Origin of the sequence: Aurantimonas sp. 22II-16-19i, assembly GCF_002088275.1 — a bacterium.
Lineage (GTDB): Bacteria > Pseudomonadota > Alphaproteobacteria > Rhizobiales > Rhizobiaceae > Jiella.
In genome coordinates this window covers 1-112,861 of sequence record NZ_AQQS01000010.1, presented here as the reverse complement: position 1 = coordinate 112,861, position 112,861 = coordinate 1, and the positions used below count along the sequence as shown (strand labels likewise).

At 67.6% G+C, this 112,861-nt stretch carries 101 protein-coding genes and 3 tRNA genes (1 of these 104 cut by a window edge); 50 read left to right on the top strand and 54 right to left on the bottom strand.

What is annotated here, in order from left to right:
• Nucleotides 1-504: the 3' portion of a nucleoside deaminase gene (locus ATO4_RS10470; RefSeq protein WP_245308677.1), read on the top strand. 111 nt of this gene lie to the left of the window's left edge; the window shows 504 of its 615 coding nt (coding positions 112-615); its start codon lies off the left edge, out of view; the stop codon is at nt 502-504.
• A 15-nt stretch (nt 505-519) separates the two neighbouring features.
• On the opposite strand, the gene ATO4_RS10465 is transcribed toward ATO4_RS10470, so the two are convergent.
• Together ATO4_RS10465 and ATO4_RS10460 are read right to left on the bottom strand one after the other, a co-directional pair.
• Nucleotides 520-912 carry a type II toxin-antitoxin system VapC family toxin gene (locus ATO4_RS10465; RefSeq protein ID WP_210191052.1) on the bottom strand — a complete coding sequence of 131 codons (393 nt, stop codon included), beginning with the start codon at nt 910-912 and terminating at the stop codon, nt 520-522.
• Nucleotides 913-939: 27 nt separating this feature from the next.
• The gene (locus ATO4_RS10460; protein WP_245308676.1) at nt 940-1,203 is read right to left on the bottom strand and encodes a type II toxin-antitoxin system prevent-host-death family antitoxin; all 264 of its coding nucleotides are present in this window, start codon (nt 1,201-1,203) and stop codon (nt 940-942) included.
• An 89-nt stretch (nt 1,204-1,292) separates the two neighbouring features.
• Between ATO4_RS10460 and ATO4_RS10455 the strand changes: the two genes are divergently transcribed.
• Nucleotides 1,293-2,783 carry a UdgX family uracil-DNA binding protein gene (locus ATO4_RS10455; RefSeq protein WP_083591500.1) on the top strand — a complete coding sequence of 497 codons (1,491 nt, stop codon included), beginning with the start codon at nt 1,293-1,295 and terminating at the stop codon, nt 2,781-2,783.
• Between the two features lie 24 nt (nt 2,784-2,807).
• Here the strand turns inward: ATO4_RS10455 and ATO4_RS10450 are convergent, their stop codons facing one another.
• On the bottom strand, nt 2,808-3,227 hold the full coding sequence (locus ATO4_RS10450) for a type II toxin-antitoxin system VapC family toxin (RefSeq protein WP_083591468.1): 420 nt from the start codon (nt 3,225-3,227) through the stop codon (nt 2,808-2,810).
• Nucleotides 3,228-3,233: 6 nt separating this feature from the next.
• Nucleotides 3,234-3,515 carry a hypothetical protein gene (locus tag ATO4_RS10445; RefSeq protein WP_083591467.1) on the bottom strand — a complete coding sequence of 94 codons (282 nt, stop codon included), beginning with the start codon at nt 3,513-3,515 and terminating at the stop codon, nt 3,234-3,236.
• A 214-nt stretch (nt 3,516-3,729) separates the two neighbouring features.
• On the opposite strand from ATO4_RS10445, the gene hisS reads away from it, so the two are divergent.
• The 4 genes from hisS (at nt 3,730) to ATO4_RS10425 (ending at nt 7,868) form a co-directional block, all read left to right on the top strand.
• Entirely contained in the window at nt 3,730-5,370 is a 1,641-nt protein-coding gene (gene hisS / locus ATO4_RS10440) for a histidine--tRNA ligase (RefSeq protein ID WP_083591466.1), read from the top strand.
• Between the two features lie 5 nt (nt 5,371-5,375).
• Nucleotides 5,376-6,512 carry an ATP phosphoribosyltransferase regulatory subunit gene (locus tag ATO4_RS10435; RefSeq protein WP_245308675.1) on the top strand — a complete coding sequence of 379 codons (1,137 nt, stop codon included), beginning with the start codon at nt 5,376-5,378 and terminating at the stop codon, nt 6,510-6,512.
• 46 nt (nt 6,513-6,558) lie between these two features.
• Nucleotides 6,559-7,251 (top strand): ATP phosphoribosyltransferase, encoded by a 693-nt coding sequence (gene hisG / locus ATO4_RS10430; RefSeq protein WP_083591465.1) that lies wholly within the window; start codon nt 6,559-6,561, stop codon nt 7,249-7,251.
• Between the two features lie 143 nt (nt 7,252-7,394).
• A complete protein-coding gene (locus ATO4_RS10425; RefSeq protein ID WP_083591464.1) occupies nt 7,395-7,868 on the top strand; it encodes a hypothetical protein in 474 nt (157 codons plus the stop codon).
• 25 nt (nt 7,869-7,893) lie between these two features.
• On the opposite strand, the gene ATO4_RS10420 is transcribed toward ATO4_RS10425, so the two are convergent.
• Together ATO4_RS10420 and fumC are read right to left on the bottom strand one after the other, a co-directional pair.
• Nucleotides 7,894-8,274 carry a DoxX family protein gene (locus ATO4_RS10420; RefSeq protein WP_083591463.1) on the bottom strand — a complete coding sequence of 127 codons (381 nt, stop codon included), beginning with the start codon at nt 8,272-8,274 and terminating at the stop codon, nt 7,894-7,896.
• A gap of 297 nt (nt 8,275-8,571) precedes the next feature.
• Nucleotides 8,572-9,960, bottom strand: coding sequence for a class II fumarate hydratase (fumC, locus tag ATO4_RS10415; RefSeq protein WP_083591462.1), 1,389 nt, complete (start codon nt 9,958-9,960; stop codon nt 8,572-8,574).
• A gap of 221 nt (nt 9,961-10,181) precedes the next feature.
• Here fumC and ATO4_RS10410 point away from each other — a divergent pair, with 221 nt between their 5' ends.
• Complete coding sequence (locus ATO4_RS10410; RefSeq protein WP_083591461.1) at nt 10,182-10,397, top strand: hypothetical protein; 216 nt, start codon at nt 10,182-10,184, stop codon at nt 10,395-10,397.
• Between the two features lie 151 nt (nt 10,398-10,548).
• Here the strand turns inward: ATO4_RS10410 and ATO4_RS10405 are convergent, their stop codons facing one another.
• Entirely contained in the window at nt 10,549-11,214 is a 666-nt protein-coding gene (locus ATO4_RS10405; protein WP_139802376.1) for an OmpA family protein, read from the bottom strand.
• A gap of 359 nt (nt 11,215-11,573) precedes the next feature.
• On the opposite strand from ATO4_RS10405, the gene ATO4_RS10400 reads away from it, so the two are divergent.
• Nucleotides 11,574-12,536, top strand: a complete 963-nt coding sequence (locus ATO4_RS10400) for a sensor domain-containing diguanylate cyclase (protein ID WP_245308674.1) — start codon at nt 11,574-11,576, stop codon at nt 12,534-12,536.
• Between the two features lie 188 nt (nt 12,537-12,724).
• Nucleotides 12,725-13,828, top strand: a complete 1,104-nt coding sequence (locus tag ATO4_RS10395) for an esterase-like activity of phytase family protein (RefSeq protein WP_083591460.1) — start codon at nt 12,725-12,727, stop codon at nt 13,826-13,828.
• A gap of 63 nt (nt 13,829-13,891) precedes the next feature.
• Here the strand turns inward: ATO4_RS10395 and ATO4_RS10390 are convergent, their stop codons facing one another.
• Together ATO4_RS10390 and ATO4_RS10385 are read right to left on the bottom strand one after the other, a co-directional pair.
• Nucleotides 13,892-15,109, bottom strand: a complete 1,218-nt coding sequence (locus ATO4_RS10390; RefSeq protein ID WP_083591459.1) for a glycosyltransferase family 39 protein — start codon at nt 15,107-15,109, stop codon at nt 13,892-13,894.
• 158 nt (nt 15,110-15,267) lie between these two features.
• Complete coding sequence (locus ATO4_RS10385; RefSeq protein WP_083591458.1) at nt 15,268-16,299, bottom strand: aspartate-semialdehyde dehydrogenase; 1,032 nt, start codon at nt 16,297-16,299, stop codon at nt 15,268-15,270.
• Nucleotides 16,300-16,665: 366 nt separating this feature from the next.
• On the opposite strand from ATO4_RS10385, the gene ATO4_RS10380 reads away from it, so the two are divergent.
• Complete coding sequence (locus ATO4_RS10380; RefSeq protein ID WP_083591457.1) at nt 16,666-17,307, top strand: thiamine diphosphokinase; 642 nt, start codon at nt 16,666-16,668, stop codon at nt 17,305-17,307.
• 246 nt (nt 17,308-17,553) lie between these two features.
• Nucleotides 17,554-17,630, top strand: a tRNA-Arg gene (locus tag ATO4_RS10375).
• 106 nt (nt 17,631-17,736) lie between these two features.
• Here the strand turns inward: ATO4_RS10375 and ATO4_RS27705 are convergent.
• The 5 genes from ATO4_RS27705 to ATO4_RS10355 form a co-directional block, all read right to left on the bottom strand.
• Complete coding sequence (locus ATO4_RS27705; protein ID WP_176222935.1) at nt 17,737-17,898, bottom strand: hypothetical protein; 162 nt, start codon at nt 17,896-17,898, stop codon at nt 17,737-17,739.
• A 180-nt stretch (nt 17,899-18,078) separates the two neighbouring features.
• On the bottom strand, nt 18,079-18,915 hold the full coding sequence (gene fghA, locus ATO4_RS10370; RefSeq protein WP_083591456.1) for an S-formylglutathione hydrolase: 837 nt from the start codon (nt 18,913-18,915) through the stop codon (nt 18,079-18,081).
• Nucleotides 18,915-20,024, bottom strand: a complete 1,110-nt coding sequence (locus ATO4_RS10365) for an S-(hydroxymethyl)glutathione dehydrogenase/class III alcohol dehydrogenase (protein ID WP_083591455.1) — start codon at nt 20,022-20,024, stop codon at nt 18,915-18,917. Before ATO4_RS10365 ends, fghA begins: the two co-directional genes overlap by 1 nt.
• A 198-nt stretch (nt 20,025-20,222) precedes the next feature.
• Complete coding sequence (locus tag ATO4_RS10360) at nt 20,223-20,657, bottom strand: pyridoxamine 5'-phosphate oxidase family protein (protein ID WP_083591454.1); 435 nt, start codon at nt 20,655-20,657, stop codon at nt 20,223-20,225.
• 125 nt (nt 20,658-20,782) lie between these two features.
• The gene (locus tag ATO4_RS10355) at nt 20,783-21,595 is read right to left on the bottom strand and encodes a class I SAM-dependent methyltransferase (protein ID WP_083591453.1); all 813 of its coding nucleotides are present in this window, start codon (nt 21,593-21,595) and stop codon (nt 20,783-20,785) included.
• 157 nt (nt 21,596-21,752) lie between these two features.
• On the opposite strand from ATO4_RS10355, the gene gloB reads away from it, so the two are divergent.
• Entirely contained in the window at nt 21,753-22,523 is a 771-nt protein-coding gene (gene gloB, locus ATO4_RS10350; RefSeq protein ID WP_083591452.1) for a hydroxyacylglutathione hydrolase, read from the top strand.
• Nucleotides 22,523-22,972: a cupin domain-containing protein gene (locus ATO4_RS10345; RefSeq protein WP_083591451.1), complete on the top strand. Its 450-nt coding sequence runs from the start codon at nt 22,523-22,525 to the stop codon at nt 22,970-22,972. Before gloB ends, ATO4_RS10345 begins: the two co-directional genes overlap by 1 nt.
• A 30-nt stretch (nt 22,973-23,002) precedes the next feature.
• Here the strand turns inward: ATO4_RS10345 and ATO4_RS10340 are convergent, their stop codons facing one another.
• From ATO4_RS10340 to ATO4_RS27700, 4 genes are all read right to left on the bottom strand, one after another.
• Nucleotides 23,003-23,842, bottom strand: a complete 840-nt coding sequence (locus tag ATO4_RS10340) for an EamA family transporter (protein ID WP_245308680.1) — start codon at nt 23,840-23,842, stop codon at nt 23,003-23,005.
• Nucleotides 23,843-23,882: 40 nt separating this feature from the next.
• Complete coding sequence (locus ATO4_RS10335) at nt 23,883-24,119, bottom strand: YrhK family protein (RefSeq protein WP_245308673.1); 237 nt, start codon at nt 24,117-24,119, stop codon at nt 23,883-23,885.
• 86 nt (nt 24,120-24,205) lie between these two features.
• Complete coding sequence (locus tag ATO4_RS10330; protein WP_176222934.1) at nt 24,206-25,426, bottom strand: MFS transporter; 1,221 nt, start codon at nt 25,424-25,426, stop codon at nt 24,206-24,208.
• Between the two features lie 11 nt (nt 25,427-25,437).
• Nucleotides 25,438-25,836 carry an acyl-CoA thioesterase gene (locus ATO4_RS27700; protein ID WP_176222938.1) on the bottom strand — a complete coding sequence of 133 codons (399 nt, stop codon included), beginning with the start codon at nt 25,834-25,836 and terminating at the stop codon, nt 25,438-25,440.
• A 228-nt stretch (nt 25,837-26,064) separates the two neighbouring features.
• On the opposite strand from ATO4_RS27700, the gene ATO4_RS10325 reads away from it, so the two are divergent.
• Nucleotides 26,065-27,180 (top strand): GTP-binding protein, encoded by a 1,116-nt coding sequence (locus ATO4_RS10325; RefSeq protein WP_083591447.1) that lies wholly within the window; start codon nt 26,065-26,067, stop codon nt 27,178-27,180.
• Nucleotides 27,180-28,157 (top strand): WD40 repeat domain-containing protein, encoded by a 978-nt coding sequence (locus ATO4_RS10320; protein WP_083591446.1) that lies wholly within the window; start codon nt 27,180-27,182, stop codon nt 28,155-28,157. Before ATO4_RS10325 ends, ATO4_RS10320 begins: the two co-directional genes overlap by 1 nt.
• A 21-nt stretch (nt 28,158-28,178) precedes the next feature.
• Here the strand turns inward: ATO4_RS10320 and ATO4_RS27695 are convergent, their stop codons facing one another.
• Entirely contained in the window at nt 28,179-28,514 is a 336-nt protein-coding gene (locus tag ATO4_RS27695; protein ID WP_210191051.1) for a transcriptional regulator, read from the bottom strand.
• A gap of 377 nt (nt 28,515-28,891) precedes the next feature.
• Here ATO4_RS27695 and ATO4_RS10310 point away from each other — a divergent pair, with 377 nt between their 5' ends.
• A complete protein-coding gene (locus tag ATO4_RS10310; protein WP_139802374.1) occupies nt 28,892-30,760 on the top strand; it encodes a DEAD/DEAH box helicase in 1,869 nt (622 codons plus the stop codon).
• 89 nt (nt 30,761-30,849) lie between these two features.
• On the opposite strand, the gene ATO4_RS10305 is transcribed toward ATO4_RS10310, so the two are convergent.
• From ATO4_RS10305 to ATO4_RS10285, 5 genes are all read right to left on the bottom strand, one after another.
• Entirely contained in the window at nt 30,850-31,437 is a 588-nt protein-coding gene (locus tag ATO4_RS10305) for a protein-S-isoprenylcysteine O-methyltransferase (RefSeq protein ID WP_083591445.1), read from the bottom strand.
• Entirely contained in the window at nt 31,434-32,684 is a 1,251-nt protein-coding gene (locus tag ATO4_RS10300) for a hypothetical protein (protein WP_083591444.1), read from the bottom strand. Before ATO4_RS10300 ends, ATO4_RS10305 begins: the two co-directional genes overlap by 4 nt.
• A 151-nt stretch (nt 32,685-32,835) precedes the next feature.
• Nucleotides 32,836-33,843 (bottom strand): LLM class flavin-dependent oxidoreductase, encoded by a 1,008-nt coding sequence (locus ATO4_RS10295; protein ID WP_083591443.1) that lies wholly within the window; start codon nt 33,841-33,843, stop codon nt 32,836-32,838.
• 157 nt (nt 33,844-34,000) lie between these two features.
• Entirely contained in the window at nt 34,001-35,053 is a 1,053-nt protein-coding gene (locus ATO4_RS10290; protein WP_083591442.1) for a magnesium transporter CorA family protein, read from the bottom strand.
• 368 nt (nt 35,054-35,421) lie between these two features.
• Nucleotides 35,422-37,170 carry a sensor histidine kinase gene (locus tag ATO4_RS10285; RefSeq protein ID WP_083591441.1) on the bottom strand — a complete coding sequence of 583 codons (1,749 nt, stop codon included), beginning with the start codon at nt 37,168-37,170 and terminating at the stop codon, nt 35,422-35,424.
• Between the two features lie 242 nt (nt 37,171-37,412).
• Here ATO4_RS10285 and ATO4_RS10280 point away from each other — a divergent pair, with 242 nt between their 5' ends.
• The 4 genes from ATO4_RS10280 to ATO4_RS10265 all read left to right on the top strand — a co-directional run bounded on the left by ATO4_RS10280 (nt 37,413) and on the right by ATO4_RS10265 (nt 41,040).
• The gene (locus ATO4_RS10280; RefSeq protein ID WP_083591440.1) at nt 37,413-39,176 is read left to right on the top strand and encodes a helicase HerA-like domain-containing protein; all 1,764 of its coding nucleotides are present in this window, start codon (nt 37,413-37,415) and stop codon (nt 39,174-39,176) included.
• Nucleotides 39,177-39,651: 475 nt separating this feature from the next.
• A complete protein-coding gene (locus tag ATO4_RS10275; protein WP_083591496.1) occupies nt 39,652-40,002 on the top strand; it encodes a cupredoxin domain-containing protein in 351 nt (116 codons plus the stop codon).
• Between the two features lie 4 nt (nt 40,003-40,006).
• Nucleotides 40,007-40,846, top strand: a complete 840-nt coding sequence (locus ATO4_RS10270; protein ID WP_083591439.1) for an FTR1 family protein — start codon at nt 40,007-40,009, stop codon at nt 40,844-40,846.
• A gap of 118 nt (nt 40,847-40,964) precedes the next feature.
• Nucleotides 40,965-41,040 (top strand) — tRNA-Trp (locus ATO4_RS10265).
• A gap of 122 nt (nt 41,041-41,162) precedes the next feature.
• Here ATO4_RS10265 and ATO4_RS10260 read toward each other — a convergent pair.
• From ATO4_RS10260 to ATO4_RS10205, 12 genes are all read right to left on the bottom strand, one after another.
• Nucleotides 41,163-41,543 carry an ACT domain-containing protein gene (locus tag ATO4_RS10260; RefSeq protein ID WP_348626459.1) on the bottom strand — a complete coding sequence of 127 codons (381 nt, stop codon included), beginning with the start codon at nt 41,541-41,543 and terminating at the stop codon, nt 41,163-41,165.
• Nucleotides 41,544-41,614: 71 nt separating this feature from the next.
• Nucleotides 41,615-42,409, bottom strand: a complete 795-nt coding sequence (locus ATO4_RS10255; protein ID WP_083591437.1) for a hypothetical protein — start codon at nt 42,407-42,409, stop codon at nt 41,615-41,617.
• Between the two features lie 65 nt (nt 42,410-42,474).
• Nucleotides 42,475-43,317 carry an ABC transporter permease gene (locus tag ATO4_RS10250; protein WP_139802380.1) on the bottom strand — a complete coding sequence of 281 codons (843 nt, stop codon included), beginning with the start codon at nt 43,315-43,317 and terminating at the stop codon, nt 42,475-42,477.
• Between the two features lie 5 nt (nt 43,318-43,322).
• Nucleotides 43,323-44,120: an ABC transporter ATP-binding protein gene (locus ATO4_RS10245; protein WP_083591435.1), complete on the bottom strand. Its 798-nt coding sequence runs from the start codon at nt 44,118-44,120 to the stop codon at nt 43,323-43,325.
• A 140-nt stretch (nt 44,121-44,260) separates the two neighbouring features.
• Nucleotides 44,261-44,899, bottom strand: coding sequence for a hypothetical protein (locus tag ATO4_RS10240; protein WP_083591434.1), 639 nt, complete (start codon nt 44,897-44,899; stop codon nt 44,261-44,263).
• 64 nt (nt 44,900-44,963) lie between these two features.
• Nucleotides 44,964-45,938, bottom strand: coding sequence for a PQQ-dependent catabolism-associated beta-propeller protein (locus tag ATO4_RS10235; RefSeq protein WP_083591433.1), 975 nt, complete (start codon nt 45,936-45,938; stop codon nt 44,964-44,966).
• Between the two features lie 63 nt (nt 45,939-46,001).
• Nucleotides 46,002-46,283 (bottom strand): dihydroxyacetone kinase subunit DhaK, encoded by a 282-nt coding sequence (locus ATO4_RS10230; protein ID WP_139802373.1) that lies wholly within the window; start codon nt 46,281-46,283, stop codon nt 46,002-46,004.
• Nucleotides 46,284-46,458: 175 nt separating this feature from the next.
• Nucleotides 46,459-47,094, bottom strand: a complete 636-nt coding sequence (locus ATO4_RS10225; RefSeq protein WP_083591431.1) for a response regulator transcription factor — start codon at nt 47,092-47,094, stop codon at nt 46,459-46,461.
• 10 nt (nt 47,095-47,104) lie between these two features.
• On the bottom strand, nt 47,105-48,520 hold the full coding sequence (locus ATO4_RS10220) for a histidine kinase (protein ID WP_083591430.1): 1,416 nt from the start codon (nt 48,518-48,520) through the stop codon (nt 47,105-47,107).
• Nucleotides 48,521-48,851: 331 nt separating this feature from the next.
• Complete coding sequence (locus tag ATO4_RS10215) at nt 48,852-49,520, bottom strand: hypothetical protein (RefSeq protein WP_083591429.1); 669 nt, start codon at nt 49,518-49,520, stop codon at nt 48,852-48,854.
• A 188-nt stretch (nt 49,521-49,708) separates the two neighbouring features.
• A complete protein-coding gene (locus tag ATO4_RS10210) occupies nt 49,709-50,617 on the bottom strand; it encodes a hypothetical protein (protein WP_139802372.1) in 909 nt (302 codons plus the stop codon).
• Nucleotides 50,614-51,888: a hypothetical protein gene (locus ATO4_RS10205; RefSeq protein WP_139802371.1), complete on the bottom strand. Its 1,275-nt coding sequence runs from the start codon at nt 51,886-51,888 to the stop codon at nt 50,614-50,616. The genes ATO4_RS10210 and ATO4_RS10205 overlap by 4 nt, the downstream gene beginning before the upstream one ends.
• A 53-nt stretch (nt 51,889-51,941) precedes the next feature.
• Between ATO4_RS10205 and ATO4_RS10200 the strand changes: the two genes are divergently transcribed.
• The 3 genes from ATO4_RS10200 (at nt 51,942) to ATO4_RS10190 (ending at nt 55,010) form a co-directional block, all read left to right on the top strand.
• On the top strand, nt 51,942-52,631 hold the full coding sequence (locus ATO4_RS10200; protein ID WP_083591426.1) for a glycosyltransferase: 690 nt from the start codon (nt 51,942-51,944) through the stop codon (nt 52,629-52,631).
• Between the two features lie 83 nt (nt 52,632-52,714).
• Complete coding sequence (locus ATO4_RS10195) at nt 52,715-53,548, top strand: 3-deoxy-manno-octulosonate cytidylyltransferase (RefSeq protein WP_083591425.1); 834 nt, start codon at nt 52,715-52,717, stop codon at nt 53,546-53,548.
• A gap of 214 nt (nt 53,549-53,762) precedes the next feature.
• Entirely contained in the window at nt 53,763-55,010 is a 1,248-nt protein-coding gene (locus ATO4_RS10190) for a DUF3095 family protein (protein ID WP_083591424.1), read from the top strand.
• Nucleotides 55,011-55,043: 33 nt separating this feature from the next.
• On the opposite strand, the gene ATO4_RS10185 is transcribed toward ATO4_RS10190, so the two are convergent.
• Together ATO4_RS10185 and ATO4_RS10180 are read right to left on the bottom strand one after the other, a co-directional pair.
• Nucleotides 55,044-55,577, bottom strand: a complete 534-nt coding sequence (locus ATO4_RS10185; RefSeq protein WP_083591423.1) for a disulfide bond formation protein B — start codon at nt 55,575-55,577, stop codon at nt 55,044-55,046.
• Between the two features lie 10 nt (nt 55,578-55,587).
• Nucleotides 55,588-56,169, bottom strand: a complete 582-nt coding sequence (locus ATO4_RS10180; RefSeq protein WP_083591422.1) for a YqaA family protein — start codon at nt 56,167-56,169, stop codon at nt 55,588-55,590.
• A 253-nt stretch (nt 56,170-56,422) separates the two neighbouring features.
• Between ATO4_RS10180 and ATO4_RS10175 the strand changes: the two genes are divergently transcribed.
• Nucleotides 56,423-56,508 (top strand) — tRNA-Leu (locus ATO4_RS10175).
• Between the two features lie 76 nt (nt 56,509-56,584).
• Here the strand turns inward: ATO4_RS10175 and purU are convergent.
• The gene (gene purU / locus ATO4_RS10170) at nt 56,585-57,436 is read right to left on the bottom strand and encodes a formyltetrahydrofolate deformylase (protein ID WP_083591421.1); all 852 of its coding nucleotides are present in this window, start codon (nt 57,434-57,436) and stop codon (nt 56,585-56,587) included.
• Nucleotides 57,437-57,723: 287 nt separating this feature from the next.
• Here purU and guaB point away from each other — a divergent pair, with 287 nt between their 5' ends.
• Nucleotides 57,724-59,223 (top strand): IMP dehydrogenase, encoded by a 1,500-nt coding sequence (gene guaB, locus ATO4_RS10165; RefSeq protein WP_083591420.1) that lies wholly within the window; start codon nt 57,724-57,726, stop codon nt 59,221-59,223.
• A gap of 122 nt (nt 59,224-59,345) precedes the next feature.
• Here guaB and ATO4_RS10160 read toward each other — a convergent pair whose 3' ends face one another.
• The 4 genes from ATO4_RS10160 to ATO4_RS10145 form a co-directional block, all read right to left on the bottom strand.
• Nucleotides 59,346-60,407, bottom strand: a complete 1,062-nt coding sequence (locus tag ATO4_RS10160; RefSeq protein WP_176222932.1) for a Gfo/Idh/MocA family oxidoreductase — start codon at nt 60,405-60,407, stop codon at nt 59,346-59,348.
• A 139-nt stretch (nt 60,408-60,546) separates the two neighbouring features.
• Nucleotides 60,547-61,704, bottom strand: a complete 1,158-nt coding sequence (locus ATO4_RS10155) for a PQQ-dependent sugar dehydrogenase (protein WP_083591418.1) — start codon at nt 61,702-61,704, stop codon at nt 60,547-60,549.
• Nucleotides 61,705-61,847: 143 nt separating this feature from the next.
• A complete protein-coding gene (locus tag ATO4_RS10150; RefSeq protein WP_083591417.1) occupies nt 61,848-63,623 on the bottom strand; it encodes an adenylate/guanylate cyclase domain-containing protein in 1,776 nt (591 codons plus the stop codon).
• Between the two features lie 147 nt (nt 63,624-63,770).
• Nucleotides 63,771-64,688 carry a LysR substrate-binding domain-containing protein gene (locus ATO4_RS10145; RefSeq protein ID WP_083591416.1) on the bottom strand — a complete coding sequence of 306 codons (918 nt, stop codon included), beginning with the start codon at nt 64,686-64,688 and terminating at the stop codon, nt 63,771-63,773.
• Between the two features lie 137 nt (nt 64,689-64,825).
• Here ATO4_RS10145 and ATO4_RS10140 point away from each other — a divergent pair, with 137 nt between their 5' ends.
• The 5 genes from ATO4_RS10140 to ATO4_RS10125 all read left to right on the top strand — a co-directional run bounded on the left by ATO4_RS10140 (nt 64,826) and on the right by ATO4_RS10125 (nt 72,616).
• A complete protein-coding gene (locus tag ATO4_RS10140; protein WP_083591415.1) occupies nt 64,826-66,328 on the top strand; it encodes a catalase in 1,503 nt (500 codons plus the stop codon).
• A gap of 237 nt (nt 66,329-66,565) precedes the next feature.
• The gene (locus tag ATO4_RS28310; protein WP_083591414.1) at nt 66,566-67,810 is read left to right on the top strand and encodes a PRC-barrel domain-containing protein; all 1,245 of its coding nucleotides are present in this window, start codon (nt 66,566-66,568) and stop codon (nt 67,808-67,810) included.
• Nucleotides 67,811-68,040: 230 nt separating this feature from the next.
• A complete protein-coding gene (locus tag ATO4_RS27040; protein WP_139802370.1) occupies nt 68,041-68,199 on the top strand; it encodes a DUF3563 family protein in 159 nt (52 codons plus the stop codon).
• A gap of 382 nt (nt 68,200-68,581) precedes the next feature.
• Entirely contained in the window at nt 68,582-70,504 is a 1,923-nt protein-coding gene (locus tag ATO4_RS10130) for a methyl-accepting chemotaxis protein (protein ID WP_083591413.1), read from the top strand.
• Nucleotides 70,505-70,822: 318 nt separating this feature from the next.
• On the top strand, nt 70,823-72,616 hold the full coding sequence (locus tag ATO4_RS10125) for an L-lactate permease (protein ID WP_083591412.1): 1,794 nt from the start codon (nt 70,823-70,825) through the stop codon (nt 72,614-72,616).
• A 96-nt stretch (nt 72,617-72,712) separates the two neighbouring features.
• On the opposite strand, the gene ATO4_RS10120 is transcribed toward ATO4_RS10125, so the two are convergent.
• Nucleotides 72,713-73,936, bottom strand: a complete 1,224-nt coding sequence (locus ATO4_RS10120) for an argininosuccinate synthase (protein ID WP_083591411.1) — start codon at nt 73,934-73,936, stop codon at nt 72,713-72,715.
• Between the two features lie 265 nt (nt 73,937-74,201).
• Between ATO4_RS10120 and ATO4_RS10115 the strand changes: the two genes are divergently transcribed.
• Nucleotides 74,202-74,984 (top strand): outer membrane beta-barrel protein, encoded by a 783-nt coding sequence (locus ATO4_RS10115; RefSeq protein WP_176222931.1) that lies wholly within the window; start codon nt 74,202-74,204, stop codon nt 74,982-74,984.
• 111 nt (nt 74,985-75,095) lie between these two features.
• Nucleotides 75,096-75,740, top strand: coding sequence for a LysE family translocator (locus ATO4_RS10110; protein WP_083591495.1), 645 nt, complete (start codon nt 75,096-75,098; stop codon nt 75,738-75,740).
• Nucleotides 75,741-75,756: 16 nt separating this feature from the next.
• Here ATO4_RS10110 and ATO4_RS10105 read toward each other — a convergent pair whose 3' ends face one another.
• Nucleotides 75,757-76,347: an NAD(P)H-dependent oxidoreductase gene (locus tag ATO4_RS10105; RefSeq protein WP_083591494.1), complete on the bottom strand. Its 591-nt coding sequence runs from the start codon at nt 76,345-76,347 to the stop codon at nt 75,757-75,759.
• A gap of 174 nt (nt 76,348-76,521) precedes the next feature.
• Between ATO4_RS10105 and ATO4_RS10100 the strand changes: the two genes are divergently transcribed.
• Nucleotides 76,522-77,208, top strand: coding sequence for an OmpW family protein (locus ATO4_RS10100; protein WP_083591409.1), 687 nt, complete (start codon nt 76,522-76,524; stop codon nt 77,206-77,208).
• 167 nt (nt 77,209-77,375) lie between these two features.
• Here the strand turns inward: ATO4_RS10100 and ATO4_RS10095 are convergent, their stop codons facing one another.
• The gene (locus tag ATO4_RS10095; RefSeq protein ID WP_083591408.1) at nt 77,376-78,035 is read right to left on the bottom strand and encodes a glutathione S-transferase; all 660 of its coding nucleotides are present in this window, start codon (nt 78,033-78,035) and stop codon (nt 77,376-77,378) included.
• Nucleotides 78,036-78,416: 381 nt separating this feature from the next.
• Between ATO4_RS10095 and ATO4_RS10090 the strand changes: the two genes are divergently transcribed.
• From ATO4_RS10090 to ATO4_RS10075, 4 genes are all read left to right on the top strand, one after another.
• Nucleotides 78,417-80,690, top strand: coding sequence for an acyl-CoA dehydrogenase (locus ATO4_RS10090; RefSeq protein ID WP_083591407.1), 2,274 nt, complete (start codon nt 78,417-78,419; stop codon nt 80,688-80,690).
• Nucleotides 80,687-81,973, top strand: coding sequence for an acetyl-CoA C-acetyltransferase (locus ATO4_RS10085; protein ID WP_083591406.1), 1,287 nt, complete (start codon nt 80,687-80,689; stop codon nt 81,971-81,973). The genes ATO4_RS10090 and ATO4_RS10085 overlap by 4 nt, the downstream gene beginning before the upstream one ends.
• A gap of 73 nt (nt 81,974-82,046) precedes the next feature.
• Entirely contained in the window at nt 82,047-84,149 is a 2,103-nt protein-coding gene (locus ATO4_RS10080) for a 3-hydroxyacyl-CoA dehydrogenase NAD-binding domain-containing protein (protein ID WP_083591405.1), read from the top strand.
• Nucleotides 84,149-86,065 carry an acetyl-CoA hydrolase/transferase C-terminal domain-containing protein gene (locus ATO4_RS10075; RefSeq protein WP_083591404.1) on the top strand — a complete coding sequence of 639 codons (1,917 nt, stop codon included), beginning with the start codon at nt 84,149-84,151 and terminating at the stop codon, nt 86,063-86,065. The genes ATO4_RS10080 and ATO4_RS10075 overlap by 1 nt, the downstream gene beginning before the upstream one ends.
• A 35-nt stretch (nt 86,066-86,100) precedes the next feature.
• Here ATO4_RS10075 and ATO4_RS10070 read toward each other — a convergent pair whose 3' ends face one another.
• A complete protein-coding gene (locus ATO4_RS10070; RefSeq protein WP_083591403.1) occupies nt 86,101-86,943 on the bottom strand; it encodes a fumarylacetoacetate hydrolase family protein in 843 nt (280 codons plus the stop codon).
• Nucleotides 86,944-87,162: 219 nt separating this feature from the next.
• On the opposite strand from ATO4_RS10070, the gene ATO4_RS10065 reads away from it, so the two are divergent.
• The gene (locus tag ATO4_RS10065; RefSeq protein ID WP_083591402.1) at nt 87,163-88,971 is read left to right on the top strand and encodes an acyl-CoA dehydrogenase; all 1,809 of its coding nucleotides are present in this window, start codon (nt 87,163-87,165) and stop codon (nt 88,969-88,971) included.
• Nucleotides 88,971-89,708 carry a crotonase/enoyl-CoA hydratase family protein gene (locus ATO4_RS10060; protein ID WP_083591401.1) on the top strand — a complete coding sequence of 246 codons (738 nt, stop codon included), beginning with the start codon at nt 88,971-88,973 and terminating at the stop codon, nt 89,706-89,708. Before ATO4_RS10065 ends, ATO4_RS10060 begins: the two co-directional genes overlap by 1 nt.
• A gap of 183 nt (nt 89,709-89,891) precedes the next feature.
• Here ATO4_RS10060 and ATO4_RS10055 read toward each other — a convergent pair whose 3' ends face one another.
• Complete coding sequence (locus ATO4_RS10055; protein WP_139802369.1) at nt 89,892-91,100, bottom strand: aminotransferase class V-fold PLP-dependent enzyme; 1,209 nt, start codon at nt 91,098-91,100, stop codon at nt 89,892-89,894.
• Nucleotides 91,101-91,335: 235 nt separating this feature from the next.
• Here ATO4_RS10055 and ATO4_RS10050 point away from each other — a divergent pair, with 235 nt between their 5' ends.
• Both ATO4_RS10050 and ATO4_RS10045 read left to right on the top strand, forming a co-directional pair.
• Entirely contained in the window at nt 91,336-91,716 is a 381-nt protein-coding gene (locus ATO4_RS10050) for a PH domain-containing protein (RefSeq protein ID WP_083591399.1), read from the top strand.
• 129 nt (nt 91,717-91,845) lie between these two features.
• Complete coding sequence (locus ATO4_RS10045; protein WP_083591398.1) at nt 91,846-92,361, top strand: GNAT family N-acetyltransferase; 516 nt, start codon at nt 91,846-91,848, stop codon at nt 92,359-92,361.
• Nucleotides 92,362-92,518: 157 nt separating this feature from the next.
• On the opposite strand, the gene purD is transcribed toward ATO4_RS10045, so the two are convergent.
• Nucleotides 92,519-93,790 (bottom strand): phosphoribosylamine--glycine ligase, encoded by a 1,272-nt coding sequence (gene purD, locus ATO4_RS10040; RefSeq protein WP_083591397.1) that lies wholly within the window; start codon nt 93,788-93,790, stop codon nt 92,519-92,521.
• A gap of 168 nt (nt 93,791-93,958) precedes the next feature.
• Between purD and ubiA the strand changes: the two genes are divergently transcribed.
• From ubiA to ATO4_RS10025, 3 genes are all read left to right on the top strand, one after another.
• The gene (ubiA, locus tag ATO4_RS10035) at nt 93,959-94,966 is read left to right on the top strand and encodes a 4-hydroxybenzoate octaprenyltransferase (protein WP_083591396.1); all 1,008 of its coding nucleotides are present in this window, start codon (nt 93,959-93,961) and stop codon (nt 94,964-94,966) included.
• A gap of 170 nt (nt 94,967-95,136) precedes the next feature.
• Nucleotides 95,137-95,943, top strand: a complete 807-nt coding sequence (locus ATO4_RS10030) for a 4'-phosphopantetheinyl transferase superfamily protein (RefSeq protein ID WP_139802368.1) — start codon at nt 95,137-95,139, stop codon at nt 95,941-95,943.
• Nucleotides 95,940-96,770 (top strand): metallophosphoesterase, encoded by an 831-nt coding sequence (locus tag ATO4_RS10025; protein ID WP_083591394.1) that lies wholly within the window; start codon nt 95,940-95,942, stop codon nt 96,768-96,770. Before ATO4_RS10030 ends, ATO4_RS10025 begins: the two co-directional genes overlap by 4 nt.
• 190 nt (nt 96,771-96,960) lie before the next feature.
• Here ATO4_RS10025 and ATO4_RS10020 read toward each other — a convergent pair whose 3' ends face one another.
• The 4 genes from ATO4_RS10020 to ATO4_RS10005 form a co-directional block, all read right to left on the bottom strand.
• Nucleotides 96,961-97,209: a hypothetical protein gene (locus ATO4_RS10020; RefSeq protein WP_139802367.1), complete on the bottom strand. Its 249-nt coding sequence runs from the start codon at nt 97,207-97,209 to the stop codon at nt 96,961-96,963.
• Nucleotides 97,210-97,405: 196 nt separating this feature from the next.
• Nucleotides 97,406-98,023, bottom strand: coding sequence for a ribonuclease H-like domain-containing protein (locus ATO4_RS10015; RefSeq protein ID WP_083591392.1), 618 nt, complete (start codon nt 98,021-98,023; stop codon nt 97,406-97,408).
• 190 nt (nt 98,024-98,213) lie between these two features.
• The gene (locus ATO4_RS10010; protein WP_083591391.1) at nt 98,214-98,771 is read right to left on the bottom strand and encodes a DUF992 domain-containing protein; all 558 of its coding nucleotides are present in this window, start codon (nt 98,769-98,771) and stop codon (nt 98,214-98,216) included.
• A 261-nt stretch (nt 98,772-99,032) separates the two neighbouring features.
• A complete protein-coding gene (locus ATO4_RS10005) occupies nt 99,033-99,251 on the bottom strand; it encodes a hypothetical protein (protein WP_083591390.1) in 219 nt (72 codons plus the stop codon).
• Between the two features lie 210 nt (nt 99,252-99,461).
• On the opposite strand from ATO4_RS10005, the gene ATO4_RS10000 reads away from it, so the two are divergent.
• From ATO4_RS10000 to ATO4_RS09980, 5 genes are all read left to right on the top strand, one after another.
• On the top strand, nt 99,462-104,939 hold the full coding sequence (locus ATO4_RS10000) for an alpha-2-macroglobulin family protein (RefSeq protein ID WP_083591389.1): 5,478 nt from the start codon (nt 99,462-99,464) through the stop codon (nt 104,937-104,939).
• A gap of 120 nt (nt 104,940-105,059) precedes the next feature.
• Nucleotides 105,060-107,138 carry a penicillin-binding protein 1C gene (gene pbpC, locus ATO4_RS09995; RefSeq protein ID WP_083591388.1) on the top strand — a complete coding sequence of 693 codons (2,079 nt, stop codon included), beginning with the start codon at nt 105,060-105,062 and terminating at the stop codon, nt 107,136-107,138.
• Between the two features lie 191 nt (nt 107,139-107,329).
• Nucleotides 107,330-108,817, top strand: a complete 1,488-nt coding sequence (locus ATO4_RS09990) for a sensor histidine kinase (RefSeq protein WP_139802366.1) — start codon at nt 107,330-107,332, stop codon at nt 108,815-108,817.
• A gap of 26 nt (nt 108,818-108,843) precedes the next feature.
• A complete protein-coding gene (locus ATO4_RS09985; protein ID WP_210191053.1) occupies nt 108,844-109,260 on the top strand; it encodes a response regulator in 417 nt (138 codons plus the stop codon).
• A 130-nt stretch (nt 109,261-109,390) separates the two neighbouring features.
• Entirely contained in the window at nt 109,391-110,410 is a 1,020-nt protein-coding gene (locus ATO4_RS09980) for a histidine kinase dimerization/phosphoacceptor domain -containing protein (protein ID WP_083591385.1), read from the top strand.
• A gap of 28 nt (nt 110,411-110,438) precedes the next feature.
• Here the strand turns inward: ATO4_RS09980 and gcvA are convergent, their stop codons facing one another.
• Nucleotides 110,439-111,365 carry a transcriptional regulator GcvA gene (gcvA, locus tag ATO4_RS09975; RefSeq protein WP_083591384.1) on the bottom strand — a complete coding sequence of 309 codons (927 nt, stop codon included), beginning with the start codon at nt 111,363-111,365 and terminating at the stop codon, nt 110,439-110,441.
• A 502-nt stretch (nt 111,366-111,867) separates the two neighbouring features.
• Between gcvA and ATO4_RS09970 the strand changes: the two genes are divergently transcribed.
• A complete protein-coding gene (locus ATO4_RS09970) occupies nt 111,868-112,854 on the top strand; it encodes a TerC family protein (protein ID WP_083591383.1) in 987 nt (328 codons plus the stop codon).
• Nucleotides 112,855-112,861: the final 7 nt, after the last annotated feature.

The following is a 112,861-nucleotide window of genomic DNA, read 5'->3' as shown; positions in this document are numbered from 1 at the left end:
GCCGTTCCCCGGAGAACTGTCATGACTGAATCCGACGCCGCCGACATCACCCATCTTCGCCGCTGCGTCGAGCTTGCCCGCGAGGCCGTTGAGACCGGAAACCGGCCCTTCGGCTCGGTGCTCGTCTCCGGCGCGGGCGAGATTCTGAAGGAGGATCACAACCGCACCGGCTCCGGCGATCCGACGGCGCATCCTGAATTGGCGCTCGCCCGCTGGGCTGCGCTGAACCTGTCGAAGGCTGAGCGCGCCGCGGCGACGATTTACACCTCCGGCGAGCACTGCCCGATGTGCGCGGCGGCGCACGGATGGTGCGGTATCGGCCGCGCGGTCTTCGCCACCTCGACGCCGCAACTGATCGCGTGGCTCGAAGAGTTCGGCGCCCCGCCGCTGCCCTACAAGCCGGTGACGATGCGCGAATTGCTGCCGCATGTGGAGATCGTGGGACCGTTCGAGGCGTTTGCCGCCGAGATCAAGGCGATGCACGAGCGGGTTCATCGGCGCTGAGCGTCAGGTCGCGGCTCAGGCCCAGAGATTCAGGATGCGCAATCCGTCGATCGTATCGAAGTCGGCGACGTTTCTCGTGACCAGCGTCAGGCCGTGGACGAGCGCTGTCGCGGCGATGAGAGAATCGTTTCGCGGACGACGATCTGGAACGTGGAGGGTCGCACATCGGAGAGCCACCAGTTCCGTCACCGGCAGGATCTGAGAGTCGGCGAGCTCGGCGCGCCGCGATCGCAGCCATTGCCGAAGATCGGCGCCCTGTTGCCGGTCGCGCCGCTCCATGGAGATGACTCCGATCTCCAGTTCCATCAGCGTGATGACGGAAACATACGCCGTCTGGAGCGGCAGTGAGCCGATGGTTTGAGCGACGCGCTCATCGAGAGTCCAGGGCTTGCGTGCGGCCGAGATCATTGGTGTCGAGAAGATACACCGCGGCATTCAATCGAAATCGACTTCTCGCGGCAGGCTCTTGTCCCGCGGAGGATCGAAATCGAAATCCGCTTCCGGGCGCCTATCGGCAAAAAAGTCCAGTACCGATCCGCGATTGCTCCGAAGTCTCTCATACTCCGCGTAACTCATGAGGACATGCGTCGGCCGGCCCCGATCGGTCACGACGACGGGATTGACCTCGGCAACTCGCTTGGCGGTCGAGAGCTTCTGATTGAACATCCGCGCGTTCATCTTATGTTCGTGAAAGTTCACGGGCTCGCTCCGCCCTAGTCTCAGGCGGCTAGTTGTTACTACGTTTGGCGAATGACGGCAATTGGTTCGCGGTTGAGGTGTTCGGCAAAATGTTCAACGTTCCACTCGCCTTTCCCGCCGATTTCGACGGCTGGCGGAATGCCGCGCGCCGAGCGCTGACGCTGGGTGTCGCTCCGGAAGACATCGGCTTCACCATCGGCGATGCAGCACCCGGGCTGTTTGCCGAGCCCTTGCCCGAGCCGCCGGCGGGCGCCTTGCAGCCGACGGTGCCGAAGGCCTTTCCGGAGCTTGCCCGCAAGCTCGTCTGCCATGCCGACGAGGACCGCTTCGTCTTCGCCTATCGCCTGCTCTGGCGGCTGCAGAGCGAGAAGCGGCTCTTGGAGATCGCCTCCGACCCGGACATCCTCCGCGCGGCGGAGATGGAAAAGGCGGTGCGCCGCGACAGCCACAAGATGAAGGCCTTCGTGCGGTTCCGCGAGATCGAGGACGGCGAACTCGGCCGCCATTCCATCGCCTGGTTCGAGCCCTTCCACCACACCGTCGAGCTCACCGCGCCGTTCTTCGCCCGGCGCTTCGCCGGCATGGTCTGGACGATCCTGACACCGGAGCGCAGCGCCCACTGGAACGGCGAGGAGCTCGCGTTTCTCCCGGGTGCGACCCGCGACATGGCGCCGGCGGACGACGACATGGAGGCGCTGTGGCTGACCTATTACGCCTCGATCTTCAACCCGGCGCGGCTGAAGGTGAAGGCGATGACGGCCGAAATGCCGAAGAAATACTGGGCCAACATGCCGGAGACCGCGCTGGTCAAGCCGCTGATCGCCGGCGCCGAGGCGGCGACGCGCCGCATGCTGGAAACCCAGCCGACGCTGCCGAGTTTGCATTCGCAAAAGCTCAGGGAGCGCCGCGCCATGGCTTTGCCACGCATGGAACAGACCCGCGAGGTCAGCCCCGGCCTCGGAACCGGAAAAGCGCCGGCGACGATCGCCGCGGCCCGCGAGCAGGCGGCCCATTGCACGGCCTGCCCGCTCTGGGAGCCTGCCACCCAGACGGTATTCGGCAAGGGGCCGGAGGATGCGCCGGTGATCTTCGTCGGCGAGCAGCCGGGGGACCAGGAGGACATCGCCGGCGAGCCCTTCGTCGGGCCGGCCGGCAAGGTGTTCGACCAGGCGCTGGCGGCGGCGGGCATCGACCGCTCCCAGGCCTATGTCACCAATGCGGTGAAGCACTTCAAGTTCGAGCCGCGCGGCAAGCGGCGCATCCATGCCAAGCCGAACATGAGCGAGATCAAGGTCTGCCGCTGGTGGCTCGACCAGGAGCGGGCGCTGATCGCCCCGAAGCTGATCGTGGCGCTGGGCGCGACGGCGGCCCAGGCCGTCCTCGGCAAGACCGTGACCATCAAGGCGACGCGCTCGAAGCTGATCGACCTCGACGAGAAGACGCAGCTGCTGGTGACGGTCCACCCGTCCTATATCCTGCGCCTGCCGGATCAGGCGGCAAAGGACCGGGAGACGAAGGCGTTCCAGGCGGACATGGCGCTGGTGCTGGAGACGGTGCCGGAACTGGCGGTGGGAGGGTGAGGGAGGCTTCGGGGGCGCTGGAGCTTAAGCCTTCCAAGGGTCGACAAGCGCGATCCCGCAATCCGTGAAGTCCTTGATGTTGCGTGTGGCCAGAACCAGATTTCGTGCGCGAACGATTGCCGCGATTTGACAGTCCGGCAAACTGGTTGGACGGCCCGAGCGACGGCGGGCTGCAGCGATCAAAGCGAATTGCTCGGCTGCCTCTCGGTCGAAAGGCACGGTGCCGCCACCTTTGGCCAATGTGATCGTGCTGTCGATTGCTTTGAGCAACGACGTCTTGCGCTTACCGTCAGGGAGTATCTCGGCACCGTATCGCAACTCAGCCTCGGTTACGGCTGTGATGCAAACGCTTGCTGGTTGCAAGCCGATGAACCAGTTCCGCACCGCCGGATGCGGCGCCACCTTGATGACTTCGGAAAGAACGTTGGTATCGAGGACGATCATTCAGCTTCAGTCGAACGTCGGCGGTTCGCGGATCATTTCCCGCGCGGGAAGCTCCAAGTCGACACCGCCGATGGGATCGATGTGTCTGCGAATGGCCTCGTAGAGGTTCCGCGGCGGAGAGGCATGCTCGCGTGCAGGTGGAATGCCGAGCTGATCTTCCGGCACTTCGAGCGCCCACTTCAACAGCAGCGACGCTTCCTCTTCGATGGAACGGTCGTGTTCCGTGGCCCGACGCCGAAGCCGAGCAGACAAATCGCCGTCGATATTGGTGATCGTGATGCTGGTCATCGCGCATCTCCTCGCAAGGTCGCCCCAATATAGTATCATGAGCGCCGCGCGTTCCAGCTCTTCGAAGCGCGCGCGAGCCCATCCTCCGCCTTGAGCCACCCGTTTCGATGGTCTAAGCCGCTCGCGAGACAAGTCATATGCGACGGAGCAGGTGTCGGTGCGCTTTTCGCGCATTGCATTAGATGGCCGGCGCGCAAACTTTGGTGAAACGGACATGGCTGCGAAAAAGCCGAAACGGGTGACGGCGCGGGTGCCGCGCGGCTTCGTCGATCGGGACGCCTCCGATCTGCGCGCACAGGACGAGATGCTGGCGAAGATCCGCCGGGTCTACGAGACCTACGGTTTCGAGCCGGTGGAGACGCCGGTGTTCGAATATACCGATGCGCTCGGCAAGTTCCTGCCCGATAGCGACCGGCCGAACGAGGGCGTGTTCTCGATCGAGGACGACGACGAGCAGTGGATGTCGCTCCGCTACGATCTCACCGCGCCGCTCGCCCGCTATGTGGCCGAGAACTACGAAACCCTGCCGAAGCCCTATCGCAGCTACCGGGCGGGCTATGTCTTCCGCAACGAGAAGCCGGGGCCGGGGCGGTTTCGCCAGTTCATGCAGTTCGATGCCGACATCGTCGGCGCGCCGAACGTCTCGGCCGACGCCGAGATGGCGATGATGATGGCCGACACGATGGAGGCGCTGGGCATCCCGCGCGGGCAATACGTCATCCGGGTGAACAACCGGAAGGTGCTCGACGGGGTGCTGGAGGCGATCGGCCTCGGTGGCGAGGAGAATGCCGGACGGCGGCTGACGGTGCTCCGGGCGATCGACAAGTTGGACAAGTTTGGGCCGGAGGGCGTCCGGCTGCTGCTCGGCGCGGGGCGCAAAGACGAGAGCGGCGATTTCACGCCGGGAGCGGGGCTGGATGAGGATTCCAGCTATCAATTATTCCGTTTCGTCATGAGCCAGCCGGGTGTGCGCCAAGAGGGCGATCCTCGAATCGGCGCGTCCCCAGGTGAACTGGTTGCGACAGCAAAATTCGGAGACGACAACGTTACTTTCGGCATGGGTAATCCGGCAACCCTCGACAACTTGGACAGGCTTTTTCTCGCATCCAAGCTTTATCACGAGGGAATGGCGGAACTTCGGACAATAAGCGATCTCTGTCAGAATGCGGGTTACGTTTTCGACCGCATGAAGATCGACCCATCAGTCGTCCGCGGCCTCGAATACTACACCGGCCCGGTCTTCGAAGCCGAACTCCTCTTCGACGTCACCAACGAAAAGGGCGAGGTCGTGCGCTTCGGCTCCGTCGGCGGCGGCGGGCGCTATGACGGGCTGGTGTCGCGCTTCATGAGCCAGCTGGTGCCGGCGACGGGCTTTTCCATCGGCGTCTCGCGATTGATGACGGCGCTGAAGAATCTCGGGCGGCTCGAGACGTCGGAGCGCACCGGCCCGGTGGTCGTCACCGTCATGGACCGCGACCGCATGGCCGACTACCAGGCGATGGCGACGACGCTGCGCAATGCGCTGAATACCGACGCGAATGGCAATCCGACCGCAGTCCCGGTGCCGGTCGAGGTGTTCCAGGGCAATCCCAAGCAGTTCGGCAAGCAGCTGCAATATGCCGATCGGCGCAATGCCCCTTGCGTGATCATCCAGGGTGGCGACGAAAAGGCCGCCGGCAAGGTGCAGGTGAAGGATCTGGCGCTCGGCAAGGAAGTGTCGGCGACGATCACCGACAATGCCGAATGGCGCGAGGCGCGGGCGGGGCAGGAGATGGTCGACTACGATCCGGCCAATCCGGAAGCGATGATCGCCGCCGTTCGCGACATCCTCGCCCGCCAGTCCGGCAAGGCTTGAACACCGTGCCGACCTCCGACGACGCCATGGGCGACGCGCTCGACCGGCTGTTCGCCACGCGCGGCGCGGCGCTGGCCGAGACCGCGATCATCCTGCCGGCCGAGCCCTATCTCGACACGGCCGGCGAAGCGCTGCGCCGGCGCATCTTCCTGACGCGAGGCGAGGGCGGCGAGAATCTGTGCCTCAGGCCGGATTTCACCATACCCGTCTGTATGCGCCACATCGCCGAGGGCGCGGACCTGCCCCGGCGCTATTCCTATCGCGGCCTGGTCTTTCGCCAGCGGGCGGACGGACCGGGAGAATTCGTGCAGGCCGGGATCGAAGATCTCGGCGAGGAGAACCGTGCGACCGCCGATGCCCGCGCCGTTGCCGACGCGCTGGCGAGCCTCGAAACCTGCGGCGTTTCGCCGGACCACCTCGACGTCATTCTCGGCGACCAGGGCCTGTTCGAGGCGGTGCTGCGGGCGCTGGGGCTGCCGGAAGGCTGGCAGCGGCGGCTGATCCGCACCTTCGGCCATGACGGCCAGCTGCGCGCCGCGCTGGAGAACCTGTCGCGGGCGCCCGAAAGTGCCCTGGGAGACGTCGCGCCGGACCTGCTCGACCTCGCCCGCGACCGCGAGGAGGGCGCGCTGACGCGCCTCATACGGATGCGTATGGAAGAGGCGGGGCTGCCGCTCCATTCCGGCCGTTCGCCAGGCGAGATCGCTGCGCGGCTGATCGAGAAGGTCGCCGTCGCCGAGGCGCGGCTCGGGGAGGGTCCCTTGCAGCTGCTGGAGACCTTCCTTGCCATCGACTGCCCGCTCGACGAGGCCGGCGACCGTCTTGCCGATCTGATGGGGACGGTCGGCCTCGATCTCGGCCGGGCGATGACGGCGTTCCAGACCCGCAATCTCGCGCTCCAGGCGGCGAATGTCGATCTCGCCCGCGTCACCTACCGCGCCGCCTTCGGCCGGCCGATCGACTACTATACCGGCCTCGTCTTCGAGGCGCGGGAGCGAGGCGCCGAGGATCCGCTCGTTGGCGGCGGGCGCTACGACCGTCTGATGACCATCCTCGGTGCCGACATGCCGATCCCGGCCGTCGGCTTCTCGCTCTGGCTCGACCGGATCGAGAGGGTATCGAATTCCGGAGTATCCGCATGAGCGTCGGAAAGAGCCTTTGCGATCTCCATCGATGGGAGGGCAGCCAATGACCATCACCCTCGCCATTCCCTCCAAGGGCCGGCTGATGGAGAAATCCGTGGCCGCGCTGAAGGATGCCGGAATTACCGTCACCGCCGGCGAGACCCGCTCCTACCGTACGCAGGTCGAAGGACTGGACGGGCTCGAGGTCCTGCTCCTGTCGGCCTCGGAGATCGCCCGCGAACTGCGCGACGGCGCGGTCGATTTCGGCATCACCGGCGAGGACCTGATCCGCGAGACGGTGGCCGATCCCGACCGGACGGTCGGCATCGTCGCCCGCCTCGGCTTCGGCCATGCCGACGTCGTCGTGGCGGTGCCGGAAGCCTGGGTCGACGTCGAGACCATGGATGATCTCGGCGACGTGGCCGGATCGTTCCGGGCGCGCCACGGGCGCCGCTTGCGGATCGCGACCAAGTACTGGCGGCTGACCCAGGGCTTCTTCAGCCGTATCCACGGCATCCAGAGCTATCGCATCGTCGAGAGCCTCGGCGCCACCGAGGGTGCGCCGGCGGCGGGCTCCGCCGACATCATCGTCGACATCACCTCGACCGGTTCGACGCTCGTCGCCAATCAGCTGAAGATCCTGTCGGACGGGGTGATCCTGAAGTCGGAGGCCTGTCTGGTTCGCTCCCATGCGCGTCGGCCCGAGGCGGGCGAGGGCGCCTTGCGCGACGCGCTCGCCGGCCGCTTCGCGCGCTGAGGCCGCGCCGGTCCCTCCCTGCGGGAAAGGTTTCGTAACAGGATGAAACCTGCCGAAACGCCTGCGGCAAGGCTTCCTTGACGATCATACCTCTAGCTGATGGTCGTCTTTTCAACGACCTTCCAGCCAGCGGAGACCGGCGCATGTCACTGACCATCGGATCGGGGAGCACGACCAGCACCGTGCTGTCCAGCGACAGCACGAGTGCCGGCAAAGACGACGTCGCCGCCATCAAGGAAAGGCTCGCCTCCGCCCAGAAGGCCGCGAGCGATGCCGAGGCCGCCGGCGACAGCGAGGAGGCGACGACGCAGCAGGCGCTGGTTTCGAGATACACGGCCGACCTGGCCAGGGCGCAGAAAGCTGCGGGGAGCAGCGGCACTTCCGCAGCCTCGGCGAGTTCCGGCGCAGCCGCGGCGGACCGGAGCGGCGAGAGCGAGGCGGGCAATCCCTACAGGCCCACGGCGCGCCTCGACGTCACGACGCTCGCCGCCGGCGACGAGGCGGAAGAGGCTTCAGCCGCGGCCGGGGCGCAAACCGGCGCGTCCGCCGAAGCCGAACGCGCCAAGAAGGAATACAAGGCGAACATGCCGCTCGCGACCGAGAACCCGGCGCCGTGAGGCAGGCGGCGGCGTTGGCCGCCGATCAGGCGTAGCGGCTCTCGCGCTTGGTCTTGTCGACGGCGATCGAACCGGCGCCGGAGCCGGCGAGAACGAGGAAGCCACCGGCAAGAGCAATGTTCTTCAGAAGCGCCGTCTGATCCGCGCCATGGACGAGGAAGCCGGTGGCGACACAGAAGAGGGCGAGCGCGATGCCGACGATCCTCGTCTGGAAGCCGACGACGACGGCAATGCCGGCCAAGAGCTCGAAGGCGCCGACGAGATAGGCCATGAGAAGCGGCGCCGGGAAGTTCAGGCTGGCGAGGAAGCCGGAAAAGCCCTCGGCGCCGGCCAGCTTGCCGAAGCCGGAGATGACGAAGATGGCCGCGAGGAGAACGCGGCCGGCGAGAATCAGGGTCTGGTTCATGGTGTGGCTCCGATGATCGCCCGGCCGGGATTTCCGTCGGGTCGGTTTCGATGACGCAGAGATAGCCGAGAGCGATCGTCAATGCATCGGGGCGAATAGCCAACGAATTGTCAATGATCGACGATACAATCGGGCAGCAGAGATCCAGCGCTGCCTCTCCCGGCCGGGCCCTGCGGCGGCCTTCTCCCGGGCGGGGAGAAGGGGTTGGGCGGCGGGGAAAGGGAGCTGGCGCAGCCCCTGCGTCCGGCTGGCCCATGCGTCAGGCATGGCGTCGTGCCGTTTTGTCAGTCCCGGCCGTCAGGCCGGCGCGATCATCGTCCGGGGATCGACGATGCGGTCGTAGTCCTCGCCCGAAACGAGACCGGTGGCGATCGCCTCTTCGCGGAGCGTCGTGCCCTTCTTGTGAGCCGTCTTGGCGATGTTGGCAGCGTTGTCGTAGCCGATGGTCGGCGCCAGTGCCGTCACCAGCATCAGGGACTGCTGCATGAGGCTGGCGATCCGCTCCTCGTTGGCCTCGATGCCGTCGACACAATGCTCGGCGAAACTCTCCATGCCGTCGGCGAGAAGCCGGATCGAGGAGAGGACGGCGTTGGCGATGACCGGCTTGAAGACGTTGAGCTCGAAATGACCCTGGGAGGCGGCGACGGTCACCGTCGTCTCGTGGCCGAACACCTCCGTCGCCACCATCGTCAGTGCCTCGCACTGGGTCGGGTTGACCTTGCCGGGCATGATCGAGGAGCCCGGCTCGTTGGCCGGCAGGTTCAACTCGCCGAGGCCGGAGCGCGGGCCCGAGCCGAGGAAGCGGATGTCGTTGGCGATCTTCATCAGATCGGCGGCCAACGTGTTCAGGGAACCGTGGAAGAAGGTCAGCGCGCCGTGGGAGGCCAGCGCCTCGAACTTGTTCTCGGCGGTGCGGAAGGGATGGCCGGTGAGCTTGCCGATCTCGGCGGCGATGTCCGTGTCGAAGCCGATGGGGGCGTTGAGCCCGGTCCCGACCGCGGTGCCGCCCTGGGCGAGCGCCAGGACGCCGTCGAGGGAATCGGCGATCCGCTTCTTCGCCAGCTGCAGCGCCATGGCATAGCCGGAGAATTCCTGCCCGAGGGTGACTGGCGTCGCGTCCTGGGTATGGGTGCGGCCGATCTTGATGATATGCTCGAATTCCTTCGCCTTCCTGTCGAGCGAGGCATGCAGCGTCTCCAGCGCCGGGACGAGACGGGCATGGGCCTCGATCACGGTCGCGACATGCATCGCCGTCGGGAAGACGTCGTTGGACGACTGGCTCATATTGACGTGGTCGTTGGGGTGGACGGGCTTCTTCGAGCCCATCTCGCCGCCCATCATCTCGATCGCCCGGTTCGAGATGACCTCGTTGACGTTCATGTTGGTCTGGGTGCCCGAGCCGGTCTGGTAGACGACCAGCGGGAAGTGGTCGTCGAGCTTGCCGGCGATGATCTCGTCGGCGGCCTTCTCGATCGCATCGGCGATCTCCGCGGGCAGCCGGCCCTTGGCCGCGCTGACGCGGGCGGCCGCCTTCTTGATCGTCGCCAGCGCATGGATCAGGGGCAGCGGCTGGCGCTCGATGCCGATCTTGAAGTTGTTGCGCGAGCGCTCGGTCTGGGCGCCCCAGTAGCGATCGCTGGCCACCTCGATGGCGCCGATGGAATCGGTTTCGGTCCGTGTCGTCATGGGGGTGCCCCTCCTTCGAAGACGTTTGGCTGATCTGCCAATAGCGGCGGCAGCGTGTGATCGGAAGAGCGCCGGCCGGCTAAAATCGTTTGAAGGAGCGGGCGCCGAGGAGCACCTCGATAGCCGGGTCACAAAGGCGCCGTTGAAAAACCTTGTCATTTTGCCAGCGTGCCCGAGTTTCTCCTTCACCAACCAAGTGTGCGTTTCGGAAGGATCGAGACATGAAGACCATCGTGAGGAGCACCGTCGTCCTGAGCCTCGTCGCCGGGCTGGCGATCAGCGCCGGCTGCAGCCGGACCCAGAAGACGCTGGCGGGTGCCGGCATCGGCGGCGCGACCGGCGCCGTGGCCGGAAATGCGATTGCCGGTAGCGGCGGCGCCATCGTCGGCGGCGTCGGCGGCGCGGCCGTCGGAGGCGCGGTCGGCAACCAGTACTGACGCGGGCGCGGCGAGACCGCGGGCCGGCGCCACACTCCCCGGCGGCGGCAGGGCAGATTGCCGCGAGATCGCCAGTTGCAAGCATCGAAACGACGAAGGCCGGGCCCCATCGAGCCCGGCCTTCGTCGTTCATGACATGACGGGCGCGCGATCAGCCCGAGGTCAGCGGCGAGATCGAGATCTCCACCCGGCGGTTCTGCGCGCGGCCGGCCTCCGTGGCATTCGACGCGACCGGCCGGCTCTCGCCGAAGCCTTGGGTGTTCAGCCGGCGCGGATTGACGCCCTGGCTCGCCAGATACTGGCTGACCGAGGAAGCGCGCTGCTGCGAGAGCTGCAGGTTGTACGAGTCCGAGCCCTGGCTGTCGGTGTGGCCATAGACGTCGACGATCGACCGGTCGAACTCTTCCAGCACGAGCGCGACGGAGTTCAGCGTCTGGTAGAAGCCCGGCAGGATCGAGGCCTGGTCGGTCGGGAAGGTGATGTTGGAGGGCATGTTGAGGATGATGCGGTCGCCGACGCGGGTGACCGAGACGCCGGTGCCGCGCAGCTGCTGGCGCAGCTTGGCTTCCTGATTGTCCATGTAGAGACCGATGCCGCCGCCGGTCAAAGTGCCGACGCCGGCACCGATCAGGGCGGCACGGCCGGCATCGGTGCCGGTCGCCCGCCCGATCACGTAGCCGCCGAGGGCGCCGACGCCGGCGCCGATACCCGCACCGCCGAGGGTGTTGGAGATCTTCTGTTCGCCCGTATAGGGATCGGTGGTGCAGCCGGCGAAGGCGGCGGTGAGGGCGAGAGCGAGAGCGAGTTTCTTCATCATGTCCAGCCTTGAGATCGGGCATTCGCCGCCCGCTTGCTTGTCCTTCTGAAGGGCCGATAGAGACCACAGACGGCTGGATTAGGGCTTGTGCGGGCGGCCCAGGATTTCAGAGCCGGTGTTGCCTTGAGGCAACGGTCTCGCGCTGGCGAAGTCATCTTCTGATCGCTGCAGCGTCGACGATCTGGCACGACGATCCACCGGTCGCCCGATCGTGCAAGCGCTCGTCGGTTCACCGCCGTCGAGCGGTGGCCGCCGAATGTGACGCCGATGAGCGACGATCGCTGCGTCGAATTTCCCGAGAAACAGCCATCTCGATCAAATCGTAAACCCATTCCAGCGTAACACTTTGACCGAGCCGGATGCGGCTGTCGGAGGCACAATTGCGGGAACTACTCGACAGAGCTACCAGTGGCCAGATCGCCTCCCAGCGCGACCTGTACGTCGTCCTGGATTGCCTTCCGATGGCCATTTCCTGGGCGGTGCTGCCCAGCGGCGAGATCCAGTTCATGAACCGGGCCTTCAAACGGCTGTTCGGCTATGGCGACGGCAGTTTCCGGACGGTCGATGAATGGATCGATCATGCCTATATAGATCCAGCCGGTCGGGCTCACGCGCGCCAGCGCTGGCAGAACCTCTGGCAGCCCCGGGCAAGCGGCATTTCGGAGGTCGATGCCATCGAGTTGCGCGTGCTCTGCGCGAATGGGGCGGTCCTGACCGTGCAGCACCGCGGCATCCTCCTGCACGACGTCAACATCGGGATCGCGACCTTCGAGGACATTTCTTCGCGCAAGGAAGCCGAGGAGGCTCTCCGCCGCATCTCCTATGAAGACGCCCTCACAGGGGCGGGCAACCGGCGCGCCCTGCAGGCGCGGTGGCTCGACGAAACATCGTCCCTCGCCAGCAACGGGGACCAGATGCTGGCGGTGCTGCTGATTGATCTCGACAACTTCAAGCCGGTCAACGACCAAATGGGCCACGAGGTCGGAGATGCCGCTTTGACGGCCGTCGCCGGGCGGCTGCGGGAATGCGTCCCGGGGAGCGATCTGCTGTTCCGCATCGGCGGTGACGAATTCGTCATCCTGCTCCCCGGTCTCAGCGCCCCCAGCCAGGTCGACGCCCTCTCCCGGCGCATCGAGCAGGCCTTCGCGGAACCGTTCATCGCGGGCGATCACACGATCACGCTCGGGGCGACGATCGGCGCCAGCCTGTGGCCGCGGGACGGCGCCGATCTGCGTGACCTCCTGCGACAGGCCGACGAGGCGCTCTATCGGCTGAAGAAGACGAGAAAGGGCGGCTTTGCATGGTCCCGCACGCCGCTGTGAGCGGGCGAACCACCTCACCGGGTGGCCCGGCTGCAGGTTGGCGTGTCGAGGGTCTGTGACAGGGCGTTTGACCCGTCCCGTCCTGCCGACCGGCGACGGCCGGGGCGGCTCTTGCCTGAAGCCGCCTGTCATCGCCCTGTCAGGTGAAGGCGCGACAAGGGGGCATCGTTTCCATGAGGCCAAACGCCATGTCGTTCACTCGTCGCCTGATGGCGACTGCCGCACTCGGCTTCCTCGCTGCCAGCAGCACGGCGGTGTTCGCCGAGGACGCCGCGCCGCTGCCGCAGCCGACCTATCGCGGTCAGATCGTCCTGCCGACCGGCCTGACGATCGCCGGCACCGAATTCGGCGGCATTTCCGGCCTCGACTTTGATGCGGAGACGGGTCTCTTCTACGCCATCTCCGACGACCGCTCGGACAAGGCGCCCGCCCGGTTCTACGAACTGAGGCTCGCCCTGTCGGACACGGGCATCGCCACTCTCGACATCGCGGCGACCCATACGCTGCGCAGCGAGGACGGCGAGGCCTTCGCCAAGGGTGCCGTCGATCCCGAGGCGATCCGGCGCGACGGGACGCGGGATCGTCTCGTCTGGTCCAGCGAGGGCGATGCCGAAGGCCGGCCGCAGATCGTCGTGGCAACGATGGACGGCAAGGCGGAGAAAACCCTCGACCTGCCGGAAGCCTTCCTGCCGAATGGCGATGGAACCCGCGGCGTCCGCTCCAATCTCGCCTTCGAAGGATTCGCGATCTCGCCGGACGACCAGACCCTCTATGCCATCACCGAAAATGCCCTGGCCCAGGACGGCGACAAGGCGACCTTCGAGGCCGGCAGCCGGTCGCGGCTTCTGACGATCGATCTCGGCAACGAACGCCCCGGGGCCGAGTATTTCTACGAGACCGACCCGATCCCGTTCCGGCCGACGCAGCCGGTGAAGTATGCCGACAACGGGGTGAGCGAATTGCTGGCCCTGCCGGACGGCCGGCTGATCGTCGTCGAGCGGGCCTATGTCGATGGGATCGGCAATCGCATCGCCTTCTACGTCGTCGCGCCGCGGGATGAGCAGGCAGTGTCGGCCGATGCGCGGGCCAAAGACATCGCGCCGCTGAAAAAGACGCTGTGGTTCAAGATCGACGAGGGCGACTTCGGCGGGCTCGACATCGACAATATCGAGGCGGTCAGCTGGGGGCCCGACATCGGCGGCGAACGTTCGCTCGTGGTTGCCTCGGACAACAATTTCAGCCGTCACCAGAAGAGCCAGTTCATTCTGTACACCCTGCCCGGAAACGAATGACCCGGCCGGGCGCCGAAGGACGCGAGAGGCTCGCGGCGGCGACGCGCCGCCGAGCCTTCGTGCTCACATGCCGATCCCATAGGCCCTGAGCACGAAGGCGACGACGCTCGCCAGGGCCAGAATAATCGCGCAGAAGATCAGGAAGCGGTTGGCCCAGCCGGTCGCGTCCACGGCTTCGAGAATGGCGGCCGCGGCCGCCGGAAGCGTGATCAGGATCGGGTGCAGCCAATAGCCCTTCACCTCGGTCGTTCCGCTGACCAGAATCAGCGCGAAGGCCAGGAGGAACGACGCGGCGATCGCCGTCAGCAGATAGCGCGTCCCGACGCCGAGGCGTGCGAGGCTGCCGCGCACGATCCGTCCATCGATGCAGGCGACCAGACCGGCGATGAGCGCCAGGACGATCAGCGGGCCGCAATAGGAGAGGGTGTTGAGGGCGAACTCGCCGGCCCCTTCCAGCCGGTCGAGAAGGAACGAGCCGGAGCCGTGGAAGCCGAACTTGCCGGCGCTGTCGTCCAGGGTCTCGAGCCTTCCGGCGGCGAGCCAGGTCAGCGGCGCCGCGAGGATCGCCGCGCCGACGGCGGCTGCGACGAGCATCCCGCCGGCCCGCAGGCGCTTGCGGACCTCGGGCAACAGAACGATCGCGCAGGCTGCCCCTGCGAGCCCGATGAGGCTGTTGTACTTGCCGAGGAGGGCGAGCGCGGCACTCGCGCCGGTCAGGGCATAGGTGCCGGTGCTCCTGCGGCGAAGCAGCATCAGAACCGCCAGCTGAAAGAGCGCGGTGAACAGCATCCCGCTGAGCGAATGGCTGAAGCTGCGCTGCGCCTCCCATCCGACCGTCGGCATCAGGAACAGGCCCAGCGCCGCGGCGCCCGCCCCCTGGCGCGAGAGCTGCAGCTCGCGCCCGATGCGGTAGAGGAGGACTGCGATGACACACAGGACGGCGGAGCGGGTGACGTAGATCGCCGCGATGTCGCTGCCGACCGCGAGATCGACGAGCTTGATCAGCCAGGTGTGCAGCGGCGGCTGGACGCCGCGATAGCCCCAGGCCCAGGCCGCCATGTCGGCGAGTTGTTCGCGGTCGTCGTAGCCGGGAGCGATGTCCGAGACGAGGTTGAGGGCGAGGTTTGCGAGAAGGACCAGCGCCACGAAGACCAGCGGCAGGGGCAGAGGGCCGAGACGGGCCGCCGCGAGCCGGTCGACGCGAGCATCCAGGGAAGCCGTCCTGGCGAAGGCGAGGCTGAGCAGCGCGCGGAGGCGAGATCGATCGGCCGGGGCTGACAAGGCTGTCTCCGAGGGGCGCAAGGCTGGCCGCGGGACCCCGCAGGCACGGGACCGCCGGCGCGTGCCTGGCGGTCCCGGGTCTTCTATGGGATCGGGCGCAAGCGGTCCACCACCGCCAGAATTGCCGTCAGGCGCTTTGCGGTGGTGCCGCCGGCCCGTCAGGCCGCCCGCTTCTGCTTCAGCAGACCGCGATTGACGAGGAGCTCGGCGATCTGGACGGTGTTGAGCGCCGCGCCCTTGCGCAGGTTGTCCGAAACGACCCAGATGTTGAGGCCGTTCTCCAGCGTCTGGTCCTCGCGGATGCGCGAGATGTAGGTCGCGTCCTCGCCGGCGGACTCGTAGGGCGTGATGTAGCCGCCGTCCTCGTGCTTGTCGACGACGAGGCAGCCCGGCGCCTCGCGCAGGATCGCGCGGGCCTCGTCGGCGGTGATCGGGTTCTCGAACTCGATGTTGACCGCTTCCGAATGGCCGATGAAGACCGGAACGCGCACGGCGGTGCAGGTGACCTTGATCTTCGGGTCGAGCATCTTCTTGGTCTCGACCATCACCTTCCACTCCTCCTTCGTCGAACCGTCCTCCATGAAGACGTCGATATGGGGGATGACGTTGAAGGCGATGCGCTTGGTGAACTTCTTGCGCTCGACCGGGTCGGCGACGAAGACCGCGCGCGACTGCTTGAACAGCTCGTCCATGCCTTCCTTGCCGGCGCCGGAGACCGACTGGTAGGTCGAGACCACGACACGCTTGATCTTGGCATGATCATGCAGCGGCTTCAGCGCGACGACCAGCTGGGCGGTCGAGCAGTTCGGATTGGCGATGATGTTCTTCCTGGAGAAGCCCACGACGGCGTCGGCATTCACCTCCGGCACGATCAGCGGCACGTCCGGATCGTAGCGGAAGGCGGAGGAATTATCGATGACGACGCAGCCCTGCGCTGCGATCCTCGGCGACCACTGCTTGGAAATCTCGCCGCCGGCCGACATCAGGCAGATGTCGGTGCCGGCGAAATCGAACTGGTCGAGGGGCTTCACCTTCAGCGTCTTGTCGCCGAAGGACACCTCGGTGCCCTGGCTGCGGCGCGAGGCGAGCGCCACCACTTCGTCGGCCGGAAAGCCGCGCTCGGAAAGGATCGACAGCATCTCGCGCCCGACATTGCCGGTGGCGCCGACGACGGCAACCTTGTAGCCCATGGGAATTCGACCTTCTCTCGCTCTCCCCTTGCCAAACGATCGAGCACGCTCGTCCTCCGCCCCGGGGGAGACAAGCGGGGCGGGGCGTCAGCTAATCGACGTTTTCGAGGTCTGGGAGCGTACGGTCATGGCAGGTGATATGCGCGGGAAGACAAATCTTGTCAATCACGGGAATTGAGGGTCGGCGGCCGACCGCAACCTCGAGCCCGCGCGCAAGCTCGTGAGGCGGGCGGCCATCGCGGCGGTGTCGGCACGAGCGGGTTTCGCGATACCCGCTTCCTGGCGTATCGAGCCATTGAACCGCATGACGATCGACCCGTTGCCGATGTGTACCGGCTGGGATCGTGCTGAAGGGAATAACAGTCAATGTCGCATTTCGCCATCCTGCTTGCCGGCCGCATGGCGCCGACGGCCGAGCTCCGGGCCCTGGTCGCGGCCGCGCGGGTGATCGCCGCCGATGACGGGATCCGCCATGCGGCGACACTCGGGCTGGCGCCCGAACTCTGGGTCGGCGACTTCGATTCCGCTCCCGGCGAGCCGCCGATCGCCTTGGCCGGCGTCAGGCGCGAGACCTTCGAGCGCGACAAGGACAAGACCGACGGCGAACTGGCGATCGAGGCGGCGATTGCGCTCGGCGCGACGCGGCTCACCCTCGTCGGGGCGCTGGGCGGTCCGCGCAGCGACCATGCCTTCGCCCATTTCATCCTGGCGCTGCGCTATTATCGCGCCGGCCTCGACATCGCCCTTTGCGATGGCGCCGAATCGGCCTTCCCGCTGTCGGCCGAGCCCCGGCATTTCGAACTCGAGCCGGGAACGCAGTTCTCGGTGCTGAAGTTCTCGGCCGTGACGGGCCTGACCATCGAGGGCGCCAAATGGCCGCTCGCCGACGTCGACCTGCCTTTCACCTCGATCCTCACCCAGTCCAACGAGGCCGCCGGCCCGATCCGCGTCAGCGTGAGGCAAGGCGATGCGATCCTGCTCGCCCAGGCCGATCCGACCGTCCGGTGAGCTTCGGTCTCCCGATCTCCGATCGGCCGCGCGGGGTACCGTGCCGCGCGAGGATGCGGGAAACGAGCCGCGCTTTCTCCGGCGTGTCGGCAGCGGGCATCCGGGGGAGGGCCGGTCGACCCGGCGCGCCGGGTTCATCCGCTCTCCGCCCGACCCGGCGACCGGCTCGCTCGCGCGAAAATTTGCGAATGATCCAGGCGAGGCCTTGGCCTGCGGCCCCGGTTTCACTATGGTCCGCGGCCGTGTGGTCCCGTAGCTCAGCAGGATAGAGCATCAGATTCCTAATCTGAGGGTCACTGGTTCGAATCCAGTCGGGATCACCATCAAAATCAATATGGTACAGCTGACGTTGTAGAACGTCAGTGGAACGCCTGAGACTTGTGAGACTTCGTAAGAGGTCTCACAAGTCTCAGGCGTTCACGGGCGTTCTCACTGTTCGGCCTTTGCCTCCCAAGCGATCATCGCGCCGATGGCTGAGTCGGCCATGTCCGGACGCTGCGCCAGAGAGTGCTCGAGAATGGTATGGGCGCTGGCCACCGTGTGGCCGGTGACGGACACGATCTGCGGGATGGTGGCGTTGCCGAGCGCCATGCGGACGACGGCCGTAGCGCGGGTGCTTGTCCTGGAAGGTCGCTACGGACGGGCAGGGAGCCAGCCGCCAGGCGCCGGCGCCGGCATCCTCGCCTTCGCCGCGCGCGAGGCCGCCCGCTCACTTCCTGCAGGATCGCGGCTAAACTCCGCGCCGCGATCCCGCTTTTCGTCATCGCAAGGTCAGCCGAGCCGCTGGGCGTGCCAGGCGAGGTGATCGGCCATGAAGGTCGAGATGAAATAGTAGCTGTGGTCGTAGCCCTCCTGCATGCGCAGGGTGAGGTCGATCCCCGCCGCCTTGCAGGCCTGGTCGAGCAGCTCCGGCTTCAGCTGGCCTTCGAGGAAGTTGTCGGCCGTGCCCTGGTCGACGAGCAGCGCGTCGACCCGGGCGCCGTCCTCGATCAGCGCCACGGCGTCGTGGCGGCGCCAGGCTGCCTGGTCGTCGCCGAGATAGCCGGGCAGGGCCTTGTGGCCCCAGGGCACCTGGCTCGGCGCGACGATCGGCGAGAAGGCCGAGACCGCCTTGAAGCGATCCGGGAAGGTCAGTCCGATCGTCAGCGCGCCGTGGCCGCCCATGGAGTGGCCCATGATCGACTGGCGCGCCATGTCCGCCGGAAACTCTTGCCCGATCAGGGCGGGGAGTTCCTCGGTGACGTAGGACCACATGCGGTAGTTCGCCGCGAAGGGCTCCTCGGTGGCATCCACATAGAAGCCGGCCCCGAGGCCGAAGTCGTAGGCGCCCTCGGCATCGTCCGCAACGCCGTCGCCGCGGGGCGATGTGTCCGGCGCGACGAAGATCAGGCCGAGTTCGGCGCAGGCCCTGCGGAATTCGCCCTTTTCGGTGACGTTGGCATGGGTGCAGGTGAGGCCGGAGAGATACCAGACCACCGGCAGCTTCGCGCCTGCCGCATGGGGCGGCACGAAGACCGAGAAGGTCATCTCCGTGCCGGTCTCCTTCGACGCGTGGCGATAGACGCCCTGGACGCCGCCATGGGCGGTGTTGGTCGAGACGGTTTCCATCAGTACACCACCACCGAGCGGATCGACTTGCCCTCGTGCATCAGGTCGAAGCCCTTGTTGATCTCCTCGAGGCTCAGCGTGTGGGTGATCATCGGGTCGATCTGGATCTTGCCGTTCATGTACCAGTCGACGATCTTCGGTGTGTCGGTGCGGCCGCGCGCGCCGCCGAAGGCCGAGCCCTTCCAGACGCGGCCGGTGACGAGCTGGAACGGCCGGGTGGAGATCTCCTTGCCGGCTTCCGCGACGCCGATCACGACCGAGACGCCCCAGCCGCGATGGCACGCTTCCAGCGCCTGCCGCATGACCGTGGTGTTGCCGGTGCAGTCGAAGGTGTAGTCGGCGCCGCCGCCGGTCAGCTCGACGAGATGGGCGACGATGTCGCCCTCGATCTGCTTCGGATTGACGAAATGCGTCATGCCGAAGCGCTCGCCCCAGGACTTCTTGTCGTCGTTGAGGTCGACGCCGATGATCTTGTCCGCGCCGACGAGCCTCGCGCCCTGGATGACGTTGAGACCGATGCCGCCGAGGCCGAAGACGACGACGTTGGCGCCCGGCTCGACCTTCGCCGTGTTGACCACGGCGCCGACGCCGGTGGTGACGCCGCAGCCGCAGTAGCAGGCGGTCTTGAAGGGCGCGTCCTCACGGATCTTCGCGACGGCGATTTCTGGAAGCACGGTGAAGTTCGAGAAGGTCGAGCAGCCCATGTAGTGGTGGATCGCCTGACCCTTGTAGGAAAAGCGCGAGGTGCCGTCGGGCATGAGCCCTTTCCCTTGCGTGGCGCGGATCGCGGTGCAGAGGTTGGTCTTGCCGGAGAGGCACGACTTACACTGGCGGCATTCCGGCGTGTAGAGCGGGATGACGTGGTCGCCGGGCTTCACATAGGTGACGCCCGCGCCGACCTCGCGCACGATCCCGGCTCCCTCGTGCCCGAGGATCGAGGGAAACAGCCCTTCCGAATCCAGCCCGTCCAGCGTGTAGGCGTCGGTGTGGCAGATGCCCGTCGCCATGATCTCGACGAGGACCTCACCCTGCTTCGGACCCTCGAGGTCGAGTTCGACGATCTCGAGGGGTTTCTTCGCCTCGAAGGCGACGGCTGCGCGCGTTTTCATGCAAATCTCCTGCGAGGTGCCCCGGCCGCTTGCTAGCGATTTCGCGCGGCAATGCAAATCCCGCAATGCGAGAAAGGCGAGGAGAGGCATGCTCGCGCTGGCCGAAACATCTGCCGCGGTGCCTGAGGACGCCGCTTCCGCCCGACCCATGAGGTGACTTTCCGGAGGGGGACGGGCAGAAGCGGAAATGGGCGAAGATCAGAGGGAGATCTCGCCCTCGTCGCCGCCGTCCCAGTAGCGGATGCGATTCGCCTTCACCCTGATCATGATCGCGCCGGGCGTGTCGATGCCACCGGGGAACCAGCGGTCGAGATCCTTCGTCCAATGGTCGACGAAGGCCGCCTTGTCCTCGACCAGCGTCGCGCTTCCCTCTGCCGCCACGAACAGCGGCGGGCCGCCGAGCATGCCGAGGGCGCCGGTATAGGTCAGCGTGACGGCGTCTTCGGCCCTGATCTCGGCAATCTTGCGGGAGTTCGCATAGGCGAAGAAATAGCTCTCGCCGTCATAGCCCACATCGCCGTTGTTGCTCATGGGGCGGGCTGTCGATCCGCCGTCGAGGGACCGGGTGACGAGCATGGCGAAGTCGAGCTTCGCCATCTTCTTCGAGAGATCCTGGAGTGTCAGTTCGGACATGGTCTGCTCCTGTAGACGTGGCAGGATGCCTTGCGTCTCGTGGGTCAGCGAACAAACGTCCAGAGAGCACTATGGCTGCATGACGGTTGGAATGTCGTCCGGGCCGAAGCGACCGCGGCCCGCGGTCACGGGCGGATGGTGGCGATTTCCCGCCGCGCCCCGACACCTGCGCCCGCCGGGACCAGCACGGGCTTGGCCACCCGCCGTTCCTTCGCCGCCGAGGCGACCGGGACGCCGCGATAGAGCTGCTTGACGGCCTCGATGACGACGACGCCCGCGAACATCGGCCAGCAGCGGCGCCCGAGCCGCTCCAGTGCCGGCGCCAGGCTGACCAGCGACCGGCGCTCGAAGGGCGGAAAGTACAGTGCCTCGCTCCAGGCATGGGGTGTGAACGTTACCGAGCGCAGGAGCCGCGTCAGCTGGCCGCGCGACCACGGCCGGCCCGAACCGAAGGGCGTGTGCTCGAACCGCGCCCAGACGCCGCGCCGGTGCGGCACGACGATGACCAGGCTGCCGCCCGGCGCCAGCACCCGCCACGCCTCGGCGAGCAGCGCTTCGGCGCTTTCGGCAAATTCCAGCGCATGGACCATCAGGATGCGGTCGATCGACGCGTCGCCGAGCGGCAGGTCCTCGATGCCGACGAGGGCGGTCCGCAGCGGTGCCCCGGCCGGCCAGCGCTCGGCCCCTTGCGCGGCGGGCATGAAGGCGAGCGAGCGTTCGCAATCGGCGCCGAAGCGCGTGAGATAGGGCGTCGCATAGCCGAGCCCGAGCAGCCGCTCCTCCGAGATCGGCCGCCAGACCGGCGTCAGCGCCAGCGAGATCGACTTTGCCGCCGCCACGCCGAGGGGCGAGGCATAGAAATTGCAGAGGTCGATGATGTCGGCATTGGTCGACAGGGCGTGATCTCCCGAGGTTCCAGCACGGCGGCCGTTTCCCATATAAGACCACGGCTGGCTCGCTCGAAACCGTTCCCTTCGCGAATTGATCCGCGGAGCGTCGCTTTCGCTCGGACAGGTCGGTGTTCCGGCGACGGGGCGGCGGTGGCTCCTCGCGCCCGGGACCGGCGAACGCCCGCAACGCTAACCGGAGGCGATCATGGCATCCTTCGACATCAGACAGTTCACCTGCCGAAGCGACAATTTCGGCGTGCTGGTCCACGAGGCCGAGAGCGGCACGACGATCGCGATCGACGCGCCGGAGGAACAGGCGATTCTCGCCGAGCTCGAGACGGCCGGCTGGACGCTCACCCACATCCTGACGACTCACCACCATGGCGACCATGTCGCGGCCAACGAGGCCCTCAAGGCCCGCTTCCACGTCGAGATCGTCGGGCCGGAGAAGGAGAAGATGAAGATCCCCGGCATCGACCGCCCGGTCGCCGGCGGCCAGACCATCGACGTCGGCGGGGTCAGGGTCGAGGTGATCGACACGCCGGGCCACACGCTGGGCGAGGTCTCCTACTTCATGCCGGACGCCGGTGCCGTCTTTGCTGCCGACGCGCTGTTCTCGCTCGGCTGCGGGCGGCTGTTCGAGGGCGACGCCGCCATGATGTGGGAATCGCTGCAGCGGCTGCGGGCGTTGCCCGGCGCAACGATGCTCTATTGCGGTCACGAATACACCGCGACGAACGCAAAATGCGCGCTTTCCGTCGATCCGGACAACGTCGCGCTGCAGGAACGGGCGCGCGAGGTGGAAGAATTGCGCCGCGAGGGCCGTTCGACCTTGCCTGTCCTGCTCGAGCGGGAGAAGAAGACGAACCCGTTCCTCAGGGCCGACGACGAGGGCCTGATGGCGGCCATGGGGATGGCAGGCGCCGACCCTGTCGACGTCTTTGCAGCGATCAGAAAGAAGAGGGATCAATACTGATGAGTTCTGCCGCGCTCAAGATCGTCCGGAGCCTCGACATGAAGCCGCACCCAGAGGGCGGCTGGTACCGCGAGAATTTCCGCGACGAGCGCACCGACGAGACTGGCCGATCCCGCTCGACGGCGATCTACTATCTGCTCGAGGCCGGCGAGACGTCCGAATGGCACCGGGTGAGCGACGCCGCCGAGGTCTGGCACTGGTACGGAGGGGCGCCGCTGGTGATCACCATCTCCGAGAACGGCCATGACGCGTCCGCCCACCGCCTCGGCCCGAACATCGAGGCGGGCGAGCGCCCGCAATTCGTCGTGCCGGCCGGGTGCTGGCAGACCGCGACCTCGCTGGGGGAATTCACCCTCGTCGGCTGCACGGTGGCTCCGGCATTCCAGTTCGAAAGCTTCGAGCTGGCGCCGAAGGACTGGCGTCCGACGCCGCGCAAGCCGGCCGGCTGACGCATCGGTCGTCATCGACCGCCGGGTGGCTCAGGCTGCCCGGCGCGACAGCCGCTTGAAAAGGGGCAGCGCGGCGAGCCCGGCACCGGCGGTGATCAGGAGCGCGGCAGCGGCGAGTTCGAGGCGCATCTCCGCCTTGCCCGCCAGCACCAGCACCAGCGTGGACAGGAGCGGCGCGGCATAGCTCGCCGCGCCGATCACCTGGATGTCGCCGCGCTTGACGCCGTAGTCCCAGACATAGAAGGCTCCGCCCACCGGCATGAGGCCGAGGAGGACGACGGCTGTCCATTCGCCGCCGCCCTGTGGCCACACCGTTGTCTCGAAGGCGAGATGGCAGAGCAGGGAGAGGACCGCCGTCGCAAGGCAGAAGCCGGTGACGACGTCGCTCGGCACCTCGCCGAAGCGGCGCGACAGCAGCGAGTAGCTCGACCAGGTCAGCGCGCAGAGGAGGGCGAGGCCGTAGCCGAGGGCAAAGCGGGGATCGAGGGAGACCGCGCCACCGCGGGTCACGATCAGCGCCGCCCCGCAGAGGCCGAGGACGGCGCCGAGGATGTGGAACCAGCGCAGCCTCTCGCCCGGCAGCGATGCCGAGCCCAGCACGATCAGCAGCGGCCAGAGATAGGCGATGAGGCTCGCCTCGGCCGCCGGGGCGTTGCGCAGTGCGGCGAAGTAGAGCGCGTGATAGCCGAACAGGCCGGCGACACCCACGAGCCAGACGGCCGGGCGCTGCCGGAAGACGGCGAAGCCGACGCCCCGGACCTGCAGCATGACGAGGCCGATGGCGCTGGCGATGGCAAAGCTCATCGCCGCCAGCTGGAACGGCGGCACGTTGCCGCTGAGCGCGGTGAGGAGCGCCAGCAGCGCCCACATCAGGACGGCGGAAAATCCCAGGATAGTCCCGATCGATCGGTCAGCGCGCACTTGCGGTCCGAGCCTTCTCATGCCGCTCGTAGAGCGATTTCGCCAATCCGCCGAGCGAGCCGAGGAACATGCCCGTGGAGCCGACGACGAACAGCCAGACACCCAGGGTGTAGTAGGTCTCGAAGATCTTGAAGAACAGGACCGAGCCGACGACGAAGCAGAAATTGCCGAACAGGCCGATCCCGAGATGGATCCAGGAATAGTCGCGCACGAGCGTCTTGAGCATGGTTCGAAGGCCTCTCCTGCCAGAATGCATGGCCCGAACGGACCCGGACGATCCGCGGGCGCCGGCTGCAGAGATGGGCCACGCCGTCAGCATGTCGAAGGGCGGTCCGGCCGCACGGCGAGGGCAGCGAAGGCCGCGAAGGCGACGGCGCAGGATGCGGCGACGACCAGGAGCGTCAGATCGTAGCCGCCGATCAGCCACAGCAGCGAGCCCGCGAAGGGCGCCAGCGCTGCGGCGGCCGTCGCGTAGCGGGCCATCTCGCCGCTGATCGCGCCGAAATTCGTATCGCCCAAGGTCTCGCGCAGCATCACCGGGCGCATGATGCTGACCGTGCCGTAGCCGCTGCCCTGCAGGACGACGAAGACGATCGCCAGCAGCGGCAGGAACTGTGCGCCGAGGAGGCAGCAGGCCGCAAGGCCGACGGCGACGCAGCTCGTCAGCGCCACCACCCGGTTCGACAGGTGCCGCTCGAAGCCCAGAATGGCGAGGCGGCCGACCACCTGCATCGGCCCGACCCCGGCCGCCACCAGCACGGCGAAATCCTCGCTCATCCGGTTGCTCTGAAGGATCGGCAGCAGATGGTTGAGGACGAGGCTGTGGGCGGCGCCGACCAGCGCAAATCCGAGCGTCAGGAGGAAGAACAGCCGACGCCGCGACGGGGCGGCGCCCGGCGCCTCGGGCGGCGGACTTTCCCTGGTCGGAACGGGCGCCCGGGCGAGGGCGTAGGATTCCAGGCGCGAGGTCGAGAACCACAGGAGCGGCGCGGCGGCGAGCAGCGCCAGCGCCGCCATCGCCTGCGCGGCGAGCCGCCAGCCGCCGATCTCGGCGATCCAGTGGTTCATGGGAAAGCTCAGCGTTCCGGCAAATCCCGCGACGAGGGTGATCCCGGTGATCGCCCGCCGGGCGTCTGGTCCGAGGGCGCGCGTCACCACGGCAAAGCACGGCTCGTAGAGCGCGCCGGCCATCACCACGCCGAGGCAGAGCCAGATCGCCACGAAGAGGGCGAGGCTGGTGGTGAGGGACGACAGCGCGAGGAGGCCGGCGCCCACGCAGGCAGCCCCGGTCATCAGCGCCGGGCCGTGGCCCCGGTCGATCAGCCGCCCGGCGAAGGGGGCGAGCAGCGCCGAGAGCATGATCGTGCCGGCGAAGGCGGCGGTGAGGGTGGTCTTGCCCCAGCCCTCGGCGCCTTCCCACCGGGTCAGAAGCGCCGGAAAGGTGTAGTAGAACGCCGCCCAGACGATGGTTTCGCCGACGGCGAGCGCCGCGATGCTGATCGTCGGAAAGTCGGAGCGGGAGAGGCTGGGCACGGGGGCGCGGATCAGTCCAGGGTTTCGGCCGGGATCGGTGCCGGACGGCCGTCGTCGTCGATCGCCACCATCACGAAGGTGCCCTCGGTCACCTTGGCCTCGACGCGCGACGTGCGCCTCTGGGTCCAGGCCTCGATGGACAGGGTGATCGAGGTCCGGCCGACCTTGTCGATGGCGGTATAGACGCAGAGCGTGTCGCCGATCTTCACCGGCTTCTTGAACACCAGCGCGTTGATCGCCACCGTCGCGACCCGGCCCCGCGATCGCTCTGCGGCCCGGATGCCGGCGGCGAGATCCATCTGCGAGACCACCCAGCCGCCGAAGATGTCGCCATTGGCATTGGCGTCGGCCGGCATCGCCGGAATGCGAACGGTGAGTTCGCCCTTCGGCATCGCGTCGCTCTCGTCCATCGTCCCGCCCCTGCCCGAGATCTCCAGAATCAGGCGCAAAGCCCGATATCGCGGCGGCCATAGGAGGGCGGCGCGGCGCGGTTGGCAAGGCCATCGGAACGCGCTGTTGCCGGCCGACGCTTCGGCGGCGAGGCATCGAGGACAAGGGGCCCCCGTGCATTCTCGGTTTGGCGGGATTATATCGGCCCAACGACGCCCAGACGTTCCCGCTTCAACGAGGAGACACCGATGTCCGAGACCGCTGCCGCTCCGATTCCCGTCACCGTTCTCACCGGCTATCTCGGCTCCGGCAAGACGACGCTGCTCAATCGCATCCTGTCGGAGGACCACGGCAAGAAATACGCCGTCATCGTCAACGAGTTCGGCGAGATCGGCATCGACAACGACCTCATCGTCGAGAGCGACGAGGAAATCTACGAGATGAACAATGGCTGCGTCTGCTGCACGGTGCGGGGCGATCTCGTGCGTGTCGTCGAGGGCCTGACCCGCCGCAAGGGCCGCTTCGACGCCATCCTCGTCGAGACGACGGGCCTTGCCGACCCGGTCCCCGTCGCCCAGACCTTCTTCATGGACGAGGACGTCAGGGCCAAGACCCAGCTCGACGCCGTCGTGGCGCTGGTCGACGCCAAGCACCTGCCGCTGCGGCTGAAGGACTCCCGCGAGGCCGAGGACCAGATCGCCTTTGCCGACGTCGTCCTCCTCAACAAGACCGATCTCGTGACGCCCGAGGAGCTCGCCGCCGTCGAGGCGACGGTGCGGGCGATCAACCCCCATGCCGTCATCCATCGCACCGAGCGCGCCGGCATCGACCTTGCCAAGGTGCTCGGCCAGGGCGCCTTCGACCTGAAGCGCGTCCTCGACGAGGATCCGGCCTTCCTGGAGGAGGCGGCGCACGCCCATGACGACCATGTCTGCGGGCCGGACTGCGACCATGACCACCACGGGCACGACCATCACGGGCACGGGCACGATCATCACCACCATGATCACGGCCATTCCCATGCTCATCAGGCCGTCTCGCCGATCCACGACGTGACCGTCACCTCGATCTCGCTGCGCGGCGGGCCGCTCGATCCGAAGAAGTTCTTTCCCTGGATCCAGGCGCTGACCCAGGAGCAGGGGCCGAACATCCTGCGCCTCAAGGGCATCATCGCCTTCGACGGCGATCCGGACCGCTACGTCGTGCAGGGCGTCCACATGATCATCGAGGGCGACCACCAGCGCCCCTGGCGGGACGACGAAGCGCATCTCAGCCGCCTCGTCTTCATCGGCCGCCAGCTCGATGCAGAAGAGCTCGAGGCGGGCTTCACCGCCTGTGCGGCCAAGGCGAAGGCCCCCGCCTGATGCCGTCGATCGCCGCTTATGAATTCTCCGAATTCGTCGAGACCGTCTGCTTCCTCGGCGACCGGCCGGCCTTTGCACTCGCCGATGGCACGCTGCGGCTGCCGGCCGGCGGCGAGAAGGCCCTGACCCTCCACGAAGGCGGCCTCCTTTGCGCAGCCTATGACGGCATCGGCCGGCGGCTCCTGTCCGGCGGCGAGGACGGCCGCGTCGTTTCGACCTCGGACGGCGAGACGGCGCAGGAACTGGCGAGCATCGGCCGCAAGTGGATCGGCGCCGTCGCCGGCGGGCCGAACGGCGCGGTGGGCTTTGCCTCCGGCCGCAGCGCCTATGTCCAGGCGCCGAAGGCGGAGCTGAAGGAGCTGGCGCATCCGCGCACCGTCGAGGGCCTCGCCTTCGCCCCGAAGGGCCTGCGCATCGCCACCGCCCATTACGACGGCGCCTCGCTGTTCTTCCCGGCGACCGACGCCGCTCCGACGCTGCTCGGCTGGAAGGGCGCGCATCTCGACGCGAGCTTCTCCCCGGACGGCCGCTTCCTCGTCACCATCATGCAGGAGAACGCCCTGCATGGCTGGCGCGTCGACGACGGCAAGCACATGCGCATGACCGGCTATCCGTCCAAGGTAAAGGACTGGAGCTGGTCCGCCAAGGGCCGCTTCCTCGCCACCTCGGGCGCTCCGGCGGCGATCCTCTGGCCGTTCTCCGGCAAGGACGGCCCGATGGGCAAGGCGCCGCTCGAACTCGGCACCCGGGGCGACTCGCTGGTCACCGCCGTCGCCTGTCACCCGGCCGAGGACATGCTGGCGATCGGCTATTCGGACGGCATGATCCTCGCGGTGCGATTCGCCGACTCGAAGGAGGCGCTGCTGCGGCGGGGCGGGGCATCGCCTGTCAGGACGATGGCCTGGGATGCGAAGGGCGCGCTGCTGGCCTTCGGGGCGGAGAATGGCGAGGCCGGGGTGGTGGATATCGCGGGGTAGCCCCGCTGGCGCCTATCTGTCTCAGATCTTCGCAGCCTCGGTCGTCTGGACCCGTTCGACCTGAAAGGCTGCACCCTCGCTGTGGGCGAGCCGCGTCATGATGTCGAGGAGGTTGACCGCGGTGGGGCTGCCGTCCGGCCCGAGCATGCGCATCAGGCTCTTGGGGTTTTTCCCTGTCCGGCGCCCCAGTTCCTCAAAGCCGATCGTGGCGTTGACATGGGCGCGCAGCAACGCCCGCCCTTCGTCCGTCTCGCCACTCAAAAGTGTGTTCGCCGCATCTTCGAGGAGATGCCGCGCGAATTCCGGCTTTCGTGTCGCGACCGCCTTGAGTGCTTCATCGTAAGGTCGGATCGGCATGGTTCTCGATTCCCCTAAAAGGAGAGAGCAAGCCTCTATGCTGCGGAACACAGCCTGACCTAGCGGCGTTTGCATCGACCTGACAGGTTGCTGATGGAGTGAGAGGGGCATTCCGGTAGCCCCTCATCCTGAGCTTGTCGAAGGGCGAGGGGCGCCAGGCATCACCTGTATCCCGCACACCTGGAGCCTTCACCCTCGCCCTTCGACAGGCTCAGGATGAGGGTGAAGGGGAATGCGGCGGCTCGACTGTCACCCAAGTTTCAAGTTCCGCTCCCATTTGAACCTCGCGCCTCTCTGTGTCATAGGAGCATCGGGTGGGGATGTTTTTTGATGCCGCGCGGATTGCGCCGGCGCCTCCACCTTTCCAAGGACCGTTCATGCCGTTTCGCACTTCCATCACCCCGCTCGTCCGGGCGCTTTCCGAGCGCGGCTACGAAGAGCCGACGCCCGTCCAGGACTCGGTTCTGGAGGAGGGCACGGCGATGCGCGACCTGCTCGTCTCGGCCCAGACCGGATCGGGCAAGACGATCGCCTACGGCCTCGCCATCGCCGGAACCCTCCTCGGCGAGGAGGAGCGGTTCTCCGAGGCCGGCGCGCCGATGGCGCTGATCGTCGCGCCGACGCGGGAGCTGGCGATCCAGGTCACCGCCGAATTGTCCTGGCTCTACGCCCATGCCGGGGCCGAGATCGTCACCTGCGTCGGCGGCATGGATCCGCGGGCCGAGCGCCGCAAGCTCGATCGCGGCGCCCATATCGTCGTCGGCACGCCCGGCCGGCTGCGCGATCATCTGGAGCGCAACGCCCTGAAGATCGGCGCCCTGCAGGCGCTGGTGCTCGACGAGGCCGACGAGATGCTCAATCTGGGCTTCCGGGAGGATCTGGAATTCCTGCTCGAGGCGACGCCGTCCGAGCGGCGCACCCTCTTGTTTTCCGCCACCCTGCCGAAGACCATCATGGCGATGGCCAAGCGCTACCAGCGCAATGCCATGCGCATCGAGGTCGCCAGGGGCACGACCGGCCATGTCGACATCGAGTACCGGGCCATCCGCATGGCGCCGAACGAGGTCGAGCACGCCATCGTCAACGTCCTGCGCGAGGCGGAATCGCCCAGCGCCATCGTCTTCTGCAACACCCGCGAATCGGTCCGGCATCTGTCGTCGGGCCTCCTGGAGCGGGGCTTTTCCGTCGTGACGCTCTCGGGCGAGCTCGGCCAGGCCGAGCGGAACCAGGCGATGCAGGCGTTGCGTGATGGCCGGGCGCGTGTCTGCGTCGCGACCGACGTCGCCGCCCGAGGCCTCGACCTGCCGAGCCTCAACCTCGTCATCCATGCCGAGCTGCCGAGTGACGCCGAGACCCTGCAGCACCGCTCAGGCCGCACCGGCCGGGCCGGGCGCAAGGGCGTCTCGGCGCTGCTGGTGCCGATTTCCCGCCGCCGCAAGGCCGAGCGGCTTCTGGCCGAGGCGAATATCAGCGCCGTCTGGTCCGGTGCGCCCTCCGCCGAGACGATCCGCCGCCTCGACGAGGAGCGGCTGCTCTCCGATCCGCTTCTGACCGAACCGGCGAGCGAGGAAGACCTCGCCGCCGCGAAGCGCCTTCTCGAGACGCGCAGCCCCGAGGATCTGGCCGCTGCCCTGGCACGCATCTACCGGTCCCGGCTGCCGGCGCCGGAAGATGTCTTCGACCCTGGCTTCGGGCCGGACCTGAAGGTCGCCAAGGAGCGGGAGTTCGCCGGCCGGGAGCGCAAGGGCGAGCCGGGCGAGCGCGGCGCCGGCCGCGAGCAGGTCCGCGGCGGGCCGGTGGTCTGGTTCCACATGGATGTCGGCCGGCGCAACAATGCCGACCCGAAATGGATCCTGCCGCTGATCTGCCGGCGCGGCAAGATCACCCGGGCCGAGATCGGCGCGATCAAGATCTACGACCGCGAGACCAAGTTCGAGATCGCCGAGAGCGTCGCCAAGAAGTTCGCCAGCGCGGCGGAGGTCAGCGACGGCGACGACATCACGATCTCCGTCGCCGACGGCGCGGGGGGCGATGCCCCGCCGCGCGGCAAGTTCGGCGGCGGCAAGCCCGGCGGATCCGGGCCGAAGGGCGGCAAGCCGTTCGCCGGCGGCAAGCCGGGCTTCGACGGACCCCGGCCCAAGAAGCCGTTCCAGCGCAAGGGCGGCAGGCCGGACGGCGCCGCGGCCTCCGCCCCGTCGGGGGCGCCGCGCGACAAGCCGCGCAAGCCGAGGCGCCCGCAGGACTGACAGCTCCGACGCAGCCACGGCGCGAAGCGCCGGAGCGAGCGCCGACGGCGCATCGCCGCCGTTTGGGCGGCAACCCCGTCCCCGCAGGATCAGTAGATGCCGGGGATCAGCCGGGCGGTGCGGGCACGGTAGTCGCGCCAAGCCTCGCCGAAGGTCGCTTCCATCATCGCCTCCTCCGGGCCGACGCGCAGGAAATACAGCGTGCCGAAGCCGACCAGGCCCGCGAGGCCCGCAACGAGGTTCGGCAGCAGCAGCGCCTGGGCGAGTGCCATGGTCCAGAAGGCCGTGTACATCGGATGGCGCACATGGCGGTAGATGCCGCTGGTGACGAGCTCGTGCTTCTCGCGGATGTCGAGGGAGACCGACCACATCCGCCCAAGCGCCTTGTGGGTGAGCCGGAAGAGGACGAGGGCGGCGACCATCGCCGCGACCCCCAGCGCCGTCTGGAGGGGCGAGGGCGCATAGCTCGCAAAGCGCGGGAAACCCGTCGCGACGAAGACGCCCGGCAGGATCCCGAGCCCCGACAGCGAGATCAGCATGCGGATGGTCTCGGCCCGGCCGCGGGCGGTCGTCTCGACGCGGCGGCGCTTGGCGCGCCGCTCGAAGGGGTAGCGGATGACGTACCAGCCGACGACCATCAGCACCCAGCAGATCTTGCCGATCAACACCGCGCTCATGCCGAAGCTCCTGCCGTTTGCGCCTTCGCCGACACGTCTTTCGGCGGCTCGGGCAGGGGCATCAGGGGCGGCCGGTCGAGGCTGCCCTCATAGGCGAAGTCGCCGAGGGGATGCGGCCCGGTGAGCAGCATGTGGAAGGAATAGGGCGCGCGCCGCTCCACCGGCAGCACGAACTGGCGGTGCAGGCGGAAGAAGTCGCGCTTGATGCGCCTGTAGGTCTCGGGCTTCACGAGCTTCCTGAAATGCACCCGGACGACGCGCGGCGTGCGCCCGTCGTCGATGCCGAGGGAGGTTGCCGGGTTGGACTTGTAGAAGTTGATCGGGTCGGAAAGTCCCTGGCAGTCCGTCCAGGGGATCAGCCGCTCGGTGACGAGGCGCTTCACCGCCATCCGCTCGTCGCTCGCCGCCGGATGCAGCGCCGTCTTCATCAGGCTGGAGCCGACGGTGAGGAGATGCGGCTGCACTGCGGCGAGCGCCGGCCTCGCCAGCGCATCGTCGAGGGCCATGACCGCCATCACCGCTCCGAGGCTGTGCGCGGCGACGACGAGTTCGGTGCCGGGCGAGCCGGCGCCGTCGGCGAGCCGGCGCTCCAGTTCGCCCGCCTGCAGACGGATGCGCTCGCGGATCGCGGGATTGCGGTCGCGGCAGATGTCCCGCGCCATCGCCCAGTCGTCGAGGGCAGTCAGGAGATGCAGCCGGCGGTTCGCGAGAAACAGTCCTCCGCCGACGAGCGCCACGCCCGCGGCAACACCGATCAGCGTCGCCGCAACCGTGCCGAGCCCGCTCGCGAGCCCGGCGGCGAGCCAGCCGACGAGGAGGCCGGCGATCAGCGCGACGAGGAGGAGGACGAGCGGGAACAGGTAGAACAGGCCGTAGCGCCAGCTCGTCCGGAAGTAGCGCAGGACGGTTCCCGAGACGAGGAAATCGGCGAGCGCAACGTAGCCGGTGAGGAAGCGCCGCCAGAACGGCCGCGCGGCATAGGCGAGGATGAGGTCGCCCCAGTCGAAGACGACGATCTCGGTGTCGGTGCGCCAAGGCGCATTGCCGCTCGCCGCCCCGCCGAGCCGAACGTCGAGGCGGGGAAACAGGTCGCCCGGGTCTGTCGTCCCGGCAGGCTCCTCGATCCCGATGGCGAGATCCCAGAGCGCTGCCGCGCTCTCCGCCCCGCGCCGGAAGCGCTTCACATGGGCGCCCGCCCGCATCGGCTCGAAGCCGGGAAAGAGGCAGACGAGCCGGCGCGTGATCATGCTTCCTCCCTCGATTTCGCGGAAGACCCGCGGCGAACTCCTGGGGAGGAGGCTGTAGCGCAGTCGGCGCCGGAGAAAAAGCCGTTTGGCGTCCTTGCGTTAGGCTTCGCGGTGAAATCCCGAGCTCCGGCAACCGCTCCGGCCGGGTGCCTCAGGCGGCCTGCCGCTTGCCCTCGATCCGGCGCATGGCGTCGGCGGCGATCTCGAACGACCGCAGCCGCGCCTGGTGATCGTGGATCTGCCCGGTGAGAATCACCTCGTCCGGCCGCCAGCGCTCGACGAAGGCCGACAGCTGAGCGTGCACCGTCTCGGGCGAGCCGACCGCCGAGATGGCCAGCGCCTGGTCGAGCATCGAGCGCGCCGCCGGATCGAGGCGGGCATAGTAGCCCTCCATCGGCCGCGACAGCTTGCCGGGATTGCCGGTGCGCAGATTGACGAAGGCCTGCTCCATCGAGCTCTTCAGGAAGGCGCCCTCGGCGTCGGTCTCCGCGGCGAAGACGTTGGCGGCCAGGATGAAATAGGGATGGGGGTGGCGCTCGGAGGGGCGATAGGTCTCGCGGTAGATCTCCACCGCCTGGTCGAGGGCGCCGGGCGCGAAATGCGAGGCGAAGGCGTAAGGAAGGCCGAGCTGCGCGGCGAGCTGCGCGCCGTAGAGGCTCGAGCCGAGGATGTAGACCGGAACCTGCGTGCCCTCGCCGGGGATCGCCCGCAGCTTCTGGCCGGCCGAGGACGGCTCGAAATAGAGCATCAGCTCCAGGACGTCCTGGGGAAAGCTGTCGCTCGCCTCGAGGCTGCGCCGCAGCGCCCGCGTCGTCATCATGTCGGTGCCGGGGGCGCGGCCGAGGCCGAGATCGATCCGGTTCGGATAGAGCGTCGCCAGCGTGCCGAACTGCTCGGCGATGACCAGCGGCGCGTGGTTCGGGAGCATCACGCCGCCCGCGCCGATGCGGATCGTCCGCGTCTGGCTGCCGATATAGGCCAGCGCGACGGCGGTCGCGGCGCTGGCGATGCCCGGCATGTTGTGGTGCTCGGCCATCCAGTAGCGCCGATAGCCGAGGTCCTCGGCGTGCCTTGCGAGGGACGCGGAGTTCTTCAGGGCGTCTTCCGCCGAAAAGCCTTCCGGCACGGGCGAGAGATCGAGAACGGAAAAGGCGGGCATTGCATGGCTCCGGGAGCGGATGATCACGATACGTCTGCCTGATCAGATGGCCCTTCGCCGTGGCATCGGAAAGCCCCGCCGCCGGGGCTGACCGCAGCGTTCACTTCTTCGACGACTTCGTCCGTCGACCGGGCGCGCCCTGCCGCCGCACCGTGGTCTACAGCCAGTTCTTGTAGCGGAAATACACCATCGGCAGGAGGGCCGAGACCGCCATCAGGGCGAGCGCGTAGGGATAGCCGTAGTCCCAGCCGAGCTCGGGCATGTGCTGGAAGTTCATGCCGTAGATCGAGGCGACGAGGGTCGGCGGCAGGAAGGCGACGGCCGCCACCGAGAAGATCTTGATGATCGCGTTCTGCTCGATCGAGATCATTCCGACGGTGGTGTCGAGAAGGAAGGTCGTCTTGTTCGACAGGAACGAGACGAAGTCGTTGAGGGAATGGATGTCGCGGGCCATCACCTTCACCCGCGCCTTGCCGTCCTTCATGCCGTTGCCCTTCTTGCGATCGAGCGAGAGCTGCAGGAAGGGCAGCAGCCGGTCGAGGGTCGCAAGGCTCTCGCGCACCCGCGAGGTCAGGTCGCCCGCCGCGCCGATGCGCTGCAGCAGCTTCTTGAAGTCGGCGGTGCCCGTCGGCTTCTTCTTCGCCGAGGAGGAGAAGATGTCGTCGCCGATCCGGTCGAGATCGGCCGAGACCAGCTCGAGAAGGTCGGCCATGCGGTCGATGACGGTCTCCAGGAGCCCGACCAGCAGCTGCTCGGCGGCGGGCGGCTTGCCGGCCGCGCGGGGCACTTCGCCCGCCTCGGCCGTCTCCTGGGACAGCTGTTGGTGCGCCGGCAACGTGCTCGGGTCGCGGCAGAGCTTGGCGACGAAGATCTTGAAGCTCTTCGGCTCGCTGTAGCGCACGGTGACGAGGCGGCCCCGCGTGAGAATGAAGGTGACCGGCGCGAAAGCCGGCGAACCGTTCTGGACGCCGTGCACGACGCTCGCGGTCATCACGTCGGCGCCATCTTCCGAATAGAGCCGGCTCGAGACCTCGATCTCGCTCATTTCCTCGCGCGTCGGGATCTCGATGGCGCAGAGCGCCTCCACGGCGGCGACTTCCTCGACCGTGGGGGAATCGAGATCGATCCAGAGGGCCGTCTCGGGAAGATCCGCCGGGCTGGCGGTCTGGTGGACGACCTTGAGGCCGTCGAAGCTGTAGGTTTCGATCATCCGGTCTCTCTCGACTTCGCGGTCGGCCCGTTGGTGACGAGGGCCTCGCCATATCCACCTGCCGCCACGTCCATCACCAATTCGTATACGGCTGGATTTGGTAGCAGCGATTTCAATCGCGCTGATGTCGAGGATGGCGCCACGCTCGCGGGCCGCTCGGGCGCCGCCTCGGCGAATTCGCCAGTGTCAGGCCGGAGAGAAGCGACGCGCGGCCGTCGATCGGATCGTTTGCGGCCAGTTGCCTGCATCCCGAGCGCCGGGGCGGCTTGCCGGGCCACAGCCGTCGGGCTCCGGCCGGCAATCGCGTCCGTCCTGCTCCCGTCGGGCGAGGCGTCCGACGAGCGGGTTCGTCCTCCGGGACCCGCGCGCTAGGAAGCGCCGTCCTCGCCGGATTCCGGCCGGGGCTCGATCGCATCGAGCGGCGCGGTCAGCGTCCAGACGACGCCGGTGGTCGCGTAATCCATGTCCACCGACCCGCCGAGACCGCGCGCCGTCATCTTCTGGGTGACCAGCGTGCCGAAGCCCGAGTGTCGCGGCGGCGTCACCGGCGGGCCGCCGCTCTCGCGCCAGGTGAGGGTGAAGCTGTCGCCCGCCGCCCACAGGACCTGCACATTGCCGTCCGGCTTCGACAGGGCGCCGTATTTGGCGGCGTTGGTGGCGAGTTCGTGCAGGGCGAGGCCGATCGTCTGGGCCGCGGTCGCATTCAGGAACAGCGGCGGACCCTGCGTGACGATCTGATCGCTGTTCGAGCCGAAGGCCTTGAGCTGGCTCTTCGCCAGTTCGCTCATCGAGGCGCTCTGCCAGCCGCCCGAGGAGAGGAGGTCGGCGGAGCGGGCGAGCGAGTTCAGAGCCTCGGACAAGGTCGCCAGGAACTGCGTCGTATCGGCGCTTTCGTTGGCCGCGCGCCGGGCGATCGAGGCGATCAGCGCATACTGGTTCTTGGCGCGGTGGCTCATCTCGCGCATCAGGAAGCGGTTCTGTTCCTCCGCTTCGCGGCGTTCCCGCGACGCCTGGGCCAGCACCTTGGAGACCTGACCGATCTCGGCGATGTCGGTGGAAATCACCGTTGCCGGCTCGCCGCGGCCGATCTGCTCGGCCTGCCTGGCGAGCTTGAGGATGGGCTGGGCGAGGCGGCGCCCGAAGGTGATGCCGAGCGCGATGGAGAAGGCGAGCAGCAGCGCCCCGGCGCCGATGAGAAGCAGCCAGGAGCGCATCACCGGCCGGCCGATGACGGCGCTGGGAACGGCCACCGTCGTCGTCCAGCCCGACAGGCTGGAGACGGTGGACGCCTTGATCAGCTCGGCTTCCATGCTGGAGTTGCCGATGGTCTCCACGATCGACGGATTGTCGTAGGAGACGCTCTGGTGGGCGCGCATCCGCCCGTCGCTGGTGACCGCCGCGAAGACGCGCTTGCCCGCGGCGTCCTTGATGATCGCCGACCACTGGCTCGGCAGGTTGCGGTCGGCGATCACCGCCTCGAAGGAGGTCGTCGCCTTGGAGAGAACGAGGACGAACTTCACGTCCTCCTCCTGGTTCACCGGGATCGCCACGTGATAGACGAATTCGCCGCGATCATCGCGGAACCGGACGCCCGAGACCGCCGGACGCCGGGTCTCGAACACCTGCCGGGCGAGCCGGCGATCGTCGAAGGGGAGGGTGTCGGGCGGAAAAGCCCCGCGGGTATTCACCAGGACATCCATCGCGCCATCGACGAGCTCGGCGGTGGTCGAGGTGCCGAGAAGCGCTGCCGCCGTCCGCTCGTGAAACTGGGCGAGCCGATCCTCGATCAGCGTGGGCGAGGCCGCGAGAACCCGTCCGGACGTCATGAGGCCGTAGATTTCGCGATCGATGGCATTGGACACGATCTCGGCGGTGTCGTTGACCTGAGCCGCGGCGATTTCCTGCTGCTGCTGAGAGAACTGGACGATCAGAAAGGCGCTGAACAGGAGCGCCGGGACCAGGACGATCAGCGCGAAGGTGATCAGATGGACGAGCAGGGTCGGCCGGCGCCACAGCCGCCAGATGGCCAGTCTCCCCTTGCGCGGCGCATGCGCAAGGGCGGGTTGCCGCCGAACGTCATCGGTCGGTCGCCCATCTGATCGCGTCTGAACGCTCACCGCCGCTTCTTCCCGCGCGCAAGGTCCTCTGCCGGACCCCGCTGCGCCTCCTTGCCGATTTCCCCACTCGGCGAACAGCTTACGCGAGCCGGCGGAATTTTACCATAAGTGTTCGCCGTTGCCTCGGCGATCGGGGGCACCCGCGTCACCCCACCGCGGCGTGGCCCTCTCGCTCGTCCCGCCGCTTGTCCGGGGGCTCCGGCCGCATATACACTGGCCGCGATGAACGGAGACTGCGGGTGATGGCCGAGACGAACCGGATCTTTCTCGGCGCGAGCCGCGACGCCAAGAACGAGGTCGGGGCGGGCGAGTATCTCGACCTTCGGCTGGCCAACCGCCATGGCCTCGTCACCGGGGCGACGGGCACCGGCAAGACCGTGACGCTGCAGATCCTGGCCGAAGGCTTTTCCGACGCCGGCGTCCCGGTGTTCTGCGCCGACGTGAAGGGGGACCTATCCGGCATCTCGCGGCGCGGCGAGGAGAAGGATTTCCTCCTGAAACGGGCCGCCGAGATCGGTCTCGATCCCTATTACAACGACCTCTATCCGACGATTTTCTGGGACGTCTTCGGCGAGAAGGGCCACCCGATCCGCGCCACCATCACCGAGATGGGGCCGCTGCTCCTCTCCCGGCTGATGAATCTCTCCGAGGCACAGGAGGGCGTGCTCAACATCGCCTTCAAGATCGCCGACGACGAGGGCCTCCTGCTCCTCGACCTGAAGGACCTGCAGGCGATGCTGGCGCATCTGTCGGAGAATTCCTCCGACGTCTCGAAGCTCTACGGCAACGTCTCGAAGGCTTCGGTGGGCGCGATCCAGCGCTCGCTGCTCGTCCTCGAGCAGCAGGGCGCGCAGCATTTCTTCGGCGAGCCGGCGCTGCGGATCGACGACCTGATGCGAACCGACCGCGACGGACGGGGGTTCGTCAACGTGCTGGCCGCCGACAGGCTGATGATGAACCCGCGGCTCTACGCGACGTTTCTCCTGTGGCTGCTGTCCGAGTTGTTCGAGGAACTGCCGGAGATCGGCGACCCCGACAAGCCGAAGCTCGTCTTCTTCTTCGACGAGGCGCATCTCCTGTTCGACGGGGCGCCGCAGATCCTGCTGGACCGGGTCGAGCAGGTGGTCAAGCTGATCCGCTCCAAGGGCGTCGGCGTCTTCTTCGTCACCCAGAACCCGCTGGACGTGCCGGACGGCGTCCTCGCCCAGCTCGGCAACCGCGTGCAGCATGCGCTGAGGGCCTACACCCCGCGCGAGCAGAAGGCGGTCAAGACGGCCGCCGAGACGTTCCGGCCCAATCCCGACTTCGACGCCTTCGCGGCGATCACGACCCTCGGTGTCGGCGAGGCGCTGGTCTCGACGCTCGGCAAGGGCGGCGTGCCGTCGATGGTCCAGCGCACGCTGATCCGTCCGCCGGCGGCGCGGCTCGGCACGGTCAGCGACGAGGAGCGCGCCGAGACCCTGCGCCAGAGCCCGGTCGCCGGACTGTACGACCACGCGATCGATTCCGAATCCGCCTATGAGATGCTGGTCGAGCGGGCCGAGACCGAGATGCGGCGCGAAGAGGAGGAGCGCGCCCGGGAGGCCGAAGCCGCCCGCCAGCGCGAGGCGGCCGAGCGGACCCAGCAGAGCGCCAGGGCCGAGGCTGCGCGACGCCGCGCCGAGGCCGGCGCGACGGGGCGGGCCGGCGAGGCAGACGAGGCCGGCGAGGCGCGGGGCCCCTGGGGCGGCGGCGCGTCCGTGCCGCAGACCCGGCGCACCCGCACCGGCTTCCAGATCCCGGATTTCGGTCTCGGCGGCGGCGGGCGGGACGACGCGGAAGACTATGTCGACGACGAGCCGGAAGCCCCGCGCCGGCGCGCCCCGCGGCGGCGGCCGGCAGCATCCGGCTATCAGCGCCAGACCGTGACCGAGACGATCATGAAACAGGTCGGCCGAACCGTCGCCTCCACGGTAACCACGGCGATCGTCCGCGGCATCCTCGGCAGCCTGAAGCGGGGGCGGTGAGGGTGGTGCCGACCCGCTCCTGATCGCTCAAGGCCTCGACGGATCTCCTCCGTGCAAGGCTGGCGATTGCCCCGAAACGCTCATCTGCTGCGTCGCGCCGCACGGCCGCCCGTCTGGGGCCGCTCCGCGCCGCGACGGCGCGCGCGGCGCAGTTCCACCCGCCATCGGCCGTCTCTTCTGCGGAAAATGAAGGAAATTGAACCTGATCCGAACTGTCAGGGTTGGGGAGCCGGGTGTATGGGTCGTTTCGGTCCAGGGCTCAGGGCTGGGGACCGAAGATTTCCGCAAGGTCGGCCATGCCGGCAGTCGACCGCGCCTCACGATCGAGGTTTCCCCTAGCCTCCGGGCGGCTGAAGCCGGCTCAGTTCGAGGTCACATGTCCCAGGGGCGTTCGGCCAGGCGAAGCGACGGGCTCGCCGATCCCCGCCGGCCGGCTCTCGAACCATCCCCACATCACCAACCAGGAATGACGACGATGTCCTCGATCTTCCGCCCGGCACTGGCCGCAGCCCTCTGCGCCGCCACCCTCAGCGCTGCCGCATTGCCGGCCATAGCCGCCGAAGTGCCGACTTTCGAGATGACGCTGAAGGACCACAAGTTCTCGCCCGAGACCCTGGAAGTTCCGGCGAACCAGCGCTTCCAGATCAGGCTGACCAACAAGGACGCCACTCCCGACGAGTTCGATTCCCACGACCTCAGGGTCGAGAAGGTGGTCGGCGGCGGCCAGACCGGCATCGTCCGCATCCAGCCGTTGGTGCCCGGACGCTACATGTTCATGGGCGAGTACCACGCCGCGACGGCCCGCGGCGTCGTCGTGGCGAAATAGTCCGATGCTCGCCGCCTTCGTCATCGTCTTTCGCGAGGTCATCGAGGCGGGCCTCGTCGTCGGCGTCGTGCTTGCCGCGACCCGCGGCCTTGTGGGCCGCAGCGCCCATGTGGGGGGCGGGATTCTCGCCGGCTTTCTCGGCGCCTGCCTCGTCGCCGCGTTTGCCGGCGGCATTGCCGATCTCTTCGAAGGCTCCGGCCAGGAAGCCCTCAACGCGGCGGTGCTTTTGATCGCCGTCGCCATGCTGGTCTGGCACAATGCCTGGATGGCCAGCCACGGCCGCGAGCTCGCCCGCAGCCTCAGGGCCGTCGGCGAGGAGGTGAAGGCGGGGCAGAAGTCGTTGATGGCTCTATCGATCGTCTGCGCTGTCGCGGTGCTGCGCGAGGGCTCGGAAGTCGTACTCTTCCTCTATGGCGTCGCCGCCGCCGGGCAGACCACCCCGCTCGGCATGCTGGCGGGCGGCCTCCTCGGCATTGCTGGCGGCGCACTTCTTTCGGCGCTGCTCTATTTCGGCCTCGTCGCGATCCCGCTGCGCCATCTCTTCGCCGTCCTGACGGCGCTGATCACCCTGCTTGCGGCAGGCCTCGCCGCCCAGGCGATGCGCTTCCTGGCGCAGGGCGGCTGGCTGAACGAGTGGGTGACGCCGCTCTGGGACACGAGCCCGGTCCTGTCGGAGGAGAGCCTCGCCGGACGGATCGCTCATGTCCTGCTCGGCTATTCGGCGCAGCCTTCGGCAAGCGAACTCGCAGCCTATCTGGCGGTGATCGCGATCATGCTCGCCGTCCGACGGATGGCAGTGCGGGAGAGCGGGGCCCAGGGCCGCCGGGCTCAGGTTTCGAGCTGAGCCTTGGCGTCCCCGGCCGTCACGTGGCGGACGGGTGAAGGAGATCGGCTCCGGAGCGCGGATGCGAAAAATTGCTGTTGCATCCGGCCCGCCGACGATTTATCTCCACGGTGGCTGAAGGGGTATAGCTCAGTTGGTAGAGCGGCGGTCTCCAAAACCGCAGGCCACAGGTTCGAGCCCTGTTGCCCCTGCCAGTCCTTCCCGATCCCGACGATCTTGATTCGCTCGACGCCGCTGCCGCGCCGGCTCTGGCCGCATCTTGCGACGCTGGCCACACCTCGCGCCGACGTGAGCGACATCCGCCTGCGTTGCGCCGTCAGAGCGCCGGCGCGATCACATGGCCGGCGGCAGTCAGAACCTGCGAGGCTCGGCCCGCCATCTCCATCTTCACGAACAGCGTATCGGTATCGAAGCTCGACACGAGAAAGATGCCGATCTCCGCTTCCGCCAGTGGCTGCAGCACCGCCGCCGCGATGCCGGTCTCGTCGAAGGCGAAGGGGCCGGCGAAGTGGAAGCCGCACCATCCCGCATCGCTGCGGATCTCCCGGGGCACCCGCTCCGCGAGGCAGAGGATCGAGAGTTCCTCCGTCGTCCGGGTGATCGAGACGAAGCCCGGCCCGTCCGCCCAGTCGGGGATCACGGCGTCCGGCGCCAGCCGGGCGATGGCGTAGCTGCCCTCCATGACGCGCAGTGTCACGCTCGGCTTGCGCGGTCGGGACGGCTCGGTTCGGTGCGTTCCGCCGTCCTCGCGAGGCTCCTGCACCATCGTCAGAGTGCCTGTTCGGCGGCTCGGCCGAGGGCGAAGGCCCGCTGCTCGATCAGCGTCGGCACCTCGCAGACATAGGTCAGCGACTGGCGGCGCTCGTTGAAGACGCGGGTGTCCCAGAGCAATTGCTGGCGCGCGTCGTCGAGGACGGTCGGATTGGCGGTGGGGTTGTCCTGTTGGGTCGAGAAGGCCTTGGCCTGCTCGCGCAGATTGGCGGCCAGCGACTTCTGCTTGGCGCCGTAGCGCTCGATGCCGCTCATGATCTGCGTGCGTTCGCTGTTGAAGCGGTCGAGCAGGACGGCGACGAAGTTGGCGGCCCGCGTCTGGCGCTCGGGCTCCGGCGTCGCGGCAAGATAGTCCTGCACCGCTTTCTCCGCCTCGGGGAGCGGTGTCCGCCGGGCTGCAACCCGGTCGATCAGCCGGGTCATCTCGTCGCTCGCGGCGACGGACGCCGGATCGGGAAGCGCCGGGCCGCTCCAGATCTGGCCGGCCGTGATCTCGTCGACGCGGCGCTGGACGCAGGGCCAGTTGGTTGTCGCCGGGGCGGGGGGCTTGGCGAAGGCGACCGGGTTGTTGGCGCCTTGTGCCGGTTTTGGAGCCGCTGCGGGTGCATTGTCCGTGCCGGCCGGGGCGTTGGTCGGCGCCGGGCCAGGCACGACGAAGCCCTTGGGGATCTCGCGGGGCGTCGCCCCGTCCTGGGCGCTGGCGGCGAGCGGTGCGAGGACGGCGAGGACCGCCACCATGCCGCCGAGCGCCGCCGCGCCGCTCGCTCGTGTTCCCGTCGAATGTTGCGTCATGTCATGTCCTCCCAGAATTTTCGTCGAGCGTCCCCGGGGCTCCCGAACCCCCGAGGCTGTCCAGCCTATTGCCGCTTGCGGCTGATCAGGCCGCGCGCCGGATCGTAGGCGACGATGGCGCCGCCGAGAAAGACGATGGTGCAGCCGGCGACGATCGCCAGGGCCTGAAGGTTCAGCTGTTGATACAGCGCGAAGCGCACGAGTTCCACAGCGTGGGTGAAAGGGTTGAACTGGCAGATCCGGTAGAGCAGCGGGCTCGATTCCTGCACGCGCCACAGGGGATAGAGGGCCGAAGAGGCGAAATACATCGGGAAGATGACGAAGTTCATCACGCCGGCGAAGTTCTCCAACTGCTGGACCAGCGAGGAAAGCAGCATGCCGAGCGCGCCGAGCATCAGCCCGGCGAGCACGATCGCCGGCAGGGCGGTCAGATAGCTGAGGGGCTCGGGCTGGACCTCCCAGAACCAGGCGATGGCGAAGAACACATAGACCTGGACGACGCCGACGGAGACGCCGGCAAACAGCTTGGAGACCAGGAGGAACCACCGCGGCAGCGGCGAGACGAGCAGGGTCTTCATCGTGCCGGTCTCGCGGTCGTAGACCATCGACAGCGACGACTGCATGCCGTTGAACAGGAGGATCATGCCGACGAGGCCGGGCGCGATGTAGACCTCGTAGAGAATGTAGGTCTGGTAGGGGGCGATGATCGAGACGCCGAGCACCTGGCGGAAGCCGGCGGCGAAGATGAACAGCCAGAGGAGCGGGCGGACCAGCGCCGAGACGAAGCGCTCGCGCTGATGGATGAAGCGCAGCGCCTCGCGCCAGACGATGCCGCCGGCGCAGATGAGATAGGCCGACAGCGGAAACCCGCGCCGGATCGGCACCGCACCGGCCCGCTCGATCGACATCTCGCTCATGCGTGCATCTCCTCCGGCTCGATCGCCCTTGCCCGCACGCCGGTGAGCCGGGTGAAGGCGTCGCCGATCGTCTTCGCGCCTTCGGCCGCGAGGATGTCCGGGACCCGCCCTTCGGCCAGCACCTTGCCCTGGTGGAGGACGACCACCCGGTCGCTGGCGTCGATCTCGTCGATGAGGTGCGTCGCCCAGAGGACGCTGACGCCTTCCTCCTTCACCAGCCGGCGGACCTCGGCGAGGATCGCGGCCCGCGAGCGGATGTCGAGGCCGACGGTCGGCTCGTCGAGCAGGATCAGCCGCGGCCGGTGCATGAAGGCGCGGACGATCTCGATGCTCCTGAGCTGTCCCCCGGAGAGGTTGCGCGCCTTTTCCTGGAGCCGCGAGCGCAACTCGGAGGTCGCGAGAATCTCGGCGATTCGCGCCCTGGCCGCCGATGCGGGCATGCCGTGCAGCGCAGCGTGATAGACGAGGTTCTGGCTGATCGACAGGTCGAGGTCGAGGGTGCGGGCCTGGAAGACGACGCCGAGCCGGCGCAGCGCCTCGCCAGGATCGGTCGAAAGGTCGAAGCCGAGGATGCGCATCGCGCCATCGCGGACGTTGAACAGCCGCGTGATCAGCGAGAACAGGGTCGACTTGCCGGCGCCGTTGGGCCCGAGAAGCGCGGTGAAGGAGCCCTGCGGCACGGTGAAGGAGACGGCGTCGAGGGCCTTGCGCTGGCCATAGGAATGGCTGACCCGCTCGACGGCGAGGGCGGGAAGACCGTGCGGCTGGTGGTGTGTCAGGGTCCCGTCCTGCATTCCTGCATCGCTTTCCTCGGCGCCTTGTCCCTTATAGGGCAGAGGCTTGTCTGGAGGCCAGAGGCCTGAACGGCTTCAGGCTCGAACGGCATGAGGCCGCGGAGTGATCCGCGGCCTCTCTGTCGCTGCGATGACCGATGTCACGGTACGACGGTGATCGTGCCCTTCATCTCGTGCTCTTCGTCGAGCCCGCCGACGCTCCATTCGTAGCGGCCGGGCCGAACGGTCTGGAACTGGACGGTGATGGTGCCGTGGGCGTCATATTCCAGCCAGGCCGGCGCGCCCGCCATGTGGATCTCGAGATCGTCGATGACGATCTGGTTCATCCAGACGTTGCGGAAGAAGTCCGGCGCGTTGAACTTGTACTCGATGTCGCCCTCGGACTTGATGTCCCAGCGATAGGCCTGGCCGGCGCGCATGTAGAAGTCGTTGTGACTGACCTTGAAGGGCTCACCGCCCTGGCCGAGCACGAGAGGCGTGATGATCTGCGAGGACAGGCTGTTCTTCGGCAGGCCGATCTGGTCGCCGTTCAACGCCGCCGCCGGCATCATCTCCGAGCCCTTCGGGATCTTCAGCCCGTCGGCCGCCGGAACCATGTTCGCACCATGGCTTTCGCCGTCATCATCGTCGTCATCATCGTCATCGGCCTCGGCGGTGGCCGATGCCGCCGGCTTGGCCGCGTCGTCATCGTCTGCCTGAGCAAAGGCAGGGCCGGCCGGCGCGAATGCGACGCCCAGGCCGAAAACGGTCGCCATCAGTGCGAGCCAAGGTGATTTCATCTCGATATCCTCCCGGATTTCAGAAAATCGTACAGCGCAGATCGGTTCAGGCAGAGCGGCCAGATCAGTTCGGCGTGACGGCGACGCCCCACGGTTGCTGGCCGACCTGGACGCTCTTGATGGCCTTGTCGGATGCGACGTCGATGATCGTGATGTCGTTCGACAGGCCATTGGTGGTGAAGAGGTACTGCTGGTCCGGCGAGAAGGCCAACTGCCAGACGCGCTGGCCGACGAGCAGATAGTCCGTGACCTCGTAGGTCGAGGTGTCGATCACCGCCACCCGGTTGGCGGGTCCGAGCGCCACATAGGCCTTGGTGCCGTCGTCGCTGATGCGGACGCCCACCGGCTGGATCGCCTCGGAGCGGATGCCGGGAATCTCGAAGGTGATCTTGTGGGTGATCTCCTTGGTCGCGGCATCGATCACCGAGACCGTCCCGCCGATCTCGGCGGACACCCAGATCTCCGATCCGTCCTGCTTGTACTGGGCGAAGCGGGGGCGGGAATCGACGAGGACGTTGGCGGTGATCTGCTGGCTGTCGCGATCGATGAAATGCGCCATGTTCGTCGTTTCCGACGTGTTCACGATGGTGTTGCCGTCGGGCGAAACGCCCATCCCTTCCGGCTCGACGCCGACCGGGATCTCGGCGAGGCGGGCGCCGGTCTTCAGGTCGATGACGGTGACGAGATTGTCGTCCTCGTTGGCGGCGTAGAGCTGGTCGCCGCTCGGCGACACGACGAGGAGCTCGGGGTCGGGCCCCGAGGGGAGTGTGCGCTTGAAGGCGTGGGTCTCGGTGTCGTATTCCTGGATGGTGTCGTCGTCGCTCGCGCAGACGTAGAGAGACTTGCCGTCCGGACTGACCGCGATGCCGCGGGGCCGCTGCCCGACCTTGAAGGTGTCGACGACGGCGAAGTCCTGCTGCGAATCGAGCACCGTGATGTCGTTGCCCTTTTCGTTCGACACGAAGACCTTGTAGGCGAAGGCCGGGCTCGCCGATGAGGCGAGAAGTGCGGCGAGGGCCGCTACGGACAGACGTCTCAAATCGTTCCTCCCATGAGCCGGTCGCGTTGTGCGGCCGGTGGACCCTTCAGGCGATGCGATGGACTATTCGTCGATCGACATCACGATGATCTTGTAGTCGCCATTGAGCTTGATGTCGTACTGGCCGATCTCGCAGGTCGCATCGTCGACCTCGAAGAGGGTCTCGCTCTCCTTCTCGACGGCCGGCGCCGTGCAGCCGATCTTCGCCAGCGTTTCTGCGACCTTGGCGACCTCATCGGCGGACGCCATGTCTTCGACGGTTTCCGCTTGCTGGGCAAGGACGGGACCCGACGCGAAGACAGGCGCGAGGGCCAATGCCAGGGTCAGTGCGAGCCGTTTCGTCATGGACATGTTCGTCATGGACATTGCGAGCCTCCCGTCCCGTGTGCCGGTGCCCACCGCCCCGCACGACTTGCCCTTGGGAGAGACAAGCCGCGAGGGGCGGCGACACCTGAATTGCTAGCGTGCAGAATTCCCTCTCCGCAACAGGACAAGTTCCCTTAAATCTCGCCAGGGCCGATCATTCGCCGCTGCCCAGCATGCGCCCGCCCTTGGTTTCCAGCGCGAACCGCACGAGATCGGAGGTGCGCTCGACGCCGAGCTTCTCCTTCATCCGGGTCGAGGTGTTGGCGACGGTCTTGTAGGCGACGCCGAGGCCGTCGGCGATCTCGGTGAGGCTCTTGCCGTCGCCGAGCATGTGGAGGATCTGCAGCTCGCGCCGGGTGAGGTCGGAAACGCCGGTGTCGCGGGTGGTGTGCTCGCTCATCAGCGCCGATGTCTCGCTGTCGACATAGGGCTCGTTCGCCTTGGCCTTTTCCAGCGCCACCAGCAGCTCGTCCGAGGGAGCGCTCTTCGAGACGTAGCCGAGCGCGCCCTCGCGCCGGGCCGAGACGGCGTAGACGACGTCGGAATACATCGAGAAGATGACGATCCTCGCCTTCGGATCGTCGGCCCGCAGCCGGCGCAGCACGTCGAGACCGCTGCCGTTCTTCAGGTTGATGTCGAGGATCGTCACGTCCGGCCGCATGGCGCGGAACTCGCGCAGCGCCTCCGACGGGCTCTCGGCCTCGGCGATCGCCGTGATGGTGATGGGTTCGACCAACCGGCGGATGCCGTCGCGAACCACCTTGTGGTCGTCGACGATCAGCAGTTTCATCTCGCGTCCTTCACGTCTCGTCCCTCAAGGTCGCCATGGCGCCCGTCGCGGCCGTCTCGTCGAGCGGCATTCTATCGGACAGCCGAGGGGCGCCGGCAAGGCGGCTTGCGGCAACGGGCACGGCGCCGGACACCTTCACCCCGCGTGGCCGGGCGATTTCCTCCACCTGCATCGCGCCGCCGGCGGCCTCGATCCGTTCGCGCATGCCGACGAGGCCGAAGCCGCCCTCCGGCCGCTTGCCGGAAAAACCGCCGCCGTCGTCGCTGACCGTGAAGGCGAGGCAGCCGGCAACTGCCTCGACCGTGATGGTGATCACGTCCGGCGTGCCATGGCGCAGCGCGTTTGTCACGGCTTCCCTGACGGCGCGGTGGACGAGAGTCTCGACGGTGGCGCCGAATTCGCCGTCGCAGAGCTCGAGGTCGAAGTCGATTCCTTCGTGGCGCGAGCGAAGCTCGGCGACCATCTCCTCGATCGCGCCCTTGAGGCCGAGGCCGGACATCGCGCCCGGCCGCAGATTGCCGAGAATGCGCCGCAGTTGCCGGCGCGCCTGATGGGCCGCCGCGACGATCCCCCCGGCGCGCTCGACGATGACCTTAGGCGAGGGGCTCTCGGCGTTCGCCGCGCGGCGGATGCTGGAGGCATCGACGTCGATGGCGAAGAGCAGCGGCCCGATGTCGTCGTGGAGATCGCGGGCGAGCTCGGCGCGCTCCTCGTCCTGGAGATGCAGCAGGCGTTCGGAGAGCCGCCGGTTGCGGCTCGAGATCGCCTCGATGCGCTCCGTCATGGTGTTCAGCCCGCTCGCCAGCTCGCGCATCTCGGGCGGGCCTTCCGGCTGGACCTTGACCGAATAGTCGCCGCCGCCGATGCGGGTGAAGGCGTCGTGGATCGCGGTCAGGGGCCGGAGCGCCCGGTCGGCGACGATCCAGATGGCCAGGAAGGCGAGGGCGAGGAACAGCACCAGAAGGCCGAGCGACGTCAGGAGATCGAACCAGGCGTCGGCGAGCTCGTTGCGCGGATCGACGATGATCGCGGCCGACGTGATCGGGGCGGAGACGGCCGTGAGCGGCATGACCGTCGTCGAGGGATCGGAGGAAAGCAGCCTGGCGAACCAGTTGGGCAGGGCGCCGAAACCCTCCGCCATGAACGACTGGTCGCGGATGACGCCGAGGGAATCGATCAGCAGGATCTTGACCCGGCGATCGCCGTTGAAGGTGCGAACGAAGCCGGCGAGCTTGCCGCGCGCATCGCCCGATGCCGGCAGTTCGGCGACCAGCTGGGCGACGCGGTTGGTGGCGACGCTGCGGGCGGCCTGCAGCTCGGTGTGGATGTTGTCGCGCGCCTGGAAGAAGGTCAGCACCGCGCCGATGATGACGATGGCGGCGAAGGCCAGTGTCAGGGTCAGCGCGAGGCGGGCCTTCAGCGACATCGTTCGACCGATCCTCCAGTGTCTGCCCATCTCGCCCCTTCGCCCCGAAGCTGCCTGACGCCGTGACGAGACAGATAGTTCATCCAGGCGAACGATGTCTGCTTCATGTCCGGTGGAAATGGGGAAGGATCGGCTGAAAGGACGAAGCGAGCTTCATCCGGGAATGCGGGGCAGGATGACGAGGCCGCCGGGAGGGAACAGGCTGCGGGCAGTCCGCCGTACCCGCCGGCCCTCGGCCGAGCCCGCAGATACCGTCTCGAATGTGACCTTGGACCGGCGGCGTCGCCAGAACGCGTCACCGGGCCTGCGGACGGGGCCGCCCGCCGGCTTCTCAGCCGCGATAGAGCGGCAGCCCTGTCGCCTCCGAGAGGCTCGGCTCGCTGGTTTTCACGTGGGGATGATGGGCGGCGACCGCGATCAGTGCCGCACGATCTTCCGGACCGTGTTTGCGCTGCAGATTCAGGTCGTTGTAGGCGTGGCCCGTCTGATCGAGGGAGATGCCCGCGATGACGACCTCGGGGACCTCGTGGGCGATCGCGAATGCGAGCATCGACAGGGCGCTGGATGGTCTCAGATGGTCTCCGACACCGCGGAACCGCGAATGCATCGCATGCAGCACGTAGTCGTCCCGCTCGTGGCTGAGCAGTTCGCATTCCTTGTCCGACGCCTTGCGGCCCAGTCGCGAGAAATAGACCCGCCAGGAGACCTTGTTGCGAACCCGCAGCACCAGCGACAGGTTGAGATCGTTCCAGCGCGCCTCGTCCCACGTGGTCGCGAGGGTGATGTCGGCGTCCGGAAGGCCATGCTGCCTGGCGCTGCGTCCCGCGAACTTCACATAGGCGTAGACGGTATCGTCTGGCAGCTTCGACGGGATGGACGGATTGGGCGCCGAGCCGAGCATGAACCATGGCCGGCCCAGCAGGCCGTGTTGCTGCAGCCATGTCTCATTGAAGCGCAATGTGCGCTTGAAATTGGCCGAGACGGAATTTGCTTTGGGCATGGTTCTGGGTCCGGGGTCTCTTCAGGATTCTCGAAATGACGCTTGCGGTCGCATCTGATCCTGGATGCGGGCTGACGTTGCCGCAATTCCCCTTCCAGACGCTGCGAGCGGGAGAGGTTTCGCAAAACCCCATGCTGCGACCCGGCCGTAGGCTTCCCCCGGTCACGCAGCCGGATGTGCCATAAGGCTCAACCATTCGACGGACGCCATCTTCGGAGCCCCGCGGTCTCGGCCAGATCGTCTTCGGTCGTCGACACGCGCGGTTCGGTGCGGAGCCGGTCGAGAATCACGGCATCCTCTTCGACCTGGCGCCGCACCCGGCCGAGATCGTCGTAGGAGTGTCCGGTCTTCGAGAGCGAGATTCCCGCGACGACGATTTCCGGCACGCCGAGCAGCAGACCGTAGCAGATGGCCGCGACGCCGTTCGTCACCTTGCCGAGATCGCCGATCATCTCGACCGAGGCGCCGCTGACATGGGTGACCATGGCCTCCCTGTCCCTGCGCCGCAGCGGCGCCACCCGACCGATGTGGTCGTACGGCTTGTTGATGAGGAGAGGGCGCAGCAGGAACCTCGGCGCCGTGTGGATCCACAACAGGCCCCGGGTGTCGATGTGCGGATGCTCGGCCCAGGACTTCTTCTTGGCTCTCAGCGTCAGGTCCGCGCGACCGAGCCCCAGCGCTGCCGCCGTGCGGCCCGCATTGTTGATGTCGATGCGCGCGTGGCTGGGGAAGAGTTCCGGCGGAACGGTCGGATCCGGAGCCGAGCCGAGGATCAGCCAGGGCCGGTCTCTTATGCCGAGGCCGTCGAGCCACGCGCCGTGGAAACGGACGAACTCGGCGAGGTGGGTGTCCGGCTTGGCGAGCGGACGGTCGAGGGACGAAAGAGAACTGGCGCCGGACATGGGCGTCGAAATCCGATGCTTGATGCGAGGACGGTCATCTATCGACTGGAAGATAACCGTACGAATGGCAAGGGCCTGAGTCGCGGACGAGGTCGGTCCTGCCGGCGTTGAACAAGCGTGCTGGCGCGCTGGTGTCAGGCCGCTCATCGGGTCGACGCGAGCGCGCCGGGGATCGAGCGACGCCATATCGCTCAACTGCTCGGTGCCTCGATACGGGCCATTTCCGAGCGGTATGCCTCCGAGTTCTTGCGTACCCAGCCCTTGGCCGTCCAGATCGCGGAGCCTTCTCCGAAGTCGTGGTCGGCGAATGATATCGGCATCTGGGCCGTGGACAGTTCCCCCCGCGGCTCGATACTCCTGACGAGGCGATACACGGCGATCTGGTCGATATGGTAGCGGGGACGCATCGAGAGCATTCCCGCGAGAGCGCGGGCCAGACGATCGGCGAACCGGATGCCGTTTGCCGTCGGGTTGAAGCCGAGGGCGCTGGCCAGGACCTTGCGCACGCTGCTGGCCATCTGCGGCCGCTTGATCAGAAGTATGTCCGAGCCGCCCCGCACCTCGTCATAGGCTGGGGTGATCGGCCGGCGGGCGATGCCGTCGATGTCGAGGCACAGAACGGGAGACCGGGTAGCTTTCAGGATCAGCGGCGCGATCAGGAAACGCACGCAGGTGTAATAGATCGTCGGGACGTGGGGCAGGCTCGCACCGTAGCCTTCGTCCCACGTGACGGTGAGGTCGACGTGCGACAGTCTGGCCGCGAGGGCGCGAGCGTCGTCGAGCACCTCCGTCGTGGGTCCGCAAAGATGCAGGTGAAAGCGCTCGGGCTGGCCATGGCGTTCGATCGAGCGCAGCATAGTCACGGCGAATTCGCGATAGTAGAGGTCATTGCAGGCGGCCAGAAGCACCGGCGCACCTTCGCCCTCTGGCAGCGTGCCGAGGATGGTCTTCTCGATCCGGGCGTAATCCGCCGCATGGGCCTCGTCGGAGGCGATGACCCGGGCGACGCATCGTCCGATCCGCCAGCGCATCAGCAGCGAGTGGTTCTTTTTTTCGATCGCGCTCGGATGCTTGGCATTCATGATCGTCTCCGTCGCGGCATCGAGGATGAGCGGTCTATATAATTCCAGCACAGCGAAGGCCAGCAGCAGCAAGGCCATGTCGGTGAAACACGGTGGCAAACTCCATCGCCGATGGGGTCGACGCGGGCGCAGAGCGGCGCACGCGACGACGCCCGGGGGGCTCGAAGCTGGGACGTTCGGAAGGGCTGCATGGCGGGCGGCGAAGCTTGCTTGGGAAGGGCATGCGCCGGCTTCGGCCGCGCGCTCTGCCACTCCAGCCCCGTTGGATGCGGACTTGATCCAGCGCAAGGACGCTGCATGCCAATGCGGGTGAAACGCCACCCGATGCGCAGCCAGGATCGAATCCGCGCCCGCGGATCCCGAATCTGCCAGCTTCGGCTTCAAGTCGCGCACGCTTCTTGCTAGAGCAGGCGCAAACGGAAAGGGAAAAGTCTCCAATGTCCATCGATACCGCCCGCGTTTTCATCGGCTTCGACACCAAGGAGGTGGTCGCCTACCATGTGCTCGCCCAGAGCATCCTCGAAAAGTCTTCGATGCCGGTCGAGTTTTCTCCAATCGTTCTAAAGAACCTCGAGGGTGTCTTCACCCGTGAGCGCAACAACCTGCAGACCACCGAGTTTTCCTTTTCCCGCTTCCTCGTGCCGGCGCTCTCGAACTTCGAGGGTTGGAGCCTGTTCATGGATTGCGACATGCTGATGCGCACCGACATCGCCGAATTGTGGAAGCTGCGGGACGACCGCTATGCTGCGATGTGCGTCAAGCACGACTACGTGCCGAAGGTCGAGACCAAGTTCCTCGGCCAGACCCAGACCAAGTACGAGAAGAAGAACTGGTCGAGCGTCATCCTCTTCAACAACGCCAAGTGCCGCGCGCTCACGCCCGACTACGTGAACTCGGCGACGGGCCTGCAGCTGCACCAGTTCAAGTGGCTGGAGAGCGACGACCTGATCGGCGAATTGCCGGCGGAGTGGAACTGGCTGGTCAACGAATACGACTACAAGGAGGACGCCAGGAACGTCCACTTCACCGATGGCGGCCCGTATTTCGACGAATACAAGGGCTGCGACTATGCCGACGAGTGGTTCGCGGCCCGCGAACGCACCCTGTTCGTCCAGCAGCGGTCCTGATCCGCAACGCGCGTCCCTTTCCGACGCCTGTCCCTTTCGCCGGTCGCGTGATGCGCGGCCGGCGATGCTCGTGAGGGCCGCCCATGTCGCCACAAAGGCAAGACCTGCCTGAGGACGTTGCCGGCTGGGCCGGCTACTTCTCCCGCTTTGCGACCGTCGTCCTCGTCGCCAACAGCGAGGCGGCCGATGTCGGCGCGTTGCGCGAGCGCCATTCGGGCCGCGTGCTCTTCGTCTTCTTCAACAAGGTCTACAAGGTCCTGCCGGGACCGTTCGAACGCCCCAGCCTGCTCGTCGCGCGGTCGAGCCCGGCCGGCGCCAACATCGTGCATCGCCGCGAGGTGGAGACCGTCTGCAAGCACTTCCCCGGCCCGGACTTCCACGGCGTCCTCAATCTCAAGGCCGTTGCGGCCGAGCGGTTCAGCGAGGCCGAGGAATTCGGCGAACGGCCGGTCGGCCACATCGACCTCACCGACCACTTCGCCGGCTTCTATCCCGCCGACTACGCCCCGACGACGGGCTTCGCCCTCGCGGTCTGGCTGACCGAGGCCTGTCCCGAATTGCGGGTCGTCCTCGCCGGCTTCTCGGCGGAACGCTCGGACCGCTGGAAACTCTTCCACGACCACGACTGGACCTTCGAGCAGATCGTCCTGAGGCTGATGGCGCGCTCCGGCCGCATCGTGATGGCCGGCGGTCGCTCGGCAGGGTCGCTCGACGCGATCGCCGCGCGGTTTCCGCAGATCGATCCGGCCGAGGTGGCGCTGGTCGCCTGCGAGGTGCTCGCCGCCCGGCAGGAAGGAACCAACCGCTCCGTCGACCGGCTGTACTCCATCATCAAGCCGCTGGCTGGCCTCGACAGGCTGTTCCGGCGTCTGAAGCCGAAGACGCGTAAAGAGAAGCTCGACGAACAACGCCAGTGACCGCGCGCGATGCCGTCACGCGGCGCGCGTTGGAGACCGGCTGCAGCCGATCCGGCGTCCATCACACGATCGTCAGGCCGGATGGAGCCCGCACGCCGTCTGGACGACTGCGCCTTTCGCGCAGATGGTTGCGTTCGACGGCCCGGCGTGATGGCATCGCGGCGGGAGCTGCCGCCTCGCGCGGTCTGGCGTGGCGCGGGGACGATCTCGGACAATGACGGTGCACGGCATTTCGGACGGCATTTCGCCCATCGGCGCCGGTTTTTCTGCGGATGAGCGGCCTGCGGCGTCTGCTCCCCTGGCCTTCTTCGCGTCCCTGCCGGTCGAGACCGATTTCGCCCGCCTCGCGGATCTGGCCCTCTACCATGCGCTGCCCGGCGACTGGGTGCTCGGCATCGCCGACATCGAGCGCTCTACCGACGCCATCGGGAGCGGTCGCTACAAGGCGGTGAATACGGTTGCCGCCGCGGTCATCGCCGCGCTGGCCAATCAGCTGCCGGAGCGCGACTTCCCCTTCGTCTTTGCCGGCGACGGGGCGAGCTTCGCGCTGCCGCCGGACTATGCCGAGACCGGCCGTGCGGCGCTGTCCGCCGTTGCCGGCTGGGCGCTGGAGGCCTTCGGCTTTCGCCTGCGGGTGGCGATGGTGCCCGTCGAGACGATCCGGACGCGCGGCCAGGATGTCCGGGTGGCGCGTTTCGCCGCCTCGCCGAGCGTCGCCTACACGATGTTCTCCGGTGGCGGGCTGGCCTATGCCGAGGCGCGGATGAAAGCGGGCGAGTTCGCCATCGAACCGGCGACGGGGGAGGCGGCGCGTCCCGACCTGTCCGGCCTTCTGTGCCGCTTCTCGCCGATCCCGGCGCGCCGCGGGGTGATCCTCTCGCTGATCGTGCTGCCGGCCGAAGGGGCCGATGCGGCAGCCTTCTCCGCCGTTGCGGCCGACATCCTGGCGCTTGCCGCCGACGATGCGGATGCCGGCCGGCCGGTGCCGGAAGCCGGCCCGGAACAGCGCTGGCCGACGGCGGGGCTGATGCTGGAAGCCCGCACGGCCGCGGCCCGTTCCGGGCGCCCGCTGTGGCTGTCGACGCCGGTGGTGGCCGTGCGGTCGCTGCTCGCCCATCTGGCGTTTGCGGCCGGCATCCGGATCGGCGGCTTCGAGCCTGCCCGCTACCGCGCCGAGCTCGTGCGCAACACCGACTTCCGCAAGTTCGACGACGGCCTCCGGCTGACGCTCGACTGCACCGTCGAGGTCGCCGATCGCATCGCCGAGCGGGTCGGCCGGGCGGAAGCCGAGGGCATCGTCTGTGCCGGACTGCACCGCCAGGACGCCGCGCTGATGACATGCTTCGTTCCGGCCGCGGGCCGCTCCGATCACGTTCACTTCGTCGACGGCGCGATGGGCGGCTACGCGGCCGCCGCGGCGATGGCGCTGCGCAAGCGTTCACGTCCCGCGGCCCTGGCATGATGCCGGCGCGCCGGTTCCGCGCGAGCCTGCCGCTCAGGCGAGGCGGTCGGCCTTCGCGAAGGCGGATCTGAGCGCGACGGCGGCAAACAGCGCCGAGGCGACGGCATTCCAGCCGGCGAAGGACAGGCCGAGGAAGCGTCCGGCGGCGGCATCGCAGGACGGCGGATGCACCGCGTCGATATCGGCGAGGAGATCGCCGGACGACAGGTCGCCGCCGCCGACCTGGGAGCAGCCGCTCGGGCCCAGCCAGAGGTGCCACTCGACGCCGGCGTGATAGATGCCGAGGCCGAGCGAGACGAGCATCACCAGCCCGATGAGGAGGATCAGCCCGCGGACCAGCGGCGCCGGCGCGCGGCCGGCCGCCGCGACGAAGGCGACGAGGGCGAGGGGCACGCCGACATAGTAGGGAATGCGCTGGGTGAGGCAGAGCGCGCAGGGAATGTAGCCGCCGACATATTGGAACAGGAGCGCCGAGCCGACGGTGATCGCCATGCCGGCGAGAAGGAAGCCGGTGGCGAGCACCTGCCGGAAGCCGGTCGGTCGGCGCGCAAGGTCTGAGATTGCCATGGTCTGTGCCTCAGAAGAGAAAGCGGATCGCAGCGAACCCGCCGATCAGAAGGATCATGAACACGGTGAAGAGGAGGCCGAGGTTCCTCTCGATGAAGCCCTGGATCGGGGCGCCGTAGCGGTTGAGCAGGAAGGCGATCAGGAAGAACCTCGCGCCGCGCCCGACGATTGAGACGAGGGTGAAGACGACGAGGTTGAGGCCGGTGACGCCCGAGAAGATCGTCAGGACCTTGTAAGGGAAGGGCGTCAGTGCCGCGAAGAGCACCGCCCAGCCGCCCCATTCGTTGTATTTCGCCGTCATTTCGGCGAACGCGTCGGCCTTGCCGTAGAAGGCGAGGATCGGCTCGCCGAGGACGTCGAAGAACAGGGCGCCGATGGCATAGCCGAGAAACGCCCCGAGCACCGAGCCGACCGTCGCCACGAGCCCGATCCGGAACCACTTCCGGCGCTCGGCGATCACCATCGGGATGATCAGGACGTCCGGCGGGATCGGGAAGACCGAGCTCTCGATGAAGGCGATGGCGCCCAGCGCCCGTTCGGCATGGCGGGTCGCGGCGAGCGACATGACCCAGTCGTAGAGGCGGCGCAGCATGAAAGGGTGGGTCCGGGCTCTGGCGGCGGGAGAGGGCAGGCGACTGCGCCTGCGATTAGGCCGAAGCGGCGGCGATGGCAATCCCGCCCGGGCGCCACGCGGCAAGAGGGGCCCCGCAAGCCAGCGCCGGGATCGCCCCCGACTGTCTCTTCCCGCGGCGAATCTCCGCCTCGCCATCTGGACGCGGCGGCCATGGCTGTGTCATTGAGACTGCCGCGATCGTCACCGATCCCGGCAGACTGCCGGATGGCTTGCGGGTGTGGCGGAATGGTAGACGCGACGGACTCAAAATCCGTTTCTGGTGACAGAGTGTCGGTTCGAGTCCGACCACCCGCACCATGTTCCCAGTCAGCATCAGGATGCGCGCCGTCGGCTACCTTGGGCGACGGAAGCCAGCAGCATCTGAAGGCTGGCTTCACCCGAACACCACCGTCCGCGAGCCGTTCAGCATCACCCGGCCTTCCAGGTGCAGCTTGACCGCCCGGGCGAGGACCCGGGCCTCGATGTCGCGGCCCGTCGCGACGAGGTCGTCCGGCGACAGGGCGTGGGAGACGCGCTCGGTCTCCTGCTCGATGATCGGCCCCTCGTCGAGGTCGGCGGTGACGTAGTGGGCCGTCGCGCCGATCAGCTTCACGCCCCTCTGATGGGCCTGGTGATAGGGCTTGGCGCCCTTGAAGCTCGGCAGGAAGGAGTGGTGGATGTTGATGACCTTGCCCGACAGCCGTTTCGACAGGTTGTCCGACAGGATCTGCATGTAGCGGGCGAGGACGACGAGGTCGCAGTCGCTCTCGCGCACCAGCTTCAGGAGCTTGTCCTCCTGCTCGGCCTTGGTCTCCTTCGTCACCGGCCAGTGGTGGAAGGGGATGCCGTTGGCCTCCGCCGTCTCGCGGCTGTTGTCCCGGTTCGAGACGATGGCGACGACCTCGGCGTTCAGCCAGCCGGTGCGGATCTGGTAGAGGAGGTGGAGGAGGGCATGGTCGAAGGCCGAGACCATGACGATGATCTTCGGCCGCCGGCCCGCGTCGCGGATCTTCAGGCTCATGCCGAAGCGGTCGGCGAGCGGCGCGAGCTGGCGCTCCAGGCTGTCGCGGGAAATGTCGGCCTCGAAGTCGGCGGCGATGCGCAGGAAGAACCGGCCCGAATCGCGATCCCAGAACTGGGCGCTCTCGGCGATGTTGGCACCGGCCTCGAAGAGCTCCGTCGTCAGCCCGGCGACGATGCCGGGGCGGTCCTCGCAGGAGAGGGTGAGGATGGTGGATGTGGTCATGGTCTGCCTCGCGGATCGTGCCGGGGACAAGGGGTCGCCGACCGTTGCCGCCTGATTAGAAGAAGCCGGCGGCAGTTTCCAGCACCTCCGGCCGGGTGCTCCGGCCGGAAATCGCTCGATCGTCGAACGCACCGTCGCCGGCGGATGGGTTCGGAGCCGACGAAATGGCCAGCCGTTTCCGGGTCTTCTTGGCCGGCCACGCTTCCCATTGTCATGAACGCGTGGTAGCAGCCCTTGCCATCCCTTTTGACGCGCTGCGAAAGCGCTTCGCCTTCCGGAGGCATGGCATGGCCCAGATCATCGAGACCCCGACCGGCGCGACGGCGCTCACCTTCGACGACGTGCTGCTGCAGCCCGGCCACTCGGAGGTCCTGCCGAACCAGACCAACATCCGAACCCGGATTACTCGGACGCTGGAGCTGAACCTGCCGATCATCTCGGCGGCGATGGACACGGTGACCGAGGCGCGCCTCGCCATCGCCATGGCCCAGGCCGGCGGCATCGGCGTCATCCACCGCAACCTCACCCCGGCCGAGCAGGCCGAGGAAGTGCGGCAGGTGAAGAAGTTCGAGAGCGGCATGGTGGTCAACCCGGTCACCATCGGACCGGAGGCGACGCTGGGCGATGCCCGCGCGCTGATGGCGGCGCATCACATCTCGGGCATCCCCGTCGTTGCGAATGGCGGGCGCGGCGGCCAGACGCGCGGCCGGCTGGTCGGCATCCTGACCAATCGCGACGTCCGCTTCGCCACCGACGACCGCCAGCCGATCGCCGAGCTGATGACCAAGCGCAACCTCATCACCGTGCGCGAATCGGTCGAGCAGGAAGAGGCCAAGCGTCTGCTCCATCAGCACCGGATCGAGAAGCTCGTGGTCGTCGACGCCGAGGACAACTGCATCGGCCTGATCACCGTCAAGGACATCGAGAAGTCGCAGCTCAACCCCAATGCCGCCAAGGACCCGCAGGGCCGGCTCCTGGCGGCGGCCGCGACCTCGGTGGGAGACGACGGCTTCGAGCGGGCCGAGCGGCTGATCGACGCCGGCGTCGACCTCCTCGTCATCGACACCGCCCACGGCCATTCGCAGCGGGTGCTCGACGCGGTGGCGCGGGCGCGGCGGATCTCCAACACGGTCCAGATCATCGCCGGCAACGTCGCCACCGGCGACGGCACCAAGGCACTGATCGACGTGGGCGCCGACGGCGTCAAGGTCGGCATCGGGCCGGGCTCGATCTGCACCACCCGCGTCGTCGCCGGCGTCGGCATGCCGCAGCTGTCGGCGATCATGAGCGCGGCGGAAGCCGCCGACAAGGCCGGCATCCCGATCATCGCCGATGGCGGCATCAAGTTCTCCGGCGACATCGCCAAGGCGCTGGCGGCGGGCGCCGCGGCGGCCATGGTCGGCTCGCTTCTGGCCGGCACCGACGAGAGCCCCGGCGAGATCTATCTGCACCAGGGACGCTCCTACAAGGCGTATCGGGGCATGGGGTCGGTCGGCGCGATGGCGCGGGGCTCGGCCGATCGCTACTTCCAGGCCGAGGTGCGCGACACGCTGAAGCTCGTGCCCGAGGGCATCGAGGGCCAGGTCGCCTACAAGGGGCAGGTGGCGACCGTGCTGCACCAGCTCGCCGGCGGCCTGAAGGCGGCGATGGGCTATGTCGGCGCGGCCAATCTCGAGGAGCTGCGCAACCGCGCCCGCTTCATCCGCATCTCCAATGCGGGCCTGCGGGAGAGCCATCCCCACGACGTGACGATCACCCGCGAGAGCCCGAACTATCCCGGCAACTGATGCCAGCAGCCCGGGGGATCGGTTCCCGTGCCGCTGGTATCGAGCCCGCGCGGCGCTTGAGCGAAGACCCCCTTGGCGCCGGTCGAGGACCGGGGCCAAGGGTATGAGCGCCCGGTGAAATCCTATCGGCGAGCCGCCCGCGCGATCACCTCCAGCGCGGCGATGCTCGCCGAGAGCGGGTGGACAGGGCTCTGCGTCAGGCCGGCACGAAGGCATTCGGCGAAGTGGTCGGCCTGATACTGCAGCCCGCTGCCCACATGGGGCGTCTCGTAGGTTTCGGCTTTCGGCGCGTGGGCAGCCGGACCGGACGTCGCGCCGGACGCATCGTCGTCGCCATGGGCATTGCCGTGGAGGGACGGCGCGTCGTGACGGGCGTCGAGTGCGGTTCCCGCCACGTGCCGGTGGAGCATCAGGAGCGGCGGGCAGAAGAACGGACCCGCCAGGGCGATCCGGCCATGCTCCCCGGACACGGTGGCGCCGTTCGGCCCTTCGGTCTCGAAGCCGCAGGAGAGCTTCGTCAGCACCCTCCCGTGGCGGGTGACGAGAGCCGCCTGGCGCAGGCTGCCGGCACCGTTGCGCTCGGCGATCGCCGCCGTCTCGTCGGCAGGCCCGAAGAGATGCAGCGCCAGTGCGATCGGATAGACGCCGAGGTCGAGCAGCGCGCCGCCGGTCTCGGGGTCGAAGAGATCGAGGTCCGGATGGTAGTTCCGGGCATAGGAGAGATTGGCGGACAGCATCCGCGGCTCGCCGATGACGCCTTCGGCGAGCAGCGTCTTGAGCCTCGCGATCCCCGGCGTGAAGACCATCCACATGGCTTCCATGGCGAGGAGGCCGCGGGCCGCCGCCGTCTCCCGGATCGCCTCGGCTTCGGCGAGCGTCGGCGCCAGCGGCTTTTCCACCAGCACCGGCTTGCCGGCCTTCAGGGCGGCCAGCGCGATGGGCGCATGGGCGCGGTTGATCGTTCCGACATAGATCGCGTCGACGTCGTCCCGCGCCAGGATCTTCGCCGTCTCGTCAGCCGCGATGCCGGCCCCGAACTCGGCGGTGAAGCCCCAGGCGCGGCTCGCATCCCGCGAGCCGACGGCGACGAGGCGTCCCGTCGATGAATGCCGGAGGTCGCCGGCAAAACGCCGGGCGATGTGGCCGGTGCCGATGATGGCCCATCGCAGGAGGGGAGTGCTCATCCGGTTCGCTCCAGTCTGGGCAGGGCCGCGGCCGGACAGGGCCCCGACGGATCTCCAGACTAGCGGTGCCGATGCGGCTCGAACAGGCGGGGCCGATGCCGTCCCCGCCGATTTCTCGTGTCGAAGTCGGTCGTTGGCGTCAGCCGTTGGCATCGGCCGGGGTCAGCTTCAGGAGGCGGCCGCCCGAGCCGTCCTCGAGAAGCCACAACGCCCCGTCCGGACCCTGCTCCACCTCACGGATGCGCTCGCCCATGTTGAAGCGTTCGGTCTCGGCGCCGAGCGTGCCGTCGGCCTGCTCGCCGAAGCCGACCCGGATGAGAGCCTTGCTGGAGAGCCCGCCCATGAAGCCGTTGCCCTGCCACTCGGGGAACATCTCGCCGTCATAGATGACGAAGCCGGCCGGCGAGATGACGGGGCTCCAGGAGATCTCGGGCTTCTTGAACGCGTCGTTGGTGTCGTGATCGGGGATCTGCGAGCCATTGTAGTTGTCGCCGTTGGAGACGACCGGCCAGCCGTAGTTCTCGCCGGCAACGATACGGTTCAACTCGTCGCCGCCCCGAGGACCCATCTCGTGCGCCCAGAGCTGGCCGTCGCCGTTGAAGGCGAGGCCCAGCATGTTGCGGTTGCCGACGGTCCAGAACTGGCGGGCGAGGTCCCCCTGGTCCTGGAAGGGATTGTCGGCCGCCGGCGTCCCGTCGTCGTTGAGCCGGAGGATCTTGCCGAGATTGGTGTCCATGTCCTGAGCCGGCGTCTGCTTCTGGCGGTCGCCGGAGGTGACGAACATCAGACCGTCCGGGCCGAAGGCGATGCGGTGGGAATAGTGCCCCTGGCCGGAGACCTTCGGCACCTGTCGCCAGATCACTTCCATGCCTTCCAGCCGGGGCCGGTCGCCATCGGTGGCGAGCGTGCCGCGGGCGATGGCCGCGCCCTGGCCGCCGTCGCCTTCTTCCGCAAAGGACAGATAGACCGTCCGGTTCTCGGCGAAGTTCGGATGCAGGACCACGTCGCCGAGGCCGCCCTGGCCGCCATAGGCGACGGCGGGCACGCCCGATACCGGCGTCTTCTCGCTGCCGTCGGCGGAAACCTGCATCAGTGTCCCGGCCTGTTCGGTGATGAGCATCGAGCCGTCCGGCAGGAAGGTCATCGCCCAGGGCTCGTCGAATTCGGCGACGGGCTCCACCGCGATCGCCGCGCCCGAGGCACTTTCCAGCGTCGTCTGGGCCGCGGCAGGCGCCGAACAGATGAGGGCGAGGAGCGGCAGGGTGGCGACAGACGTCAGTTTCTGGAGCTTTGGCATGTTGCTTTTCCCGTTGTCGTGAGCCCCGGCGAAGCCCAGACGCCGCCGAAGTTATTGGCGGCGTTCGACGTTCGGCACGGGTTCGTCGGAGCGATATGGCGCGCTCGCGGTGCGGCGAGAGACCCAAGGCGGTCAATCCGGCTTCACCCTGTCGTGACCGCCGCCGTGGGGGCGGCCACATTGCCCGCCGGCGGCGCGGCCATGGCGAGCGCCTCCGCCAGGGACGCAGCGTCGGCGAAGACGAGCACCTCGATCGCCCGGGTGGAGCCGCGCAGCTCCGCGATGCGGCGCTGGCCGGCGCCGTCGTGCGGGAGGCCGGCGAGCGCGACGATGTCGGCGGAGACGCTCAGCGCCGCCTCCTGCGACTTGGCGAAATCCTGCAGCCGCGAGGCGACGTTGATGGTGCGGCCGAGCGCGGTTCGCGCCAGGGGCCCGTGGGCGCCGCCGCCGATCTGCCCAAGGATGGCCGGGCCGCCATGGATGCCGATGGCGACCCGCAGAGGCACCTCCCACTCCGTCGCGTTCTCGCGGTTCATCGCCTCGACGGTCTCGAGGATCTTCAGCGCGGCGTGAAGCGCCTGGCGCGCCGAGCGCTCGCTCTGGCGCCCGATCGGGAACAGCGCCATCACCCCGTCGCCCATGAACTTGTCGATCTCGCCGCCATGGGCCTCGATCTGCCGGCCCACCCGGTCGAAATAGGCGTTGAGGAGATGCACCACGTCATAGGGCAGCCAGCGCTCGGCGATCCCGGTGAAGCCGCGCAGATCGGCGAACAGGGCGACGACCTCCCGCTCGACGCCGAAGCGGTAGGGATCGGCGAGCGTCGCCGCGTCGTAGATCTCGCCGGCGCCGACCAGCCGGCGCAGCGCGACGTCGCGGCTCGGCCGATACTGGCAGGCGAGGCGCACGTCGGGCGGCGCCTTGATCTTCTTCAGGAGGGCCGCTTCGCCGGCATTCGGCGGGTCGACGAGCGGATCGTGGCCCTTCAGGACGAGAATCCGGCAGGTCGAGCAGCGGGCCCGGCCGTTGCAGGCCGAGGCATGGGGAATGTCGGCCTGCCGGCTGGCTTCGAGCACCGTGCCGCCCCTGGCCGTCACCACCGTTCGCGTCGTCCCGTCGCCGTTGTCGTAATGCATGACGACGCGCCGGCGCCGTCGCCGGATGATCGGCTTCAGCACCTGGTAGAGGATCAACAGGGCGAGGCCGGCGATTGCGGCGAGGCGGGTCGTCTGGGAGGCGTCGATGACCTCCGGGGGAATCGGCGTCCCGGTGGGACCGTTCGCCACGACGGTTCTGCCGCCGGCGACGAAGCCGGTGAAGGCGAGGAGCAGGATCGCGGTCGCCAGCGCGGCCAGCATCGCCTCGATCCGCGGATAGATGGGCTTGGTCTGCAGCCACTGGCGGATGCCGAGGCAGCCATGCACCCAGACGAAGGCGAGCAGCACGGTCTGGAGCAGCGCCCCTGCCGGCCAGATCTGGGCGAGCAGCCGGTCATAGCCGATCTGCTCGCCGAAGAGGATGTCGGCGCCGCGCGTGCCGACGATGTGCGGAAACAGGACGATCGGGATGGCGAGGCCGGTGGCGATCTGGAGGATCTGGGTTCCCGGCAGGCGCCAGTTGTGGCGTCTGGCGAGGGACTGGAACGCGACGACGACGTGGATGGCGAGCGACCCGTAGAGGAGGACCGTCCCGACCGGATTGTCCCAGATCGCCCACTTGATGCCGGCCCCGAAGGCGAGGGCGTCCAGGGAGATGTTGCCGAGAGCGTGGTTCAGCAGGTGGGTGGTGGCGTAGGCGAACAGCACGATCCCCGTCGCCTGACGCCAGCGCAGCGGATCGCGCAGCCGGGCCGGGATCTTCTGGCGAAGCGCCCGTCGCAGGGTGCCGGGCCGGCGTGCGCTCTCGGGGGCTGCAGACATGCCGTTCGTCCTCGCGGGTGGTTCGGTTCAGGAGAAAGAACCCGGCATTGCGACCATTCTGCGGGGGTCTGTACGACGCCGCAGCTGCGCATGGCGAAGGTCGCGGCGAGGGGGCTGCAAAGGCCGGGCCGGGCAGCCGTCAGCCATCTAAGCGTCTGCCGGCGAGGGCTTGTCCATCGAGCGGCAGACGACGTCGGCGAAAGCGTTGAAATCGCGCCGGCGCACCGTCGTCGGGCGGAACGCCAGGACGAGACGGCGGGACGGGACCGGCTTTGCCAGGCGAAGGACCGCGATCCCGTCGGCCGGCGCCTCGTCGCGGATCGCCATTTCCGGGATGAGGGTGGCACCGAGCCCGCCCGCCACCATTCTGAGGATGGTCGTCAGGCTGGTCGCGCCGAGAGTCGCAAAATCCTGGTCGCTAGCCGTGCGGCAGACGTCCAGCGCCTGGGTCCGCAGGCAGTGCCCCTCTTCGAGGAGAATCATCTTCTGCCGGGGCAGGGCCTCCGCCGGAACCGGATCGGGCAGCGATGCGGCGTCCGCCGCGGGCACGGCGAGAAGGAACGGATCGTCGAAGAGCTCGATGGTTTCGACCTCGTGGCGGTCCTCGAGGGGCAGCGGCAGGGCGATCACCGCGCAGTCGATCTCGCCGGACAGGAGGTCGGCCATCAGCTTCTCCGTCACGCTCTCGCGAACCTGGCATTCGAGGTTCTGGAAGGTGTTGGCGAGGAGCGGCAGGAGGCGGGGCAGGAGATAGGGGGCGACGGTGGCGATCATGCCGACCCGGATGCGCCTGCCGAGCAGGCCGGCGCTGCGGTCGGCGAGGCTTTCCAGTTCGCGCACCTCGGAGAGGATCCGCCGCACCCGGTCGGCGACGAGTTCACCGTCGGCGGTGAGGAACACGCCGGCCGGCTCGCGCCGGAACAGGGCCGCCTGCATCTCCGCCTCCAGCTGGGCGATCTGACCGGACAAGGCGGGCTGGCTGATGTTGAGGCGTCTGGCGGCGCGGCCGAAATGGCGGGTTTCGACGAGGGCCTGGAAATAGCGGATCTGCCGGAGTGTGAACATGCCCGATAAGTTATCCCGATCGCGGGCCGATGGAAATACGATTGGAGGTGATCGCGGCATTCCTACATAGTGGTTTGGAACATTTCCAAGGCCCGTGCATCGGCGCAGGCCGCCAATCCAGACCAGGGAGGCCACACATGGCTGATCGCCCGAGACTGACGACGACGGCCGGCGCGCCGCTGTCCAGCAACCAGAATTCCAAGACCGTCGGCGAGCACGGTCCCGTCCTGCTCGAGGACTACCAGCTGATCGAGAAGCTCGCCCACCAGAACCGCGAGCGCATTCCCGAGCGCGTCGTCCATGCCAAGGGCTGGGGCGCCTTCGGCAACCTCACCGTCACCGAGGACATCAGCCGCTATACCCGCGCCAAGGTGCTGCAGCCGGGGACGAAGACCGACATGCTGGCCCGCTTCTCGACGGTGGCCGGCGAGCAGGGCGCGGCCGACGCCGAGCGCGACGTGCGCGGCTTCTCGCTGAAGTTCTACACCGAAGAGGGCAACTGGGACGTCGTCGGCAACAACACGCCGGTGTTCTTCGTCGCCGATCCCTACAAGTTCCCCGATTTCATCCACACGCAGAAGCGCCATCCGCGTACCAATCTTCGTTCGGCGACGGCGATGTGGGACTTCTGGTCGCTCTGCCCGGAATCGCTGCATCAGGTGACGATCCTGATGTCCGACCGCGGCATCCCGGTCGACCCCTCGCGCATGAACGGCTACGGCTCGCACACCTTCTCGCTGTGGAACGACAATGGCGAGCGCTTCTGGGTGAAGTTCCACTTCAAGACCCAGCAGGGCCATGCCCACTTCGTCAACGAGGAAGCCGAGAAGGTCATCGCCAAGTCGCGCGAGAGCTATCAGGAAGCGCTCTACGGCATGATCGAGGCCGGCCGCTTCCCGAAGTGGACGATGTTCATCCAGGTGATGCCCGAGGGTGAAGAGGCCGGGTTCGAGGAAAAGACCGGCTGGTCCGCCTTCGACCTCACCAAGGTCTGGCCGCACTCGATGTATCCGCTGATCAAGGTCGGCGAGATGGAGTTGAACCGCAATCCGGAGAACTATTTCTCCGACATCGAGCAGTCGGCCTTCAACCCGTCGAACATCGTGCCCGGCATCGGCTTCTCGCCGGACAAGATGCTGCAGGGGCGGCTGTTCTCCTATCCGGACGCCCACCGTTACCGCATCGGCACCCATTACGACGCGCTGCCGGTCAACAAGCCGAAGAGCCCGGTGCATCACTATCACCGCGACGGCGAAATGCCGTTCGGCATGCGCACCAACCCGGACGCCTATTACGAGCCCAATTCCTTCGATGGCCCGGTCGAGGATCCTTCCGTCGAGGAGCCGCCGCACCGCTATGCGGGCCAGGTCGGGCGCTACGAGTACCGGGGCAAGGCCGATCACTATTCGCAGCCGCGGGCGCTCTTCGAGCTTTTCGACGACGGTCAGAAGCAGCGGCTGTTCAACAACATCGCCGGTGCGATGCAGGGCGTGCCGCAGTTCATCGTCGACCGGCAGCTCGCCCACTTCGAGAAGGTGCATCCGGACTACGGCGCCGGCGTGCGCAAGGCGATCGCCGAACAGAGCCGTGACGATGCCGAGGCGAGCCTGTCGACCAGCCACAGCGCTGCGGCCGAGTAAGCCGCGGTTCTGGAGAGGTCTCGCGCCTTGCGGCGCGAGACCTGAAGGAACTTCCAGATCCCCTGACGACCAGATCTATCCGCGACGCGAAGGGTCGGGCACCAGCCCGGCCCTTTTTGACGTCTGCCAGGTCCTCCGCCCGTGCAGTCCCTCGCACACCCCGCTGCCGGATCTCCGATTGCCGAGATCAGCCGCACGCCAACATCTGAACCGAATGGAATCCGTGCGCGCAGGTAGATGATGATCCGCCATCGGAAGAAGATGCTGCAAACATCTCGATGGTCGGGAGTACATCATTTCGGAAGCATGATATTTAGCCGTGACGATAGTCGCTCAAACATATTTGGAACACATCGCCGACACGACGGTTGGTCTATCACGATCGCCGCATCGACAGCGCTCATGCGGCACATCCCCAATATTGTTCGGAGGAACTTGATGAAGACCAATCTCAAAGCCGCACTGTTGATGAGCTCGATTCTGGTGGCGCCTGCCGCCTTTGCTCAGGACAACACCCGGAACGCCAACGACCCGGCCCTCGCGCAGGACCAGCAGACCGGTGGCGCCGACGTCGTCGTCGATCCGGACGCGCCGGAAATCCGCGTCAATGTGCCGGAGCCGGACGTCTCCGTCGACCAGGCCAGCCCCGACGTCAACGTGACGCAGCCGCGTGCGACCGTCATCGTCCGCCAGCCGGCGCCGAACGTCACCGTGGACATCCCGCAGCCGGAGATCACGGTGCGCATGCCGGAGCCGCAGGTCGACGTGAGCCAGTCGCAGCCGGACGTCAATGTCTCGCAGGGCCAGCCGCAGGTGAACATCGGCGATCAGGACAGGGCGGACGTTGAGACCAACGACGACGAGACCCAGGCGAATGTCACGGTTCAGCAGTCCCGGCCGCAGGTCTCGATCCAGGACTCCGACCAGCGTCCCGAGATCCGCTACGAGCGTGAAGAAGCCAACGTGACGGTCAACCAGCCGGAAGGCGAGCCGCGGATCCGCTATGAGGATGCGGAGGGCAACGAGATGTCCGCCGACGGTTCGAACATGAATGCGCAGGACCGCATGGCGCAGTCCGACGACGACACGGTGCAGACGTCGAGCACCTCGGAGCAGGCCGGTACGCAGGGCAACGATGCCAACCTGTACATCGCAGTCGCAGTCGATGCGGCACGCGAAGTCCAGATGACGGTCGACGAGATCGCCGAGTACAACATCATGGGTGCGAACGGTGACGTGCTGGGCGACATCGAAAACGTGGCCAACATCAACGGCGACCTCTATGCCGTGATCGGGGCCGGGGGATTCCTCGGCATGGGCGAGAAGCAGGTGGCCATCCCGCTGAAGTCGCTCATGGTCCAGGACGGCGGCTTCGTCGCTCCGAGCATCTCCGAGAACCAGATCGAGGGCATGCAGGAGTTCAACACCGGGCAGTACCCGATGCTGGACGGTGACCGCGCCATCACGCTCGGCAGCGTCTGATTCCGATCGGACCATCTGAATAAGCCTGTACGACAGGGGCCGGCGCAATCGCGCCGGCCCTTTCGCGTCCGCGCTGGGGAGGAGGGATCTCGGTCCTGCCGAAAAGGATGACCGAGGACTTAACGCAACTGCCGAACGGCCTCCCGGCCGCTGCATGGGAGGGATGCGGCACGCCGGATTGCTGCACTGCACGCAAACCCCTAGCTTCATGGCGAACAAGGAGAAATGCCATGAAGATTACCCAGACGCTCCGCACCATTCTCGGCCCCACGAGCCGGCAATCCCGCGAACGCAGCTATCTCGAGCAGTCGGTGTCGATGGCCGACCTCGAGCGGCGCCAGCGCGAGATCGAGCGTGGCCTGTTCCAGTCGTCGCGCAACATCTACTGACCATCGATGAGGGCGGCTATCGGCCGCCCGGACGTGAGACGGGTAGAGCCTTCGGGTTCGACGGGGTGCCTCCAGCGCCGTTCCGTCAGATCCTCGCCGGGATTGCCGGCCTCGGCTATGCCCGCGACCGCGTGGTGAGCCAGCCGTGTTCCGTGCTGCCGTCCGGACCGATCACGGCTCCCACGGTTGGCGAGGCGATGGTTCCGATCGCTTCCGCAACGTCCGCACCCTGCCATCGAGGCGCGTTACGTCGGAGAGATCTTATCTCTATGTCTCGCTTATTTTGTAGCCGCCTCACCAATTAAGGCTTTTTTTGACTTTGCGGGCCATGGTCCTGGAATAGCCGGTGCTCCGGCAGGATTTCCGTACAGGACCGACATCGATGAATTTCTCGATCACCCGCAAATTGTCCGCGCTGATCGCCGTGGCGGCTCTCGTGAGCCTCGTTGCCATGTCGCTGCAGCTCTACGCGCTTCATGAGACAATCTGGAAGGATCGCAAGGCCCTGATCGTGTCTCAGGTGGACAGCGCCATCTCGATGCTGGCCGGCTTCCAGGCGCGGGTGGAAAGCGGCGAGATGACGTTGCAGCAGGCCCAGGACCGCGCCCGCGAGGCGGCGACGCCGATCCGCTTCGGCGAGGGCGACTACCTCTTCATGATGAGCGCCGACGGCATCCGGGTGATGCATCCCGATCCGAAGCTGCAGGGCACGCAGTCCTTCGAGGCGAAGGATCCGACCGGGCGCTTCTACAATCGCGAAATGGTCGAGAACGCCCACAAGGGCGGCGGCTTCACTCCCTATTACCGGGCGCGCCTGAAGGGCTCGACCGACCTCTCGCAGAAGCTCTCCTACGCCCAGCTCTTCGGCCCGTGGGACTGGACCGTCGCCGCTGGCCTCTATGTCGACGATCTCCAGACGCAGTTCATGAACGAGGTCTACAAGACGCTGCTGTGGTCGGGGCTGCTCCTCGCCGTCCTGATCGCCAGCGCCCTGCCGATCGCCCGATCGATCTCCCGGCCGATCAACCAGATGACGGCGGCCATGCGGCGGCTGGCATCCGGCGAGCAGTCCGTGGAGATCCCGGCGCAGGGTCGCGGCGACGAGATCGGCCAGATGGCCGGTGCCGTCCAGATCTTCAAGGAGCAGGCCATCGAGCGCCTGCGCCTGGAGAAGGAGGCCGAAGCCTCCCGGGTCTCCGAGGCACAGGCCAAGCAGCGCCAGGCCGATCTCGAACATGCCAAGGCCGAGGATCTGAGGGCCTTCATGGGCGTCGTCGACGCCAGCTTCGACCGCCTCTCCTCGGGCGACCTGACGGTCCGCATGTCCGGGCCGGTGGCCCAGGAGTTCGAGCCGATCAAGGCGAAGTTCAACGCATCGGTGGAAGAGCTCGAGCAGGCGATCGGCCGCGTCGTCGGCACCGTCGGAACGATCCGCGTGGGGCTCAACGAGATCACCGTCGCCTCGAACGATCTCGCCCACCGCACCGAGCAGCAGGCCGCGAGCCTGGAAGAGACCGTCGCGGCGCTCGGCCAGGTGACGAGCGCGGTGAATCAGACGGCCGATGGGGCGAGCGAGGCGCGCAAGAGCGCCGACGCGGCACGCCTGAAGGCGACCCGTGGCGGCGAAATCGTCGCGCAGGCCGTGACGGCGATGAGCGAGATCGAGAGCTCGTCCCAGCAGATCTCGCAGATCATCGGTGTCATCGACGAGATCGCCTTCCAGACCAACCTCTTGGCGCTGAATGCCGGCGTCGAGGCGGCCCGGGCCGGCGAGGCCGGCAAGGGCTTCGCGGTGGTTGCCCAGGAAGTGCGGGCGCTGGCCCAGCGCTCGGCGGAAGCGGCCAAGGAGATCAAGAGCCTGATCACGACGTCCTCGGATCAGGTGGGCCGCGGCGTCGACCTGGTGACCGCGTCGGGCAAGTCGCTGGACGAGATCGTCGCCGAGGTCGCGGGCATGGCCGAGGTCATCGCGCAGATCGCCGAGAGCGCCCGCGAACAGGCGACCAGCCTGCGCGAAGTGTCGGGCGCGGCCGACCAGATGGACAAGGTGACCCAGCAGAACGCCGCCATGGTCGAGCAGTCGACCGCCGCTGCCCAGACGCTGTCGGCCGAGACCGACGGGCTCGCCCAGACCATCGCAAGGTTCAAGACGGCGCAGACGCGCAACGCCGCCTCGCCCGCCCGCAGCTCCCAGCCATCGGCCGGCAGATCGTCCGCCCGGCCGGTGCCGCAGATGCGCACGGCCGGAAGCGGGGGTGCCGCGCGCAAGCCGGCCGCCTCCGAGGAGAGCTGGGCCGAGTTCTGACCGCTCGCGCGCTTCAAGGCGCGGCGGGACTTCGATCCGGGGCGGCGCGTCGCAAGACGCGCCGCCCTTTTTTCATGTGCACGCTCCCCGTGTGGGAGGGCGATAGGCGAGGCGCCAGGCGCTACTTGGGGCGAGCCTCCGGGACAGTGCCGCCGAATCCGCCAAGCCCCTGGCGCGGCGTCCAAAAGTCGCAGTCTGGCAGCAGCTGTGCACAGTCGCGCGAGGGGGCGATCGCAAGGCTTGTAGATCGTCTTGCTTTCCTATCATCTCCGCGGATGCTGTTCTGGTTGCATCGCAACCATCCTGGGGAGGAATGGAATGGGACAGGGCTTTCTGTTCGTACTGGCATTGCTGCCGATCGCGATCGTCTTCGTGCTGCTCGTCGTCATGCGACGGTCGGCCAAACTCGCCATGCTCGTCGCCTATGTGGCGACGGCGGCCATCGCGCTGTCGGTCTGGGGACAGTCCGTCGGCACGGTCGCCGGGGCGACCGTCAACGGCCTCGTTACGGCACTGACGCTGCTTTTCATCATCTTCGGCGCGATCCTCGTCCTGCAGACGGTGCATGAGAGCGGCGCGATCCGCGCCATCCGCCGCGGCTTCACCGACCTGTCGCCCGACCGGCGAATCCAGGCGATCATCATCGCCTGGCTGTTCGGCTCGATGATCGAGGGCGCCTCGGGCTTTGGAACGCCTGCGGCGGTCGCCGCGCCGCTGCTCGTCGCCATCGGCTTTCCGGCCATGGCGGCCGTGCTGGTCACGCTGATCATCCAGTCGACGCCCGTCTCCTTCGGCGCCGTCGGCACGCCGATGCTCGTCGGCGTCAACACCGGCCTGTCCGGCAATGCCGGCGTCACCGAAGCGATCGCGCCGATGCCGCTGATCGACTACGTCTTCGGCGTCGCCGCCAACGTCGCCATGGTCCACGCGCTGATCGGCTTCGTCATCCCGCTCCTGATGGTCGGCATGCTGACCCGCTTCTTCGGCGCCAACCGCTCCTTCATCGAGGGCTTTCGCGTCTGGAAGTTCGCGCTCTTCGCCGGTGTCGCCTTCACCGTCCCCTATTATCTGGTCGCCTGGCTGCTGGGACCGGAGTTCCCGTCGCTGATCGGCGGGCTGATCGGGCTCCTGATCGTCGTTCCGGCCGCCCGTGCCGGGCTGTTCCTGCCGAAGGATCGGTTCGAGTTCCCGGCAAGGGCCGCCTGGAACGAGAGCTGGTTCGGCACGCTGAAGACCGGCGAGGCCGAGGACGCCATCCGTGGCACGGACGGGTCCGCCGCCATCTCGCTGATGCGCGCCTGGTCGCCCTACCTGATCATCGCGGTCCTTCTCGTCCTCACCCGGACGATCGCGCCGCTGAAGGCCTGGCTGACCTCGCCGGACACCACCATCGCCGTCACCGACCTGTTCGGCTCGGGCATCGACGCCAGGGCGCAGCTGCTCTATTCGCCCGGAACCGTCCTGATCCTGGCGTCGCTGCTCTCCGTCGCGATCTTCAGGATGAGCGGCTCGGCCTATGCGAGGGCCTGGGCGAGTTCGGGCCGCACCATGGTCGCGGCGGCGCCGGCCCTGCTGCTTGCCGTGCCGATGGTCCAGGTGTTCCTCAACACCGGCAAGGGGCCGCTGCAATCGATGCCGCTGGTGCTCGCCGAGGGCGTCTCCAGCGTCGTCGGGGCGGCCTGGCCGCTGTTCGCGCCACTGATCGGGGCGCTGGGCGCCTTCATCGCCGGCTCGAACACCGTGTCGAACATGATGTTCTCGCTGTTCCAGTTCTCCGCCGCCGAACAGATCGGCCTCGGGGCTGCCGGGGCGATGATCGTCGTCACCCTGCAGGCGGTCGGAGGTGCGGCCGGCAACATGATCTGCGTCCACAACGTCGTCGCGGCCTCGGCCGTCGTCGGCCTGACCGACCGCGAGGGCGAGGTGATCCGCATGACGCTGATCACCATGGTCTACTACGTGGTCCAGGCCGGGCTGATCGGCATGGCGATCATCTATGGCGGGGTGTGGCCGTTCCTGGCGCTGATCTGGCTGGCGCTCGTCATCGCCGGGATGGCCTTCAACAAGGGCGATCCGGTGAGGGCGCAGGCACGGCCGGTGCCGGCGGAGTAGGGGCGGGCGGTCGGCGCTCGAGACGAACGAAAGGCCCGCCGAGCGATCGGCGGGCCTTTCTTGCATCTTTATCGGGCTGGTCGGGGAGGCGCGGCCTCAGCGCCCGTCGCGCTTGGCGAGCGTCCTGAGCCTCAGCGCATTCAGCTTGATGAAGCCGGCGGCGTCCTTCTGGTCGTAGGCGCCATGATCGTCCTCGAAGGTGACGAGGGCGTCGGAATAGAGCGACTTTTCCGAGGAGCGGCCCTCGACGATGACGTTGCCCTTGTAGAGCTTCAGCCGCACCTCGCCCTCGACCTGGCGCTGGCTGAGATCGATCGCCGCCTGCAGCATCTCGCGCTCGGGCGAGAACCAGAAGCCGTTGTAGATCAGCTCGGCATAGCGCGGCATCAGCTCGTCCTTCAGATGCGCGGCGCCGCGGTCGAGCGTGATCGACTCGATCGCCCGGTGCGCGACGAGAAGGATCGTGCCGCCCGGCGTCTCGTAGATGCCGCGCGACTTCATGCCGACGAAGCGGTTCTCGACGAGATCCAGCCGGCCGATGCCGTTGTCGCGGCCGAGATCGTTCAGCGCCGCCAGCAGCTCGTGCGGCTTCATCCCCTGGCCGTCGATCGAGACCGGGTCACCCTTCGAAAAGCCGATGGTGATGACGGTCGGGGTGTCGGGCGCTTCTTCCGGGCTGAGGGTGCGCATGAAGACGTAGGGCGGCGGCGTCTCGGCCGGGTCCTCCAGCACCTTGCCCTCGGAGGAGGAGTGCAGGAGGTTGGCGTCGACCGAGAAGGGCGCCTCGCCGCGCTTGTCCTTGGTGACGAGGATCTGGTTCTTCTCGGCAAAGTCGATCAGGTCGGTGCGCGACTTGAACTTCCAGTCCCGCCAGGGGGCGATGACCTTGATGTCCGGGTTGAGCGCATAGGCCGACAGCTCGAAGCGGACCTGGTCGTTGCCCTTGCCGGTCGCGCCATGGGCGATCGCGTCGGCGCCGGTCTCGCGGGCGATGTCGACGAGGTGCTTGGAGATGAGCGGCCGGGCGATCGAGGTGCCGAGGAGATAGGTGCCTTCGTAGACGGCGTTCGCCCGGAACATCGGGAAGACGAAGTCGCGGCAGAATTCCTCGCGCACGTCGACGATGCGAATGTCCTTGACGCCGGCCCGTTCGGCCTTCTCGCGGGCCGGGGTCAGCTCCTCGCCCTGGCCGAGATCGGCGGTGAAGGTCACCACCTCGGCGCCGAGCTCGGTCTGCAGCCATTTCAGGATGATCGAGGTGTCGAGCCCGCCGGAATAGGCGAGGACGACCTTCTTGACGTCGCGTTTGGTGGGGGTCATGGCGGGGCTTGAGATCCTGTTTTCGTCGAATGTCCTGCTGCGGCTGCACTTTATGGCCGAGCCTGACAGACGCAAGGCATTCTCGCGGCCTGTGTTGTCAAGAGCACAACCGGTTCTGCCGACATGTGTTAGGCGAGGCACTGCGGCGTGAGAACAGCTTTCGGTTGTCGGTCGCGCCCAAAGGCTGAGCAGAACGAACCTCGTTCGTGACGGAAGGATCTTGATGCCCCATCGTGAAGCGCTGATCGTCGCCCTCGTCGTCCTGATGGCCGGCGCTGCCGAAGCACAGGATTTCCGACCGTCCGGTTCGGCAGGCAGTGCCGCACCGGGTGCCTCCTTCGACGGCGCCTATGTCGGCTTCAGTGGTGCGTTTTCGCAGGTCGATCGGGGCTTTTCGTCGAATTTCGGCCTGCTGCCCGCAGAGAGCGACAAGAGCGATCATGTCTCCGCGGGCTTCCATGCGGGCTACGGGGCAACGTTCGGGTCGCTCTATCTCGGGGCGGAAGGTGATGTTCAGTTTTTCGACGATGACGGTTTCGAAGACTCGGGCGCGCTCAATCTGTTGCGTTTGTCGGGTCCGATCGCCGGCGCGATCGTGGGAGCGCCCGTGCGACCGGGAAGGCTCCAAGAATCGATCAGGATCGAGGAATCGTACCGTCAGAGGGTTCGCCAAACGGTCTCGGCGAAAGTGCGAGCCGGATACCAGCTCGGCCGGTTCATGCCCTTCGTGACCGGCGGCGTCACGGCGGGACATGTCCAGACGGACTACGCGGCGCGGTATCTCTCGGACACGACCCGGAACGGAGCCCTGGTCGGGCAGATCCGCTACACGCCCGAGATTTCCGACGACCAGGTGCAGTTCGGCTACACGTTGGGGGCCGGCCTGGATGTGGCGATCCTCGAAAACGTCTCCCTGCGGGGCGAATACGTCTTCACCGATCTCGGCACGCAGCGCTACATCTTCGAATCGGCGTCGTTTCAGGATCTCGAAGCCGAATTCGATACAAAGATCCACAACGCCCGCATCGGCTTCAGCTACCACTTCTGATGCGCGGCAGAGGGATGGCCGATCGTGGTCTGCATTCGACCCGCGAGATTGTCGGCATGGGACAATGAGCGTAGACGTCTTTTCTCGTCGTAGCTTCGTCGTGTGCCGTTCATGAGCTTCATCCCCGACCTTCCCACCATCCTCGCCTTCTCGGTCGCGTGTTTCGTCCTGACGATCACGCCGGGGCCGGACATGACGCTGTTTCTCGGCCGCACGCTGGCCGGCGGCCGGGCGGCGGGGATCGCCGCCTATGCCGGTGCCTCGACCGGATCGCTGATCCACACGACGCTGGCCGCCGTCGGCCTCTCGGCGCTGATCGCCGCGTCGCCGGAGGCATTTCTGGTGCTGAAGATCTTCGGCGCGGGATACCTGATCTTCCTTGCCGTCCAGGCGGTCCGCTCCGGCTCGACGTTCCGGCTGGATGAAAAGGGCGTTCCGAAAGCCCAGTCGCTGCGCGGCAGCTGGCTGACCGGGATCGGCATCAACCTGTCCAACCCGAAGATCATCCTGTTCTTCGTGACCTTCCTGCCGCAATTCGTCCATGCGGGCGATCCCGGCGCCGGCGGCAAGCTGTTCTTCCTCGGCCTTTATTTCATCGTCTTCGCGACGCCGTTCTCGCTGGCGATGATCTTCGCCGCCGACCGGCTCGCCGAAGGCCTGAAGCGCCGGCCGAAGATCACCCGAGCGATCGACTGGGTCTTTGCCAGCGTCTTCTCCGTCTTCGCCGTGAAGATCCTGATGACCCAGGGGCGGTGAGGGGGCTGCGGCTGCCTCAATAGGGCGGCGGGGTCTTGGCCTTCTGGCTCTTCGCCGCCTCGGCCCACCATTCCAGATCGCTCGCAAAGCGCGGGAACGCCTTTTCGAGATGGCCGCCGGCATCGCCCGTCGGCTGGCCCGCTTCGTCGAGCGTCGCCGAGATCGGCCCGACGGTGAGCGCCGAGGAGATCACCACCATGCCCATTTCCGACAGCGTGCCGTGCCAGGCGAGGGCGGCCCTCACCCCGGCGAAACGTCCGGCGGAATAGCTGGCGATCGCCGCCGGGCGCCAGAACCACTCCTCGAGGAAATGATCGGTGAGGTTCTTCAGCCCCGGCTGCACACCCCAATTGTACTCGCCGGTGACGAAGACGAAGCCGTCGGCGGCCTTGATCTTGGCGGCGAGGGTTTCGAGCGCCGCCGGTGCCGTGCCGGCCGGATATTCCTTGTACATCCGGTCGAGCATCGGCAGGTCGAGCGCCTTGGCGTCGATCAGCTCGCAGTCGGCGCCGCGGGACTTGAAACCCTCGACCACGAAGTCGGCAAGGCGGATGCCCATGCGGTCGCGGCGATAGGAGCCGTAGAGGACGAGAAACTTCAGGGGCATCGCATCGTCTCCATCCTGCAGGCGCGTGCCGAGGCGCCAATTATCCGCCGGGCCGACGATACCATCGGCCGGCATGCGAGGAATGTGGCGGGATCTTGATCTGGATCAAGACGCCCGTAAGGCTGGCGAATTAAGTCTTCGCCGTCCATTCAAGCATAACCGCAGAGACCCTCCATGACCCCGCTGAAACCGACCCGCCTCGCCGCCCTTCTCGCAGGCGTCGTTCTTCCGGCCCTTGCCCTGACCAGCCCTGCAGGGGCGGCGGACCTTGATGTCACCGGCATTTCGGCGCCGGCAGAATACCAGAGCCCATGGCAGATCCGCCTGCGCGGCCTCGGCGTGGTCACCGAGGACGAGGGTTCCGTCGATGGTGTCATCGATTCGGGGCTGTCCTACTCGGACACGCTGGTTCCCGAACTCGACATCAGCTATTTCTTCACCGACAACATCGCGGCCGAACTCATTCTCGGCACGACCTACGCCAATGTGAACGGTGACGGATCGCTGACCTCGATGGGGCGGATCGGCAAGACCTGGCTGCTGCCGCCGACGCTCACCCTGCAATATCACTTCACCGATTTCGGCAAGTTCAAGCCCTATGTCGGGGCGGGCGGAACCTACGCGATCTTCTACAGCCAGGATGCCGACGGGGTCGACGAGCTCGACATCGAGAACACCTTCGGTGCGACGCTGCAGGTGGGTTTCGACTACATGATCGACGAGCATTGGGGCTGGAACGTCGACGTGAAGAAGATCTTCCTCGAGCCCGACTTCGACGTCGTCGTCGGCGGGACCAGGCTGTCCGGCAAGGCCAAGCTCAATCCCTGGCTGATCGGCACCGGCGTGACCTATCGGTTCTGAACGGCAGATCCTGTTGCTGTTGGCGGTGCGTGAGACGCCGGATGGCAGTCCGGCACCGTTGGGAGGATCGGGGCACCGGCCGTCGTCGGTGCCCCGATCGTCGTTCGTGCAGGGTGAATGTCCGCACGGCCGATCCGGCGTCGGATCGTCACGTCCGGCACAGAGCCTCACGCATAGTCATAGGGTCCGCCGCGCTTCAGGGCCTGGCGGTAGGCTCGGCGCTCGTGGATGCGCTGGAGAAACTCGCGCAGGCGGGGATGGTTCTCGTAGCCGAAGCGCTTGGCCGCCGCCTCGACCGGAAAGCTCATCATCACGTCGGCGACGGTCATCTCCGGTCCGGCGAACCAGCCGGTCCGGCCGATCGCCTGTTCCCAGTGGTTGATGTGCAGCGTCATCTGCGGCTGCACCAGCAGCTCGTCGACCTTTTCCATGGAGGCCTTGAGGATCGGTTTGGCGAAGAACGGCGCCCGGTCCGGGATCATCTGCAGGACCAGCATGAGGAAGAGCGGCGGCATCGCCGAGCCTTCGGCGTAGTGCAGGAAATGCCGGACGGTCCAGTAGTCGTCGCTGCCCTCGGGCGGCATCAGCCGGCCTTCGCCGTATCTGGCGAGGATGTATTCGACGATCGCGCCGGTTTCCGCGATGGTGCGGCCCTCGTCGGTGATCACCGGCGACTTGCCCAGCGGGTGCACCTGCTTCAGCTCCCTCGGCGCCTGCATGTCCTTGGTGCGCTGATAGTGCTTCACCTCGTAGGGGGCGCCGAGTTCCTCCAGCAGCCAGAGGACGCGCTGGGAGCGGGAGTTGTTCAGGTGATGGACGGTCAGCACGACGAGAACTCCAGGTTGGCTGATGCGGACCCGCGTCGGATCGACGCTGCGCCGCGAACGGCTTTCACGATTTAGTGCGCCGGCGGCAGAGGGCGACGGCATGGCGGATCGCTCGACAGGTCGCATTTGTGGGCCGACGGTGGTTGGCTGCCGTGCAGCGCCGCGCCGGATGCCTGGTGATGGCACCCGGAAGGAGCTCTGCCGGGATTCCGTCGCGGCCTTCGCGGGAGTAGTCTGGGAGGGCGAGCCGGCCTCCGCGCTCTCCGGTGCAGCGAGACGGGTTTTGACGTTTACGTAAAAGCACGATAGAAAGCCGCGGAGTTCGAGACCCGGGGGGCAGGTTCGGCATTCGCCCCAGGCAGGAGCTGAAAGGAGCCTCTCATGTCGTTTCGCAAGGACAGGATCACCCGCCCGATCTTCAAATGGGCCAAGGGCGTCATGCCCGCCATCTCGAAGACCGAATCGGAAGCGATCGGCGCCGGCACGGTCTGGTGGGACGGCGCGCTGTTCTCCGGCAATCCGGACTGGAACGAGCTGATCGCGACGCCTCCGGCGCGGCTCTCCCCCGAGGAGCAGGCCTTCATGGACGGGCCGGTGAACGAGCTCTGCGGGATGATCGACGACTGGACGATCACCTCGCGCGACCACGATCTGCCCGAGGCGGTCTGGAGGTTCCTGCGCGAGAAGAAATTCTTCGGCATGATCATTCCGAAGGAGTATGGCGGCCTCGGCTTTTCCAACACCGCCCATTCGGAGATCGTGCGCAAGGTCTCCTCGGTCTCCGTCGTTGCCGGCGTCACGGTCATGGTGCCGAACTCTCTCGGGCCGGGCGAGCTTCTCTTGCATTTCGGCACGAAGGAGCAGCGCGACTTCTGGCTGCCGCGCCTCGCCGACGGCCGTGACATCCCGTGCTTCGGCCTGACCTCCGCGGATGCGGGCTCCGACGCTGCGGCGATGACCGACAACGGCGTCGTCGAATATGGCGAGCACGAGGGCAAGCGGGTGCTCGGCATCCGCCTCAACTTCCACAAGCGCTACATTACCCTCGGCCCGGTCGCGACCGTCATGGGCCTCGCCTTCAAGATGCGCGATCCGGACAACCATCTCGGCAAGGGCGAGGAGCTCGGCATCACCGTCGCGCTGCTGCCGACCTCGCATCCGGGCGTCAGCCATGGCGAGCGGCACATCCCGCTCAACACCTATTTCCAGAACGGCCCGCTCTCCGGCGAGGACGTCTTCGTCCCGCTCGACTGGATCCTCGGCGGACCCAAGCAGATCGGCCAGGGCTGGACGATGCTGATGACGGCGCTCGCCGCCGGACGTTCGATCTCGCTGCCGTCGCAGTCGGCCGCCGCCGCCGCCTACTGCGCCCGCGTCACCGGCGCCTATGCTCGTGTCCGCACCCAGTTCGGCGTGCCGATCGGCATGTTCGAGGGGATCCAGCAGCCGCTCGCCGAGATCGTCGCCAACGCCTATCTGATCGACGCGGCCCGCCGGCTGACGGTCGCCGCCCTCGACCAGGGCCACAAGCCGTCGGTCCTCTCGGCGATCATGAAGGCCCACGCCACCTACCGGATGCGCGAATGCGTCGAGCGGGCAATGGACATCCACGGCGGCAAGGGCATCATCGAGGGCGAGAAGAACTATCTCGCGCCGATGTACCAGTCGGTCCCGATCGGCATCACCGTCGAGGGCGCCAACATCCTGACGCGCAACCTGATGATCTTCGGCCAGGGGGCGATCCGCGCCCATCCCTACATGCTGAAGGAGATGATGGCGCTCTCCGACGAGGATCGCGAGAGGGGCATTGCCGAGTTCGACAAGCACTTCTGGGCCCATGTCGGCCACTCCCTGAAGACCGCCTGGCGCACCTTTGCCCGCGGCTGGACGGGGGGGCTTGCAGCGCCGGCGCCGAAGGACGCGGCCTTCACCGGCCACTGGCGCCAGCTGTCGCGCTATGCGGCCGCCTTCTCGCTCCTGTCCGACCTGTCGCTCCTGACCCTCGGCGGCGCCCTGAAGCGCAAGGAGATGCTGTCGGCGCGGCTCGGTGACATCCTGTCGGAGCTCTACCTCCTCGGCGCGGTGCTGAAGCGTTTCGAGGTCGAGGGCCGGCCGGAGGCCGACAAGCCGCTGATCGACTACATCATGGAGAAGGGCTACTGCCGCCTCGGCATCGCCTTCAACGGCGTGCTCGACAACCTGCCGGCCCGCTGGGCGGCGGTGCTGGTGCGCTTCCTCGCCTTCCCGCTCGGCGTTCCCTACGAGGAGCCCTCGGACGAGCTGACCAGCGAGGTGGCGGCGATCATGATGCGCCCGTCCTCCCAGCGCGACCGGCTGACGCCCGACCTCTATCTCGGCGAGCGCCATGCCGAGCATCCGGTCAAGGATCTCGAGACCGCCTTCGAACTGGTCTGCGACGCCGCGCCGATCGAGAAGAAGATGCGCGAAAAGAAAATCAAGGATCCGGTTGCCGCGCGCGATGCGGGCGTTATCACCGAGGGGGAATACGAGCGTCTCATGCAGGTGAAGGCGGCGGTCGCCAAGGTGGTCGCGGTGGACGCCTATGATGCGCACACCATTTCGCCGATCGCGGGCCAGCACGCCACCCAGCGCAAGGCCGGCGAGGAACAGATTTCGCGCGAGGCTGCTGAGTGACAGGACAACCCGTTTATCTCGTCGATGGTGCCCGCACGCCCTTCATCAAGGCGCGCGGGCGGCCAGGTCCCTTCACCCCGGTGGATCTCGCCGTCCAGTGCGGTCGGCCGCTGCTGCTGCGGCAGGACTTCCCGGTCTCCGCCATCGACCTCGTCATCCTCGGCTGCGTCAACGTCATCGCCGACGAGATGAACCCGGCGCGCGTCGCGTCCCTGCGGCTCGGCGTCTCCGACGAAACCCCGGCCTTCACCGTGCAGATCAACTGCGGCTCCGGCATGCAGTCGCTGGACACGGCCTTCCGCTACATCGAGCGGGGCACCCACGAGATCGTGCTCGCCGGCGGGACGGAAGCGCTCAGCCACTCGCCTCTGGTGCTGACCCGCGGCGCCGTCGAATGGTTCGCGCGGCTGAACCGGGCGAAGACGATGGGCGATCGGGCGAAAGCCTTCTCGCAGCTGAAGCCGGGCTATCTGAAGCCCGTCATCGGCCTCGAGCGCGGGCTGACCGATCCGATCACCGATCTCAACATGGGCCAGACCGCCGAGATTCTGGCGCATCTCTTCGACGTCTCGCGCCGGTATGCCGATGCCTATGCGGTGGAGAGCCATCGCCGGCTGGGCGAGGCGACGGCGAAGGGCTGGCTGAAGGGCGAGATGCTGCCCGCCGTGGCCCGCGACGGCAAGGTCTACGACCATGACGACGGCATCAGGCCGGGCACGACGGTCAAGGATCTCGCCAAGCTCCGCCCGGTCTTCGAGCGACCCTATGGCAAGGTGACGCCCGGCAACGCCTCGCAGATCACCGACGGCGCGTCCTGGAACATCCTCGCCTCCGAGGCCGCCGTCGAGAAATACGGCCTGAAGCCGCTCGCACGGATCGTCGACAGCGACTGGGGCGGGCTCGACCCGTCGATCATGGGCCTCGGGCCGGTCACCTCGGTGGCGCCGATCCTCAGGCGCCAGGACATGGCGGTGGCCGACGTCGATCTGTGGGAGCTCAACGAGGCCTTCGCCGCGCAGGTGCTGTCCTGCGTCGCTGCCCTCGACCAGCCTGACATCGCCGACGGCGTCCTCGGCCTCGAGGGGCGCGGCGGCCGGATCGACCATGGCAGGCTCAATGTCGACGGCGGCGCGATCGCGCTCGGCCATCCGGTCGGCACGTCGGGCAACCGGATCACGCTGCATCTCGCCAACACGCTGAAGCGCCTCGGCAAGAAGCGCGGGATCGCCACCCAGTGCATCGGTGGTGGCCTCGGCGGGGCGATGCTGCTCGAAGCGGCCTGACCCGACATCAAACGGGCCCGGCGCGCCGGGCTCCTCGACAAGAACGCGGCAAAAGCGGACGGAAACGGACGACATGGGCAGGATGCTGAACGCGCTTTCGAAGCGTGCTCTCGAACGCGGGCCGGCGCGGGGCGCCGAGCCGACGGGGCACTTCACGGTCTCCACCGACCTCCACGGCGTCGTCTGGATGGTGCTCGACCGGACCGACAAGCGGGTCAACACCATCGACCGGCCGGTGCTGGAGGAACTCGCCACCCACATCGAACGCTTCGAGCGGGAGAAGCCGGCGGCGGTGGTCATCCGGTCCGGCAAGTCGGCGGGCTTTGCCGCCGGCGCCGACATCAACCAGTTCGTCGGCGCCTCGGCGGCCGAGATCAAGGCCGCTCTCGAACAGGGGCATCAGGTGCTCGACCGGCTGGCGGCGCTGCCCTGCCGGACCATCGCCGTGATCCATGGCCACTGCCTCGGGGCCGGGCTCGAACTCGCGCTCGCCTGTGACCGGCGCATCGCCGTCTCGGACGCCTCGCTCGGCTTTCCCGAAGTCATGCTCGGCCTTCATCCGGGGCTCGGTGGCACCTTCCGGGCACCGGCGGTGGCCGATCCCGTCGAGGCGATGACGATGATGCTGACCGGCCGCTCGATGCCGGCGAGGCGGGCGAAGTCGATTGGCCTGGTCGATGCGGTCGTCGAGGAGCGACATGTCGCCGCGGCGGTCGAGGCGGCCTTCTACGGCGACCTGCGCCGCAAGCCGCAGTCGCTCCAGGGGCGCGCCATGGGCTTCAAGCCGGCCCGCCAGTTCGCGGCGCGGATGATGCGCAAGAAGACGGAGGAAAAGGCCAGCCAGGCCAACTATCCGGCGCCCTTCAAGCTGATCGACCTGTGGGAGGCCCATGGCGGCGACCCTAAGGCGATGCAGCGGGCCGAGATCGACAGTTTCGCCGAGCTGATCGAGACCGATACCTCGAAGAACCTCGTCCGCGTCTTCTTCCTGCGCGAGAAGATGAAGAGCCTGAAGGACGGCTCCTCCGGCGTCCGGCATCTCCATGTCGTCGGCGCCGGCGCCATGGGCGGCGAGATCGCCGCCTGGGCGGCAGCGCAGGGCTTTCGGGTCACCCTCGGCGACGTCAAGCTGGCGCCGATCGGGGCTGCCATCGGCAAGGCGACGAAGATGCTGGAGCGCGCGCTGAAGGATCCGCTGAAGGTGCGCGACGCACTCGACCGGTTGATCCCCGATCCGGACGGCATCGGCATCGCCCATGCCGATCTCGTCATCGAGGCGGCGCCCGAGAAGCTCGACCTGAAGCACAAGATCTATGCCGAGATCGAGCCGCAGCTGAAGGAGGGGGCGCTGCTCGCCACCAACACCTCGGCGCTGCCGCTCGCCGATCTCGCCTCCGGCCTCAAGGACCCGTCGCGTTTCGTCGGCCTGCACTTCTTCAACCCCGTCTCGCGCATGCAGCTCGTCGAGATCGTCGGCCATGATCGCATCTCGTCGGAGACGGCACGCCGCGCGACGGCTTTTGCCGCCGAGATCTCCCGCCTGCCGGCGCCGGTGGCCTCCGCTCCGGGCTTCCTCGTCAACCGCGCGCTGACGCCGTACATGGCCGAGGCGCTCGTGCTGCTCGACGAGGGCATCCCGAAGGAGCGGATCGACCACCGCGCGGAAGAGTTCGGCATGCCGATGGGCCCGATCGAGCTGACCGACCAGGTCGGGCTCGACATCGCCCTCGACGTCGCGACCTCGCTTCGCGAACGGCTCGGCGAGGACACGTTGCCCGCCGCGCCCCAATGGCTGACGAAGATGGTCGAGGAGAAGCGCCTCGGCCGCAAGACCGGCCGCGGGCTCTATGATTATGACGACGACGGCAAGCCGAAGAAGCTCGCCCCCGAGGCCCTGCCGGACGGATCGAAGGACGATCCGGACATGCTCGACCGGCTGATCCTGCCGATGCTGAACGCCGTCGTCGCCTGCATCGACGAGGGCGTCATCACCGACGAGGAGGTCGCCGACGGCGCGATGATCTTCGGCACCGGCTTCGCCCCCTTCCGCGGCGGGCCCATCCACTACGCGCGCCAGCGCGGCATCGACGCCATCATCACCCGGATGGGCGAACTCGAGGCCAAACACGGGCCCCGCTTCAAGCCGCATTCCGGCTGGGAGCGGCTCAAGGGCTGATGGTCCAGCGCTTCTCCGAGGAAGACGCGCTCGCCCGCCGGATCGTCGAGCGGGTGGGCAAGAGGATCGTGCTCGCCCTGCCGCTCGGCCTCGGCAAGGGCAACCACGTCGCCAACGCCCTGTACCGGCTGGCCGAGGGCGATCCGTCGATCGACCTCACCATCTTCACCGCTCTGTCCCTCGATCCGCCGGCGGGCGGCAAGAGCCTGGCAGGGCGCTTTTCCGGGCCGCTCGCGGAGCGCCTCTATGACGGCGTGACGCGGCTCGATTACGTGGCGGCCCGCAAGAGAGGCCGGCTGCCGAAGAACATCCGCGTCGTCGAGTTCTTCCTGCAGGCGGGCTCGCTCCTGTCGAACCGCACGGCGCAGGAGAACTACATCTCCGCCAACTACACCCACGCCGCCCGCTACGTCGTGGAGAGCGGCGTCAACGTCGTCGCCCAGATGGTGGCGCCGTCAGACGACCGCGCGCACTACTCGCTCGGCTCGAACACCGACATGACGCTCGATCTCCTGCCCGTCCTCGACAGGTTCCGACGGGACGGGCGGGAGGTGCTGTTCGTCGGCGAGGCGAACCTCCAGATGCCGTTCATGCCCGGCGCGGCGGCACTGGAGGCGGCGCGCTTCGACATGATCCTCGAGGGCGGCAGCGCCGAGGCGGCCCAGCTCTTCTGCGTCCCCAGGCAGCCCGTCTCGATCACCGACCACGCGATCGGGCTCTATTTCGCGGCGCTGGTGAAGGACGGCGGCACGCTCCAGATCGGCATCGGCGGCATGGGGGACGCCATCGCCAATGCGCTCATCCTCAGGCACCGCGACCCGGCCCGCTTCCGTGCGGCGCTGGAGGCGCTCGGCGGCTTTCCCTCGACGATCGAGCCGCAGACCGGCCGCTTCGAGGAAGGGCTCTACGGGCTGTCGGAGATGTTCGTCGATCCGTTGATGCAGCTGATCGACGCCGGCATCGTCAGGCGGGCCGCCTCGGATGGCAAGATCCTCCATGCCGGCTTCTTCGTCGGACCCGAAAGCTTCTACCGCCGGCTGCGCGAGATGGAGCCGGCGCTGAAGGAGACGCTTTCCATGCGCGAGATCTCCTTCATCAACGACCTGCCGGCCGCGGACCGGGCACGCCATGTGGCGGACCGGCGCGACGCCCGCTTCTGCAATTCGGCGATGATCGCGACCGTGCTCGGCGACGTCTGCTCGGATCAGGTCGAGGAAGGGCAGGTGGTCTCCGGCGTCGGCGGCCAGTTCAACTTCGTCTCCCAGGCCTTCGCCCTCGACGGCGCGCGCTCGATCCTGATGCTGGCCTCCACCCGCAATGGCGGCCGTCACTCGAACATCCGCTGGCGCTACGGCCACACCACCGTCCCGCGGCACCTGAAGGACATCGTCGTCACCGAATATGGCGTTGCCGACCTGCGCGGTCGCACCGACCGCGACACCGTCGCCGCCATGATCGCCATTGCCGACGAAAGCGCTCAAGGCACGCTGATCGGCGAGGCGGTCGCCGGGCTGAAGCTCGAGCCGGGCCACCGGCCCGCCCGCTGGAACTCGCGCGGAAGGCTTGAGGCAGCGCTCGCACCCTTCGCCGACGTCCTGCCGGACTATCCGTTCGGGACCGATCTCACCGAGGACGAACGCCGGCTGGCGCCGGCGCTCCGGCGGCTGAAGGATGCGAAGGACGATCGGCTGGCGCTGGCCCGTCTGTTCGCGCGGGGCGTCGTCGCCAGCCCGGCACCGGACGAGGCGGCGGCCCTCGCGAGGATGGGCCTGGCGCGGCCCGAAGGCCTCGCCGAGCGCGGCATGCGGGCGCTGCTTCTGGCAGCCCTGCAGGACGAGCGGAGCAGGGGACGCGACAGGCATGCGCAGGCGGCGCCGTTGGCTTCTCCGGGCGGGCATGAAGGAGAAGCTCCTTGACCCGCCTCGGTGCCTCGCACCGCGGCTTCTCGCCGTCAGATCGCGATGCAGGTGTTTTCCTGTTCGCCGAGCCCCGTGCCGCCGAGGCGGATGCGGTCTCCCGCCTTCAGGAAGCGCGGCGGGTCGTAGGACAGGCCGACCCCGGCAAGGGTGCCGGTCAGGATAACGTCGCCGGGCTCCAGCCGCATGAAGCGCGAGATGTAGGAAACGAGATAGGGGATCTTGAAGATCATCTCGCCGAGCGCGCCGACCTGCTGGCTCTCGCCATTGACGTCGAGCCAGAGCTCGATCCGGTCCGGCTCCGGCAGTTCGTCGGGAGTGACGAGCCAGGGGCCGAGCGGGCAGAAGGTGTCGTGGGACTTGCCCTTGGTCCACTGGCCGCCGCGCTGCAGCTGGTAGTTCCGCTCGGTGATGTCGTTGGCGAGGCAATAGCCGGCGATGGCCCGCTGGGCGTCTTCGACGCTGGCATATTTCGCGATCCGGCCGATGACCACCGCGAGTTCGACGCCCCAGTCCACCCGTCCGGCGAGCTTCGGTATCTCGATCGCATCGTTCGGCCCGCAGGCGGATGTGGAGGCCTTGAGGAAGAGGGTCGGCTCGGGATTGATCCGGAAGCCGGCGAGCTGGGCGCTGTCGGTGTAGTTCGGACCGACGCCGACGATCTTGCCGATCCGCTCGACCGGCTTGCACAGGCGCGTTCCCTCCGCGATCAGCGGCAACGTCGCGGGATCGATGGCGGCGAGCGCAGACAGGCGGTCGGGATCCAGCGCCGCCCCTTCCAGCGCACCCACATGTTGCGACAGATCCCGGATCCTTCCGGCCTCGTCGACCATGCCGGGGCGTTCCGCTCCGCGATCGCCAAACCGAACAAGCCGCATGCCTACCTCCCTGACGTCCTGACGCCGGAATGGCCACATGGCCCGCCGGGTTCCTTGCCGTCGACCATTCATCGGATGACGGGCGGGACAGCAGGCGTGTCATATTGGGAAAGTCGATGAGTCGTCGACAAGCTCTTTCCGTAGCAGCATAAATTATTCGAGATGTGTGGAGGCCGGCGCCCTGGAAGCCGATGTCGACACCAAGGAGGAGACGCCATCATGCCGCAGCCACCCGTCAAGGAGATCGCCTTCACCCTGAGGACGATCGCCGGTCTCGACGCCGCGATGGAAGAGGGGCTGTTGCCCGATCTCGCCCCCGACCTCGTCGAGGCGGTGCTGGAGGAAGCCGCGAGATTCGCCGCCGAGCGGATGGAGCCGCTGGATGCGATCGGCGACCGCCAGGGCGCGCGCTTCAAGGATGGCGCCGTCACCATGCCCGACGGCTGGCGCGAGCTCTATCGCGACTGGACGGCCGGCGGCTGGAACGCCATCGCCGGCCCGGCCGAGTATGGCGGCCAGGAACTCGGCACCGCGCTCGCCGCCGCCGTGTCGGAGATGTGGAACCACGCCTCGATGCCCTTCGCCCTTGGGCCGCTGCTGACCATCGGAGCCGTCGAGGCGCTCGACAAGCACGGGTCGCAGGAGCTGAAGCGGGTCTATCTGGAGAAGCTCGTCTCGGGCGCCTGGATGGGGACGATGAACCTCACCGAGCCGCAGGCGGGCTCGGATCTCGCGGCGCTCAGAAGTCGCGCCGAGCGGCGGGACGACGGCAGCTACCGGATCTTCGGCCAGAAGATCTACATCACCTATGGCGAGCACGACCTGACGGACAACATCGTCCATCTGGTGCTGGCGCGGCTGCCCGATGCGCCCGCCGGCGTGAAGGGCATCTCGTTGTTCCTGGTGCCGAAGTTCCTGCCCGACGAGGCAGGCGATCCCGGCCGCCGCAACGATGTCGTCTGCCATTCGATCGAGCACAAGCTCGGTATCCACGCCTCCCCCACCTGCACCATGCTGTTCGGCGAGGGGACGGTGGAGGGCGAGGAGCCCGGCGCCACCGGCTTCCTCATCGGCGAGGAGAATCGCGGCCTCGCCTGCATGTTCACGATGATGAACAACGCCCGGCTGATGGTCGGCATGGAAGGCGTCGGCATTGCCGACGCAGCCTATGACAAGGCGCTCGCCTATGCGAGGGACCGCCGGCAGGGGCGGGCGACGCGGCTTGCGCCCGGTGTGGAAAAGTCCGGCGAGATGAGCCCGATCCTCGCCCATCCCGACATCGCCCGCACGCTGCTGACGATGAAGGGCCTCACCGACGGCGCACGCGCCATCGCGTTCTCCTGCGCCGTCGCCATCGACCGGGCGAAGGCCTACGGCAAGAGCGATCCGGACAAGGCGAGGGCCTGGCAGGAACGGGCCAATCTCTTGACCCCCATCGCCAAGGCCTTTTCCACCGACGTCGCCTGCGAGGTCGCCTCGATGGGGATCCAGGTCCATGGCGGCATGGGCTTCGTCGAGGAGACCGGCGCCGCGCGGCTCATGCGCAACGCGCGGATCACCCCGATCTACGAGGGCACCAACGGCATCCAGGCGATCGACCTCGTCGTCCGCAAGATCGGCCAGTCCGGTGGAGCGACGGTCGCGGCGCTGTTTGCCGAATTCGACGAGACGGTGGCAGAGGTCTTGCGCCGCAACGCGCCGGAATTCGGCGAGACGGCGTCCTGCCTCGGCGCTGCGATGGACGACCTCAGGGCCGCGACCGAGTATCTGCAGGGGTGTCTGGACTCCGGCGAGAGCGAGGCGGCGCTTGCCGGCGCGACGCCCTATCTGCGGCTTTTCGGCCTGACGGCGAGCGGGGTCTACGCCGCCAGGGGCGCGCTCGCGGACACATCGACCGAACGGGTGGCGCTCTGCCGATTCGTCGCGGAGAACCTCGTGCCCGAGACCTCGGGCCTCAGACGCACCGTGGTTACCGGCGCTGCGAGCCTGGCCGCCGCCCATGACCTTCTGCTTTCGGGAGCTGCATGATGTCCGACCTGATCCAGACGACCTCCCGGGACGGTGTGACCACCATCCGGATGAACCGGGCCGACAAGAAGAACGCCATCAATCGCGAGATGTACCGGGCGATGACCGATGCGCTCGCCGAAGCCTCCGCCGATCCGGCGATCCGGGCCGTGGTGTTCGCCGGGGTGCCGGGGGCCTTTTCGGCCGGCAACGATATCAAGGACTTCATGGCGATCGCCGAGGGCGGTGCGCTGCCCGGCGAGGTGGCGACATTCCTGCCGGCGATCGCGTCCTTCGACAAGCCGTTGGTCGCGGCCGTAGACGGCCTGGCCATCGGCATCGGCACGACGTTGCTGATGCATTGCGACCTGGCCTTCGCCAGCCCCGGATCGCTGTTCAAGACGCCCTTCCTCGATCTCGGCGTGACGCCGGAGGCCGCCTCCAGCCTGATCGCGCCCCGTATGATGGGCGACCAGCGGGCCTTCGCCCTGCTCGTCCTCGGCGACGGCTTCGACGCGGCGGCGGCCCGCGCGGCGGGGCTGATCTACAAGGTGACGGAGGATCCGGAGGCGGAAGCGGCCAAGGCGGCCGCCAGCCTGGCGAAGAAGCCGCCGGAGGCACTCAGGATCGCCCGCGACCTGCTGCGCGGCCGGCGCGAGGACGTGCTCAAGCGGATGGACGAGGAGATGCAGATCTTCTCCGCACGCCTGCGCTCGACGGAGGCGCGCGCGGCCTTCGCGGCCTTTCTCAATCGCTGATCGCTCGTTGCCGGAGCTGCGGCGTCGTCCTTCGAAAACGACGCCGAACAGTCGCTGGCTTGGCTACGTCGTCGCAGCAACGATGCCGAACGCTCCGCATCTCGGTGCTGTTCGACGAGACGGGCGCCCGCTGACCCGCGGACGCCCGACGCGATCGACCGGGGGAGGCTTCCGGTCGACGGTCTACTCGGCCGCCACTCTGGCTTCCTCTGCGACGGCGTGAGCCTCGCGGTAATAGGCGTGGGCCGCCGCGACGCCGGCGCCGGGGGTCAACTTCGCGCCCGCATCGGCCAGCGAAATCTCGGCCGAGGCCAGCGCCGCGAGGCACATCACCTCGTTGAGGTCGCCGAGATGGCCGATCCGGAAGACCCTGCCGTTCAACCGCGCGAGGCCGCCGCCGAAGGAGGTGTTGTAGCGCTCGTAGCCGATCCGGATGACGCGGTTCGCATCGACGCCCTCCGGCACGGTGATCGCCGAGACCGTGTCCGAATGCCATTCCGGGCCCGCCGCGACGAGCTTGAGCCCGAGGCCGGCGATGCCGCGTCGCACGCCCTCGGCGAGGCGATGGTGCCGGGCGAAGACGTTCTCGAGCCCCTCCTCGAACAGCATGTCCAGCGAGGCGCGGAGCCCGTGGAAGAACTGCGTCGGCGGCGTGTAGGGAAAATAGCCCTGATCGTTCATGGCGATCTGGTCGGCGAAGATGAAGTAGCTGCGGGGAAACTTCGGCCGGTTGTCCTTGTTGGCGGCGAGCGCCTTGTCCGAGACCGACAGGAACGACAGCCCGGCCGGCAACATGAACCCTTTCTGCGATCCCGCGACGGCGAGATCGACCCCCCATTCGTCCTGGCGGAAATCGATCGAGGCGATGGAGGAGACGCCGTCGACGAACAGCAGGGCCGGATGCGAATGGGCGTCGAGCAGCCTGCGCACGCCCGGGATGTCGGAGGTGACGCCCGTCGCGGTTTCATTGTGGGTGACGAAGACGGCGCGGATCTCGTGCGCCGCATCGGCGGCGATCGCCTGCTCATAGGCGTCGAGCGGCACACCCTTGCCCCATTCCACGTCGATCACGGTGACGTCGAGGCCCAGCCGCTGGGCCATCTCCACCCAGAGATGGGAGAACTGGCCGAAGCGCGACATCAGCACCTTGTCGCCGGGCGCGAGGGTGTTCTGGATCGCCGCTTCCCAGGCGCCGGTGCCGGAGGAGGGGAACATGAACACCCGCCCCGACGAGTTCCGGAAGGCGCGCTTGAGGTCCTGAAACAGCCCGAGCGTGAGCGACGGAAAATCCGGCGCACGCTGGTCCTCCATCGGCACGTTCATGGCTCGGCGAACCCGGTCCGGCACGTTGGTCGGCCCCGGAATGAATAGCTGCGTGATGCCGTGTTTCACATCGTCCTCCCTGCCGCATCGCCATCTGCCGACGCGTGGGCGCTTTCAGCGCCCGATGTTTTGCAACGATGGTACCCACTGTGGAGGAGTAATGGGAACTTTCATTTTCTGATCAAGACAGAAAGTAAAATTTACGGGGCTGCGGAAAAGGCCGGCGGCATCCTATGTGAGGCGGATGCCGACGCGGGCGCATGCCGCCCGCCTTGGGTGAACGATGTGGAGGCGCGACGCTGCGATGGGACTACTCTCCGGACTGATGGGACTGACCAGTGACGTCGACGTGGAGAGCGTCCGATCGGACCTCGCCCCGATCATGATCGACGGCGAGGAGATCGTCCTCGCCTTCATGGTGGTGCGCGACATGCTCGTCTTCACCGACCTCAGGCTGATCCTCGTCGACAAGCAGGGCATGACCGGGCGCAAGCGGACGATCCAGTCGATTCCCTACCGGGCGATCACCACCTTCTCGATCGAGACCGCGGGCACCTTCGATGCCGATTCCGAAATGACCATCTGGATGAGCGGCCAGCCGCCCATCCACCGCGAGCTGTCCCGCCGCTCGAACATCGCCGGCATCCAGAAGGCGCTGGCCGAAGGCGTCCTCGGTCGGCGGTGACGAGCCCGGATGCTGCTCGGAAGTGTCTGAATCGGCTGTCGATGAGCGGATGAGCGACATTTTTTCGAAGCCGTGGAAAAAACTTTTGCAAAGGATGGATCGAATCCGCGTCTCAGATGTTGAGAAGCGATGCCGACGATCACAACCGCCATCCGCTTCGCCGAACAGAAGGACGCTACCGCCCTTGCGAGCGTCCATGAAGCGGCTTGGCGCGGCGCTTATGCCGGCATCATCCCGCATGGCTGCCTGAACGCCATCATCGGGCGCCGGCATTTCGGCTGGTGGATCCGGGCGGTCCAGAGCGGCGCGGGCATCCTCGTCGTAGACTATTGCGGCGAGACCGTCGGCTACGCGACCATGGGGCGAAACCGGACCGAGGCGCTTGCGGTCTCCGGCGAGATCTACGAGCTCTATCTCAAGCCTTCCTATCAGGGCGTCGGTTTCGGCCGGCGCCTTTTTGCCGCCTCGCAGAGGCTGCTGCGCGAACGCGATCTCGCGCCGCATGTGGTGTGGGCGTTGGCCGATAATGAACTCGCCACCGGCTTTTACGAGCGGATGGGTGGAATGCCCTTCGCCGAAGGCGAAGAGTGCTTCAAAGACAAGAAGCTGCGCAAGATCGCCTATACCTGGCCCGCCATTCGCTGAGAGGCGATCCGCCGGTTTCGCGGCGGGGCGAGAGAGTTCCGGCCGCATTCTCGTGGACCGGCTGTCCCAGATACGACCCGAACCGAAAGACAGAGCGTTTCGGGAACTGCGGTCCAGCGTCGCTTCGGGAACCTTGCGCGATTCCGCGGCCTCCGCCTCAGGCGTCTTCCACCATGATCGCGCGGTGCCCGATGTCGGACCGGAAGAAGCCATCATCCCAGACGACCTGCTCGACCGCGGCATAGGCCCGGCTTGCCGCCTCGCGGACGCTGGCGCCCCGGGCGGTCACGTTCAGTACCCGGCCTCCGGCCGCAACCAGCCGGTCGCCGTCCCGGCTGGTTCCGGCATGGAAGATCCGCGTCGTCGCGTCGTCCTTCGGCAGGTGGACGATCTCGGTTCCCTTCGCGTAGCTGCCGGGATAGCCCTCCGCCGCCATCACCACCGTCAGGGCCCGGTCGCGGGACCATGTCGGCTCGATGCCGGAAAGGTCGCCCTTGGCGGCGGCGAGAAACACCGGCAGCGGATCGCTCTCGAGACGCATCATCAGCACCTGCGTCTCGGGATCGCCGAAGCGGACGTTGTATTCGATCAGCTTCGGCCCGGTCTCGGTGAGCATCAGCCCCGCATAGAGAACGCCCTGGAACGGCGCGCCGATCTCCGCCATGCCCTTCAGCGTCGGCTCGATGATCTCGCGCATGGTCCGCTCGACCAGCCGCTCGCTCATCGCCAGCGCCGGGGAATAGGCGCCCATGCCGCCGGTGTTCGGGCCGCGGTCGCGGTCGAAGGCGCGCTTGTGGTCCTGGGCCGTTCCGAAGACCAGCGCCCGGCTGCCGTCGCAGAGGCAGAAGAGGCTGGCCTCTTCCCCCTCGAGGAACTCCTCGATGACGATCTCGGCGCCGGGGCCGCCGAAGGCGCCGTCGAAGCATGAATCGATCGCCGCCATGGCCTCGGCGCGGCTCTGCGCGATGGTGACGCCCTTGCCGGCGGCGAGGCCGTCGGCCTTGATCACCATCGGATAGCCGCTCTCGTCGAGATGTGCCCTGGCGGCGGCGACCTCGGAAAATCGCTTGTAGCGGGCGGTGGGGATGTCGTGGCGCGAGCACAGATCCTTGGTGAAGCCCTTCGAGCCCTCCAGCCGGGCGGCGGTGGCGGAGGGGCCGAACACGGCGATGCCGGCCGCCGACAGGCTGTCGGCGAGCCCGTCCACCAGCGGTGCTTCCGGGCCGACGACGACGAGGTCGATCGCCTTTTCGCGGCAGAAGTGGACGACGGCGTCGTGGTCGGCGGCGTCGAGCGGGACCAGCTCGGCATGCTCGCCGATCCCGGGATTGCCGGGCGCGGCATAAAGGCTTGCCAGCAGCGGCGACTGCGCGATCTTCCAGGCGAGGGCATGTTCGCGGCCGCCCGAACCGATCAGCAGGACATTCATTGGCATTCCCTCGCGCCCCGCGCTTTCTGGTGCATCCTATTGTCTCAAAGGCGATACGGGGCCTTGCCCGGCAAGGTCAAGCGCGCCAATTGGCGCAAAACTCAGCGAAACGAAGATTGCGGCGAGATTTTCACTTGACTGCAGCATTGATGCACTCACTCTGTAACCATGGCGAATCTCAAAACCAGCCTGGCTGAACCGTCCGATCGGGTGTCCGACGCGCCGGTCTACAATTGGGTCTATCGCATGCTGCCGCGGGCCATCTGGCCCTACGCGCAGCTGGCCCGGTGGGATCGGCCGATCGGCTGGCAACTGCTCCTGTGGCCCTGCTGGTGGTCGGCGGCGCTGGCGCCGCAGGCCGTCGCGCCGAGCGCCGTGCATACCGGCCTGCCGAGCCTCTGGCATCTCATGCTGTTCCTCGTCGGCGCGATCGCCATGCGCGGCGCCGGCTGCACCTACAACGACCTCGTCGACCACGAGATCGACGACAAGGTCGCAAGGACGCGGTCGCGGCCGCTCCCTTCCGGCCGGGTCAGCCGGCTGCAGGCGAAACTCTTCCTCGTGGTGCAGGCGCTGGTCGGCTTCCTGGTGCTGATCCAGTTCAATCCCTTCGCCGTCTTCCTCGGCATTCTCTCGCTCGCCACCGTCGCGGTGTATCCGTTCCTGAAGCGCTTCACCGACTGGCCGCAGCTCGGCCTCGGGCTGGCCTTCTCCTGGGGCGCGCTGATGGGCTGGGCCGTCCATTGGGGCTCCCTGTCGCTGGCGCCGGTGCTGCTCTACGCAGGCGCAATCCTGTGGACGATCGGCTACGACACGATCTACGCCCACCAGGACAAGGAGGACGACGCCCTCGTCGGCGTGCGTTCGACGGCGCGCCTGTTCGGCAGCCGGACGCGTGCGGCGCTGTCGGTGCTCTATCTCGGGACGATCATCCTTTTCCTCGCCGCCTTCGTAGCGGCCGGGGTCGGCCCCTCCGGCGGCCCGTCCTGGCCTGCCTATGCGGGGCTTGCCATCGGCGCCGTCCAGATGATCTGGCAGATCTCCACCCTCGACATCGACGATGCCGACCAGTGCCTCGCCTTGTTCAAGTCGAATGCGGTGTTCGGCTGGATCATCTTCTTCGGGCTGATCTTCTCGGCGTTGTGGTCGCTTTCCATGCCGGTCGCGGCCGTCTGACGCGCTGCGTCGCGTCGCACGCCCGACGGCCTTGCAGGCTCCGACGGATCCACGGAACCATGCGACCATGGGCCTATGGCTCGCATGGTGCGACGAGCGGCCCCATCTTCGAGCTCTGATCCAACCGGCGCTCCCGCGGCGGCGCCTCACCAGTCCAGGCAAACCGATCCTTGAATCCATCTGACCAAATCGACGTCATGCTCGCCGATCCGGCGGCCGCGCAAGGCGCCCGCGCCACCGAATGGCTGCGGCTCATCGAGCCCGCCGAGCGGGCGCGTTACGATCGCTACAGGGTCGAGGGCGCGCGTCAGGAATATCTGACGGGGCGGGCGCTGGTGCGCACCGGCCTGTCGCGTCATGCGGACGTCGATCCGGCCGACTGGCGCTTCGAGGCCAACCGCTATGGACGACCGTCCGTCGTTGCCGAGCAGGCTCGGCTCGTTCCGGGCCTCGTCTTCAACCTCTCCCACACCAGGGGGCTGGTGGCGCTCGCCGTCGGCCGGGATTGCGACGTCGGCGTCGACGTCGAATGGATCGACCGGCAGAGCCGCCTCTCCGACCTCTGCACCCGGTATTTCGCCGCCGACGAGACGGCCTATGTCCGGGCCGCCGAGGGCGACGAGCTGACCGAGCGCTTCTTCGCCTTCTGGACCCTCGGCGAGGCGTATATCAAGGCGCGCGGCATGGGGCTCGCCCTGCCACTCGACGGCTTTGCCTACGACATCACCGGGGACCGGCCGACGATCCGGTTCGAGCCGACCTGTCCCGACGATCCGGCGCGCTGGCGGTTCCTCCGGCGGGCAATCGGGGACCGGCACCGGCTGGCACTCGCCGTGTCTTCGCCCGAGGCGCTCTTGCGGGTGCGTTTCGCATGGTCGACGCCCGGCGATGTCGGGGCAGGGGCGGACGACGCCAGTGGGCTCGCCGCCCCCGAAGACGCGCTGCTCGTCCGCGGCGGCGGGCTGGCCGCCTCGTGAGACTTTACGCCGTCGCCGATCTCCATCTGGGCTTTGCCGCCAATCGCGAGGCCTTGGCCGAGATCCGGCCGCGGCCGGACGACTGGCTGATCCTTGCCGGGGATGTCGGCGAGACGATCCGGCACATGCGCATCGCCTTCGATGCGCTGCTGCCGAAGTTTCGCAGGCTCGTCTGGGTCCCGGGCAATCACGAACTCTGGGCGGTGGCCGGCCGCGACGCCGAACCCGGCGCCCCGGCTCTGCGCGGGGAGGAGCGCTACCGCGCCTTCGTCGAGCTCTGCCGAGAATACGGCGTGCTGACGCCGGAGGACGACTATCCGCTGATCGAGGTGGAGGGCCGGGCGGCGCGACTGGTGCCGATGTTCCTCCTCTACGACTACTCGTTCCGCCCGCCCGAGGTTGCGGAGGCGGATGCGCTCGCCTGGGCCCGGGAGGATCGGGTGCGCTGCGCCGACGAGCAGTTCCTGTCTCCCCATCCCCATGCGAGCCGGGCGGCCTGGTGCCGGGCGCGATGCGAAGTCACGGAGGCGCGGCTGACGGCGCTCGGCAAAGAGGACGTCCCGCGCATTCTCGTCAATCACTGGCCGCTGCGCGAGGAACTGGCGAAGCCGCCGCGCATCCCGCGATTCTCGCTGTGGTGCGGCACGAAGACGAGCGAGGACTGGCACCTGCGGTTCGGGGCGGCATCGGTGATCTCCGGCCACCTCCACATGCCGCGGACACGGGTGATCGACGGCGTCGCCTTCGAGGAGGTGTCGTTCGGCTATCCGAAGCAGTGGCAGGGGCGCCGCGCTCCGGACGACGCCCTGCGCCGCATCGTGGTCTGACGGGTGGAGGGACGGATGGAACGACGGCCCGGTGCCGTCGTCGCCGGTCGGCATCGGAGCCGCCGGAAGATCCGTGGTTCGATCACCGAGGTCCCGACGCAAAACGAAGGCCGGACACGCAGGGTGCGTCCGGCCTTCGATGATGATGCGCGATGATGGCGGGGCGGCGAGGCGCCCGCCGCGACGCCGCTTATGCGACGAGCTGAAGAAAGCCCACGGTCAGGAGGAGGGCAGCGGACAGGAGGCCGGTGACGGCGACGGTCTGGGCGGCTTCATTGCGGAAACAGGAGCGGATCATGGCGGCGATCTTCTTCGGATTGCGGTTGCGTTCGGCGATGCATGTGGATGTTTCGCTCGCCGGACGACATCTGGTTTGCGACATGGCGTGACGCAACCCATACATTCTTTCGGAGCAGCCGATTTTCGCGAAAGCTGCCATCCGGTTTCCCGTGATCGAGGGGCCGTCGGACGCCCTCTGATGGCGTGTCTGGAACGGTCCCTCGATCGCCCCGAGCCGTTTGTCGGCAGGGGCGCGTCTGCAGAAGGCCGCCGCCACACGATGTCCGCCTCGAAAGGCGCCCGGGCGCTGCGGCCTCGCGATGGCCGCCGCCCGCTCGCCGCATCCTGCCGGCTGCTCAGGCCGAGTGGGAGAAGATGTCCTGTTCGCCCCAGCCGGCGAGATCGAGCTTCACCCGGGTCGGCAGGAAGGTGAAGCAGGCCTTGGCGAGGTCCATCCGCTCTTCCCGCTCGAGGCGCTTGTAGAGGACGCCCATGATGTCGTGGAGATAGAGGACGTCGGAGGCGGCATATTCGACCTGGGCCGGCGACAGGGTCTCGGCCGCCCAGTCGGAGGACTGCTGCTGCTTCGACAGGTCGACGCCGATGAGCTCGCGGGCGAGGTCCTTGAGGCCGTGCCGGTCGGTGTAGGTGCGGGTCAGGCGGGAGGCGATCTTGGTGCAGAAGATGGTCTGCGTCATCGCGCCGAAGGCGTGGTAGAGCGCGGCGACGTCGAAGCGGGCGTAGTGGAAGATCTTGGTCTTCGAGGCGTCCTTGAGGAGCGCTGCGATGTTCGGGGCTTCGTTCTGGCCCTTGGCGATCTGGACGATGTCCGCCGTGCCGTCGCCCGGCGACAGCTGGACCACGCAGAGCCGATCGCGCCGCGTGTCGAGGCCGAGCGTCTCGGTGTCGATGGCGACGGGGCCACTGTAGCGGGAGAGGTCGGGAAGGTCGCCCTTGTGCACGCGGATGGTCATGATCTGCCTTTATCGATTCGGGATGTCGCAGAATCGATAGCGGATTTCCGGTGAAAGCCCAAAAACTCGAGGCGCCGACTGCGTTTCGCCATCTGCTTCGAGGCTTGCGGCAGGCCTGCAACAGAATGGCGGCGCCCCGCCGGCGCCGCCATTTCCTGGTGTTCCTTGTCGCAGCTCTCCCGGCTCGGCCTTACTCCGGGCGAACCGTTCCGTCGGCATTGGGCTGCGCCGGCACAGCCACCGGCGCCTGAGTGGCCGGAACCGCCACGGCCGGCTGCAGCGTCAGCTTCGAGACACCGATGGCGGCGTTGATGCCTTCCTGGGCCTGGACGCTCAGCGGCTGCAGCGTGAAGCTGTCATTGGCACCGCCGACGAGGAGGTTGGCGCCGCCGCCGACGAGGGCCGAGGCATCGGCGCTCGCGCCGACATAGGTGCCGGCCAGCGCGCTCTGCTGATAGGCGTTGCCGTCCGACATGACGACGCCCCAGGTCATCACGGTGCGGCCGGTCACGCCGACGTCCAGCCCGAAGGTGTCGAGCGTGCCGGCGTAGACTTCGCGCTGTCCGCCGTCGGCGGGCGTGAATTCGCAGACGAGATCTTCCGAAGAGCCGATGATGAAGCCGGTCGAGCCGTCGCTGTGGCAGCCGAGCGTTCCGACCGTCACTTCGGCAGAAGCCGGTGCGGTGAGGAGGGGGAGCGAGAGGGCCGTCGCAGCGGCGAGCGCCAGCGTGGTGGAAAGGGTCTTCATGGGTATTCACCTCAGTTCAGCGATTGTCCGCTTCGGGTGAGGCAAACCCCGAACGGGTGCCGTGCGTTCCAACTTGTGACGCTGCGGCATACGGTTTTTCGTCGCTGGGGGCAGTCGGTGGTGACGGTTCCGGCCGCCCCCCTCGACGAAAAACCGCCCCGGGGAGGACGGGGCGGTTTTCCATGGGCTGTCCGCTCTGGCGGCGGGAGGGAGGAGGCGGACAGCGGGAGGGGGTCTCTCCAGGTTGCGCCGTGACAGGGCTCAGTAGCAGGTGCGGACGCGCTTCCAGACCCAGAGCTTGTTGCCGTGATAGTCGTAGCCGGCGAAGACCTTGCGCTTCTCGACGTGGCAGACCTTTTCGTAGCGGACGGTGTCGTAGCCGTTGTGCTTCTTGTGGTAGCCGCCGGCATTGGCGGGAGCCGACAGGGCGGCGGCGGCGGCGGCGACGGTGGCGATGGCGATGATGGTGTTGCGGATCATTTCGGTCTCTCCTCTGGTTGGCCGATGCCCCTAGAGTGAAAGGCCGAGACCGGTTTTTGCGGGATCGTTCGGCGGAGATTTTTGCGCGGGGCTCGGCCCGTGCGTCGCGATGGGCGATCACCGAATGTTTTTGATCGCGCTGGCTAGCCGGCCACAGGACTTCGTCGTAAGGATGCGGCGGGGCAAGGCTGGTACGGGAGTCGATCCGACATGAGGTTCGACAGGTTTGTTCTGAGGGCTCTGGCCGTCGTCGTTACACTGGTGGCGATGCCATCGGCGGCCTTCGCCCAGGCGGGCGGCGAACGTAGCGTCGTCGTCACCCGGGACGCCGACTATTTCGGCCGCGACTACGATATTCTGAAGAACGTCGACCTCGACGCTTGCACCGCCGCCTGCAAGGCCGACGACCGCTGCCGGGCCTTCACGCTCAACGAGCGCACCCGCTGGTGCTTCCTGAAGGACGGCGTCGGCGAGTTGCGCCGCGTCGCGGGCGCCGTCTCCGGCGAGATCGTCGCCGCGCCCCGGGTCGACGAGGCCGGCCTCGCGACGCGCGCCAGGGAGCTCGACTTCATCCCGTCCTCCAGCCTCGATGCGGCCAACGGCCTGCGCCTGGCGCTTGCCGATACTGCCCGTGACCCGGAATTCGCGGCGATTCCGGCCGGCGGGCTGGCTCGCCAGGCGGCGGCTGCCCTGACCTTTCCGGAGGCGATCCGCCTTTGGCAGGAGGTCCTGAAGCGCGAGCCGCTCGATCACGCGGCGTGGCAGGCGCTGGCCGATGCCGCGCTCGCCTTCCAGCCGGTCGAATACGACGAGCAGCGGGCCAATCTCCAGCTGCGCACGAACGCCGCCGTCAACGCCTATCTCACCGCTGCCGACGACGCGGAGAAGGCGCAGGCACTGGCCACGATCGGCGCGATCTTCGAGGCCGACGAGAACTGGAAGCTCGCGATCCGGGCCCTTCGCAGCAGCCTCGCCGCCGCGAACGAGCCGCAGGTCGCCGCAAGGCTCGACACGGTGGTGGCCGCCCATGGCTTCCGCATCACCGAGCACACCGTCGACAACAACGCCGCCAACCCGCGCATCTGTCTGACCTTCTCCGACCGGCTGTCACGGGCCCTCACCACCTCCGAAAACCCCGGCGACTACGTCAGCATCGAGGGCGGCGATACCTTGCCGGTGACGGCGGAGGGATCGCAGATCTGCATCGACGGCGTGAAGCATGGCGAGCGCTACCGCATCGTCGCGCGTCCGGGCATCACCGCCATCGACGGCGAGAAGCTGGCGAAGCAGGCCGAGCTGTCGATCTATGTCCGAGACCGCGATCCTGCGGTCCGTTTCGCCGTCAACGCCTATGTGCTGCCGTCGGGCGGCGACGCGACGATCCCGGTGGTGACGATCAACGCCGACACCATCGAGGCGAAGGTGCAGCGGATCGGTGAGCGCGGCCTGGCCGGCATGCTGGCCGGCGACCAGTTCCTGAAATCGCTGTCCCGCTATCAGATCGACGACATTTCCGGACAGAGCGGCGCCGACGTGTGGACCGGGACGGTGTCGGTGCAGCGCGAGACGAATGCCGAGGTCACCACCGCGATCCCGGTCGCGGAGATGGTGCCGGAGCTGAAGCCCGGCGTCTACGCTCTCTCCGCCAAGGCGAAGAACGGCCCGCAATATCAGGACCAGCTGGCGACCCAGTGGTTCGTCGTCTCCGACATCGGGCTGTCGACCTTCTCGGCCTCCGACGGCTTCCACGTCGTCACCCGCTCGCTCGGCAGCGCCGCGCCGCTGGCCGGCGTCGCCGTCGAACTCGTCGCCGCCAACAACCAGGTCCTCGCCACCGCGACCAGCGACGAGGCCGGCCACCTGCGACTTCCCGCCGGCCTGATGCGCGGCACCGGCGGCGACCGGCCGTCGCTGCTGATGGCGAAGAAGGACGGCGACTTCGTCTTCCTGAACGTCGGGGATTCGCCCTTCGACCTGACCGATCGCGGCGTCAGCGGCCGCGCGCCTGCCGGGCCGATCGACGTCTTCCTCACGGCCGACCGGGGCATCTACCGGGCCGGCGACACGGTCCGCCTCAATGCGCTCGCCCGCGATGCGACGGGCAGCGCCATGCCCGGCCTGTCGCTGACCGAGATCGTCAGGCGGCCCGACGGGGTGGAATTCTCCCGCCAGAGCGTGTCGGACTTTGCCGAGGGCGGCTACGCCTTTCCTCTCGCGCTGCCTGACGGCGCGATGCGCGGCCTCTGGAAGGTCGCGCTCCACACCGACCCCGAGCAGCCGGCGCTCGGCGAGACGAGCTTCCTCGTCGAGGATTTCGAGCCCGAGAAGATCGATTTTGCGATCGCCACCGACGCCGCGAGCCTCGATCCGGCGTCGCCGCCGACCGTGACCGTCGATGCCCGCTACCTCTTCGGTGCGCCGGCCGGCGATCTGGAGGTCAATGGCGAGGCGGTGCTGACGGCGTCCGCCGCGATCGCCGCCTATCCCGGCTACACGTTTGGTCTTGCCAGCGACGAGGTGACGGCGACGCGCCAGTCCTTCGACGCCGGGCGCACCGACGCGGGCGGCAAGGCCGAACTCACCATGGCGGCCTTCGAGCCGCCCGCCACCACCCGGCCGCTGTCCGCCGCGCTGCAGCTGCGCGTCATCGACGCCAGCGGCAAGCCGGTGGAGCGGGTGAGGGCGCTGCCGGTGGCGGCGTCCGACCCGCGGATCGGCCTCAAGCCGCGCTTCGACGGAGCGGTCCCGGAAGGCTCGCAGGCGGCATTCGACGTCATCGCCCTTGATGCGTCCGGCGATCGCATGGCGGCCGAGGGGCTGCAGTGGGAGCTGAAGAAGGTCAGCGTCGATTTCCAGTGGTATTCGACTTCCGGCTCGTGGAATTACGAGCCGGTGAAGACCTCCACCCGCGTCGCCAGCGGAACGCTTGCCGTTGCCGCCGACACGCCGGCTTCCTTCGAGATGCCGGTGGAATGGGGGGAATACGAGCTGGCGGTGGTCGATCCCGCCGGCGGGGCGATCCCGGCCAGCCTCTCCTTCGAGGCCGGCTGGTACGTGTCGGCGACCTCCCTCGACACGCCGGACGTCGCGAGCGTCTCCCTCGACAAGCCGTCCTACCGGGCCGGCGAAACCGCGAAGGTGCGGATCGAGCCGCGCTTTGCCGGCAAGGCCGAGGTCTTCGTCATGGACGAGCGGATCATCGCCCGGACGACCGCCGAGATCCCGGCTGAGGGGGGCGAGGTCAGCCTGCCCGTCACCCGGGACTGGGGAGCGGGTGCCTATGTCGCGGCGGTCGTCTACCGGCCGATGAATCTCGATGAAAAGCGCATGCCCGGCCGGGCGATCGGCATCGCCCATGTGACGGTGGAGCCCGGCGACCGGGCGCTCGCCGTCGCGCTCGACGCGCCGGAGACGATCGAGCCGCGCCAGACGCAGGAGATCGGCATCGAGATCGGCGGGATCGCCGCCGGCGAGACGGCCTATGTGACGCTGGCGGCCGTCGATGTCGGCATCCTCAACGTCACGTCGTTCCAGCCGCCCTCGCCGAAGGGCCACTATTTCGGCCAGCGGCGGCTCGGCGTCGAGATCCGCGATCTCTATTCCAAACTCATCGACCGCATGGCCGGCGCGCCGGGTACCGTGCGCTCTGGCGGCGACGCCGGGGCGAGCTACGACAGTCCGCCGCCGATGGACGAGCTGGTGTCGCTCTATTCCGGCCCCGTCGCGGTGGACGGAAATGGCCGCGCCACCATCGCCCTCGACATTCCGGACTTCAACGGCACGCTCAAGCTGATGGCTATCGCCTGGTCGAAGTCGGCCGTCGGCGAGGGCAGCCGGGACATGATCGTCCGCGATCCGATCGTCATCGCCGTCTCGCGCCCGGCCTTCCTCGCGCCTGGCGACAAGTCGCGCCTCGCCATCGACGTCACCCATGTCGAAGGCCCGGCCGGTCAGGCGAGGCTGTCGCTGCGCGGCGGCGGCGGCATCGTCTCGCTCGGCGCCAACGCGGAGACGACGCTGACGCTCGCCGAGCAGGGCCGCGAGCGGGTGCTCGTGCCTGTCACCGGAGAGGGTGTCGGCGACGCCAGCATCGAAGTTGCACTCGTGACGCCGTCGGGAGAGACGCTGCGCAAGACGATCGTCCTGCCGGTGCGTTCCAACGCGCCGAAGGAGGTCGACAAGACGCAGATCACGATCGCCGCGAATGGCGGCACACTCGGCCTCGATCCGCAGCTTTTTGCCGGCTACGTTCCGGGAACGGCCTCGGCGACGGTCTCGATCAACGGTGCGGCCGAGTTCGACGTCGCGGGCGTCGTCCGCTCCCTCGACCGCTATCCCTATGGCTGCACCGAGCAGCTGACGAGCCGGGCGATGCCGCTGGTCTATCTCGACCAGACCGTTCTCTCGGCCGGCCTCGGGCGCGGCGAGGACGTCAGGAAGCGGGTGAGCGACGCGATTGCCAGCGTCCTCGCCAACCAGGCCTCGAACGGCTCCTTCGGCCTGTGGGGACCCGGCTATGGCGACCTCTGGCTGGACTCCTTCGTCACCGATTTCCTGACCCGGGCCCGGGAGGCCGGTTACGACGTGCCCGAGCAGGGCTTTACGCTCGCCGTCGACAATTTGCGCAACAGCCTCGCCTATCTGCCGGAGAAGCCGGACTGGGGGCCGGTCGCTTACGCCTACTACGTCCTCGCCCGCAACGGCCGGGCCTCGATCGGCGACCTGCGCTATTATGCCGACAACGAGCTGGCGAACTTCCCGACCCCCCTGTCCAAGGCGCAGATGGCGGCGGCCCTGGCGCTCTACGGCGACCGGACCCGGGCCGAACAGGTGTTCCGCACCTCCATCGCCGACACGCTGGAACCGCGGTCCAACGTCGCGCGCTCCGACTACGGCACGGCGCTTCGCGACGATGCCGCGGTGCTGACGCTCGGCCTCGAGACCGCCGTCGACGGGCTGTCCTTCGAGGATCTGATCACCAAGGTGAACACCCAGCGCCGCAGCCAGCGCCACACCTCGACCCAGGAGGACACCTGGTCGCTGCTCGCCGCCCACGCCCTCCTGGACCGCAACCCGCCGATGCTGACGGTGGACGGCAAGGACGTCAGCGGACCCTATTCGGCCTCGATCGACGAGGCGGGGCTCGCCGGCGGTCTCGACATCGCCAACCGTGCCGCCCAGCCGGTGGCGGCCTCCGTGACGATCCGCGGCGTGCCGCAAGTCGCGCCGCCCGCGTCGGCCGAGGGTTATGCCGTTGCCCGCAGCTACTACACCCTCGAGGGACAACCCGCCGATCCCGCGAGGATCGGCCAGGGTGACAGGCTGGTGGTCGTCGACGAGGTCACCCTCGTCGATCGCGGCCCCGCACGGCTGATGCTGGATGATCCGCTGCCGGCCGGCTTTGCCATCGACAATCCGGCGATCCTGCGCGCCGGCGACGTGGCGTCCCTCGAGTGGCTGCAGCTCAGCGGCGATGCGGCGCATACCGAGTTCCGCACCGACCGGTTCCTCGCCGCGATCGACCAGGGCGCCGACGACACGGCGACGCGTCGCTTCGCCTATATCGTGCGGGCGGTCGCGCCGGGCGAGTTCGAGCATCCGGCGGCGGTGATCGAGAACATGTACGATCCCAGCCGGCGTGGGCGAACGGGCGCTGGCCGGGTGACGGTGATCGGGCCGCTGCAGTGACGGGCACACCGATGCGAGGCATCCGTATCGCGACGGGGGCGCCCGCCCGGCTTGTCCTCGACGCGAAAGGCGCGGGCATTTGGCAGCCCGTGCCGGTCGCCCGTTCGGGGCTTGGCTGACATGTCGTCGCTGCGCCGCGCGGCACAGGCCGGGCTCCTCGGCCTCCTCCTGTTCCTCATCGCCGGCCTCTGGTCCTGGTCCGCCTTCGAGGCGGCCGTTGGACAGCGCGTCGCCGCGCTGTCGCAGCCCGAGGTCGGGGTCGAGGTGGTCGACCGGGAGGGGCGGCTGCTGCGGGCCTTTCCGGTCAGCGACGGCCGCTGGCGGCTGGCCGCGACCGGCGGCGACGTCGACCCGCGCTTCCTGAAGATGCTGCTCGCCTGGGAGGACAAGCGCTTCCTCGACCACGGAGGCATCGACGGGCGGGCGCTCATCCGGGCCGCCTGGCAGTCGCTGCGCCACCGCCGCATCGTCTCCGGCGGGTCGACCCTGACCATGCAGGTCGCCCGCATGCTGGGCAATCTGCCGACGGGGAGCGTCCCGGCGAAGATCGAGCAGATGCTGACGGCGATCGCCCTGGAGCGGCGCTACGACAAGGCTGAGATCCTGTCGCTGTATTTCCGGCTGGCGCCCTATGGCGGCAATGTCGAGGGGATCAGGGCCGCCTCGCTGCAGCTCTTCGGCAAGGAGCCGCGGCGGCTGACGGCGGCGGAGGCCGCGCTCCTCGTCGCGCTCCCGCAATCGCCCGAGCGCTACCGGCCGGACCGCTTCCCCGACCGCGCCAGGGCCGCCCGCGACCGGGTGCTCGCCCGCATGGCCGAACTCTCCGTCATCGACGGGCGGGAGGCCGGCCGGGCGGAGCGCGAGCCGATGCCGGCGGTGCGGCGGCAGATGCCGATGATGGCGGCGCATGTGTCGGACCGGCTGCACGCGGCGAGCCCGCAGCGCAGCCCGATCAACCTGACGATCGACGGCCGGCTGCAGGAGGCGCTCGAGACCTATGCGCGGCAGAAGGCGAAGAGCCTGAAGAGCCCTGTCTCCCTCGCTCTCGTCGTCGCCGATCACGCGACGGGGGAAATCCTCGCCGAGGTCGGCTCGCCCGATGTCTTCGACCGTTCCCGGCAGGGCTTCGTCGACCTGACCCAGGCGCTGCGCTCGCCGGGCTCGACCCTCAAGCCGCTGATCTACGGCCTCGCCTTCGAGCGCGGCGTCGCCCATCCGGAAAGCCTCGTCGACGATTCGCCGGGCGGGTTCTCCGGCTACACACCGCAGAATTTCGACCATCATTTCGAGGGCGTGATCACCGCCCGCCGGGCCCTGCAGCTGTCGCGCAACCTGCCGGCGGTCGAGCTTCTGGCCGCCGTCGGCCCGAGCCGGCTCGTCCATCGCATCCGCCGCGCCGGCGCGCGGCCGGAGCTCGGCGACCGGTCGCTGCCGGGCCTCGCCATCGGCCTCGGCGGTCTCGGCCTGACGCTCGAGGATCTCGTGCGGCTCTATGCGGGTGTCGCCAATGGCGGGGTCTCGGTGCCCCTCCACATCGAGGCCGGCGGCGAGCCGCAGGTGCACCGGCGCATCCTGTCCGAGCAGGCGGCATGGTACGTCACCTCGATCCTGGCCGGCGCGACCTCGACCACCAAGGGCTCGCCCGGCGAGATCGCCCACAAGACCGGCACCTCCTACGGCTACCGCGACGCCTGGACCGTCGGCTATGACGGCCGCCACGTGGTCGGAGTCTGGCTCGGGCGGCCGGACGGCGCACCGGTGCCCGGCCTTATAGGCCAGGATGCCGCCGTGCCGGTGATGCATGACGTGTTCTCGCGGATCGGACCTGCGACGCGCCTCGTCGGCCCGCCGCCCGGCATCCTCGCCTCGGCCGGCGCCGGCCTGCCGCCGCCGCTGCAGCGGGTGGGGCGAGCGGCCGAGCGCCGCCAGGCGGGCCTGAAGCCTGAGATCGTCTATCCGCCGGACCGCAGCCGCATCGAGCTCTTCGGACCCGGCGGGCGCGACGGTGCGACGGCCCCGCTCTATCTGAAGGTGCGCAATGGCCGGCCCCCCTTCACATGGTATGTCGACGGACTGCCCGTCGAACAGGACCAGCTCCTGCGCCAGTCGGCCTTCCAGCCGAAGGAGCCGGGTTTTCTGGCCATCTCCGTCGTCGATGCGACCGGGGCCGCCGCGAGCTCGCAGGTCCTGGTGAAGTAGCGAGCGGCCCAGGCTCCACCGCTTTTCGCAACCTTCCCCCTGCCGGCTCTTGAGCGGCATCGGAGGCCGGGCTACAGAGCATTGCAACGCAACTCATCGTTCTTCCCAGCGGTCGAGCGATCATGGCGAGCGTTCCCGGCCCCCAAGCGGCCCTGTGGAACGCCGCTTCAAGAACGGTCCCGAACGACCCGATGCAGAGATCCCAACGCCGGGCCAACCGCGCGATCTTCTTCGCCATCGCCGCCGGCTTCGCCACGCTGGCCATCGCCGCCTGGGCCGTCGTCTGGGCGTTCGAACGCAGCCAGGACTTCAGCCAGCTCGTCTCTCACACGATCGAGGTCGAAGCCGCAGTCGCCGATCTCAATCGGCTCGACGAGCGCATCGAAGCGGCGCGCCGGGGGTATCTTCTGGAAGGCAATCCGCGATTCATTGAAACCTTCGAGAAGACCGCCGCCGCGATCCCGGTTCAGATGCAGCGAATCACCGATCTGACCATCGACAATCCCGATCAGGTTGCACGAGTCGCGAGGTTCCGCGAACTGACGGACCGGTATCTGGCACTCCTTCGCGAGTCGATCGCCGACAAGCAGGCCGGGGGCCGCGGCATCCGGGGCGCCAGCCTCCTTGACGAGGAGAACATCGCGGTCGTGGAACAGTTGCGCGCCCTCTCGGAAGAGATGAGCGTCGCGGAGCGGCGACTGCTGATCTCGCGAGAGGCCGAGCGCCGCGGCAGTGTCCAGCTGTCGACGATCGTCGCATCGGTCGCGGCGCTTCTCTTCCTGCTCGTCGCCGCCGGGACGATCTGGGCGACACGGCGGACGCTGCGAGCCCTTGCCGAGACGGGAACGCAGCTGCAGGTTCTCAACGAAGATCTGGAATCGGCGGTGCAGGAACGGACCGCCGAGCTGCAGCGCGCCAATGCCGAGATCCAGCGCTTCGCCTACATCGTCTCCCATGATCTGAGATCGCCGCTGGTCAACGTCATGGGCTTCACCGCCGAGCTCGACGCCGCGATCAAGCCGCTGTCCGAACTCGTCGACAGTGTCGAGGAGCGGCAGGCCGATCTCGTCACCGACGAGATGAAATATGCGGTGCGCGAGGATCTGCCGGAGGCGATCGGCTTCATTCGCACCTCGACCGAGAAGATGGACCGGCTGATCAACGCGATCCTCAGACTGTCGCGGGAAGGTCGCCGGGTGCTGACGCCGGAAGCCGTCGACATGAATGCACTGGCCGAAGGCATCGTCGACAGCCTCCAGCACCGCATCGACGACCTCGGCGTGACCGTCGATGCGGAGCCGTTGCCGACGGTGGTGACCGACCGGCTGGCGGTCGAGCAGATCCTTTCGAACCTTGTCGAAAACGCCCTCAAATATCTCAAGTCGGATCGCCCGGGGCGCGTCACTATTCGGGGTCGCAAGCATGCCGGCCGCGTGCTCTACGAGGTCGAGGACAATGGCCGCGGCATCGATCCGAGGGATCACGAGCGCATCTTCGACCTGTTCCGGCGCTCCGGAACCCAGGATCAGCCGGGCGAGGGGATCGGGCTTGCCCATGTGCGGGCTCTGGCATACCGATTGGGCGGCACCATAAGCTGCGAGTCCGCACTCGGCGAGGGCGCGACGTTCCGCCTCTCGCTTCCGATGGCACTCGCACCGCAACAGGGATCTCAGACGTGAGCAAACACCAGACCGTCAACATCGTCATGATCGAAGATGACGAGGGACATGCGCGGCTGATCGAGAAGAACATCCGGCGCGCCGGCGTCAACAACCCCATCCGCCACTTCCTCGAGGGGACGGCGGCGCTCCAGTATCTCTTCGACGCGCCGGAAGGCCCGGCCCGCAACGGACCGGCGCTGGTGCTCCTCGACCTTAACCTGCCGGACATGAGCGGCATCGACATCCTCCAGAAGATGAAGGCCCCCGACAGCCCGTTGAAGCGGACCCCGGTGGTCGTTCTGACGACGACCGACGACAAGGTCGAGATCGAGCGTTGCTACGATCTCGGCGCCAATGTCTACATAACCAAGCCGGTCAACTACGAGACGTTCGCTCAGGCGATCCGCCAGCTGGGGTTGTTCCTGTCGGTCATTCAGGTGCCGGATCCGGAGATGGACTGAGTCTTTCGGCGCCCTGCGCGTCCAAGTTCTTGTTCTACTGGTTTTTTCATAGCTTTCAGGTTAGGTCCGTCATGCCTGCGGATGGTCATCGCTGCGACCGGTTCCTGCCGCATACTCAAAGTCGAGGCCGATGCCACGAGTTCTCTACATCGATGACGACGAGGGGCTGAGGGTTCTCACCAGCCGGGCCTTGCGTCGGCGTGGCTTCGAGGTGGAAACGGCCGCCGACGCCGACAGCGGTGTCGGGCGACTGGCCGAAGGCGGCTTCGATCTCGTCGCCATCGACCACTACATGCCCGGCAAGACGGGGCTCGAGGCGCTCGAGGCCATTGCGGCGCTCGCGGCGCCGCCGCCCGTCGTCTTCGTCACCGGTTCCGACGAGACCTCCGTCGCCGTCGCTGCCCTGAAGGCCGGCGCGTCGGATTATGTCGTCAAGACCATCGGCGAGGAGTTCTTCGATCTTCTCGCGTCGAGCTTCCGGCAGTCGCTGGAGCGTCGCGCGCTGCTGGCGGCCAAGGAACAGGCCGAACAGGCGCTGATCGCCTCGAACGAGCGGCTGGCGGCGATGGTGAAGGAGGCGAACCACCGTGTCGCCAACAGCCTGCAGATCCTGTCCGCTTTCGTGAACCTCCAGGCATCGGCCGCCACCAGCGAGGATGCGAAAGGCGCCCTGAAGGACACCCAGCAGCGGATCGCCGCGATCGCCCAGGTGCATCGCCGACTCTACAATTCCGACGACATCGCCACCATCGACATGGCGGAATATCTGCTTCCGCTGGCCGAGGAACTTGCCGCCACCTGGTCGACGCCGACCTCTCCCCGCACGGTGAGCCTGCAGTCCGATCCCATCCGCCTGAAGACGGACAAGGCGGTCTCCGTCGGCATCATCGTCACCGAACTCGTCGGCAATGCCTGCAAATACGCCTATCGCAACGCCGAGCCCGGCGAGGTGCGCATCCGTCTCGTCCAGGAGACCCCCATGTTCCGGCTCAGCGTCGAGGACGACGGGCCCGGCTACGATCCGACGGCCAAGCCGAAGGGCACCGGCATCGGCACGCGGCTGATCAAGGCGATGGCCCAGAGCCTCGGCGCGGAGGTCGACTATGGCGGCGGACCCGGCGCCCGGATCTGCGTGACGGCGTCGCTCTGAAACGAGCGACCCCGAAGCCCGACCGGCCTCAGCCGAACGTCTCCGATGCCTCGTCCCGCCGCAGCTCGTCGCCCCGCAGCTCTTCGTCGAACCACTCCCGGAATGCCCTGATCTTCGCCACGTTGCGGCGTGCTTCGGGATAGACGAGGAAGTAGTACTGGCCCGCCTCGGACACGGCGGGAAAGGGCTGCAGGAGGAGGCCGGCCTCGATCTCCTCGCGGTAGAAGGCCGGGGTGAGGATGGCGACGCCATGTCCGCCCATCGCCGCCCGCGCCTCCAGATGCTGGTCGCCCATGCGCGAGTCGGGATGGGCGCCGGGATCGTAGCCCGCAACGCCCATGGCGTCGAACCACAAGGGCCACCAGCGGTCGCCCGGATCGATCAGCAGCAGCCGCAAGATGTCGGCCGGCGTCTCGACGGGGCCGCATCTCGCGACGACCTTCGGGCTCAGCATCGGCGTGAATGCCACCGGGAAGAGCGGTTGGACCGCCAGTCCCGGCCAGTCGCCCCTGCCGCTGCGGATCGCGACGTCGACGTCGTCGCGGCTGAAATCCGCGACCTCGCGCGTGGCAGTGGTGCGAACGGCGATGTCGGGATGCTTCATCTGGAAGCGCCCGATGCGTGGCGCCAGCCAGTGGGCGGCGAAGGTGGGCAGGACGCTGATCGACAGGACGCCGCCGGCAGTGCTCCCCGCGGCCGCATAGGCCGCCGCCAGACGGTCCAGCGCGTCGCTGGCAGCCGCGCCGAGCAGGCGGCCGGCCGGCGTCAGCTCGACGGCGCGTGGGCGGCGCAGGAAGACGGGCGCGCCCAGCCGCTCCTCCAGCAGCCTGATCTGATAGCTGATGGCGGCCTGGGTCATGCCCAGCTCTTGCGCCGCTCGGGTGAAGCTCAGATGTCGCGCCGCCGCTTCGAAGGCGCGCAACGCGGGGAGCGGCGGCAGGTCACGGCGGCTCATGCATAAATCCTCCTTATGTATGATGCGGCAGTTCGCGTTGGTCGGCAATCGCCAATTGCGCCACGTTGGGCCATCGAATCCAACGAATGGCGGCGCCGACGGCGCTGCCGGCGAGGTGCCCAATGACCAGGTTCCAACGAACCGGGAGCGCCCCTGTGCGCGCCCTGATCCGAGTGCTCGAAGGTTTCCGGCGGACCGGCAGTCGCGGGCATCCGCTGGGGATCGACACGGCGCCGGACAGCCTCCTGCGGGACATCGGACTCAAGGACGGGCGCGGATCGTTTCCGGACAGGACGGACAAGCCAAGCTGATGACACGTCCGATAACGCGCAGATCACGTCTTCGCCAACGCTGTCGTGCCCGCAACGGGAGGGATTGATCGCGTCGCCTGGCCCGCCCATCTGACCGGAACGTCCTGATCCGGGCCCCTCTGGCGAGAGCTGCCGGCTCTCTCGCGATGTCGGATCTTCTTTCGGCATCGCGGCCGGCAGGAGTTACACCCGTGGATCTTGCGTTTCTCGTGACGCCATGGCTCGGCACGCCGCTCTGGATGTGGGGCGGATTCTTCGCCCTCGTGCTGCTCGTCCTCGCCTTCGACCTCGGTATCCTCAACAAGGAGGACCACGAGATCGAAGTCAGCGAGAGCCTGAAGCTCTCCGCCTTCTACATCACCCTCGGCCTTCTCTTCGGCGGCGCCGTCTGGTGGCTGAAGGGCGTCGATCCGGCCATCGACTACTTCACCGGCTTCGTCGTCGAGAAGGCGCTGGCGATGGACAACGTCTTCGTCATCGCGATGATCTTCTCGTTCTTCGCCGTGCCGCGGATCTACCAGCACCGAGTGCTGTTCTGGGGCATTCTCGGCGTCATCGTGCTGCGCGCCATCATGATCGGCTTCGGCGCGGCGCTGGTGAACAACTTCTCCTGGGTGCTCTACGTCTTCGCCGCCTTCCTGATCGCGACCGGCATCAAGATGCTGCTGACCGATGGCAAGGAGAAGCCGCTCGGCGACAATCCGCTCGTCAAGTTCCTGCGCCGGCACCTGAACGTCACCGACGAGCACCATGGCGAGCGCTTCTTCGTGACCAAGCCGGACCCGAAGACCGGCAAGCTGACGCGCTATGTCACGCCGCTGTTCATGGCGCTGATCATGATCGAGATCGCCGACGTGATCTTCGCGGTGGATTCGGTGCCGGCGATCTTCGCCATCACCACCGACCCCTTCATCGTCTACACCTCCAACATCTTCGCCATCCTCGGCCTGCGCGCGCTCTATTTCGCGCTGGCGGCAATGATCCATCGCTTCCAGTATCTCAAGGTCGCGCTGTCCTTCGTCTTGATCTTCATCGGCGCCAAGGTCTTCGCCGCCGACCTCCTCGGTCTCGACAAGATCCCGCCGGCAATCTCGCTCGGCGCGACCTTCGCGATCCTCGCCGCCGGCGTCGTCTGGAGCCTGTGGAAGACGCGGGGGCACGCGCCGCACACCGGCTGAACCAGAA

What these genes read in the sequence shown, in the direction of transcription:
- ATO4_RS10465 (WP_210191052.1), bottom strand. Translation starts at nt 912, where the DNA reads ATGATCTCGGCCGCACGCAAGCCCTGGACTCTCGATGAGCGCGTCGCT.
- ATO4_RS10455 (WP_083591500.1), top strand. Translation starts at nt 1,293, where the DNA reads ATGTTCAACGTTCCACTCGCCTTTCCCGCCGATTTCGACGGCTGGCGG.
- ATO4_RS10450 (WP_083591468.1), bottom strand. Translation starts at nt 3,227, where the DNA reads ATGATCGTCCTCGATACCAACGTTCTTTCCGAAGTCATCAAGGTGGCG.
- ATO4_RS10445 (WP_083591467.1), bottom strand. Translation starts at nt 3,515, where the DNA reads ATGACCAGCATCACGATCACCAATATCGACGGCGATTTGTCTGCTCGG.
- hisS (WP_083591466.1), top strand. Translation starts at nt 3,730, where the DNA reads ATGGCTGCGAAAAAGCCGAAACGGGTGACGGCGCGGGTGCCGCGCGGC.
- hisG (WP_083591465.1), top strand. Translation starts at nt 6,559, where the DNA reads ATGACCATCACCCTCGCCATTCCCTCCAAGGGCCGGCTGATGGAGAAA.
- ATO4_RS10425 (WP_083591464.1), top strand. Translation starts at nt 7,395, where the DNA reads ATGTCACTGACCATCGGATCGGGGAGCACGACCAGCACCGTGCTGTCC.
- ATO4_RS10420 (WP_083591463.1), bottom strand. Translation starts at nt 8,274, where the DNA reads ATGAACCAGACCCTGATTCTCGCCGGCCGCGTTCTCCTCGCGGCCATC.
- fumC (WP_083591462.1), bottom strand. Translation starts at nt 9,960, where the DNA reads ATGACGACACGGACCGAAACCGATTCCATCGGCGCCATCGAGGTGGCC.
- ATO4_RS10410 (WP_083591461.1), top strand. Translation starts at nt 10,182, where the DNA reads ATGAAGACCATCGTGAGGAGCACCGTCGTCCTGAGCCTCGTCGCCGGG.
- ATO4_RS10405 (WP_139802376.1), bottom strand. Translation starts at nt 11,214, where the DNA reads ATGATGAAGAAACTCGCTCTCGCTCTCGCCCTCACCGCCGCCTTCGCC.
- ATO4_RS10400 (WP_245308674.1), top strand. Translation starts at nt 11,574, where the DNA reads ATGCGGCTGTCGGAGGCACAATTGCGGGAACTACTCGACAGAGCTACC.
- ATO4_RS10395 (WP_083591460.1), top strand. Translation starts at nt 12,725, where the DNA reads ATGTCGTTCACTCGTCGCCTGATGGCGACTGCCGCACTCGGCTTCCTC.
- ATO4_RS10385 (WP_083591458.1), bottom strand. Translation starts at nt 16,299, where the DNA reads ATGGGCTACAAGGTTGCCGTCGTCGGCGCCACCGGCAATGTCGGGCGC.
- ATO4_RS10380 (WP_083591457.1), top strand. Translation starts at nt 16,666, where the DNA reads ATGTCGCATTTCGCCATCCTGCTTGCCGGCCGCATGGCGCCGACGGCC.
- ATO4_RS27705 (WP_176222935.1), bottom strand. Translation starts at nt 17,898, where the DNA reads ATGGCGCTCGGCAACGCCACCATCCCGCAGATCGTGTCCGTCACCGGC.
- fghA (WP_083591456.1), bottom strand. Translation starts at nt 18,915, where the DNA reads ATGGAAACCGTCTCGACCAACACCGCCCATGGCGGCGTCCAGGGCGTC.
- ATO4_RS10365 (WP_083591455.1), bottom strand. Translation starts at nt 20,024, where the DNA reads ATGAAAACGCGCGCAGCCGTCGCCTTCGAGGCGAAGAAACCCCTCGAG.
- ATO4_RS10360 (WP_083591454.1), bottom strand. Translation starts at nt 20,657, where the DNA reads ATGTCCGAACTGACACTCCAGGATCTCTCGAAGAAGATGGCGAAGCTC.
- ATO4_RS10355 (WP_083591453.1), bottom strand. Translation starts at nt 21,595, where the DNA reads ATGGGAAACGGCCGCCGTGCTGGAACCTCGGGAGATCACGCCCTGTCG.
- gloB (WP_083591452.1), top strand. Translation starts at nt 21,753, where the DNA reads ATGGCATCCTTCGACATCAGACAGTTCACCTGCCGAAGCGACAATTTC.
- ATO4_RS10345 (WP_083591451.1), top strand. Translation starts at nt 22,523, where the DNA reads ATGAGTTCTGCCGCGCTCAAGATCGTCCGGAGCCTCGACATGAAGCCG.
- ATO4_RS10340 (WP_245308680.1), bottom strand. Translation starts at nt 23,842, where the DNA reads ATGTGGGCGCTGCTGGCGCTCCTCACCGCGCTCAGCGGCAACGTGCCG.
- ATO4_RS10335 (WP_245308673.1), bottom strand. Translation starts at nt 24,119, where the DNA reads ATGCTCAAGACGCTCGTGCGCGACTATTCCTGGATCCATCTCGGGATC.
- ATO4_RS27700 (WP_176222938.1), bottom strand. Translation starts at nt 25,836, where the DNA reads ATGGACGAGAGCGACGCGATGCCGAAGGGCGAACTCACCGTTCGCATT.
- ATO4_RS10325 (WP_083591447.1), top strand. Translation starts at nt 26,065, where the DNA reads ATGTCCGAGACCGCTGCCGCTCCGATTCCCGTCACCGTTCTCACCGGC.
- ATO4_RS10320 (WP_083591446.1), top strand. Translation starts at nt 27,180, where the DNA reads ATGCCGTCGATCGCCGCTTATGAATTCTCCGAATTCGTCGAGACCGTC.
- ATO4_RS27695 (WP_210191051.1), bottom strand. Translation starts at nt 28,514, where the DNA reads ATGCCGATCCGACCTTACGATGAAGCACTCAAGGCGGTCGCGACACGA.
- ATO4_RS10310 (WP_139802374.1), top strand. Translation starts at nt 28,892, where the DNA reads ATGCCGTTTCGCACTTCCATCACCCCGCTCGTCCGGGCGCTTTCCGAG.
- ATO4_RS10305 (WP_083591445.1), bottom strand. Translation starts at nt 31,437, where the DNA reads ATGAGCGCGGTGTTGATCGGCAAGATCTGCTGGGTGCTGATGGTCGTC.
- ATO4_RS10300 (WP_083591444.1), bottom strand. Translation starts at nt 32,684, where the DNA reads ATGATCACGCGCCGGCTCGTCTGCCTCTTTCCCGGCTTCGAGCCGATG.
- ATO4_RS10295 (WP_083591443.1), bottom strand. Translation starts at nt 33,843, where the DNA reads ATGCCCGCCTTTTCCGTTCTCGATCTCTCGCCCGTGCCGGAAGGCTTT.
- ATO4_RS10290 (WP_083591442.1), bottom strand. Translation starts at nt 35,053, where the DNA reads ATGATCGAAACCTACAGCTTCGACGGCCTCAAGGTCGTCCACCAGACC.
- ATO4_RS10280 (WP_083591440.1), top strand. Translation starts at nt 37,413, where the DNA reads ATGGCCGAGACGAACCGGATCTTTCTCGGCGCGAGCCGCGACGCCAAG.
- ATO4_RS10275 (WP_083591496.1), top strand. Translation starts at nt 39,652, where the DNA reads ATGTCCTCGATCTTCCGCCCGGCACTGGCCGCAGCCCTCTGCGCCGCC.
- ATO4_RS10270 (WP_083591439.1), top strand. Translation starts at nt 40,007, where the DNA reads ATGCTCGCCGCCTTCGTCATCGTCTTTCGCGAGGTCATCGAGGCGGGC.
- ATO4_RS10255 (WP_083591437.1), bottom strand. Translation starts at nt 42,409, where the DNA reads ATGACGCAACATTCGACGGGAACACGAGCGAGCGGCGCGGCGGCGCTC.
- ATO4_RS10250 (WP_139802380.1), bottom strand. Translation starts at nt 43,317, where the DNA reads ATGTCGATCGAGCGGGCCGGTGCGGTGCCGATCCGGCGCGGGTTTCCG.
- ATO4_RS10245 (WP_083591435.1), bottom strand. Translation starts at nt 44,120, where the DNA reads ATGCAGGACGGGACCCTGACACACCACCAGCCGCACGGTCTTCCCGCC.
- ATO4_RS10240 (WP_083591434.1), bottom strand. Translation starts at nt 44,899, where the DNA reads ATGAAATCACCTTGGCTCGCACTGATGGCGACCGTTTTCGGCCTGGGC.
- ATO4_RS10230 (WP_139802373.1), bottom strand. Translation starts at nt 46,283, where the DNA reads ATGACGAAACGGCTCGCACTGACCCTGGCATTGGCCCTCGCGCCTGTC.
- ATO4_RS10225 (WP_083591431.1), bottom strand. Translation starts at nt 47,094, where the DNA reads ATGAAACTGCTGATCGTCGACGACCACAAGGTGGTTCGCGACGGCATC.
- ATO4_RS10220 (WP_083591430.1), bottom strand. Translation starts at nt 48,520, where the DNA reads ATGTCGCTGAAGGCCCGCCTCGCGCTGACCCTGACACTGGCCTTCGCC.
- ATO4_RS10215 (WP_083591429.1), bottom strand. Translation starts at nt 49,520, where the DNA reads ATGCCCAAAGCAAATTCCGTCTCGGCCAATTTCAAGCGCACATTGCGC.
- ATO4_RS10200 (WP_083591426.1), top strand. Translation starts at nt 51,942, where the DNA reads ATGTCCATCGATACCGCCCGCGTTTTCATCGGCTTCGACACCAAGGAG.
- ATO4_RS10195 (WP_083591425.1), top strand. Translation starts at nt 52,715, where the DNA reads ATGTCGCCACAAAGGCAAGACCTGCCTGAGGACGTTGCCGGCTGGGCC.
- ATO4_RS10190 (WP_083591424.1), top strand. Translation starts at nt 53,763, where the DNA reads ATGACGGTGCACGGCATTTCGGACGGCATTTCGCCCATCGGCGCCGGT.
- ATO4_RS10185 (WP_083591423.1), bottom strand. Translation starts at nt 55,577, where the DNA reads ATGGCAATCTCAGACCTTGCGCGCCGACCGACCGGCTTCCGGCAGGTG.
- ATO4_RS10180 (WP_083591422.1), bottom strand. Translation starts at nt 56,169, where the DNA reads ATGCTGCGCCGCCTCTACGACTGGGTCATGTCGCTCGCCGCGACCCGC.
- purU (WP_083591421.1), bottom strand. Translation starts at nt 57,436, where the DNA reads ATGACCACATCCACCATCCTCACCCTCTCCTGCGAGGACCGCCCCGGC.
- guaB (WP_083591420.1), top strand. Translation starts at nt 57,724, where the DNA reads ATGGCCCAGATCATCGAGACCCCGACCGGCGCGACGGCGCTCACCTTC.
- ATO4_RS10160 (WP_176222932.1), bottom strand. Translation starts at nt 60,407, where the DNA reads ATGAGCACTCCCCTCCTGCGATGGGCCATCATCGGCACCGGCCACATC.
- ATO4_RS10155 (WP_083591418.1), bottom strand. Translation starts at nt 61,704, where the DNA reads ATGCCAAAGCTCCAGAAACTGACGTCTGTCGCCACCCTGCCGCTCCTC.
- ATO4_RS10150 (WP_083591417.1), bottom strand. Translation starts at nt 63,623, where the DNA reads ATGTCTGCAGCCCCCGAGAGCGCACGCCGGCCCGGCACCCTGCGACGG.
- ATO4_RS10145 (WP_083591416.1), bottom strand. Translation starts at nt 64,688, where the DNA reads ATGTTCACACTCCGGCAGATCCGCTATTTCCAGGCCCTCGTCGAAACC.
- ATO4_RS10140 (WP_083591415.1), top strand. Translation starts at nt 64,826, where the DNA reads ATGGCTGATCGCCCGAGACTGACGACGACGGCCGGCGCGCCGCTGTCC.
- ATO4_RS28310 (WP_083591414.1), top strand. Translation starts at nt 66,566, where the DNA reads ATGATGATCCGCCATCGGAAGAAGATGCTGCAAACATCTCGATGGTCG.
- ATO4_RS27040 (WP_139802370.1), top strand. Translation starts at nt 68,041, where the DNA reads ATGAAGATTACCCAGACGCTCCGCACCATTCTCGGCCCCACGAGCCGG.
- ATO4_RS10130 (WP_083591413.1), top strand. Translation starts at nt 68,582, where the DNA reads ATGAATTTCTCGATCACCCGCAAATTGTCCGCGCTGATCGCCGTGGCG.
- ATO4_RS10125 (WP_083591412.1), top strand. Translation starts at nt 70,823, where the DNA reads ATGGGACAGGGCTTTCTGTTCGTACTGGCATTGCTGCCGATCGCGATC.
- ATO4_RS10120 (WP_083591411.1), bottom strand. Translation starts at nt 73,936, where the DNA reads ATGACCCCCACCAAACGCGACGTCAAGAAGGTCGTCCTCGCCTATTCC.
- ATO4_RS10115 (WP_176222931.1), top strand. Translation starts at nt 74,202, where the DNA reads ATGGCCGGCGCTGCCGAAGCACAGGATTTCCGACCGTCCGGTTCGGCA.
- ATO4_RS10110 (WP_083591495.1), top strand. Translation starts at nt 75,096, where the DNA reads ATGAGCTTCATCCCCGACCTTCCCACCATCCTCGCCTTCTCGGTCGCG.
- ATO4_RS10105 (WP_083591494.1), bottom strand. Translation starts at nt 76,347, where the DNA reads ATGCCCCTGAAGTTTCTCGTCCTCTACGGCTCCTATCGCCGCGACCGC.
- ATO4_RS10100 (WP_083591409.1), top strand. Translation starts at nt 76,522, where the DNA reads ATGACCCCGCTGAAACCGACCCGCCTCGCCGCCCTTCTCGCAGGCGTC.
- ATO4_RS10090 (WP_083591407.1), top strand. Translation starts at nt 78,417, where the DNA reads ATGTCGTTTCGCAAGGACAGGATCACCCGCCCGATCTTCAAATGGGCC.
- ATO4_RS10080 (WP_083591405.1), top strand. Translation starts at nt 82,047, where the DNA reads ATGGGCAGGATGCTGAACGCGCTTTCGAAGCGTGCTCTCGAACGCGGG.
- ATO4_RS10075 (WP_083591404.1), top strand. Translation starts at nt 84,149, where the DNA reads ATGGTCCAGCGCTTCTCCGAGGAAGACGCGCTCGCCCGCCGGATCGTC.
- ATO4_RS10070 (WP_083591403.1), bottom strand. Translation starts at nt 86,943, where the DNA reads ATGCGGCTTGTTCGGTTTGGCGATCGCGGAGCGGAACGCCCCGGCATG.
- ATO4_RS10065 (WP_083591402.1), top strand. Translation starts at nt 87,163, where the DNA reads ATGCCGCAGCCACCCGTCAAGGAGATCGCCTTCACCCTGAGGACGATC.
- ATO4_RS10060 (WP_083591401.1), top strand. Translation starts at nt 88,971, where the DNA reads ATGTCCGACCTGATCCAGACGACCTCCCGGGACGGTGTGACCACCATC.
- ATO4_RS10050 (WP_083591399.1), top strand. Translation starts at nt 91,336, where the DNA reads ATGGGACTACTCTCCGGACTGATGGGACTGACCAGTGACGTCGACGTG.
- ATO4_RS10045 (WP_083591398.1), top strand. Translation starts at nt 91,846, where the DNA reads ATGCCGACGATCACAACCGCCATCCGCTTCGCCGAACAGAAGGACGCT.
- purD (WP_083591397.1), bottom strand. Translation starts at nt 93,790, where the DNA reads ATGAATGTCCTGCTGATCGGTTCGGGCGGCCGCGAACATGCCCTCGCC.
- ubiA (WP_083591396.1), top strand. Translation starts at nt 93,959, where the DNA reads ATGGCGAATCTCAAAACCAGCCTGGCTGAACCGTCCGATCGGGTGTCC.
- ATO4_RS10020 (WP_139802367.1), bottom strand. Translation starts at nt 97,209, where the DNA reads ATGGCAGCTTTCGCGAAAATCGGCTGCTCCGAAAGAATGTATGGGTTG.
- ATO4_RS10015 (WP_083591392.1), bottom strand. Translation starts at nt 98,023, where the DNA reads ATGACCATCCGCGTGCACAAGGGCGACCTTCCCGACCTCTCCCGCTAC.
- ATO4_RS10010 (WP_083591391.1), bottom strand. Translation starts at nt 98,771, where the DNA reads ATGAAGACCCTTTCCACCACGCTGGCGCTCGCCGCTGCGACGGCCCTC.
- ATO4_RS10005 (WP_083591390.1), bottom strand. Translation starts at nt 99,251, where the DNA reads ATGATCCGCAACACCATCATCGCCATCGCCACCGTCGCCGCCGCCGCC.
- ATO4_RS10000 (WP_083591389.1), top strand. Translation starts at nt 99,462, where the DNA reads ATGAGGTTCGACAGGTTTGTTCTGAGGGCTCTGGCCGTCGTCGTTACA.
- pbpC (WP_083591388.1), top strand. Translation starts at nt 105,060, where the DNA reads ATGTCGTCGCTGCGCCGCGCGGCACAGGCCGGGCTCCTCGGCCTCCTC.
- ATO4_RS09990 (WP_139802366.1), top strand. Translation starts at nt 107,330, where the DNA reads ATGCAGAGATCCCAACGCCGGGCCAACCGCGCGATCTTCTTCGCCATC.
- ATO4_RS09985 (WP_210191053.1), top strand. Translation starts at nt 108,844, where the DNA reads ATGATCGAAGATGACGAGGGACATGCGCGGCTGATCGAGAAGAACATC.
- ATO4_RS09980 (WP_083591385.1), top strand. Translation starts at nt 109,391, where the DNA reads ATGCCACGAGTTCTCTACATCGATGACGACGAGGGGCTGAGGGTTCTC.
- gcvA (WP_083591384.1), bottom strand. Translation starts at nt 111,365, where the DNA reads ATGAGCCGCCGTGACCTGCCGCCGCTCCCCGCGTTGCGCGCCTTCGAA.